This window comes from Collimonas arenae (assembly GCF_001584165.1).
GTDB lineage: Bacteria > Pseudomonadota > Gammaproteobacteria > Burkholderiales > Burkholderiaceae_D > Collimonas > Collimonas arenae.
Genome location: NZ_CP013233.1, coordinates 3,162,038 through 3,277,380 on the forward strand (window position 1 = coordinate 3,162,038; position 115,343 = coordinate 3,277,380).

A 115,343-nucleotide genomic window follows, 5' to 3' on the forward strand; every position below is an offset into this window, starting at 1 on the left:
TTCTTCTTCAAAACGCAGGTCGCGGTTGGTGATGATGCCGACCAGACGATTGCCTTCGACCACCGGGAAACCGCTGATGCCATGCAATTCAGACAATGCCATCACTTCGCGGATGCGCATATTAGGCGGGATCGTGATCGGATCGCGCACCACGCCGGATTCGAAACGCTTGACCTTGGAAACTTCGCGCGCCTGTTCCTGCGCGGTCAGATTCTTGTGGATGATGCCGATGCCGCCCTCTTGCGCCATGGCGATAGCCAGCCGCGCTTCAGTCACGGTATCCATCGCAGCCGACAACAACGGAATGTTGATATCGATATTGCGGGACAGACGTGTTTTGAGGGTAGTGTCTTTGGGGAGGACGTCCGAATAAGCCGGAACCAACAGCACGTCATCGAACGTGAGTGCTTTTTGAAGTAGACGCATAGTTTTTCCTATAGGCGCAAAACCGAATTATACAGAAATCTGCGCAAGTCGCCTAACGCCACGCAAAACTGGCAAAATATTTCCACAAAGCACTATCGTTTGATTGACATGGGGTGCAAAACATGGCGAAATCTCCGCTCTGTCAATCTCCTGCCAATGCGCCCAAGGACAAGCAATGAAAGTGATCCGCCTGAAACAGGTTTTTTCCACCGCTGCAGCGCTGGCCTTGCTCGGCATCGCAACTTCTGCCCTGGCGCAATTCGTGTGGCTGGATGAAAAAGGCGTGAAACAGTATTCGGACATGCCGCCACCGGCCTCGGTGCCGAACAAACGCATCCTGAAATCGCCAGGCCACAGCCTGCCGCGTGGCAATGACGCCGAACAGGCCGACGCCGGCACCGACAGCAAGTCCGACGCAAAAGCGCCGCCTACCATTGCCGATCAAAATGCAGCATTCCAGAAACGCAAGGTTGAACAAGCGGAAAAAGACAAGAAAGCCGCCCAGGAAGCCAAGCAGAAAGCCGACAAGACCGCCAATTGCGCCAATGCGCGTGCAAACCAGCGCACGCTGGACTCCGGCGCACGCATCGCCCAGACTGACGCCAACGGCCAGCGTTCATACATCAATGACGAGCAACGCGCGCAACAAACCCAGGAAAACAGACGGATCCTGGACGATTGCCAATAAATCGGGATACTTGCAGCTTGCGAAGAAGCCCGCTTGTCAGCGGGATTTTTTGTCGGCGCGCTTGCGGCGCGACTCCATCGGATCGGCAATCAGCGGCCGGTAAATTTCGATGCGGTCGCGATCCCTCAGCACCGTATCGAGCGTTTTCAGCTTGCCATAGATGCCAACCCGCCAGCAGGTCAAATCGATTTCCCGCATTTCCTGCAGCAAGCCGCTGCGCTTGATGCCCTCATGCAGCAACGTCCCCGCCGGCACTTCCAGCTCACGCAGCACCTGCAGCTCAGGCGTGGCGTAACAGACCTGTATCCGAATCGCGGAGAGGGTGGTGACACCACCATCGTTGTTTGCAGCCGCCTCAGTCATGATGACCGTAGACCGCATCGGCGCGCTTGCAGAATGAATCGACAAAGCTGTTGGCGATCATGCTGAACACCGGGCCGATCAGCTTTTCAAGGATCCGGTTGGAAAATTCGTAGTGCAGATCGAACTCGATTTTGCAGGCATCGGCGCGCAGCGCCTTGAAACTCCAGTTGCCGTCGAGGTGCTTGAACGGCCCCTCCAGCAAGCGCATCTGCATCGCCACCGGCGGCGTATTGCTGTTTTCCGTCGTAAACGATTGCTTGATACCGTGGTAATGTATGTTCAGCGTCGCCACCAACCTGCCCTCGGCACGTTCACGGACCTCAACACCGCCGCACCACGGCAGGAATTGCGGGTAATCCTCGACCCGATCGACCAACGCGAACATCTGTTCGGCGCTGTATCCCAAAAGTACCGTTTTATGCACTACTGCCATTGAATATCAACCGTTTGATAGAATCACAACTTGAAATTTTAACCGACCTGCGCGATTTTCCTAATACATGAGCATTATTGATAATAAAAAAGCCTTCCACGACTACTTCATCGAAGAGCGTTACGAAGCAGGCATGGAGCTGCACGGCTGGGAAGTCAAGGCAATCCGCGCCGGGCGCGCCCAGCTGAAAGAAGCCTACGTGATCGTCCGCAACGGCGAAGTATTCCTGTTCGGCGCCCATATCAGCGCCCTCCTCAGCGCCTCCACCCACGTCCATCCGGAAGCGGTACGGACCCGCAAGCTATTGCTGCACGCCGAAGAAATCAAGAAACTGATTGGCAAGGTTGAACGTTCCGGCTATACGCTGGTGCCAATCAACCTGCATTACCTGCGCGGCCGTATCAAATGCGAGATCGGGCTGGCGAAGGGCAAGAAGCAACATGACAAGCGTGCCACAGAGCGCGAACGTGATGGCCAGCGCGAAGTCGCCGCAGCAATGAAACAGCATCGCCGTTAAATCATTTCCTTAAAAAAACAGCCCCGGCGCAACTGACGTTGGCCGGGCTGTTTTTTTTACCATCTTGGCTTAAGACTTGCCACCCTGCGATTTCACCACTTGCATGGCGGTTGCAATCAATCCGCTCATGTCGCCCAGGTTAGCCGGCACGATGATCGAATTATTGGTTTTCGCCAGTTGGCCGAACGCCGCCACATACTGCTCCGCCACTTTCAGGTTGACTGCATCTGAACCGCCCGGCGACTGGATTGCTGCCGCCGTTTTACGGATCGCCTCAGCGCTCGCCTCCGCAATTGACAGGATCGCAGCCGCCTGACCTTGTGCGCGGTTGATGGAAGCCTGCTTTTCACCTTCCGACTTGGCGATCGACGCTTCGCGTTCGCCAGTGGCGATATTGATCTGTTCCTGTTTGCGGCCTTCCGACGCCGCGATCAGCGCCCGCTTCTCACGCTCTGCAGTGATCTGCGCCTGCATCGCATGCAATATTTCCTTCGGTGGAGTCAGGTCCTTGATTTCATAACGCAGCACCTTGACGCCCCAGTTGGCAGCCGATTCATCGATCGCACTGACAATCGTGGTGTTGATGTGGTCGCGCTCTTCAAATGTCTTGTCGAGTTCCATCTTGCCGATCACAGAACGCAAGGTGGTTTGCGCCAGCTGCGTGATTGCGGAAATATAGTTGGACGAGCCATACGAAGCGCGCATCGGATCAGTGATCTGAAAATACAAAATGCCGTCAACTTGCAATTGCGTATTGTCGCGGGTGATACAAACCTGCGGCGGCACATCCAACGGAATTTCCTTCAACACGTGCTTGTAGGCGACGCGATCGATAAACGGCACCACGATGTTCAAGCCAGGCCCCAGTGTCGCGTGATATTTGCCGAGCCGCTCCACCACCCATGCATGCTGTTGCGGCACCACTTTGATCGTCTTGGCGATAAATATGATGGCAATGACCAACAGGATTAACGATACGCTTCCGAACATGATTTTTCCTTATGAATTGAAGACAGGACCATTTGCCAATCCATGGCAAATGATGATGAACATTGGAAAACCGATTAATGCTTGATTAATGCTTATCTGGGGCATTGCCGACGATCAGCCGGCTGCCACGCACTTCGTGAATGACGTAGAGCCCGATTGCGCAACAGCGGACGGCACCAGTTCAACATCCCACATCGCGCCGCGATACTTGACGCGCGCCGTGTACAGGTCTGCAACGCCGGCAGTGCCGCCTTCATGCTGCCATTGGTCGACCATGAGCGATTGGCCGATATCCAGATTGACATTGGGGTCGCGCTCCGCTCGCACCCTCACACGCCGGCCGAACCTGCTGCGCCGCAGAATGTATGTAGCAATGACTGCCACTATCGCAGCAATCAGCAACTGCCACTCGATATCCAGACCTGCCAGCGCAGCAATGCCGCCGGCCGCAAGGCCGATCGCCACCATCAACAAATAAAAGGTGGTGCTGAACAGTTCGAGTACGACCAGCACACCAGCAGCCAACATCCACATCACCCATCCGGCCATATGTCGTTCTCCGTTATGTTGAGTGCACACAGTGTAATCCATTTGACAATGAAAGCGTAGCTATATGCCCGATGCACGATATCCGAATACTGATGCAGCCTTGATGAAGTGCTATGCTCCCATTTTACCCAGCGGAGGATTTCCAGCCGCGGGCCGCTTTCAGCCAGATATCAATGAACTCGATCAATCCTATCCAGCAAGCCTACAAGGATTTCCAGAATGGAAACGCCGATCGCGCCGAGCGGTCGCTGAAGAATATATTAAGCACCCAGCCCGAAAATTTTGACGCCCTGCACATCCTCGGCGTGATATCCGCTGCCACCGGAAAACGCGACGAAGCGATCAGGCTGTTCAAGAAAGCGATCGGACTGGCTGCGAACGATGCTTCGCTGTCCGTACCCCTGCAGTACAAACTGGCCAGGGTACAGTTCGAATCAGGCCGTTTCGACGAGGCGTTGCTGGCTTATGAACACATCCTCTCGACAGGCTACGTCAAGCCGGAAATCCTGTTGGCCAAGACGGTGACGCTGGCCAGCCTTGAACGTTATCAGGAAGCCTTGCATTGCATAGGACAAGCGTTGGCGCACTGGCCAGACTACGCCGATGGCTGGTCGCACCAGGCAGGCATCCTGTACAAGCTAGGGCATTTTGACGAGGCGCTGGGCGACTTTGATCGGGCCATCGCGTTGCAACCGACGATGCCGTATAACTGGTATCAGAAAGGCCTGGCGCTGGACAAGCTGGAGCGCTATGCGGATGCCCTGGACTGCCTCGACCGCGCCGTCACGCTCGATCCTAAGAATCCGGCTCACTGGCTGGACCGCGGCGTCGTCCGCCACAAGCTCGGGCGTTATGTGGAAGCGCTGAGCGATCACGAAACCGGCCTGGCGCTAACACCTCGGAATGCTGAAGCATGGGGTGATCATGGCCTGACGCTGAGCCGCATGCGACGCCACGAAGAAGCCCTCAGCAGCTATGGCAAGGCACTCGGCCTGAAGCGTGACTACCCAGATGTGCTGTCGAATCAATCGCTGTCGCAACTGGTCCTGGGACAATTCGAGCAAGGCTGGCGCAGCTACGAGTATCGCTGGAAAAAAGGCAATGCCGACACCCCGCGCCACACCGATATTCCGCTGTGGCTCGGCGAGCAGCCAATCAGCGGCAAACGCATCCTGCTGTGGTCGGAACAAGGCTTGGGCGACACCATCCATTTTTGCCGGTATGCGCCAATGGTGGCTGCGCTAGGCGCCGACGTGGTACTGGAAGTGGATCCATCGCTCAAGACGATTGCCCAGACCATGGGCAACGGCATCAAGGTGATCGGCATCGGCGAAACGGTGCCGCAAGTCGATTACCAGACACCGTTGATGAGCCTGCCGTTGGTCTTCAAGACCAATCTCGACACGATCCCAGCAACCATTCCGAATGGACACGCCTATTTTCATAGCGATGACGCGAAAGCGCAACGTTGGAAAACGCAACAGAATCTGGCGGAAGGAAAACTGCGGATCGGTCTGGTCTGTTCCGGCAATCCGGGCAACACCAATGACCAGCGCCGTTCGATGGCTCTGGCGGAATTTGCGCCACTGCTGCAATCGGAATCAGCCGATTTCTTCCTGATTCAAAAGGAAGTTCGGGAAGCCGACCTGGCATTCCTGCAACGCACACCCAAACTGCGGCTGTCGGCTGCCGATATCGACGGCTTCGACGACACTGCCGCCATCATCGCCAATCTGGATCTGGTGATCAGCGTAGATACGTCGATCGCCCATCTGGCCGGCGCACTGGGCAAGCCGGTATGGATACTGCTGCCGTGGGTGCCTGACTGGCGCTGGCTGCTGGAGCGCGACGACAGTCCCTGGTATCCCAGCGTCCGGTTGTTCCGGCAGCAACAGGCTGGCGACTGGCAAGACGTGGTTCAGCGCGTGGCAGATGCATTGCAGGTTTGGCAGTCCGTTACAGCGCTTCGCACCAGTTCAAATTTTCAGCCTGACTAAACCGTCATCCGGCGATTCTCCTGCCCAAAAAAAACGCGAGCACATGGCTCGCGTTTTTTACGCAGGGCCAGTACCCTGCCTTTGGCAAACCGTTATTGCGCGGCTGCCAGCTTCTGCCAGGTATCGATCACCGAATCAGGATTCAGCGAAATTGATTCGATGCCCTGCTTCATCAGCCATTCCGCAAAATCCGGATGATCCGATGGGCCCTGGCCGCAGATACCGACGTACTTGCCCTTGGCGATACAGGTCGCAATCACCTTTTCCAGCAACGCCAGGATAGCTGGATCGCGCTCATCGAAATCAGCTGCCAGCAATTCCATACCGGAATCGCGGTCCAGGCCAAGCGTGAGCTGGGTCAGGTCGTTGGAGCCGATCGAGAAACCGTCGAAGTAATCCAGGAACTGCTCGGCCAGGATCGCATTCGATGGCACTTCGCACATCATGATCACGCGCAAATCGTTCTCGCCGCGCACCAGGCCGTTCTTGGCCAGCAAACCGATGACTTTTTCGGCTTGTCCAAGCGTACGAACGAAAGGCACCATGATCTCGACGTTGGTCAGGCCCATGTCATTACGCACCCGCTTCATGGCCTGGCATTCCATTTCGAATGCTTCGGCAAAGTCGCTGGCCAGGTAACGGGCGGCGCCACGGAAACCCAGCATCGGATTTTCTTCATCAGGTTCGTAACGCGAACCGCCGATCAGTTTCTTGTACTCGTTCGACTTGAAGTCGGACAGGCGCACAATGACTTTCTTTGGCCAGAAAGCGGCGGCGATGGTGGCGATACCTTCAGCCAGCTTGTCGACATAGAATGCCTTCGGCGAAGCATGGCCACGCGCGACCGATTCAACCGCCTTCTTCAGATCGGCATCGATGTTCGGATATTCCAGGATCGCACGCGGATGCACGCCGATGTTGTTGTTGATGATGAATTCCAGGCGCGCGAGGCCGACACCGCCATTCGGAATCGACTGGAAGTCGAAAGCCAGCTGCGGGTTACCAACGTTCATCATGATCTTCAACGGCAGCGCCGGCAGCTCGCCGCGCGCCACTTCGGACACCTCAGTTTCCAGCAGGCCGTCATAAATCTTGCCTTCGTCGCCTTCGGCGCAAGAGACGGTGACCAGCGTGCCGTCCTTCAGCACGTCGGTAGCGTCGCCGCAACCGACCACTGCCGGCACGCCCAGTTCGCGCGCGATAATCGCCGCGTGACAGGTACGGCCGCCACGGTTGGTGACGATCGCCGAAGCACGCTTCATCACCGGTTCCCAGTTAGGGTCGGTCATGTCAGCAACCAGCACGTCGCCTGGTTGAACCCGTTCCATTTCAGACGCGTCATGAATCACGCGCACTGGACCGGCACCGATCTTCTGGCCGATAGCACGGCCATGAGTCAGTACGGTACCAACGCCCTTGAGCTTGAAACGCTGCTGCGCGTCGGTGGATTTTTCCTGCGACTTCACGGTTTCCGGACGCGCCTGCAAAATGTACAACTTGCCATCGCGGCCATCCTTGCCCCACTCGATATCCATCGGACGCTGATAGTGCTTCTCAATGATGGTGGCGTATTTGGCCAGTTCGACGATTTCAGTATCGTTCAGCGAATAGCGGTTACGCAGCTCAATCGGCACATCAACGGTGCGAACCGAACGGCCGGCCTTGGCTTCGCCGGTGAATTCCATCTTGATCAGCTTGGAGCCGATGTTGCGGCGGATGATCGGCAGCTTGCCTTGTTCCAGCATTGGCTTGTGGACGTAGAATTCGTCCGGATTCACCGCGCCCTGCACTACTGTCTCACCCAGGCCGTAGCTCGACGTGATGAACACCACATCCTTGAAACCGGATTCGGTATCCAGCGTGAACATGACGCCGGCAGCGCCGACGTCGGAACGCACCATACGCTGCACACCGGCCGACAACGCAACTTCGGCGTGGGTAAAGCCTTTGTGCACGCGATAGGAGATCGCGCGGTCGTTATACAAGGAGGCGAACACGTGTTTCATCGCTTCCAGCACGTTGTCGATGCCGACCACGTTGAGGAAAGTTTCCTGCTGACCAGCGAAAGAAGCGTCCGGCAAATCTTCCGCGGTTGCGGAAGAACGCACGGCAAACGACATTTCGCTGGAAGAATCTGCTACCAGGCGTTTGTAGAAATCATTGATTTCCTGTTCCAGGCGCGGCTGGAACGGGGTTTCAATGATCCATTGACGAATCTCGGCGCCGGCTTGCGCCAGTGCCCGCACGTCTTCGATATTCAAGGTTGCCAGGCGTTCTGCGATGCGGTCGGCCAAGGCCGGTCCACCGTCGACACTATGCGACAGAAAGTCGCGGAATGCCTGCGCAGTCGTAGCAAAGCCGCCCGGCACCCGCACTCCGGCGCCGGCCAGCTGGCTGATCATTTCACCCAGTGATGCATTTTTGCCTCCGACGGAATCGACATCCGTCATCCGCAGATTTTCAAAGGAGATGACGTAAGCCGCCCCCTGGGTAGCACCCATCTGTATTGCATTGGACATAACAACCTCTAGTTTGATGATAAGAAATCTTCACAATTGCCTTCGCCGCCCTTGGCTTTTTGTTATTCTTCGTCAGGTAGCTCGAAATAATCAGTTGGTCGTCATTTTATGCCAATTTACGTTCAAAAGGCGTACAAGGCGAAACCCGACAACTACGGGCTAGAGCCCAAGGTCTATTTCCTGCTGCCGCAAGCGATAAACTTTCGCGGCACAATGCCGGGCCCTGGTCGCCTCGGGCCTTGTTTAATTTATATTATTCTTTTAATAACATCATGCTAGATGCCGCTCCAGCCCCACTGACCCCAGCCAATCGTACAGTGTTCTTTGTTTCCGATGGCACCGGCATCACGGCGGAAACCTTCGGCCACTCGGTGCTGACCCAGTTCGAGCTACGTTTCAAGCAAGTACGCCTGCCGTTCATCGACACGCTCGACAAAGCCTATGACGCCACCCGAAAAATTAATGAAGCCTATGCCGCGGACGGCAAGCTGCCTATCGTTTTTTCGACTCTGGTGAAAGCCGACTTATCGAAAGTGATCCAGCACGCCAAGGCGATGCACATGGATTTGATCCAGACCTTTGTCGAGCCGCTGGAAAAGGAGTTAGGCGTCAAATCGACTCACACTATTGGCCGCAGCCACAATACCGCCAACACCGACGAATACAAGAACCGGATCGAAGCCATCAATTTCTCGCTGGCGCACGACGACGGCCAGTCGCACAAAAATCTGGCCGATGCCGATGTGATCCTGGTCGGCGTGTCGCGTTCTGGCAAGACCCCGACCAGTCTCTATCTGGCGATGCAGTTTGGCGTGAAGGCGGCCAATTACCCGTTGATTCCCGAAGATTTCGAAAGAGACAAGTTACCGAGCGGACTGTTGCCGTTCAAGCAAAAGATTTTCGGTCTGACCATCGCCCCTGATCGCCTGTCGGAAATCCGCAATGAGCGACGCCCTGGAAGTAAATACGCGGCGCTGACAAATTGCCGCTATGAAGTCAACGAGGCCGAAAAAATCATGCGCCGCGAGGGGATACGCTGGATGTCGTCCACCACCAAGTCGATCGAAGAAATCGCCGCGACGATCCTGCAGGATATCAAGCCGGACATACGGACCTTCTAAGCCAATGCCGAAGGCAGCGTAAGGTAGGCAAGCATTTTGCCACCTTACAAAACCGCAAAGCAGGCGAATCAGCTTTGCCGCAACTGCTCAAAAAAACACACCGCCGCAGCCGCAGCCACATTCAGTGACTCCATCTGCCCGCGATGCGGAATCACGACTTGCTGGCTCGCCAATTGCAGCAAATCCTCGGCAACCCCCTGCCCTTCATGGCCGAACAGCCAAGCCAGCGCGCCGCTCAAATCGGCCTGGTAGATGCTTTGGGTAGCATAGGAGCTGGTCGCCAGCACCGGTACCTGCGCGCTGGCCATCAAGGCGGCCAGGTCAACGCCTTCAAAAATCTCCAGGATGAAATGCGCGCCCATCCCGGCCCGCAGCACCTTCGGCGACCATGCCGAAGCCGTGCCTTCCGAACAGTAGATCTGTTTGATGCCCGCCGCCGCCGCACTGCGCAGGATCGAACCGAGATTGCCCGGATCCTGCAGATTGTCGAGCAGCACCGCCGATTGCGTCAGCGCGGCAGGCACGACCACATGCGGCGTTTCAATCACGAATAGCAGGCCGACGCCATGTTCGACCTGGCTCAGCGCCTGGTACTGCGAATCCGGCAAGACAATGCCCGACACAGCGCCCGCCTGGCACTGCGCAATCAAGGGAGCGGCTTCATGGTGCTCCAGCGCGCTCTGGCTCACCACGCACAATGCCGGCAAACCGACATGCTGCAGATAGGCTTCGCACAGATGGATGCCATCCAGCAGGCTGCGCCCGGCCTTGCGCCGCGCATGGGCGTTGGTGGCGAGATGCTTGAGTTCCTTGTACAGTGGATTGGCCGTGGATGTGATGGTTTTCATTGCGCTCCCATTGCGATCATGCTGTTGCCGGCTTGACGCCCAGCAAGGCGCGCACCGGCGCGTAGGATTTACGATGCACCGGCGACACGCCATGCAGCCGTAACCGCTCCATGTGCAATGCGGTCGGATAGCCCTTGTGCTGGTCGAAAGCGTAGTGTGGATATTGTTCGTGCAATACCTGCAGCGCTGCATCGCGCGCGGTCTTGGCCAGGATCGATGCGGCCGAAATGGCCTGTACCTTGTCATCGCCTTTGACGATAGCCTCGGAGCGAATGCTGAGTGTTGGACAACGGTTGCCGTCGATCAGCGCCAGCGTCGGCAATGTCGACAAGCCCTCCACCGCGCGCCGCATCGCTAGCATGGTGGCCTGCAAAATATTGAGCGAATCGATTTCCTCTTCAGAACATTCGGCAATTGCCCAGGCTAAAGCATTGGCCTTGATCTGTTCAGCCAGCGCCTCGCGCCGCTCGGCAGTCAATTTTTTTGAATCGCGTACGCCGATCAGCGGCCGTTGCGGATCGAGAATCACCGCCGCCGCGAATACCGGCCCTGCCAACGGGCCGCGACCGGCTTCGTCGACACCGCAGATGATCTCGCCTTCGTAGTCGTCGTAATTAAAAAGAGAAAGATTGGAATCGGACATGGTCACGGCTGCCGCAGCAAAATAAGAGGTAGAAAAGACAGCGCCAGATCAGCCGCGCAGAATGCTGGACGAACGCTTGTTCTGTTGTTGTTCGATGATATTCAATACGGCCTGCGCACTCTCGCTGGCGGTGTCGCGCAGCAAGCTGTGATGCATGTCGGTGAATCGTTGCCGCAGCATGGCCTTGTGCGGCTCATCTTCGAGCTGCTTCCATAAAGCATCGGCCAGCGCCTGAGGTGTGGCGGCGTTCTGCAACAGTTCCGGCACCAGGAATTCGCGCGCCAGGATATTCGGCAAGCCGATCCACGGCTGATAACTCATGTGGCGCAGAATTTCCCAGGTAGCGCGCATCATTTTGTAGGCGATCACCATCGGCTTCTTGTACAGCGCCACTTCGAGCGACGCGGTGCCCGATGCCACCAGCACAGCGTCAGCAGCGGCCATCGCCGCGTGCGACTGGCCATCCAGCAACTGGATCGGCACATCCTGCAAACCGGCCTGCGCCACCAACTCGCTGAAAAATCTACTCTGACGCGCACCCGCCATCGGCGCAATGAAGCGCATACCGGGATCGCGCTGCGCCAGTATCTTCGCCGCTTGCACAAATGCGATCGCGTTGTACTTCAGTTCACCCATGCGGCTGCCCGGCATGATCGCCACCACGCGGCTGTCAACGGGCAAGCCCAACGTACTGCGTGCTGCGGCGACATCGGGCACCATTGGAATCACCTGCGCCAGCGGATGGCCGACATAAGTGACAGGAATCCCGGCCTTGCGGTAAATCTCTTCTTCAAACGGAAAGATCACCAGCATGTGCGAAGCCGCCCGGGCGATCTTCGTGATACGGCTGCCACGCCAGGCCCAGATAGAAGGCCCAATGAAATGCACGGTGGGAATCCCGGCCTGGCGCAATTGCGCCTCCAGGCCGAAGTTGAAGTCGGGCGCATCGACACCGATGAACACATTCGGCTTATCCGCCAGCAAGCGATCGCGCAGTGTGTTTTGGATGCCCTTGAGTTCGCGGTAGTGAGCGAGCACTTCGAACAAGCCGTTAACCGACAGCTTTTCCATCGGCCAGTCGCTGACAAAGCCGTATTCCGCCATCTTGGCGCCGCCGATGCCGTACATCCGCGCATCCGGCAGGTGCGGCCGCAAGCCGGACAGCAGGCGGCTGGCCAGCAAGTCGCCGGAAGCTTCACCCGCGACCATTGCTACAGCTACGTTGGAATCGTTCTCCGCCATGTCAGCGGATGATGCCGCGCGTCGAGGATGCGATGAATTCGCGCATCAGTTTCAAATATTCAGCTGAGTCCGGCACTTTGGCCTCTTCTTGGGCCAGCGCCGCCAGCGCATCTTCCTGCGCCAGGCCGGAACGATAGACAGTCCGGTAGGCACGCTTGACCGCCATGATCTGCTCGCTGCTGAAACCACGGCGGCGCAAGCCTTCGCTGTTGATGCCGACCGGTTCGGCGCGATTGCCGGCTGCGGTCACGAACGGCGGCACATCCTGGCTGACGGCAGCAGTAAATGCGGTCATCGCATGGGCACCGATGCGGCAAAACTGGTGCACGGTGGTAAATCCACCCAGCAGCACCCAATCGCCGATATGCACGTGGCCAGCCAATGTTGCATTGTTGGCAATGGTAGTGTTGCTGCCGATCTGGCAGTCATGCGCAACGTGTACATAGGCCATCACCCAGTTATCGTCGCCGATACGAGTGACACTGCCATCCTGGACCGTGCCAAGATTAAGCGTGACGAATTCGCGGATGGTGTTGCGGTCGCCGATTTCCAGACGCGTCGGTTCGCCAGCGTATTTCTTGTCCTGCGGTGCAGCGCCGATCGAGCCGAACTGGAAAATCGCATTGTCGCGACCGATCGTCGTATGCCCCTCAATCACTACGTGCGGGCCGATCTTGGTGTTGGGACCAATCGAAACATGAGGACCGATTACCGAGTAAGCGCCGACTTCCACTGTACTATCGAGCGCCGCCTTCGGATCGATGAGGGCGGTAGGATGAATGCGCGTCATCGGTTCACGCAGCAGGTGTAGCAGCGGCTGCGGCGCCGATGGTTGGGCTGACCGCAGTGCGCATGGTGCACATGAATTCGGCTTCGACCGCCAGTTCGCCATCGACGCTGGCAATCGCCTTGTACTTCCAGATGCCGCGGACTACGCGGACGATTTCAACGTCCAGCTTGATCTGGTCGCCCGGTTCAACCGGACGACGGAAGCGCGCATTGTCGATGCCGAGGAAGTACACCACGGTGTTCTCGTCCGGCGTACGGCCTTCAGTCAGGAACGACAGCAGTGCGGCGGTTTGCGCCAGCGCTTCGATCGTCAAGACACCCGGCATCACCGGTTTGTTAGGGAAATGGCCGTTGAAAAACTCTTCGTTGATCGTGACATTCTTGATTGCCGTGATCGACTTGCCGCTTTCCCAGTTCAATACGCGATCAACCAGCAGCAGCGGATAGCGATGCGGCAGGTATTTTTTGATCTGATTGATGTCGAGTGTGTTGGTTGCGCTATTCATTATCTTTTTCGGTAAGCTGTTTGACAGATTTTTCCAGAGCCCGGATTTTCTCACGCATTCCGTTCAGATTGCGTACCAAGGCTGCAGATTTTTCCCAATCGCCGTGCTTGGCAATCGGGTAAAAGCCAGTGTACTGGCCAGGTTCGGAGATCGAGCGCAGCGCCAGCGTACCCGCTGACACATGCACGTGATCGACGATGGTAATGTGACCGTGGATCATCGCGGCGCCGCCGATCGAGCAATATTTGCCGATCCGGGCGCTGCCGGCAATCCCTGCACAGGCGGCAATCGCAGTATGCGCGCCGATATGGCAGTTGTGGGCGATCTGGATCTGATTATCCAGTTTCACGCCCTCCTCAATCACCGTATCGGCCAACGCACCGCGATCGATGGTGGTATTGGCGCCGATTTCAACATCGTCGCCGATCAGCACCCGGCCGGTTTGCGGAATCTTCACCCAAGTCCCGCCTTCATTGGCAAAGCCAAAGCCATCGGCGCCGATCACAACGCCGGAGTGAATGATCACCCGCGCACCGATCTCGCAGGCTGCGTACACAGTGACATTGGGATAAAGACAACTATCAGAACCGATCTTTACGCCCCGCCCGATCACACATCCGGCTTCGATCCTGGCCTTTTCACCGATCACGGCGCCATCCTCAATCACCACATTCGGTCCAATATGGGCACTAGCCGCTACGTGTGCGCCCGGATCGACAGTGGCCGCCGGATGAATGCCGGGAACGACAGGGATCGCATTGCGCGCCGCGAAAAACTGCGCGGCCTTGGCAAAATACGCGTACGGATTAGCGGCGACAATACGCGCGCCATGGTAATCGGCGCCGACCACGGCATCATCCGCAGCAGACAGGATAATAGCAGCCGCTTGCGTTTGCGCTACCTGGGGTCGAAACTTGGGATTGGAGAGAAAGGTGATCTGGGAGGCGGTTGCGTCGCTCAGTGGCGCAATGCCGGAAACTTGCGTATCCGCATCACCGATCAATTGGCCACCCAAGCTTTCGACCAATTCTTTCAGCCGAGTGCTCATCGTGGCCTTTTTAATCAGTTGAGGACGGGGTAATTCATTGGTTTGCTGCTAACGGGCAAAGCACCATGCTGATACGCCGGCCTGGTGCTTCGCCTCTTGTCCTGAAAACAAGCAAATTACTTGTTGAGGATCTTCAATACTTTGTCGGTGATATCGATACGTGGGCTGACATAGACGCCGCCTTCCTGGAACACAATATCGTACTTTTCCGCTTCAGCAATCTGCTTGATGGCCTTGGTCGAACGCTCCAGCACAATCGCCAATTCCTCGTTACGGCGCTGGTTCAGGTCTTCGCGGAATTCACGTTGCTTGCGTTGGAAATCCTTATCCATATCGCTCAGTTCACGCTGGCGGCGGATCCGCTCCGACTCCGAAATCACCGCCGAATCCTTGTCCAGCTTGTCTGCAGTTGCCTTCAGACGAGCTGCCAGATCCTGCAAGTCTTTGTCGCGCTTGGAAAATTCAGCTTCGATCTTGGATTGAGCGGCCTTGGCAGGTGCCGCTTCGCGCAGGATACGTTCACTGCTGACAAAAGCAATTTTTGAACCGTCGTCAGCATGTGCCGGCGCCACCGACAATAAACACATCGCCAGCAAGCTGGCCGAGGGCAATGATGTTAAAGATTTAATTAGCGATTTCAAAACAATTCTCCGCAATTCAAATGATGCACAACTTGTGCATTATGCCATTCTTGCCAGGGTCTGCAATCATGCAGCTCATCCCCCCGTTTAGAAGCCTGTGCCCAACTGGAACTGGAACGCCTGCTGCTTGTCGGTCGGCTTCGCATTCAGAGGTTTGCCGTAACTGATTTTCAATGGGCCGATCGGCGATACCCAGCTCAAACCGATACCCGTAGAATAACGCAACTCGCTCAGCTGCATAGGCGCCTTGTCGGCATAAACCTGGCCGCTGTCGAGGAAGGTGAACCAGCGTAATGTACGGTCGCTACCGGAACCTGGGAACGGGAATTGCAGTTCCAGATTGCCGAACAGACGCGATGCACCACCCATCGAATCGCCATATTGGTCAACGTTGGTGCCGACGCCAAGGGTCGAACCCTCGAAGCCGCGCACGGTGCCGATACCACCGGCATAGTAGTTCTTGAACACTGGGAACGGCTTGCCGCCGATACCGCGGCCATAGTCAATCTCACCATTCAGAGCCAGAGTCACAGCGTTGCTGAACATCGGCTGGAAGTACTGATGCTGGTAGCTGGCGCGATAGTACTGCAAGCTGCCGACTGCCGACACTTCCAGGCTGGCGCGCTGATAGCGGCCTTTGGTCGGTACCAGTGCGCTGTCGCGGCTATCGCGCTGCCATGCAGCGGTCAGCGGGAAACTGTTGGTGGTTGCCGACGCCGGGTTGGCCAGCCAGTTATAACCCAGTCCGCTAGGTACCAGTACGCCATTACCGAAGTCATTCACGTATTGCTGATACAGCAGTGGGCTGGTGTTATCGGCCTGCACGTTGGTGTTTTCGATACCGACACCGAAGAACACCGTGTCCAGCTCCGAAAACGGCACGCCGAACTTGATATCGCTACCGATGGTGCGCACGCGGTAGTCACCAGTCGTGTACGGCGATGGACGCACGGTACGCAGATAAACGTCATAGGTGCGGCTGATACCGTCGTCGGTAAAGTACGGATTGGTCTGGGACAGCGCAATCACCCGCGAGTAACTGCTGGTATTGATGTCGAGACCGATGGTATTACCGCTGCCGAAAGCATTCTGCTGCTGGATCGAACCGGACAGGCTCAATTTGTCGGTCTGGGAGAAACCAGCGCCGACCTGAATATTGCCGGTTGGCTTCTCGGTGACGGACATGTTGATATCGACCTGGTCGGACGTGTTAGCCACTTCCGGGGTCTCGATGGCGACATCCTTGAAGTAGCCAAGGCGGTCGACGCGATCACGCGACAGCTTGATCTTCGAGCCGTCGTACCAGGAATCCTCGAACTGGCGGAATTCGCGACGCACCACTTCATCGCGTGTCTTGGTGTTGCCAGCCACATTGATGTGGCGCACATAGACGCGCTTGCCCGGATCAACCAGGATCGTAAACGCCACTTCCTTCTTGTCGTGATCCAGTTCGGGATTGGCATTCACGTTGGCGAACGCATAGCCGAAATTGCCCAGTCGCTCGGACATCTTCTTGGTGCTGTTGTTGAGTTTTTCACCGTTGAAGACGTCGCCCTTCTTGAGCTCCAGCAGCGACGCCAGTTCGTCGTTGCGTCCGAACATCTCGCCTTCCAGCTTGATATCCGATACTTTGTACTTGTCACCTTCATTGATATTGACGGTGATGTAGATGTCTTTCTTGTCCGGCGTGATCGACACCTGGGTCGACTCGACCTGCATCTCGATATAGCCACGGTTCAGGTAGTACGAACGCAGCGTCTCGATGTCACCCGACAATTTTTCTTTCGAATATTGGTCAGCCTTGGTGTACCAGGTGAACCAGCCCGGCGAACGCAGCTTGATCTGGTCGCGCAAGGTGCCATCCGAGAATGCCTTGTTGCCGACGAAACGGATTTCCTTGATGCGGGACACTTCGCCTTCATCGACGGCAAACGTGACATTGACCCGATTACGCTCGATCGGCGTCACGGTGGTCGTCACTTTCATGCCGTACAGGCCGCGCGACAGATATTGTTTCTTCAGTTCCTGTTCAGCGCGGTCAACCTGCGCCTTGTCAAAGATGCGCGACTCGCCAACGCCGATTTCCTTGAGCGCCTTGGTCAGCTGATCCTTGTCGAATTCCTTGATGCCGGAGAAATCAACGCCTGCGATCGATGGCCGTTCTTCCACCATGACCACCAGCACGTCGCCTTCGGCCTCAACTCGGACATCCTTGTAGAAACCGGTTGCATACAATGCCTTGATCGCCGCAGTACCCTTTTCGTCGGTGAATGTCTCACCCACGCGCACCGGCAAGTAGCTGAAAACGGTACCGGCTTCGGTACGCTGGATGCCTTCGATGCGGATATCCTTGACCACGAACGGCTGCACGGCCATAGCTTGCCCTGAGCACACGGCAAAGGCGGCGGCGGCAATCAAACGACGGGGAAGAATCGACAAAGGGGAATGCTCGGAATGTAATTTCATTAGCGATCGTTTTTTATCAATGTCCTTGTCCGCCACGATTGTCAGACAAGAAAGCGGAACTTAAAATATGAGCCTGACGACGTCGTTAAACACGGCAACCATCATCAATGTCATCAGAATACCGATACCTGCGCGCTGGGCAATTGCACCAACCCGCTCAGAAATCGGCCGTCCAGTCAAAACTTCCAGCGAATAATACAGCAAATGGCCGCCATCTAGAACCGGAATGGGGAGCAAATTCATGACCCCAAACTGATACTGATCAAGGCAATAAAGCTCAGATAGCTGATTGCACCGATGCGCGCCGTCTGGCCGGCATAATCGGCAATCGTGATCGGACCGGTGATATTTTTCCAGGAAACCTCACCGATCACCATCTTGCCAAGCATCTTGAGAGTCAAAATACTGCTGTCCCAGGTCCTCTTGGCGCCCTTGGCAAGGGCTTGCAATGGCGGGCTGCTGGCAACAATCATTTCCGGCGCCAGCGGTACCTCGACCTTGATCAAGCCGATCTGCGCGCCATTGGCGTCTTGCGCCTCCGGCGTAACATTCACAGCCAGAGTATTGCCATTTCGCAAAACCGACAGATTCACTGGTTTGCCAGGAGAAGCACGTACCCGCTCGACGAAAGCCAGGCCGTCGGCAACCGGCTGGCCGTCAATTGCTGTCACCAGATCGCCTTCGCGCAAGCCGGCCTTCATCGCAGGACCGTCCGGCATCACCTTGCCCAACACGGCTTTTGGACGAGCCAGGCCGATGCCGAGCTTGCCGAGATAGTCGCCTTCCAGGTCTTTGGTGTTCAGGCTGTCGACCGGCAAGCTGACCGTATCGAGCAGATGGCCGTCTGCAACCGCCGGGTCCTGCCGCTGGATATCCAGCTTGACCGGCGTCTTGTCGACCGCGCCCTGCAGCACTTTCCAACGCAATTCGGACCAGATCTGGACCGGTTCGCCGTTCACGGCCGTAATCAGGTCACCGCCGCGCAAGCCGGCCTTATAGGCCACCGATTGCTCGGACATTGCCCGGACTTTGGTAGTCGGCTCAGGCACACCGTACGTGTACAATCCGGCAAATAACAAAATGGCAAGAGCAAAATTCGCCAGCGGCCCTGCCGCCACGATCGCCATGCGCTTCCAGACCGACTGGCTGGTGAATTCGCGCTTCAATTCCTGCGGCGACAAGCCGCTCACATCCTGCTCGCGCGCATCCAGCATTTTGACGTAACCGCCCAGAGGCAGGATGGAAAGCGCCCACTCAGTCTGATCTGGACCAAAGCGTCGCGAAAAAACGATTTTTCCCATACCGACCGAAAAGCGCAGCACCTTGACGCCGCACAGCCGTGCGACCCAATAGTGGCCAAGCTCGTGGATGACAACCAGAGAGCCAAGCGCAACAATAAATGCCAGGATAGTTTGCAGGAAGGCCATGAGATGGATGGTCGCGTTCAGGAAATCAAGGATTGTACTGTTTCCCGGGCAAGCTGATCCTGTTCGAGCAGCGCATCGATATCCGTAACCGCGCAAAGCGGCAATTTATCCATGGTGCGGGCAATCAGTTGGTCGATCATGCGAAACCCGATTTTTTCATCTAGAAAAGCTTGGACAGCGACTTCATTCGCCGCGTTCAATATTGTTGCCGCCGAACCGCCGGCAAGCAATGCATCATACGCGAGTTTCAGACAGGGAAAGCGTAGCAGATCGGGACGGGTAAATTGTAACTGGCCGATGACTGTCAAATCCAGCGGGCCAACGCCGGACGCAATCCGCTCAGGATAGGCCAAGGCATTGGCAATCGGCGTACGCATATCAGGATTGCCGAGCTGCGCCAGCACCGAGCCATCAATATATGACACCATCGAATGGATAACGCTCTGCGGGTGGATCACGACTTCGATCTGGCTAGCCGAAGCGCCGAACAGCCAATGCGCCTCGATCACTTCCAGGCCCTTGTTCATCATGGTCGCAGAGTCGACTGAAATCTTGCGGCCCATGACCCAGTTTGGATGGGCAATCGCCTCCGCCGGGGTAACCGCGCCCAAGGTTTCTACGGCGCGATGCAGGAACGGCCCGCCGGATGCGGTCAATAGAATCTTCTCGACGCCGACAGCCGCCGGCTGACGTTGATAACCATGCGGCAAACACTGGAAAATCGCGTTGTGTTCGCTGTCGATCGGCAGCAATACCGCCCCACTCTTGCTAACTGCATCAATGAACAACTGGCCCGACATGACCAGTGCTTCCTTGTTGGCCAGCAGGATTTTCTTGCCGGCGCGCGCAGCTGCCAGCGAAGGCGCCAGGCCCGCCGCGCCGACAATCGCAGCCATCACGACGTCGCAGGCATCGGCGCCGGCAACCTCGCACAGCGCCGCCTCGCCATATGCCACTTCGGTATGCAAGCCTTTCGCGCGCAACAGTTTGCTCAACTGTTGCGCCGCGGCTGCGCTGCCGACGACTGCCAGCTTGGGTTTAAATTGCAGGCACTGCTCCGCCAGTTGCTCAACCCGGCTGTGCGCTGTCAGCGCATAGACCGAATAACGCTCGGGATGGCGCGCCAGCACGTCCAACGTCGACATGCCGATTGAACCGGTGGAGCCGAGAATCGTAATATTTTGCATGTTCAAACTAAAACCAGAAACTTAACAAAGCCGCCAGGGGCAGCACCGGGATCAGCGCGTCGACGCGATCCAGCACACCGCCATGACCAGGCAACAGATTGCTGCTGTCCTTGACGCCTGCACGACGCTTCAGCATCGACTCGAACAGGTCGCCGACCACACTGGCGGCCACCAGCACCGTCATCACGGCCAGCGCGCCAGGCCAACCCCAGGTCGCCAACAGGCGCACCGGGAAAGTATCCGTCAGCGCAGGCGTGACGCTAAAGCCAGCCAGCATCAGCAGTACCAGCAGCCAGCCACCGATCGCGCCTTCCCAGGACTTTCCGGGAGAAATCGAAGGCGCCAGCTTGTGCCGGCCAAAGGCCTTGCCGGCAAAATATGCGCCGATATCCGCCGCCCACACTATCACCAACACCGACAGCAGATACATCGGCGAGTGATGGAACAATACGACTATCGCCAGGAAACAGCCAAAAACCGCTATCGCGTAGCTGCCTGCCACCAAGCGGTTACCGAGGCTGGTAAGTGCCGGCAAACCAAGCGCCAGCGACGGTACGAAGCGCAAACACCAGATTGCCACGCATAGAGCGAACAGCAGACGGATATTCGGGCCACTGCCAACATAGAGAACTGCCGCGAATAGCAGCAGCGCCGCTCCGCCCCACATCAGGGCGGAACCGCCGGCGCCACCGAACAGCCTGGCGCTTTCCCAGATGGCGGCAGCAAAGAACAGCGCCGATACGACGGCAAACGCAGGGTAATAATTGAAATAAAGAATCGGCAGCAGGACTGCCAGTAACAATAACGCAGTGATGACACGCGTTCTAAGCATCAGGAAGCCTTTTTCTGTTCAACCAGTTGTTCGCTGGTACGCCCAAAGCGCCGCTCCCGTTGTTGATAGGAGGCGATCGCCTTGTCGAGTTCGGCTGCGCCGAAGTCAGGCCAATAGGTATCGGTGAAATAAAGTTCGCTGTAGGCAAGCTGCCATAACAGGAAATTGGAAATACGCTGTTCGCCACCGGTGCGGATAAACAGGTCGGGCTCAGGCGCATAGGCCATCGCCAAGTGCTGCGCCAGTTCCTCTTCGGTGAATGCTGTGACATCCTGTCCGGCGCCAGCTTGTTGCGGGTTGCTTGCAGCGCGTGCTGCGACCATTTTCTGCACAGCCTGCATCACATCCCAGCGACCGCCGTAGTTTGCACATATCGTGACGGTCATGGCGGTATTGCCGGCTGTCTTGCGTTCGGCGTTATCGATCATCTGTTGCAGTTTGTCGTCGAAACGCCCCAGATCGCCAACCACCTTGAGACGAATCCCATTGGCGTGCATCTTGCCGACTTCGCGCTCCAGCGCCGCCATGAACAAGCGCATCAGCAACGATACCTCTTCGGCAGGACGCCGCCAGTTCTCGGAACTGAACGCAAATAAAGTCAGATATTCAACGCCGCGTACGGCACACGCTTCCACGATCTCGCGTACCGCCTCGACACCCTTGCCATGACCAGCAACGCGTGGCAAAAAGCGGCCCGTCGCCCAGCGACCATTACCGTCCATGATGATGGCAACGTGCCGTGGCACCGTGGAGCTCGATGGTACCGATTGCGTAGAACTTGAATGAGCCATAAATATTGAAATAAGAAAAAATGAGACGGTAGGACGGGCTATCAGCTGCGGGGTGGAGATGCGTACCCGGGTGAAATTCAGTATCCGCTCACCTCAAGCAGCCTCGCGATACGCGGGCGATGCGCGGGCACGCATTGCCCACCCTACGTACTAAATACTGCCCGGCAATGATTAAACCGTCAGGATTTCTTTTTCTTTGTCGATCACTTGCTTATCAATTTCGGCCACGAATTTGTCGGTCAGTTTCTGAATCTCGTCCTGTGCACGACGTTCGTCGTCTTCCGAACATTCCTTGTCCTTGACCAACTTCTTCAAACCTTCGTTGGCATCACGACGGATATTGCGAATCGCAATTTTCGCATCTTCCGCTTCGCCCTTGACCAGCTTTACCATTTCCTTGCGGCGCTCTTCGGTCAGCGGTGGCGTCGGCACACGAATCATTTCGCCCTGTGTTGACGGATTCAGACCCAGATCAGCTTCACGGATAGCCTTCTCCACCACCGCGATCATTTTCTTTTCCCACGGCTGGACACCGATGGTACGCGCATCGATCAGGGTCACATTGGCAATCTGGCTCAAATTGGTCTGGCTACCGTAGTAATCGACCATGACATGGTCGAGAATCCCGGTGTGGGCACGGCCGGTACGTACTTTCGCCAGATCGGCGCGCAGTGTCTCCAGCGACTTCTGCATTCTTTGATCAGTATTCTTCTTAACGTCAGCAACGCTCATGCTGCTCTCCTCTACAAAAACAATCTATCCGGCTACCGCCAGAAACCTGTTACGCGAGCCAATCTCGGGACTAGGACTTCCAACGACAACCTTTCATTAGAAAAACTGCGCAATTATTGCAAAATATATTGCAAATTGCACATGGAAAACTTAAACGTGTACCAAAGTTCCTTCATCTTCGCCCATGATGACGCGTTTCAACGCTCCAGGCTTGACGATGGAAAACACCTTGATTGGCAGTTTCTGGTCGCGACACAGGGCAAATGCAGTGGCATCCATGACTTGCAGATGCTTGGTAATTGCCTCATCGAAAGTGATGTGCGAATAACGCGTTGCCGATGGATCCTTGTTTGGATCGGCGCTGTACACGCCATCGACCTTGGTCGCCTTCAAAACAATTTCGGCGCCGATTTCCGAACCACGCAATGCAGCGGCAGTATCGGTGGTAAAGAATGGATTGCCGGTACCTGCTGCAAAAATGACAATTTTATCTTCTTCCAGATATTGCAGCGCTTTCGGCCGCACATAGGGCTCTACTACCTGTTCGATACTGATTGCCGACATCACACGGGCGGTCAGGCCGATCTGACGCATTGCATCGGCCAGCGCCAGCGAATTCATCACTGTCGCCAACATGCCCATGTAGTCAGCGGTTGCGCGATCCATACCCTGCGCTCCCGGCGCTACGCCGCGGAAGATATTACCGCCACCGATAACGATAGCCAACTCGACACCCAGTTTAGCGACTTCGGCGACATCGGCAACCATCCGCTCGATCGTCGCGCGATTGATGCCATAGGCATCATCGCCCATCAGGGCCTCACCGGAGAGTTTCAGGAGAACACGCTTATAAGCTGGTTTTGTCATGGTCTGGGCCCCTTGTGGCTTTCCGATTGATTCACACTTGTTTTGGTCATTTGCCTAGCTGGAGGACTGCAGCGCCATTGTCAGGCCAAACTGCAGCAAAATCCACTAGAAGGTTCCTGAGCCGCTTTTCAGGGCTACGGAACCATTTCTTCGATATGCTCGCCGCTCATTGAGAAACAGCGGCCTTAAGGCAATTCCTTAGTCCTTGGCCCGGGAAGAAAATTCCATAGAGCCAAAAAAACGGGCCTTTCGGCCCGTTTTTTTTGCTTACGCCTGCTTGGCCGCAGCAACAGTTGCTGCAACTTCCGCAGCGAAGTCATCTTGTTTCTTCTCGATGCCTTCACCGACAACAAACATGGTGAACGATTTAACACTGGTGTTGGTAGCCTTCAGCATTTGTTCAACAGTTTGCTTGTCGTTCTTGACGAAAGTCTGGTTCAGCAAGGAAACTTCCTTCAGGAATTTCTGCACAGAACCTTCAATCATCTTGGCAGCGATATCTGCAGGCTTGCCGGATTCGGCCGCCTTCAGGGTTGCTACCGAACGCTCTTTCTCGATCAGGTCGGCTGGCACTTGATCCGACGACAACGAGACTGGCTTCATCGCAGCGATGTGCATTGCTACGTCCTTGCCGACTTGCTCTTCAGCGCCATCAAACTCAACCATGACGCCGATACGGGTGCCGTGCAAGTAGGAAACCAACTTGCCTGCTGTGTCGAAACGCACGAAACGACGGATCGACATGTTTTCACCGATACGGCCGATCAGGGCTGCACGAGTTGCTTCAACGGTGCTATCGCCTAATGGCAAAGCCGACAGGGCTGCCACGTCGGCTGGATTTTTTTCTGCAACCAGCTTGGCGCAGGCGTTAGCCAAGGCCAGGAAGTCGTCGTTCTTGGTAACGAAGTCGGTTTCGCAGTTGACTTCAACCAGCGCGCCAACGCCGCCAGCGATGTATGCTGCCACAACGCCTTCAGCGGTCACGCGGGAAGCGGCCTTGGAAGCCTTGCCGCCCAATTTGACGCGCAGGATTTCTTCTGCTTTGTCCATATCGCCACCGGCTTCAGTCAATGCCTTCTTGCATTCCATCATCGGCGCGTCGGTCTTTGCGCGCAGTTCGCCTACCAGTGCTGCTGTAATTGCGGCCATACTATTCTCCTAGCTCAATTGGTGCCATGTCGCCGGCGCGGCCGGCATATCGTCGGGCAGCAAGCTCAACGGCTGACATCCCGGCACCATCGTTCAAAATAAATTCGGGTAAAAATAAGCTTGCTTAATGCATAAGCGGGTGATGCAAAAAAGGAGCAAACACGCTCCCTTTTATCAGCTTGCGTGTTTTGCAAACTTATCTAGTTGCTTCAGATTTTCCTACTTCGCTTACAAAACTTTTCAACTTGCCTGAAGCTTCCTGCCTACTCAGTTGGGGACAGAGTAATTTGCCGCGCTAGCGCGGCTACCAAACCCTGTCCCGCAATGATTAAACTTGGAAACTCAATTAAGCCTGATCGTTGACTTCGACGAACTCGTCGCCAGCTGCGCCCTTGATCGACTCAACCACGTCGTTCACTGCATTGGCACGGCCTTCCAGGATTGCATCTGCAACGCCACGGGCGTACAGAGCGATAGCCTTGGAGGAGTCATCGTTACCAGGAATGACGTAAGTCACGCCTTCTGGCGAGTGGTTGGTATCAACCACGCCGATAACTGGAATGCCCAGCTTTGCAGCTTCGGTGATTGCGCCTTTGTGGTAACCAACGTCGATCACGAAAATTGCGTCAGGAATGCCGCCCATGTCCTTGATGCCGCCGATGGCTTTTTGCAGCTTGATCAGTTCACGCTGGAACATCAGGGCTTCTTTTTTGCTCAGCTTTTCGACCGAACCGTCTTCGATCGACGCTTCCATTTCTTTCAGGCGCTTGATCGAGGTCTTGATGGTCTTGAAGTTGGTCAGCATGCCGCCCAACCAGCGCTGGTCAACGAAAGGCGAGCCCGAACGCGCTGCTTCTGCAGCAACGATTTCACGTGCTTGGCGCTTGGTGCCGACGAACAGGATGTTGCCGCGGTTGGACGACAATTGACGGATGTACTTCATCGCCTCCTGGTACATGCCCAGGGTCTTTTCCAGGTTGACGATATGAATCTTGTTGCGGTGACCGAAGATGAACGGCGCCATCTTTGGGTTCCAGAAACGGGTTTGGTGACCAAAGTGGACACCGGCTTCCAGCATTTCACGCATTGTTACGGACATAATTTTCTCCAGGGTTAGGTCTGGAATCTGCTCAGTCACCGAAATTGCCTTATAGCAAAACAGCACCCTTTTCGAGCAGATTCGCGCTTAAAAAACATAATATAACTACAGGGAACTTCCATATCAGCCGAATAGCAATTCGAGCTAACCCAAGATTGTACCCCAGAACCCGCATTTTCTTCAAGCGCTGCGGGGCATATCTTTCTGCGAATCTTGTTACGGTCGTTTATAATCCTTAATTGAACGAATCCAGGCGGCGAAACCATTGATTTCGCACCTTTTTCTGCACATTTCAGAATTTTCTCATACGAATTCCCCAAATTTATGACTTCTATCTCAATCAAAACTGCCGAGGATATCGCCGGCATGCGCGTCGCTGGCAGGCTTGCCTCGGAAGTACTCGACTACATCACGCCTTTCGTCAAGGTCGGTGTGACCACCGGTGAGCTTGACCGCCTGTGTCACGAATACATGACAAATGTACAAGGCACCATCCCCGCCCCATTGAATTACTGCCCGCCTGGCTACACGCCTTATCCGAAGGCGATCTGCACTTCGGTCAACGACGTGATCTGCCATGGCATTCCGGGTGACAAGGTCTTGAAGAACGGCGACGTGGTCAATCTCGACATCACCGTCATCAAGGATGGCTACCATGGCGACACCAGCCGCATGTTCTATGTCGGCGAGCCGTCGATCATGGCCAAGCGCCTGGGCGACATCACTTATGAATGCATGTGGCTGGGAATCGCCAAAATCAAACCCGGCGCGCATCTGGGCGATATCGGCCATGTAATCCAGCAGCACGCCGAGAAAGCCGGCTACAGCGTGGTTCGCGAATTCTGCGGCCACGGCATCGGCAAAGTATTCCACGAAGAACCGCAAGTGTTGCATTATGGCCGTCCCGGTACTCTGGAACGGCTGGAAGCAGGCATGATTTTCACGGTCGAACCGATGATCAACGCCGGCCGCCGTGACATTCGCGAAATGGGCGACGGCTGGACCATCAGGACCAAGGATCGCAGCCTGTCGGCGCAATGGGAACATACCGTTCTGGTGACTGAAACTGGTTACGAAGTACTGACCGTATCCGCGGGTACCCCACCGCCGCCAGCCTTCATTCAACAAGCAGCCAGCGCCTCAGCAGCGTAGTCGTCCCCGCCCTCTACTTACATGACAACACTTGCCGCAACCCTCAAGAAACAGCTTAGAACCGAGCGGCAAACTATCATCTCTGCATTTCTTGCCGACGGCAAACCCGGCGAGTTGCTGACGGCGCTGCGACGCAGCGTCGATATCGCCCTGACGCAAGCCTGGAAAATGCTGGAACTGCCGCCGAGCGCGGCGCTAGTCGCGGTCGGCGGGTATGGGCGCGGTGAATTGTTTCCGCACTCCGATGTCGATGTATTGATTCTGCTAGGCGCTGCGCCTGACGCCGAATTGAAAGGCCGACTGGAGCAACTGGTGCAGCTGTTCTGGGACATCGGCCTGGAGATCGGCCACAGCATCCGCACCGTCGACGAATGCATGACCGAATCGGCGGCCGACATCACCGTGCAGACCAGCTTGCTGGAAGCGCGGCTGGTGACCGGCAACCAGCCGCTGTTCCAGCAATTGCAGGAACGCTGCAACGCGGCGATGGATCCGTGCGCCTTTTTCCAGGAAAAAATCCTGGAAATGCGACAACGCCATGTCAAGTATGAAGATACGCCTTACAGCCTGGAGCCGAACTGCAAGGAAAGCCCGGGTGGCCTGCGCGATCTGCAAGTGATCCTATGGGTGGCGAAAGCCGCCGGCCTCGGCGATTCCTGGTCCAAGCTGGCCAAGCACGGCCTGATCACAGCCACCGAAGCGCGCCAGTTGACGCGCCAGGAACGCGCGTTCAAGGACATCCGGATTCGCCTGCACATCTATACCAATCGGCGCGAAGACCGGCTGGTGTTCGACGTTCAGACCCCGATCGCAGAAGCATTGGGCTTCCAGACCACGGAAACCCGGCGCGCCAGCGAGTACCTGATGCAACGCTACTACTGGGCCGCGAAGGCGGTCACCCAGCTCAACACGATCCTGTTGCAGAACATCGAAGTGCAATTGTTTCCGCAACCGATGGTGCCGCAACGTATCAACGACCGCTTCAACCACGTCAACCGGCTGATCGACATCGCCTACGACGATCTGTTCAAGACCACACCGTCGGCGATACTGGAGCTGTTCCTGCTGTTGGCCCAGCACAGTGAATTGAAGGACATGACGGCGCGCACCCGGCGTGCGCTGTGGCATGCACGCGCCAAGATCGACAACAGCTTCCGCCGCGATCCGCTGAACCGCTCACTGTTCCTGCAGATCATCCAGGCGCCGCAAGGCATCACCCATGCGCTGCGCGGCATGAACCAGACCAGCATCCTGGGTCGCTACCTGCCGAATTTCCGGCGCATCGTCGGCCAGATGCAGCATGACCTGTTCCACGTCTACACGGTCGACCAGCACATCCTGATGGTGGTGCGCAACGTGCGCCGCTTCACGATGAGCGAACATGCCCACGAATACCCGTTCTGCAGTCAGTTGATCGCCAATTTCCCGCGCCCCTGGCTGCTCTATATTGCAGCGCTGTTCCACGACATCGCCAAGGGCCGCGGCGGCGACCACTCCAAGCTGGGCATGGCCGACGCCCTGCACTTCTGTCACCAGCACGGCCTGCCGGCCCAAGATACCGAGCTGGTGGTATTCCTGGTCGAGCATCACCTGACCATGTCGCAAGTCGCGCAAAAGCAGGATTTGTCGGACCCGGACGTGATCCTGCATTTTGCCGGCGTGGTCAAGGACGAACGCCACCTGACCGCACTCTACCTGCTGACGGTGGCCGACATCCGCGGCACCAGCCCGAAAGTGTGGAACGCCTGGAAAGGCAAGCTGCTGGAAGACTTGTACCGGATGACGTTGCGCGTGCTGGGCGGCGAAACGCCGTCGGCCGACCGCGAACTGAAGAACCGCCAAGAAGAAGCATTGAAAACGCTACGCCTGTATGGCCTGCCGGAAAACGCCCATGAACACCTGTGGCAGCAACTCGACGTCGCTTACTTCCTGCGCCACGATTCTTCCGACATCGCCTGGCAGACGCGCTCGTTCTATAACCAGACCGACAGCGCCACGCCGATCGTCAAATGCCGCCTGGCGCCGATTGGCGAAGGCTTGCAAGTTGCCGTTTATACCAAGGATCAGAGCGACCTGTTCATTCGCATTTGCAGCTATTTCGATAGCAAGAACTTCAGCATTCTCGACGCCAAGATCCACACCACGCGGCATGGCTATGCGCTCGACTCGTTCCTGATCAGCGCACCGCTGTTTGCCAAACATTATCGCGACATCATCAACCTGATCGAGCATGAGCTGACCGAACTGCTGCAAAACCACCACCCGTTACCGACACCATCCAAGGGCCGCCTGTCGCGGCTGTCACGCACCTTCCCGGTGACGCCAACGGTCGACCTGCGGCCGGACGAACGCGGTCAGTATTATTTGCTGTCGATCACCGCCAACGACCGCACCGGGTTGCTGTATTCGGTTGCCAGCGTGCTGGCCAAGCACAAGATCAACCTGCACACCGCCAAGATCATGACACTCGGCGAACGGGTCGAAGACGTGTTCCTGGTTGATGGCAGTGCCCTCAACCATGCGCGCCTGCAGATTCAGCTTGAAACTGATTTGCTGGATGCATTGCATATCTAGCCTGCCTTGCAGTTTTTTATACTTTTCCTATTTTTTGTACTCCATGACCGAACCACTACGCCTCTCCAAACGCATGTCAGAACTCGGGCTATGCTCGCGCCGTGAAGCCGACGAATGGATCGCGCGCGGCTGGGTCCGTGTCGACGGCGTCGTCGTTTCGGAACTCGGCAGCAAGGTATTGCCAAGCCAGCGCATCAGCGTCGAACGCCAGGCCGCTGCGGAACAATCCAAACGCGTCACCATCCTGATCAACAAACCGGTCGGCTACGTCAGTGGCCAGGCCGAAGACGGCTACCAACCGGCGGTGGCGCTGATCAAGGAAGCCAACCGCTGGAGCGAAGATCGTTCGCCCACCATGTTCCACCCAACCCAGCTGCGCAGCCTGGTGCCGGCCGGCCGCCTTGATATCGACTCGGTTGGCCTACTGGTGTTGACGCAGGATGGCCGCATCGCCAAGCACCTGATTGGCGAAGAAACCAGTGTTGACAAGGAATACCTGGTGCGCGTGCGTTATACAAAAGGCGACAAATTGCCCGATGCCGATCTGCGCCGCCTCAATCATGGCCTGACGCTGGACGGCAAGCGGCTCAAGCCGGCCATCGTCAAATGGCAGAACGAGGATCAATTGAGTTTCACGTTGCGCGAGGGGAAAAAGCGCCAGATTCGCCGCATGTGCGATATGGTCGGCCTCAAGGTGCTGGGCTTGAAGCGGGTGCGGATTGGCGGCGTCAAGCTGGGTAATTTGCCCGAGGGGCAATGGCGCTATCTGGGAGCTGACGAACAGTTCTAGGCTGTTTGGAAGACCGCGTGGGCAGAATAACCTGCCCACGCCCAATAGCAATTACAGGAAACGATCCAGTATCTTGCGGCTGCCTTTGTCCAGCGCTTGCGTATCGCGGATCAGGAACTGCACGCCGTGGTTGTCGGCAATCAGCAGGCTGGTCGAGGCAATACGGCGGATATCTTCTTCGCCTTTCAGCGTAAAAGAGGCATCGCCGCGATTGGTTTCTACAAACCAGGTGCACGGCGCGTTGTAGTTGGAGACGCGCTGGATGCGCTGAATTTCCGGCATGAATTCGCGGCTGGCCAACTCCTGTTCGACCATAGCCCGGGTGTCATCGGCCAGATCGCTCAATCGCATGATCCAGGCCAGCTCCTGGCCATCGGCATTGACCAGCGCGATGCCATCGTCCGGTGCGCCAATCGGAAAAGCCCGCACCGGCACTACGCCCTCAAAGCGATCGCCATTCGCTGCTGTAAACACCAGCTTGCCGAACGCATTGCGGCTCAGTGTGAAATCATGTGTTGTCATGCCACGCTCTCATCGTTTTCTTCGCTATCTTCATCAACCAGCTGCGGCGCCCCTTCGGCGCCATCGGCATTACGTAACTGCGCCTGGTAGAGACGATAGTAGGCGCCTTCGCGCAGCATCAGCTCGTCGTGATTGCCGACCTCGACAATCTGGCCACGATCCAGCACCACCAGCCGGTCGGCCTTGCGCAAGGTCGACAAGCGATGGGCAATCGCGATCGTGGTGCGGCCCTGCACCAGGTTGTCGAGTGCTTTCTGGATTTCTTTTTCTGTCGTGGTGTCGACCGACGATGTCGCTTCATCCATGATCAGGATGCGCGGATCGATCAGCAGCGCACGCGCAATCGAAATACGCTGGCGCTCGCCGCCGGACAAGGCCTGGCCGCGCTCGCCAACCAGCGAGTCGTAGCCCTGCGGCAGGCGCAGGATAAATTCGTGCGCATGCGCTGCCCGTGCTGCCGCGACGATTTCCTCGCGTGTGGCGTCCGGTTTGCCATAGCAGATATTCTCGGCAATCGTGCCGAAGAACAGGAACGGCTCCTGCAGCACCAGGCCGATATTGCGGCGGTATTCGGAAATCGGCATCGAACGGATATCGACACCGTCGAGCCGGATCGATCCCTCCGACACATCATAAAAACGGCAGATCAGATTGACCAAGGTACTCTTGCCGGAACCGCTGTGGCCCACCAGGCCGATCATCTCACCCGGCTTGATCGACAAGCTGACACCGCGCATCACGGCGCGGTTGCCGTAACGGAAACCGATGTCGCGCAATTCGATGGCGCCTTTGACATGCTCCAGATGCACCGGATTGGCCGGCTCCGGCACGCTCGATACGTGATCCAGGATTTCGAAGATACGCTTGGCGCCGACCGCCGCTTTTTGCGTTACCGAGACGATCCGGCTCATGGAATCGAGACGGGTATAAAAGCGGCTGATGTAAGCCAGGAATGAAGCCAGCACACCGACCGTGATTTCGTTCTTGGAAACCTGCCAGATGCCGAATACCCACACCACCAGCAAGCCGACTTCCGTCAGCAAGGTCACCGTCGGCGAGAACAGCGACCAGATCTTGTTGACCCGGTCGTTGACCAGCAGATTGTGCTGGTTAGCCTCGCGGAAACGGCCAGCTTCGCGCTTTTCCTGGGCAAAAGCCTTGACCACGCGAATGCCGGGAATGGTGTCGGCCAGCACATTCGTGACTTCTGCCCAGATGCGGTCGATCTTTTCAAAACCGTGCTTGAGGCGATCACGCACCACATGGATCATCCAGGCGATGAACGGCAGTGGGATCAGCGTTACCAGCGCCAGCCACGGATTGATCGAGAACAGGATCACCGCGGTCATGATGATCATCAGCACATCGATGGCGAAGTCCAGCAGATGCAACGACAGGAACACGCAGATACGGTCGCTCTCGGAGCCGATACGCGCCATCAGATCGCCAGTGCGCTTGCCGCCGAAATACTCCTGCGACAGGCGCAGCAGGTGTTCATAGGTAGTGGTGCGCAAATTGGCGCCGATCCGTTCGCTGACCAGCGCCAGGATATAGGTACGGGCCCAACCCAGGCTCCAGGCCACCAGCGCCGACGCCAGCAGGCCGGACAAATAGAGTTTGACCAGATAGACATTGATCGGCTTGCCGTTCTGATAAGGGATTAGCACGTTATCCATCAGTGGCCCCATCAGATAAGGCGGCACCAGCGTGGCGGCAGTGGAAATCAGCATCAGGATGAAACCGAGCAACAGCATGCCCTTGTACGGCTTGGCAAAACGCGCCAGGCGGAACAGCGCCCAAGTCGACGACGGCGCCCTAGCTTTCTCCGGGCAGATCAGGCATTCATCGCTGCCGGCCGGCAGCGGCGCCTGGCATTCAGGACAAACGGCTTGCGCCTGACGCTGCGCAGAGCGCCCTGCCAGATGATCCTCGCGTTGCTGCTCAAATACCTTGATCAGGCGCAACGCGTCGATGTTGAGTCCGAGCGTGTAGCGCCAGCAGGCCAGCTGCCGTTGTTCATCCTGCAACTCCAGGCTGCCGACGCCGGCATGGTCGTGATGCTTGAGCTTCAGCTGCGGGCCGTAAGGCCAGGCGCGCCAGGCGTTTTCTTTCGCCATCCTGGCCAGCACGCGGTGGTTCGTCACAATGACCAAACCACGCGTAAAATGAAGCGACGCGTCGAGATCGACTTCCAGGAAAGCCAGGATTTCCTCTTGCGGCGCGAGTTGTGATGTCACATCGGCGCGCAAGGATTCGGGCAATGTATTGGACAAATAATTGCCAGTATGAGAATTAAGGGATAAAGGATTGCTTTTCATCTAAACGGCATGGTGTGTCCGCAAGCATGGTGACCAGCGGACCGGATGGAATTTTGTGTGAAATCGCCACAATGGCGCACATCGTCTGCCGCAAGTATTATATCCTATCGGGTTTTTCTGAAACGTTACTATTCGTTACCATTTAACACTATCTTTTTTACGAATTGGAGTTTTGTTGTAAACCAATTCGCAAGTGGTGCGTTACAAGTTCTTGCAGCATGTTGAAAAGAGCATAAATAGATATAAATAGTATTTTTTCAACATTCGCCAAGGCCGTCTTGGCCGCTGCCCCTAGCCTCATTGCTGACCCATGAAAAACATAGAAATTCTCCGTATCATGTCGCTGCGCGGACCAAATATCTGGACGTATCGATCAACCCTTGAGGCGTGGATCGACATCGGCGAGCTGGAAGATTTCCCGTCCAACACCCTGCCCGGCTTCAATCAGCGCCTGACCACCTGGCTCCCTTCCCTGATCGAGCATCGTTGCAGCTACGGTGAACGCGGCGGCTTTGTGCAGCGCCTGGAAGACGGCACCTGGCCGGGCCATATCCTCGAACACGTTACCCTTGAACTGCAAAACCTGGCGGGCATGCCGGGCGGTTTCGGCAAGGCGCGCAGCACGTCGGTGCGCGGCGTCTACAAGGTCGCGGTCCGTGCTCGCCATGAACAAGTCACGCGTGCTGCCCTGTACGCCGCGCGCGACCTGGTGATGGCGGCGATTGAAGACAAGCCTTTTGATGTCCCTGCCGCGATCGGCACGCTACGTGAAATGGTCGATTCCCGTTGCCTGGGACCAAGCACCGCCTGCATCGTCGAAGCAGCGGACGAGCGCCGCATCCCGTCTTTCCGCCTGACCGAAGGCAATCTGGTGCAGTTGGGCCACGGCATTCGCCAGCGCCGCATCTGGACCGCCGAAACCGACCAGACCAGCGCCATCGCCGAAAGCATCTCCAGCGACAAAGACCTGACCAAGAGCCTGCTGCAGGCCTGCGGCGTTCCGGTGCCGGAAGGACAACTTGTAGAAAGCGCAGCGGAAGCCTGGGAAGCAGCCGAAGATATCGGCCTGCCGGTAGTGGTCAAGCCATCCGATGCCAACCATGGCCGCGGCGTCTGCATCGACCTGACTACCCGCGCCGAAATCGAAGCCGCCTATGAGATCGCCCTGCGAGAAGGCAGCAGCGTGATCGTTGAACGCTTTATCCGCGGCAACGAACACCGGTTACTGATCGTCGGCGGCCGACTGGCCGCGGCGGCACGTGGCGAACCGGTATCGATTACCGGCGATGGCAAATCGACAATCTTGCAATTGATCGATGCACAACTCAATTCCGATCCGCGCCGCGGCGAACTCGAAGAATGTCCGCTGAGCCTTGTGCTGCTGGACCAGGAACCGGCCGCGCGGCTGGAGCTGGAACGTCAAGGTTACAACGGCGATTCCGTGCCGGCCGCAGGCAAGGTGGTACTGATCCAGCGTAACGGCAATGTCGCCATTGATGTCACCGACCTGGTGCATCCGAGCGTAGCCGCCGCTGCATCCCTCGCCGCGCGCGTAGTGGGACTGGATATCGCCGGGGTCGACCTGGTGACGGAAGATATTTCGCGGCCGCTGGAAGAGCAACGTGGCGCCATCGTCGAAGTCAATGCCGGACCTGGCCTGCTGATGCATCTGAAGCCGGCTGAAGGCAGCCCGCGCCCTGTCGGCAAGGCGATCGTCGAACACCTGTTCGCGGCAGCTGACAATGGTCGTATCCCGATCGTCGGCGTCACCGGCACGCACGGCAAGACTACCGTTGCGCGCCTGATTGCCTGGCAGCTGCACCTGAGCGGGAACCATGTCGGCCTGGCCTGCGGCAATGGTTTGTACTTTGCCCAGCGCCAGGTGGAAACCGGCGATTGCGCCAATTGGGAGTCGGCACAACGCGTGCTGATCAATCGCGCGGTCGAAGCTGCGGTGTTCGAAAACAGTCACGACACCATCCTGTCTGAAGGCTTGGTCTACGATCGTTGCCAGGTCGGCGTTGTAACCAATATCGCGACAAGCGACAGCCTGCCGCAGTACTACATCGCTGATGCTGAAGAAATGGTGAAAGTGACCCGCACCCAGGTCGATGTGGTGCTGCCGACCGGCGTCGCCGTACTGAACGCCGCCGATCCGCTGGTGGCGCCAATGGCTTCACTGTGCGACGGCGAAGTCATTTTCTTTGGCATCGATCCGGCACTGCCCGTGATTGCCGAACATATTGCGCAAGACAAACGCGCCGTGTTCATCCGCAACGAACAGATCATGCTGGCGATCGGCAAGAATGAAATGCTGCTGGCGGACATCACGACGGTGCCGCTGCTTGTGCATCGCAAGGAACAATTCCAGATTGAAAACGTGCTGGCAGCGGTTGCAGCCGCCTGGGCACTGGATATTTCCCACGATTTGATACGTGCAGGAATCGAGACTTTTGAGCTGGCTTGACGGATTTGAATAAAAATTGCGTGAGCGTCATGTCCACGCGTGCGGAAATATGCAATGTGAGTGGACCGGGAATGACGCGTGGGCGCTGGTGCCCGCCCCGCCCGGTCTCACAATGACTAAGTAAGAGCAAATAGGAAAACTTGTTGATGGACGTTTCACGTATCCGAGTACTTCGCGGCCCCAATCTGTGGAGTCGACATACCGCTATCGAAGCCATTGTTTCCTGCAACGAAGCCGAGCGAGCAATTGCCGGCATCGCCGGCTTCGAGACAAAGTTGCGTGAACGCTTCCCGCAGATGGGCTTCCTGGAGCCCAGCAGCAAGAAAGAAGTCGTGTCGATGGCACACGCGCTGGAAGCAGCCGCGCTTGGGTTGCAATCGGAAGCCGGTTGCCCGGTAACCTTCAGCCGCACCGTGCCGACACTGGAAGCCGGCGTCTATCAGGTGATCGTTGAATACAGCGAGGAAGATGTCGGCAAGCTGGCATTCGAGATAGCACAGGAACTTTGCCTGGCGGCACAACAAGACAAACCATTCGACCTGGCCGGCGCATTGGCGCGGCTGCAGGAACTGGATGAAGACATCCGTCTCGGACCGAGCACCGGCTCGATCGTGCAGGCCGCCGTCACGCGCGGCATCCCGTTCCGCCGGCTGACGGCGGCAGCATGGTGCAGTTCGGCTGGGGCAGCCGGCAACGTCGCATCCAGGCTGCAGAAACCAATCACACCAGCGCCATCGCCGAATCGATCGCACAAGACAAGGACCTGACCAAGAAGCTGTTGAATGCTGCCGGCGTTCCAGTGCCGATGGGTCGAGTCGTGTCGAGCGCAGAAGACGCTTGGGCAGCAGCACAGGAAATCGCCAGCCCGGTTGTCCTCAAGCCACGCGACGGCAATCAGGGCAAGGGGGTAGCAGTCAACATCACGGCTCGCGAGCAGGTCATGGCGGCTTTCGAAGTTGCGTCGAAAATCTGTTCTGAAGTGATCGTCGAGCGTTACTTGCCGGGGCACGATTTCCGCCTGCTGGTGGTCGGCAATCAATTGGTGGCAGCTGCGCGCCGCGATCCGCCGCAAGTCATTGGCGATGGCGTGCACACCATCAGGCAGCTGGTCGATCAGGTCAACAGCGATCCCCTGCGCGGTGAAGGACATGCGACTTCGTTGACCAAGATCCGCTTCGATGCAATCGCACTGGCAACGTTGGTCGGACAGAATTACACTGCGGACTCGATTCCGCAGCAAGGTGTACGGGTTGTCTTGCGCAATAATGCCAACCTCAGCACTGGCGGCACCGCTACCGATGTCACCGAGGATGTTCATCCCGAACTGGCGGCGCGCGCAGTCGCTGCGGCGCAAATGGTCGGGCTCGACATTTGCGGCGTCGATGTGGTTTGCAATAACGTCCATCAGTCGCTGGAAGAACAGGAAGGCGGCGTGGTTGAAGTCAATGCCGCACCCGGCTTGCGCATGCATATCAGCCCTTCTTATGGCAAGGGACGCGCAGTCGGCGCAGCCATCATGTCGACCATGTTCGACGACGGCGACAACGGCCGCATTCCACTGGTTGCAGTAGCCGGCACCAACGGCAAGACCACGACCGTGCGCCTGATCGCCCATCTGCTGGGACGCAAGGGCCTGCGCGTCGGCATGACCAATTCCGATGGGGTCTACATTGAGAAACAACGCATCGATACCGGCGATTGCAGCGGCCCGCGTAGCGCCCGCAATGTACTGATGCACCCGGATGTCGACGCTGCAGTATTTGAAACTGCACGCGGCGGCATCTTGCGCGAAGGCCTCGGCTTCGATCGTTGCGATGTCGCCGTCGTTACCAATATCGGCATGGGCGACCACCTCGGCCTGAGCTATATCAGCACCGTTGAAGACTTGAGCGTAGTGAAACGCGTGATCGTCGAAAACGTCTCCCCTACCGGTCACGCGGTCCTCAACGCCGCTGACCCGATGGTTGCCAGCATGGCTAAATCCTGCCCTGGTTCGGTGACGTTTTTTGCGCACGACTTCCATCATCCGCTGATGACTACGCACCGTGCTCAAGGACACCGCGTGGTATACCAGGACGGCAATTTCATTGTCGCCGCCAAGGGCAAGCAGGAGCATCGTCTGGCGCTGCAGGAAATTCCACTGACCCGCAACGGCACCATTCCGTTCCAGATCGAAAACGCCATGGCATCGATCGCCGCAGCTTGGGCCTTGAATCTGGATTGGGATGTGATTCGCGCCGGCCTCGGCAGCTTTGTCAATGATGCAGACACCGCGCCCGGCCGCTTCAATGTGTTCGACTACCGCGGCGCCACCCTGATTGCCGACTATGGTCACAATCCTGATGCCATCCAGGCCCTGGTGCGCGCCATCGACACCATGCCTGCCAAGCGCCGTTCAGTCGTGATCAGCGGCGCCGGCGACCGCCGCGATATCGATATCCGTCACCAGACAGAAATTCTCGGCGATGCATTCGACGAAGTGGTCCTGTATCAGGATCAATGCCAGCGCGGCCGTGCCGACGGCGAAGTACTCGGATTATTGCGCGAAGGCTTGAAAAACGCGCGCCGCACGACGGCTATCGAGGAAATCAATGGCGAATTCATCGCTATCGACACCGCGTTGTCGCACCTGTCGCCAGGCGATTTGTGTCTGATCCTGGTCGACCAGGTGGAAGAAGCTTTGGCACATATTGCCACGCGGATTGCGGAAGTCTGATTGCTCCGCTCTTTCGTCGCACGTCACAGGCTTAGTTAAGTCGGGTCAGAGTGAAGTTCCTGCGTGCTTTTTTGCAGGAACTTCACTCTGACCTCAGATGACTGGTGCTCAGATGACTGGTGTTATCTCAAGCAATCTGAGGCCACCCTACGCCGGCTTATGTCCAGTCAGTGCTGCGCCGGCATTCAAGGGCAGGCGCCGAGTGACTGGAATCGATGCCATCGAGAACAGACCGATCACAACGAAAGCCGGCCAGAAGTCTGCAGCCACGATCGTCTCGTGGCCTTGCAGGCGACTCGACAGATGCACCGCCAGGCCGCCGATGGTCACTCCCAATCCCAACGAAATCTGCTGCACCACGCTGGCCAGGCTGGTCGCCCGGCTCACGTCTGCGCTATCGAGGTCGGCATACGCCATCGTGTTGAGACAAGTGAATTGCATCGATGGGAAAAAGCCACCCAGCAGGACTACCGCCATCATGACCAGGTACGGCGTGGTCGGCGTGAACAAGCCGTAGGAAGCCAATGCCAGGCCGGCCAGCACCGCATTCCAGATCAGCACCGAACGGAAGCCGTAGCGCCGCAGCACCGAAGTGCCGATGGCTTTCATGAAGATCGCGCCGAAAGCCGAAGCGCAAGTGATGGTGCCGGCATGAAACGCGTTCATGCCGAAACCAACCTGCAACGCCAACGGCAACAGGAACGGCACCGCTCCCAGGCCGATACGGAACAGCGAACCGCCCAGTACGCTGGCGCGGAAAGTCGGGATGCGCAACAGGCGCAGGTCAAGCAACGGAAATGGTTCGCGCCGCGCATGGCGCAGATAGATATACAGGGTCAGGCCGCCCAGCAGGCACATGCAGAATGCCCATTCGGTCGACAATAGTTCGCCGTCGATCAGCGATAAGCCCAGCATCACCAGCGTGCTGCCGACCGCCGACAACACAAAACCCTTCATGTCCAACGGCTGCAGATCGTCTGATTTGTAGTTTTCGATGTAGCGGCTAGCCAGGTACATGCCGAGCAGGCTGATCGGCAGGTTAATCAGGAAGATCCAGCGCCAATGAAAATAAGTGGTGATGAAGCCGCCCAGCGGCGGTCCGATGACCGGTCCCAGCTGGGATGGTATGGTGAGATAGCTGATGGCCTTGACCAGCTCGGTGCGCGGCACCGAACGGAAAATCACGATACGTCCGACCGGCACCATCATGGCGCCGCCGATGCCTTGCAGGAAGCGCGCAGCGACGAATGCTGCGAGCGAGCTTGAGGCTGCACACATCAGGGAACCGCACAAGAAGACCAGGATTGCAGAACGGAACACGGTACGCGCGCCAAAACGGTCGGCGACCCAACCGCTGATCGGGATGAATACACCGAGGCCGACCACGTATGAGGTGAGAGCCAGTTTCAGGGTAAGGGGATCTTGCCCGAGATCGTGTGCCAGCACCGGCAGCGAGGTGGCGATCACCGTCGCGTCCATGTTCTCCATGAACAGCGCGCAAGCGACAATTAGCGGGATGAGAAGAGTACGTTGCACTGCTGGCGACCGTTGGGTAAACAAAAAGACAGATGCAAGCAGTGTTGCATCTGTCTGGCGCTAGTTTACACCCAATCCCGAAAGTTGGCAGGATGTATGCGGCCGCATTCCGTCACATCGTCTGCGACATACAATCAGGCCAGCTTGCGTTGCCCCGGATCGTAGTAAAAACGTTCCTCTGCGATCTTGTCGCCACGCCACAGCTGATAAGCGATTTCTTCCAGCTGGAAACTGCGGCCGTCGTGAGCCACCAGTTCGAACAGCCAGTTGATCGCAACCCGGTCACCGTCGATCAGGAATGATTTGGCCCCAGCGTGCGAATTTCCTTGAGGGCAGCCAGCGCCTTCTGTTCTCCCGCCACCAGCAAGGCACGGCCTTTGCGCGGCGGCTCCTGATTTTCCTGCATACTGGCGTCCTCGGCATAGAACTCCTCGATCGCCTCCACATATTTACCCTGTACTACCAGCGCAATGAAACTTTCAACCAGCTCTCGGTGTGGCATGACATGTTTCCTTTGTGATGAAAAACCTAAAATGGCCCATTCGATTGCCTCAGCCTATCCGGCAGACCATCGTGCGGACCAAGCGGGACCTGTGGGACATCGGCCCAATACTGATCGCCGATGCGGGCGTTACGGTCGGGATGCAATGGATAGCGCACCTGGTTGTCGCACGAAAGCACTCACCCACCACCAGCATGCGCACATCGCTGTCGGTATTGTTGATGAAGGTGTGAGCGATGCCTGTCCCGGCAGGAAATCCGACAGCGTCGCCGGGCGCCAACCGATGCAGGTAGCCATCCAGCCACACATCGGGCGTGCCTTCGATCACATAGGCAAATTCCTCTTCGGTTTTTTCGGCGTGCGGCCAGGAAGTGCGGCGTCCCGGCTTCAGCAATTCATGATGGATGCCGATCCGGGTCAAGCCGAATGTCCGACCAAACGGCGAACCGATCGACATCAGTTCGGCACTGTCTGGATAGCTGGAATCATCGGCGCCACGAATTTCCTGCCAGTTCTTGATACACGCGGGTCGCGTCATGATGCCTCCCATTTGCCTCGATTGATTCTGACTCGCCCCCCTTTAATGGGAAAGCATGATCCGATATCCTACCGCAGTCTCGGTCAGCAGGTATTTAGGTTGCGCCGGGTCGTCTTCCAGCTTTTGCCGCAAATGTCCCATGTAAATTCGCAGATAGTGCCCACTCTCCGAATGCGACGGTCCCCACACCTCCTTGAGTAACTGCGGATTGGTGACGACGCGTCCGGCATTCGCCACCAGCACCGTCAGCAACCGATATTCGGTCGGCGTCAGGTGCACTTGCTGCTGTGCCTTGGTGACTAACCGTGCCTGCAGATCGAGCGTGACGTCGCCGAACCGGATCAAGCCATCCTCGCCGGCCAGCGGCTGATGCTGGCGGCGCAACGTGGCGCGCACCCGCGCCAGCAACTCGCCGACGCCGAACGGCTTGCTCAGGTAATCGTCGGCGCCGGCATCCAGCGCCCTGATCTTGTCGGCTTCGTTAACACGCGCCGACAATACGATGATCGGCACGCGCGACCATTTGCGCACATCCAGGATGAAATCAACGCCGTCGCCGTCCGGCAAGCCGAGATCGAGGATCACCAGATTCGGCTTGCGGGTGCCGCAATCGATCAAGCCGCGTTGCATGGTTTCGGCCTCGAAAATCTGCCAGCCTTCGCTCTCCAGGGCCGCGCGCACAAAACGCCGGATCTGCGGCTCGTCTTCCACCAGCAGTGCTATTGGTGTTGGTTGCATTGTCATGCTTTCTCCATGTTGCCGTCCTCGCCGGCATCGTCGCCGCCATCCGTTTCAGCCGCTGCCGGCGCGAAATCGCCTTCTTCCGGATCAGGCATGCTCGGCGGTGCGCCAAGAGGAATGGTAAAGACAAATTCGGCGCCCTTGCGTTGCTCTGCGTTGCCGCCTTTTTGATGACCGCTGTGAGCGTGGATGGTGCCGCCGTGGGCCTCGACGATGGCCCGACAAATGGCCAATCCCAGTCCCACTCCGGGCTTGGCCGATTCGCGCTCGCCGCGGGTGAATTTTTCAAATATCGCGTCTTCCATGCCGACCGGCAGACCTGGCCCGTCGTCGGCCACCGTCACCGCCAAAAATCGTCCGTTGACAACGGCGGCCAACACGATGTGAGAACCCGGCGCTGTGTACTTGGCGGCGTTTTCCAGCAAGTTGCATAGCACGCGTTCAATCAGCACCGCATCAAAACGAATCAGCGGCAGTTCATGCGCCACGCGTATTTCCACCGGGTGCCCAACCAACGCCGAGGCGCTGGCGCGCATCGCGCTGCCGACCACTTCCTCGAATGGCTGCCATTGCAAATTCAGCTTGACCTCGCCGCTCTGGATGCGCGCCATGTCCAACAGATTGGTCACCAGCGCACTCATGCGCAGCATCTCGCTGTGCAGCGCGGCAGCCAGCACCTCCTGGTTTTGCTGCAACGGCGGCTTCGACAGCAGCAGCGACTCCGACAAGCCGACCAGCGCCGTCAACGGCGTGCGCAAGTCATGCGACAGCGCTGACAACAACGAGTTGCGCAAACGCTCCGATTCCATCCGCACCAGCGCATCCTGCGCCACCTCGACATAATGCACGCGCTCAAGCGCGATGGCGGTCAGCGTGGCAAACGTGTATAGCTGTTGCTGCTGTTCCGGGATCAATATCCAGCGGCGACTGTGTGGCAGGATCGCCAGCACGCCGCGCGTACGCATCGGCGCCACCAGCGGCACATATAGGTAATTGCTGGCTGGTAGCGTGTCGGTGCCGATGCCGGCGCTGCTGGCATTGTCGAACGCCCATTGTGCGATGCCCATGTCGAGTGCTGCCGCCATGTTGGCCGCATCCCCCGGAATCACCGGCGGCATTTGCAGACGGCCGGCGTCATCCGGCACCAGCAGCAAGGTCTTGGCCTGGAAACTGCGTTGCAGGAAGCGCCGGCTGGTCTCGAATATCTGTTCAGTCTGCAGCACCGCCGACAGTTCCCGTGCGAACTCGAACAAGGCGCGCGAGCGCGCCTCGCGATCGGATGCGATCCTGGCCTGGTAACGCAAACCGGTGGTCAGATGCGTAATGGTCAGGCCTACCGCCAGCATCACGCCGAAGGTCAGCAGGTATTGGAAATCGCTGACGGCGAACGAAAACCGTGGCGGCACAAAAAAGAAATCGAACGATGCGATGCTCAGCAATGCCACAAAAATCGCTGGGCCTCGGCCGTAGCGTATGGCGATCAGCACCTCCGCCAGCAAATACAGCATGACGATATTGGCCAGGTCGAAAAACGGCAAGATCGGCGTCGCCAGCAATGTCACCAGCACACAAACACCCAGCGCCCAAGCATAGCCCCACCACTCGATCCGGCTCTGCATCGGCAGGTAACGCGGCGTGGCACGGCCCGCCTCGTCGTCATCTTTTGCTGATGTGGTCGACGGCGGTACGCCGATTTCAATCACATCGATATCGTTGGCCAGCCTTGCGATGCGGGCCGAATGGTTGGCTTGCCATGGATAGCGGCGTTGGCTGCGGCCAATGATGATCTTCGAAAAATTGTGGCTGCGCGCGTAACTCGCCATGACCGCCGCCACCTCGTTACCGGCCAGCACCGCGGTGGTTGCACCCAGGTCTTGCGCCAGCTTGAGGGTTTTCAGGATGCGCTCGCGCTTGACCGACGGCAGGCGCTGCAAGCTCGGCGTCTCGACATAGATCGCATGCCATTCGGCATTGAGCTGGGTCGCCAGCCGGGCTGTGCTGCGGATCACGTGCTCGGCGCTGGGCGACGGTCCGACGCAAGCCAGCAACGCGGCGTCGGTTTGCCACACGGCGCCGATGGATTTCTCGATGCGATAGGCCTGGACATCGCCCTGCAGGCGATCGGCGGTACGGCGCAGGGCCAGTTCGCGCAATGCGATTAGATTGCCTTTGCGGAAAAAATTGCGGGAAGCGCGTTCTGCTTGCGGCAGCTTGTAGACCTTGCCGAGCTTGAGCCGGGTCAGTAATTCATCGGCCGGCAAATCCACCAGCACCACTTCATCGGCGGCATCGAAGACAGTATCAGGCAGGGTTTCCGCCACCCGGATGCCGGTAATTCCGCCTACCACGTCGTTCAGGCTTTCCAGATGCTGGACGTTCAGCGTGGTGAATACATCGATGCCGGCATTGAGCAATTCTTCGACATCCTGCCAGCGCTTCGGATGACGCGAACCCGGCGCGTTGGAATGCGCCAGCTCATCGACCAGGATCAGCGAGGGTTTGCGTTGCAAAGCGGCGTCCAGATCGAATTCCGGCAGTTGCTTGTCGCGATACTCAATCTGCTTCAGCGGCAGCAGCTCCAGACCGTTCAACATGGCGGCAGTTTCGGCACGGCCATGGCTTTCGATCACGCCGGCCAGCACCTCGCGCCCTTCACTATGCAATTTGTGCGCGGCGCCGAGCATCGCATAGGTTTTTCCGACGCCGGCCGATGCGCCAAAATAGATGCGCAGCTTGCCGCGCCCGGCCAGGCTCTCCTGCACCTGCAACTGGGCCAGCAAGGCATCCGGATCAGGGCGCAAATCGCCGTTTGAGTTGGGTGAAGACATGTCAGTGTTCTGGTTGCCTGATGAGTTCCGCCAGCCAGGCGGTCATGTGAATCTATAAGCCAATTGTAGATGGAATTCATCCACCGCTACGACATCCTATAAGCTATTTGCCTTCCCCGCCAGCCGCCTGCTACAAAGGCGAACAGGCCGGAATGCCTTATGCATTCCGGCCCATGCTTGGAAAGCAGCTTACTGACAATAATCAGAAGGTTTTTGTCGCGCCAATCACCAACGAGGTTTTACCCAGGTTCTTGCGATCTGGCGCCGGTCCGACGTAATTATTGGTGTCGGTGCCAATCACAGCGATGCTACCCGACAGGAAGCCGAAATCCTTGGTCAACCCGACTTTCCAGTCGCTGTAGCTGGAGGCCGAATTATTCTTTACCGTTTGATGGCCGGCATGCAAATTGACCGTGTAACCGTTGGTGACATCGATATTGGCGCCGATATCCAGATAACCGCTGTTCTTGCTGTTGGCAAAACCGAACAGATTGGTCACCGATTGCGAATATTTGATATAGGCAGGACCATAACCGAGCTGGCCGTAGAGTTCCGTCGTGTCGGCGCTAGGATTCAAGCCGTTGGATGGATAGACATACGACAAGACACCGAAGTCGTAGCTCAAATCCTGAGTGAAGTTACCCTTTTTGCCGGCGTAGATATCCCACTCGATGTTGCCGCTGCCGCCGCTATCCTTGATCCACTTCAGTGTCGACAACCAGGTTCCAACATACAGGCCGGTTGGATTGTTGCTGTAGTCAGCTCCGCCTTGCAGCGCTGGCTCCAGACGTGTCTGCGAAATGCCGCGGAAGCGGTAATCCGATACCAGGCTGGCATTGAAAGTCAGGGAATTATCGGGAACGGCCTCTTCCGCTTGCGAGCAATTTGCAGTGAAAGCAGTAACGCCGATGACGGTAACCAGGCCAGCAAAATAGATAATTTTCTTCATATACTCTAAGTGGAATAAAAATGGTGTGCTACTTGTTTATTCAAAGCAGCGGTAATAGGGACGTGTAGAAGCTGACCGTACGATGTACGGTCAGCCCTGCAAGCACGACTACCTCTGGAATGAAATTGGGTGGGTAAAACTCAATGGGCTGCCGGAGCCTGTCGATCCAGCGCAAGATTCAACGCCAGGACGTTGACACGCGGCTCGCCAAGAAAGCCCAGGCTGGGCTGCAGCTTCAGGCTGTCGATGATGCCGCGCACGGTATCGACGTTCAATTTACGTTCGCGCGCCACGCGGCCGGCCTGGTAATAAGCGGCGGCCAGGCTGATTTCCGGATCGAGGCCGCTGCCGGAAGCAGTCACCAGATCAACCGGGATCGGCAAGGTATTGCCAGGGTCGGCAGCTTTCAGCGCATCAATGCGGCCTTTGACGGCGTCGATCAGGGCCGGATTGCTCGGTCCGAAGTTGGAGCCGCCAGACGCCTGCGGGTTGTAGGGCATCGGACTGGTAGCCGACAAACGCCCCCAGAAATAATTCGGCGCTGAGAACTCCTGACCGATCAAGCGTGAACCGATCAGCTTGCCGTTTTGCACAATCAGGCTGCCCGAGGCCTGGTCGGGAAAGGCGACCTTGCCGATGCCAGTGATGGCCAGCGGATAAATCACGCCACATAGCAGGGTCAATCCTGCGAACAGCACCAGCGCCGGACGCATTACGCCTTGCGACGCCACTTTTTCCTTGGTAGCCGACTGCGCTGGAGATAATGTTGTTGTAGATGCTGATTTCATTTCTAGACTCCCAATTACACCAAGTGCATGACCGCCAGGATCATGTCGATCAATTTGATGCCGATGAATGGCAGGATGATGCCGCCCAGACCATAGATCAGCAGGTTACGGCGCAACAGCGACGCAGCCCCGACCGCCCGATAACGAACGCCCTTCAATGCCAGCGGAATCAGCACAACGATGATCAGCGCATTGAAAATCACCGCCGACATGATGGCCGAAGACGGGCTTGCCAGACGCATCACGTTCAGCGCCGCCAGTTGCGGATAAGTGGTGATGAAAGCGGCCGGGATGATCGCAAAATATTTGGCGATATCGTTGGCGATCGAGAAGGTCGACAAGGCACCGCGCGTCATCAGCATCTGCTTGCCGATCTCGACGATCTCCAGCAGCTTGGTCGGATTCGAATCGAGGTCGACCATGTTGCCGGCTTCCTTCGCCGCCTGTGTACCGCTGTTCATCGCCACCGCCACGTCAGCCTGAGCCAATGCCGGAGCATCGTTGGTGCCGTCGCCGGTCATCGCCACCAGGCGGCCTTCCGATTGGTAACTGCGGATCAGTTTCAGCTTGTCTTCTGGCGTCGCTTCCGCCAGGAAGTCATCGACCCCTGCTTCGGCCGCGATCGAGGCCGCAGTCAGGCGATTATCGCCGGTGATCATGACCGTCTTGATACCCATCCGGCGCAACTCGGCAAAGCGTTCCTTGATGCCGCCTTTGACGATGTCCTTCAGTTCCACCACGCCCATCACCACGCCGTCGTCAACCACCACCAGCGGCGTGCTGCCGCGGCGGGCAACATCGTCGACGTTATGTGCGACTTCGGTCGGGAATGGCTGTCCCAATTCCTGCAGATAGTTTTTCAACGCCTCGGACGAACCCTTGCGGATTGCACGGTTGCCGATATCAATGCCGCTCATGCGGGTCTGCGCGGTGAACGGCACAAAGGTGGCATGCAGCGAAGTCATCTCGCGTTCGCGGATATTGAAGCGTTGCTTGGCCAATACCACAATGCTGCGGCCTTCCGGCGTTTCGTCAGCCAGCGAGGCCAGTTGTGCGACATCAGCCAGTTGCTGCTCGGTGACGCCGGGAGCCGGAATGAAGGCCGAAGCCTGGCGATTGCCGAGCGTGATGGTGCCGGTCTTGTCCAGCAGCAGCACGTCAACGTCGCCGGCGGCTTCCACTGCACGGCCAGAGGTGGCGATCACATTGGCTTGCATCATGCGGCTCATGCCGGCCACACCGATGGCAGACAACAAGGCGCCGATAGTAGTTGGGATCAGACACACCAGCAAAGCTACCAATACCGTGATGGTGATTGGCGTGCCGAACTTGGCGGCGGTCACGCTGAACAGCGAGAATGGCAGCAGAGTCACAGTCACCAGCAGGAACACGATAGTCAGTGCCACCAGCAGGATGGTCAAGGCGATTTCATTCGGCGTCTTTTGGCGCTTGGCGCTCTCCACCATCGAGATCATCCGATCGAGAAAGGCTTCGCCCGGATTGACCGAAACGCGCACCACCAGCCAGTCGGACAGGATGCGGGTACCGCCGGTGACGGCAGAAAAGTCGCCGCCGGATTCACGGATCACAGGCGCCGATTCACCGGTGATCGCACTTTCGTCGACCGAGGCCACGCCTTCGATGACTTCACCATCGACCGGGATAACGTCGCCGGCTTCCACCAGCACGACGTCGCCCTTGCGCAGGTTGCTGGCTGGAGTCGAAGTCCAGTTGCTTTGCTGGCCCTTGGACTTGCTGTTGGCTTCCAGCTTCTTGGCTGAAACGGTTTGCTTCAATGCGCGTAACGATTCGGCTTGCGCCTTGCTGCGGCCTTCCGCCAGGGCTTCGGCGAAATTGGCGAACAGGACGGTGAACCAGAGCCATACCGAAATCGCCAGGATGAAAGCCGGGCTGGCTTCACCCTTGCCGGTCAAGGCCTGGAAATACAACAGTGTGGTCAGGATGCTGCCGACATAAACCACGAACATGACTGGGTTGCGCAATTGCGTTTGCGGCGCCAGTTTTTTGAACGATGCGACGATGGCCGGGCCCATGAGCGCGGAATCGAAGAGCGTCAGATTGGTGCGAGACATGATGATCCTTCTTCTTGATTGGCTGGGGAGGAGCCGTTCGTCGTACTGCGACGCTTCGTGGACTCCGTCCCCAAAATGTTTTTATTTCGGCGCGAACATTTGCAAATGCTCAACCACAGGACCCAACGCCAGGGCCGGTACGTAGTTCAATACACCAACCAGAACCACCACACCGATCAGCAATACGATGAACAGCGGACCATGGGTCGGCATCGTTCCCGAATTAGGTTCCAAGCGCTTCTTGGCGGCAAACGAACCAGCCATCGCCAGGATCGTGATAATGATGATGAAGCGTCCGAACCACATCGCGATTGCCAGCATGACGTTATAGAACGGCGTATTGGCCGACAATCCACCAAACGCGCTGCCGTTGTTGTTGGCGGCCGACGAGAAGGCATACAGTATTTCGCTGAATCCATGTGCGCCAGGGTTGAGGATGCCCGCCACACCGGCGGTTGCCATCACTGCGATCGCGGTGCCGCCCAATACCAGCATCGGCGTTGCCAGGATCGCAATCGAAGTCATCTTCATTTCGAACGACTGAATTTTCTTGCCGAGATACTCTGGGGTGCGGCCGATCATCAGGCCGGCGATGAACACCGCCATGATGGCGAACACCAGCATGCCGTACAGGCCGGAACCGACGCCACCGAACACCACTTCACCCATCTGGATCAGGGCCATCGGCACCAGGCCACCCAAGGCTGTGAACGAATCGTGCATGGCATTCACTGCGCCGCACGAAGCTGCTGTGGTCACCGCTGCAAACAAAGCTGAAGCGCTGACGCCGAAACGGGTTTCCTTGCCTTCCATGTTGCCGCCGGATTGCAGCAGGCTATGCGCCTGGTCTACGCCCAGTGCGCCGATTCCAGGATGCGATTGCTGCTCGGCGTACATCACCACTGCCGTCATGACGACAAAGATGAGAGTCATCGCCGCCAGCACCGCCCAGCCCTGGCGGATGTCGCCGACCATGAAGCCGAAGGTAAAGCACAGCGCGGCAGGGATCAGGAAGATCGCCAGCATCTGCATGAAATTCGACAGCGGTGTCGGATTTTCATACGGGTGCGCCGAGTTCGCATTGAAGAAACCGCCACCGTTGGTGCCGATCATCTTGATAGCTTCCTGTGACGCTACCGGACCCATAGCCAGGGTCTGCACCTTGGTGTTCATGGTTTCCATTACCGGCTTGCCGGCTGCATCGTTGACAGGTTGGCCATCGGCACCGACTTTCGGCTGCTGATAGGTCAGCGGCTGCACGATGTTGGCGTCCTTATAGGAGTCGAAATTCTGGATCACGCCTTGGCTGATCAAAAATACCGAAAAGATCACCGCCAGCGGCAACAGGAGGTACACGGTGCTGCGCGTGATGTCGGTCCAGAAATTACCGATCGAGTTTGCAGAATGGCGCGAAAAGCCGCGAATCAAGGCAAAGGCAACCGCAATGCCGGTCGCTGCGGAAAAGAAGTTCTGCACGGCCAGCACCAGCATCTGGGTCAGATAGCTCATCGCGCTTTCACCCGAATAACCCTGCCAGTTGGTGTTGCTGATAAAGCTGACAGCCGTGTTGAATGCAGAATCCGAGCTCAGATTGGCAAAGTGTTGCGGATTCAGCGGCAACCAGAGCTGGAAGCGTTGCAATGCATAAGTGGCCAATGCGCCGATGGTATTAAAAATCAGCAACGCCAGCGCATAGGTCTTCCAGTTCATTTCCGACTTGGCCTGGATCCCGGCGCAACGATACAGCCATTGCTCGACCCGGTTAAACCAGCCAAAACCGGTTACCGGAGCATGATCGGAGGAGCCTGCGGCTACCTGCACGATATATTTCCCGAGCGGGTAGCTCAATACCAGCAGCACCGCCAGGAAAGCGATCAACAACATGGTGGATTGGGAGGTCATGTCAGAAATCCTCCGCTTTGATCAAGGCCACGACCAGATACACCAGCAGCGCGACTGTCACCACGGCGCCAAGCACATAAAACGGGTTCATTGCCGATCCTCCAGCTTCTTGCAGCCGACCGCCAGCGCCCAGGTCACGACAAACATCGCGACGATTGCGCCAACATAAATTCCATCCATTACCAGGTCCATCATCACCCTCATTACAGATTAGTTACGGTAACGACAGGCTATAGATAAGTTTCTAAAAATGTCGTAAAGAGTCTTGGCGGGGGTGTAAACAAAGTGTAAAAAAACCGTAAAAATCGGGGAATCTGCAGAATGAAGGACACGCCGCAAGTGAATGTGCCCTTGCCGCTCTCCATCAAGTATGGAGCGGATCGCATGGATGCGCCTGAGAGCAATCGAGCGGCAAAAAAATTTCATGTTTTTTTTACCATTCCCGACCCAATTTCCCTGGGCAAACGGGTTACACTTTCAGCCTTGCCAGCCAACGCTTAAGACCGGACATGCATTACGCTCTAGATCTGCGCACCTTTATATTTAGTCATTATTTCTATACTGGTTTGCGGATCGCTACTGGCGTGGTGGGCCTGACCATGCTGGTCCTGCAATTCTCAGACCTGCCGACCGCGATGACGGTCTGTATCGGCGCCCTCTCCACCAGCCTGATGGATTTGCCGAGTACCTTGCGTCACAAATTCAATGAAATGCTGTCGAGCGTGCTGCTGTGCACCGCCGTCACGCTCATCATCAGCCTGTGCGCGCCGTTCCACTGGCTGTTGAGCTTCATGCTGGTGATAGTGACGTTCTTCGCCTGCATGATGGTGGTATATGGCAAAAAAGCCATGCCGCTGCAGTTTTCCGCGCTGTTCGTGATGACCTTGTCGATGGAAAACGCCACGAATGTGCAGCAGTCGTTCTTCCACACCGGACTGTTCCTGGCCGGCGGCCTGTCCTATCTGGCCTATTCGATGGCCGTTTCATGGTTCCTGCGCAGCCGTATCAAGCAGCAGGTGCTGGCTGAAGCGCTGTTTGAGCTGGCGCGCTACATCAACATCAAGGCTGATTTCTACGACATGCATGTCGATCTCAACAGCCAGTTCAATCTCCTGGTGCGCCAGCAGATCGTGCTGGCGGAAAAGCAGCAGGCATCGCGCGACCTGATTCTGCGCGATCCGAAGAACCAGGAAGATGCGATCCTGGTACAAGTCCATTTCGGCATGTTTGACCTGTATGAACACATCCTCTCCACCCATACCGACTACGCAATCCTGCGCCAGCACCTGGCCGATGCAGAAGTCCTGACCTATCTGCGCGACCTCGTCAACAAGGCCGCCAAGGATATTGAATCCATCGCCTACGCCGTCACACGCAAGCGCGCCTCGTTCGCCAGCATCAGCTACAAAGCGGAGCTGCGCTCGATCGAGGCGGAACTGCAGCAACTGCAACAGGACGCACTGGCCGGCAAGGTTTCCGAGGAAGCACTGGACATCCTGCGCGCCACCTACGGCAAGATTTGCGATGCGATCGACATGATCGGCCAGCTGCACCACGCCACCCAAAGCGTGCAAGGTCCGCTGCCGGTGTTGCTGGGCAAGGACATGACGCCGTTCCTCACGCAGCAAAAGTACCAGTTGGGCGTATTGGTGGCCAATCTGCGCTGGCAATCGCCGACCTTCCGCTTTGCGGTACGGGCGGCATTGGCAATCTCCTGTGGTCTGCTGGCGGCGGATGCTTTGCCGTATGCCGGACACGGCTACTGGGTGGTGCTGACGATAGCTATCATCCTCAAGCCCAGTTTCAGCCAGACCAAGCAGCGCCGTACCGATCGCCTGGTCGGCACCCTGATCGGCTGTGTCGCGACCGCGCTGATTCTGCGCTTCGTGCATGAACCGGTGGCCCTGCTCGGCTTCTTGTTCATGGCGACTGTCGCCGCGCCGGCCTTCATCTATGTCAAATACCGCTACACCGCGATCGCCGCCAGTATGCAAATCCTGCTGCAGATCAACCTGGTCATCCCGAGCAGCGGCCATGTGATCGGCGAACGCCTCATCGATACCTTGATCGGCGCCGCTATTGCCACCGCATTCAGCTTCGTCTTGCCGAGTTGGGAATACCGTACCTTGCCGCAATTGATCCGTAACGTATTGAAAAGCAACCAGCGTTATCTCGAAGCCAGCAATAACCTGTTGCAGGGCAAGGCGGTCGATGATTTCATTTATCGGATATCCCGCAAGCGTTTTCTGGACAACATTTCGGAACTGGTATCGACCTTGGTGCGCATGCTTGACGAACCGGTCAGCAAGCATCGCGCAGTAGAAAACCTGAACCAGTTCATCGTGCAGAACTATCTGGTCATGGCGCACGTGGCGGCGTTGCGCATGCTGCTGCGGCGCAATGCCGAAGACATGCCGCATGAAGCGGTAAATGCGCAACTCGATGCCGCTACTACGCATGTCTGCAGGACATTGGGGCTGGCTGAGCAAGTGCTCAATCCGCATCTCTCGCCTGTAGCTTCAGACAAGAACGATATGGAGCAACTTCCCGGATATGCCGCCGGTGGTGCAGCGCAGGCAAGCAACTGGCCGGCCTGGCATGCGTTGCAGCAACGGGTCGAGTTGCTGTATGAAGATACGGAAAAAATCGCAGTCAACAGCGCCGCCATCGGCCGTATTTTGACTGCGTGAACGATGCGCCCAGCACTCAGTAGGCCCAACGCTCCTGTGGCAGCCCCCTCCGTTGAACATCGATAAAGCCGTTGCATCGATATGGAGATCGATGTTGCGTTAAGTTGAGTATTGTTTTCCCGGCAATTCAGTCAAATTTCATGCATTGCAATTTATTGTTTCCCTCATAAAAGCCAACGAAATTCCAGCAAGAAAAATTTCCTCGTAGTATTATTTCTACATGGAAATTCATTTGGAATTTCATCAGCACAAGAGGGAAATGAGATGACATGTACGCCACTGAAATTAGCCGCAGCTTTGGTTTTGCTGCCCCTCGCTTCGGCGGCAATGGCGGCTACCAATGGCGGCACTATCCATTTTGTCGGTAGCATTGTCGAACCACCTTGCACCACCAGCATGGCCGATAGTTCCGGATCGGCTGCGGTGCAAGTGAGCATTCATTGCGAAAAGCGTAGCGCTTTCGACGTCGCGTTTCAACGCGTCGGACCTAACGCCAATTCCCCAACAACAATCTCCCTGACACGAGACGGCAAGCTACTTGGAAGCGAAGAAGCGGCGCAATACCGAATCGCATTGCAAGGACAAACCAGCCTGAGTCTGGCGGCTAAAAAAGCGGCGGCAGGAACGCCGCTCGGCCCGCTCGTCATGACGATCACTTACCAGTAGCAGTTGTCAAATAGTCCGGAAGCTGGCAAACCTCGCCTCTCACGCGCCGAATCTGCTTTCCGGCAAGCCGCCGCCATCGCTCAAGCGCAATTGAAATATCCCGCCTGCACTCGGTTCAGCCAATAAAGCCTCTGTCGACAGAGATTCACGTGCAGTGGTCACATACAAGGTATCCAGCAACGCCCCGCCCAACGCGACGCAACTAGGCTGCGCCACCGGAATCTCGACCATCCGGTCGATGTCGCCGCTCGGCGCCAGTCTCAGCACGCGGTATCCTCCCCATTGTGCATTCCACAGGTAACCGTCGCGATCGACGGTCGAGCCGTCCGGCACGCCCGGCTGCTGCCGCAAATCGGCGAACAAGCGATCATTACTGACAGCTCCGTCGCCGGTTTCATAATCGCAGCAACGAATCGTGCCGGTCGGTGAATCACAGTAGTACATGATATGACCATCGGGACTGAATCCAATGCTGTTGCTGATCGCTACCGACGGCAACGGCAGCTTCTCCAGTGTCAGGTTAGTGTTGAGCCGGTAGAAACTGCAGCAAGGCGCCAGATCAGGCGCATCGTTCTTGGTCCCGAATACAAAACGCCCGAAGCGGTCACAGCGGCCATCGTTCAGGCGGGTATGCGGCAAGTCCGCTTCGACCGCACAGATCGGCGTCACGACATGCGTGGAAAAAGTGAACCATGCCAGTTGCGAAGCCAGCCCCAACAACAGACGGTCGTCGTCGTTGGTCAATGCAAATGTCGCCAGTCGCTCAGGCATCGCCCAGCTATGCGTTTTGCCGCTGGCTGGCGTGTGGCACCACAAGGTCGCGCCGAGAATATCAGTCCAGAACAGCCGTTGCGTACGATCGCACCACAGCACGCCCTCACCCAGCATATGTTTACCATCAACCAACATGCTTGCGCCGGTGCTTGTCATCGTCCCGTCCTGCTGTCATGCCGCGCGACCTGCGTGGCACATGCTTGATCGATCATTCCTTTAACTCCTTTAGTTTGACGGTAGCGAACGGTCGCAACCGGCGAAGATGCCAGCGAGGCCTTCCAGACCTGATTTGACCAGCATATTAAATCAAATGCCATCAGTGCCACCGATGACGACAGATCCGTGTGAATGTGCATCCATGGTAAGGATTGCACCGATATCAATCTAATGAATTATTGCCCACATTAATACGAAATTTGATATCATTTTCAAACTCCAATGAAGCCGTCAACTGCGCAAATTGAAGAGTCTACAAATAAAAATCAACCAATGAGACAACCATGCCTGCCAACGACACCAACTGGTTCCTACGCGCCCGCCTGAAAACCCGGCAACTGCTGCTGCTGATTGCACTTGATGAAGAACGCAATATCCATCGCGCGGCAGAAGAACTCAACATGACGCAACCGGCCGCGTCAAAGCAATTGAAAGATCTTGAAGACATGCTGGATGTGCAGCTGTTCGAGCGACTGCCGCGCGGCATGCGGCCGACCATCTATGGCGAGGCCATGATCCGCCATTCGCGGATGGCGCTGACCAGCTTGTCGCAAGCGCACGACGACATCACAGCGCTCAAATCGGGCTTATCGGGACAGGTGAATGTCGGCGCGATCCTGTCGCCCGGGATGGTGCTGCTGCCGCCAGCAATTGCACGCCTGAAGCAGCATGCGCCGATGCTGCGGATCGGCGTCGAAGTAGAGAGCAGCAACATCCTGCTGGAACGTCTGCAGCGCGGCTCGCTAGATTTCCTGGTAGCGCGCATCCTGGATCAGGAAGACAACAGCAATCTCGAATATGAAGAGTTGTCGGACGAACCGGTGTGCGCGGTCGCCCGCGTCGATCATCCGTTGCGCAATGTCTCGAACCTGGAATTGAAGGACATCGCCGACGCCGGCTGGATCTTGCCGCCAAAGGGTAGCGTATTGCGGCACCGGGTCGACATGATGTTCCACAAGGACGGCCTGACGCCACCGGCCAATGTGGTCGATACCACTGCCATCCTGGTGATCGGCAGCCTATTGCAACAAACCGATTTCCTGCATGTGATGCCGGCCGAGGTTGCACGTTTCTACGCCCAGGTGAATGTGCTGGCGATCTTGCCGATCGAATTGCCTTGCAAGATGGACGGCTTCGGCATCATCACCCGCCGCCATCAAATTCTTTCGCCAGCCGCCACCATGTTGCGGCAAACCATACGCGACGTCGCTGCGCAAATCTATTAAGGTCTGCGACAACCTCACGCCCAGCCGGCGTCGACGATAAATTCCTGTGCGGTGCACATCACGCTGTCGTCGGCGGCCAGGAACAGCACCATGCGCGCCAGATGCCAAGGCTGCAACTTGCCCGGCAAGCACTGGTTACGCTTAATGTCTTCCTCGCCGGCGGCGTCTAGCCATAACGCGATCTGCCTCTCAGTCATCACCCATCCCGGCGAAACGGTATTGACGCGGATATTGTGAGGCCCGAGATCGCGCGCCAGGCCGCGCGTCAAACCAATGACGGCTGACTTCGCCGTGGTGTACACCGGGTAGCCGCCGTTCGACAGATGCCAACTGATCGAACTCAGATTGATGATCGATCCTCCGCCTTTTTTCTGCATGCCGGGAGCTACCGCCTGACAGGTGAAAAACAGCGGTCGCTGGTTAATGGCGATGCCGTTGTCATAAAATTCTACGGTGACGTCTTCCAGCTGATGGCGCTGGTCGTTTGCTGCATTGTTGACCAGCACATCGAAATCGCCCAATTCCTGCGCCAGATCCCTTATGGTCGATTGCAGGGCCGCGATGTCGCGGATATCGCAGTGACGGAACAAGGGCTTGACGAAGCCCGCCGCCTGTAGCCGGTCGCACAATGCTACGCTGGCCTCCACAGCAATATCGACAAAAGCCACGCGCGCACCCTGTTCGGCAAACGCGCTGACAATCGCCTCACCAATGCCACTGCCGCCGCCAGTGACAAAAACACTCTTCCCTTTCAAACTGGGAAAATGCGCCAACTGGGCAACAGAGACTTCATTTGCTACGGACATATCCACTCCTGTTCAATGTGACGCATGCGAAGCATGTCGTGATTCTAGCGGTAACTCAGCTGACCGTTGATGCGTTGCCAGATACCGAGAGGATTATCGTCCTGCAACGCAGCCGGCAGTAAATCCTGGGGCAGGTTCTGATATGACACCGGCCGCAGGAAGCGCTCGATAGATGTGGCACCGACCGAGGTAACTCGGCTGTCGGATGTCGCCGGGAACGGTCCACCATGCACCATGGAGTATGACACCTCAACCCCGGTCGGAAAACCATTCGCCAAAATCCGCCCGACCTTGCGTTCCAGGATCGGCAGCAGATCGCGCACCGTGCCATGGTCGCCATCCGCCATCTGCAAGGTTGCCGTCAATTGTCCTTCCAGATGCTCTGCCACTTCGCGCATCTCGGCGACATCACGGCAACTGATCAGCAATGAGGCCGGACCAAATACTTCTTCCGACAACTGCGGATCATTCAGAAAATCGCGGGCGCTGGTCGCAAACAGGGTTGGCACACCTTTGCAGCCGGCATCGGCAGCGACGCCCTGGCTGAGCTGATGTACCTTAGTGTTTGCGGCAAGACGGCCGACACCTTTTTGATAGGCTTGATGAATGCCGGCAGTCAGCATGGTGGCAGCATTGCGCTGCGCCAGCTGATCAGCGGCCGCAGATTGGAAACGCTCCAGATCAGGGCCTGCCAGCCCCAGCACCAGGCCGGGATTGGTGCAGAACTGGCCAACACCCAGCACCAGCGAATCGACAAAACCGCTCGCCAGCGCTTCGGCCCTTTCAGCCAGCGCGTGCGGCAACAGGAAAACCGGGTTGATGCTGCTCATTTCGGCATACACCGGAATCGGCTGTGGTCGTGCGGCGGCAACCGCCATCAACGCCAGACCGCCGTGGCGCGAACCGGTAAAACCGACTGCCTGAATGGCCGGATGACGCACCAATTCTGTACCCAGTTCGTTACCGATGCCGGTCAACAGCGAAAACACGCCTTCCGGTAAACCCGCCGTCGCAACTGCCTTTTGAATCGCCCGGCCAACCAGTTCGGAAGTGCCAGGATGTGCCGGATGCGCTTTCACCACAACCGGACAACCGGCCGCCAGCGCTGCCGCCGTGTCGCCGCCGGCGACTGAAAACGCCAACGGGAAATTGCTGGCGCCGAACACCGCGACCGGCCCCAGCGCAATCATGCGCAGGCGCAGGTCGACACGCGGCAGAGGCTGGCGCTCCGGCAGCGCCGGGTCGATGCGCGCTTCCTGCCATGAACCTTCGCGCAGCACCTCGGCAAACAGCTTGAGCTGGCCAACAGTGCGGCCGCGCTCACCTTCCAGCCTTGCCTTCGGCAAACCACTTTCACTCATGGCCCGTTCTATCAATTGGTCGCCGAGATCGAGGATGTTCTGAGCGATGGTCTCCAGGAAGCGAGCGCGCTCCTCCTGACTGGTAGCACGATAAGGATCGAAAGCAATTCGCGCAAGATCGCAGGCACAGTCAATCTCAGCTTTGCCAGCAGTATGGAATGCCGGCTCGATATCTTTTGCGGTACTCGGGTCAAACGCAAAAAAATCCGCGCCGCCGCCTTTGATGCTCGATGCGCCGATCAGCGATTCGCCTGTAATGTTCATGGTTTTCCTGACTAAATATCTATCTACAGCATAAAGTTGATGAATTTAAAGCTGCGAATTTAAAGCTGATGAATCACCGGCACCGGCAACTGCTGAACCGCAAGACGATTGCGCAATGGTGGACCGAAAGCGGCGACATCGATTTCAAATGTCTCGCCAGGAGCGACCTGGATGCCGTCGGAACAGCTCAGCGTCGCCGTGCCGAAGAAATGGATATGCACATCGCCCGGGCGCTGGAACAACGGATATTTGAAATGGTGATACTCCAGATTAGCTACCGTATGCGACATGTTCTGTTCGCCGCTGACAAACGGCTTTTCCCAGCGCACCTGTCCATCCTTGTCGCGAATGCGCGACATGCCCTCCACATGCGGCGGCAAATCGCCCACCAGCAAAGCCGGGCCAACCGCGCACACCCGCAGCTTGGAATGCGCCAGGTAAAGATAATTCTGGCGCTCGGTGACATGATCGGAAAACTCATTGCCGATCGCAAAGCCGAGCCGGTACGGCGCGCCATCCGGGCCGATCACATAAAGCGCAGCAATCTCCGGTTCCTCGCCACCGTCCAATGCGAAATGCGGCATCGTCAACGGCTGTTCGCCGGCGCAGACGATGCTGCCGTCGCCCTTGTAAAACCATTCCGGCTGCACGCCGATTTCACCCGCTGCCGGCTTGCCGCCTTCGAGTCCCATGCGGAACATCCTCATGCTGTCGGTCAGGTTGTCGACATCATTGACTTTCTTATGCATCGCATCGCGACCGTCGGCGCTGCCTAGGTGCGTCAGGCCGGTGCCGGTGACGTAGCAATGCGCAGCATCGCTGTGATCGAGCGGCGCCAGCAGGCGGCCGGCACGCGCAACCGTCGCATATTCCAACACGGTGGTGCCGAGTGCTGTCTCGACCAGGCTGGACAGTGAACTACGGCGAGAAATTGCAGCTTGCGCCAGATCATAAGTGGTAGCAAAGCCTTCAACGACGCGGATCTGTCGTCCCTCGTCCTCCAGCACTCCCACCCGACGCGCCCGTCGGCCTGCTTGAATTGCACCAGCAACATGTGTTTCTCCAGTCTGCGTAACTACTTAATGTGAATGCTTGGGAACTGCCGAACCGCGGCAGCCAACCAGGAAATCGAAATCGCAGCCTTCATCGGCTTGCAACACCCGATCTATATACAGGCTTTGGTAGCCGCCTTTCATCGCGGTCGCCTCGGTATTTGCCGCATTAACCTCTGTCCTTGCCGCCTGACGCTGCACCATCTCGCTGTCGCTGATATCCAGGTGTAAACGCCCGGCTTCGCAGTCGAGCTCGATCCAGTCGCCATCCTCGACGATTCCCAGCGGGCCGCCGGCGGCAGCCTCCGGCGCCACATGCAAAACCACGGTGCCGTAAGCGGTGCCGCTCATACGGGCATCGGAAATCCGCACCATGTCCTTGACCCCTTGCGCCAGCAATTTCGGCGGCAATCCCATATTGCCAACCTCAGCCATGCCGGGATAGCCCTTGGGGCCGCAATTCTTCATCACCAGCACAGAACTGGCATCGACATCCAGTTCCGGATCGTTGATGCGCGCCTTGTAATGCGCAAAATCTTCGAACACGACCGCCTTGCCACGATGCTTCATCAGTTCCGGCGATGCAGCCGAGGGCTTGAGCACCGCGCCGCGCGGCGCCAGGTTGCCGCGCAGGATGCAGATACCGCCATCGGCGATCAGCGGCTTGTCGATCACGCGGATCACTTCATCGTTGTAAATTGGCGCATCCAGGTTGTTGTCCCAGATCGATTTGCCGTTGACTGTCAATGCATCCTTGTGCGGCAACAGGCCGGCTTCGCCCAGACGGCGCAGCACACCAGGCAGACCGCCGGCATAGTAAAACTCCTCCATCAGGAAACGGCCGGATGGTTGCAGATCGACCAGCGTCGGCGTGCCGCGGCCGATACGGGTCCAGTCTTCTAGCTCCAGCGGCACACCGATGCGTGCGGCAATCGCTTTCAAATGGATCACGGCATTGGTTGAACCGCCAATCGCGGCATTGACCCGGATTGCATTTTCGAATGCTTCACGAGTCAGGATTTTCGACAGGCGCAGATCTTCCCAAACCATGTCGACAATCCGCATGCCCGACATGTGCGCCAGCACGTAACGTCGCGCGTCGACGGCTGGAATCGCCGCATTGTGCGGCAACGACGTGCCGAGCGCTTCGGCCATGCACGCCATGGTCGAAGCGGTACCCATCGTGTTGCACGTGCCGGCCGAGCGCGACATGCCGCTTCCGCAGAAAGGAATTGATGCATGCTGATCTGGCCGCCCTTGACCGCTTCGCTCAGTTGCCACACTGCTGTCCCGGAACCGAGATCCTTGCCTTCGTGCTTACCGTTCAACATCGGCCCGCCGGTCACCACAATCGCGGGAATGTCGCAACTGGCGGCACCCATCAACAGCGCCGGGGTGGTCTTGTCGCAGCCTACCAGCAGCACCACCGCATCCATCGGATTGCCGCGAATCGACTCTTCGACATCCATGCTCGCCAGGTTACGAGTCAGCATCGCGGTTGGCCGCAGGTTCGATTCGCCGTTGGAGAATACCGGGAACTCCACCGGGAAGCCGCCGGCTTCGGAAATGCCGCGTTTGACGTGTTCAGCAATCTTGCGAAAGTGCGCATTACAAGGCGTCAATTCCGACCAGGTGTTGCAGATGCCGATGATCGGCTTGCCCTGGAATTCATGATCGGGGATTCCCTGATTCTTCATCCAGCTGCGGTACATCATGCCGTTTTTGTCGTTGCTGCCAAACCATTCGGCGGAACGCAATGGACGTTTTTATCGACAGTCATCTGTGGTTTCCTCTTGAAATCCTGAAATTGGACGGCATCCGGCCGCACCGTGATGGATGCCAGCTTTTGTATTGGAAAATCGCTGCTGCGGACGCATGCTCCGCAGCGATAGCGCTATTTGTTCTTGTTGTAGACGTCGACAAATACCGCGGCCAGCAAGACCAGGCCCTTGATCACCTGCTGATAATCGATGCCGATACCCATGATCGACATGCCATTGTTCATCACGCCCATCACGAACGCGCCGATCACTGCGCCCATCACCTTGCCGACGCCGCCAGACGCTGAAGCGCCGCCGATGAAGCAGGCTGCGATCACATCCAGTTCGAAGCCGGTACCTGCTTTCGGTGTGGCGGTATTCAGGCGCGCCGCAAAGATCAAGCCGGCCAGCGCCGCCAGCATGCCCATGTTGATGAAGGTATAGAAAGACACGCGTGAGGTCTTGATGCCTGACAGCTTGGCCGCCTTTTCGTTACCGCCAACCGCATAAATGCGGCGGCCAATAGTGGTGCGATTGGCGATGAAGGTATAAGCCACCATCAGCAAGAACATGACGATCAGCACGTTCGGCATCCCTTTATAGGAAGCCAGCAGGTAGCTGAAGAAAATAATGACCGCAGCAAATACACCGTTTTTCAGTACGAAGAACAACTGCGGTTCGTCTTCCATTCCATGCTTGACCTGCTTGGCGCGATGACGCACTTTGACTACGATCATGACGGCGGCAACCAGCACGCCGACCAGCAGCGAGGTAATGCGCAAATCAGCTCCGCCGAAAAAATCCGGGATGAAACCTGAACTCAACATCTGGAAATCGTCCGGAAACGGACCAACCGACTGTCCCTGCAACAGCGCCAGCGTCAATCCCTTGAACACCAGCATGCCTGCCAGCGTGACGATAAATGACGGAATCTTGAAAAACGCCACCCAATAGCCTTGGGCAGCGCCGATCGCGCCACCGGCCAGGAGGCACAGGATGCTGGCCAGTACGAAATTCATGTGCAGGTTGACGATCAGCACTGCCGCCAGCGCGCCGATGAAGCCGACCACCGAGCCAACCGACAGGTCGATATGACCAGCCACGATGACCATCAGCATGCCGAGCGCCATGATGACGATGTAGCTGTTCTGCAGCACCAGGTTGGTCAGGTTCAGCGGCTGCATCAGGGTGCCGTCTGTCATGTACTGGAAGAATGCCATGATCGCGATCAACGACATCAGCATGCCGTATTCGCGCATGTTGTTCTTCAGGAAGCCAGCGTAATCCTTCTTGTCTGCCAGAGCCGGCGGCTGGGTCTCTGCAGTTGCAACTTTATGGTTCATTTTAATTGTCTCCGTTCTTCACATTCCGCACGATTGCGCGCATGATTTTTTCCTGAGATGCTTCCGCCGCTGTCAGTTCACCGACGAAATTTCCTTCGTTCATCACATAGACGCGGTCGCACATGCCAAGCAGTTCCGGCATTTCCGATGAAATCATGATGATGCATTTTCCTTCGCTCGCCAGCTGGCTGATGATGGTGTAAATCTCGTACTTGGCGCCGACATCGATGCCGCGCGTGGGTTCATCCAGTATCAGTACATCCGGATTGGAGAACAGCCATTTGCTGAGCACCACCTTCTGCTGGTTGCCGCCGACAGGTTCAACACTTTCTGAAACACGTTGGCGCAACGGATTTTCAACTTGCGGCGATAATCCGCCGCTACCGAATATTCACGCCCTTCGTCGATCACTGAGTTATCCGCCACGCCATCGAGATTGGCCAGCGAGATGTTCTTCTTGATATCCTGGTCAAGGATCAGGCCGTAGCCTTTGCGATCTTCGGTGACATAGGCAATGCCATTGTCGATGGCTTTCTGCACGGTGCTGACATCGATCTCCTTGCCGCGCAAGAAAACCTTGCCGCTGATGCGCTGGCCGTAAGCACGTCCGAAAATGCTCATCGCCAACTCGGTGCGTCCGGCGCCCATCAAGCCGGCGATGCCAACGATCTCGCCCTTCTTGACATGAAAATCGACGCCCTTGATCACCTGGCGCTCCGGATGGATCGGGTGATGCACGTACCATTGCTTGACTTCGAAAATGGTCTCGCCAATCTGCGGGCTGCGTTTGGGATAGCGGTCAGCCATCTCGCGGCCAACCATGTTCTGGATGATGCGGTCTTCGCTGATCACCTCTTTGTGGCAATCCAGCGTATCGACGGTGCTGCCGTCGCGCAGAATCGTGATCGAGTCGGCGACTTTGGAAATTTCGTTGAGTTTGTGCGAAATCAGGATCGAGGAAATACCCTGCGCCTTGAGTTCCAGCAGCAACGCCAGCAAGGCATCGCTGTCGCTTTCATTCAGGCTGGCGGTCGGCTCGTCCAGAATCAGCAGTTTGACTTGCTTGGACAGCGCCTTGGCGATTTCAATCAGTTGCTGCTTGCCGACGCCGAGATTGGTGATCAGCGCGTTCGGCGATTCCTTGAGGCCGACTTTTGCCAGCAGCTCCTTGGTCTTGGCATATGAACCGGCCCAGTCAATCACGCCGTGCTTAGCTTGTTCATTACCGAGGAAAATATTTTCGGTTATCGACAGCAGAGGAACCAAGGCCAGTTCCTGATGGATGATGATGATGCCGCACTCTTCGCTGTCGGCAATGCCTTCGAACTTCCGTGTCTGCCCCTGATAGTGGATATCGCCGGTGTAAGAGCCATGCGGATAGACCCCGCTCAGCACCTTCATCAAGGTTGATTTTCCTGCGCCATTTTCGCCGACCACAGCGTGGATCTCGCCGTTGCGCACCTTCAGATTGACATTGTCTAATGCTTTGACTCCCGGGAATGTCTTCCCGATCCCGCGCATCTCCAGGATGGTTTCCATCTGTGTTACCTCACTTACCTCATACTGCGCACAATGACGCCGGCGCCTGACAAACGGAGGTTGCAGCAGCGCCAGGCGTACTGCAACCTCCGGCCAAACAAGATATTCCTTTCAATCGTTTTGAAACGACTGACTTGATTCTTATTTAATCTGGCTTTCAGTGTAATAACCGCTGCCGATCAGCACCTGCTTCCAGTTGGAAGCATCAACGCTGACTGGCTTCAGCAGGTAGGAAGGCACGACCTTGACGCCATTGTTATAGGTCTTGGTATCGTTAATGGCCGGTGTCTTGCCGCTCAACTCCGCGTCGACCATCCCAGCCGTTACCTTGGCCAATTCACGCGTGTCCTTGAACACGGTTTGACGCTGCTCGCCGCGCAAGATCGATTTGACCGAAGGAATCTCGGCGTCCTGGCCTGTCACGACAGGCATAGGTTGCTTAGGAGTGCCGTAGCCGACGCCTTTGAGCGACGACAGAATGCCGATACTGATGCCGTCATACGGCGACAGCACCGCATCCACGTGAGCATTGCCGTAGTAAGCGCTGAGCAGGTTATCCATGCGCGCCTGGGCGACCGCACCATCCCAGCGCAAAGTAGAAACCTTGTCCATGCCGGTCTGCTTGCTACGCACTACCAGCTTGCCTTTGTCGATGTACGGCTGCAGCACCGACATCGCGCCGTTGTAGAAGAAGAACGCGTTGTTGTCATCAGCCGAACCGCCGAACAGTTCGATATTGAACGGACCTTTGCCGCCCTTCAGATCCAACGCCTTTTCGATGTAGCTGGCCTGCAGTACGCCGACCTGGAAGTTATCGAAGGTAGCGTAGTAATCGACGTTCTTGGAGTTACGGATCAGGCGATCATAAGCAATGATCTTGACGCCCTTGTCGGCCGCCTTTTGCAAGGCATTGGTCAGTGTGGTGCCGTCGATTGCGGCAATCACCAGGACTTTCACGCCCTTGGTCACCATGTTCTCAATCTGCGCCAATTGATTCGGAATGTCGTCTTCGGCGTATTGCAGGTCAGTCTTGTAACCTTTTTCCTTGAACACCTTGACCATATTGTCGCCATCGGCGATCCAGCGCGCTGAAGATTTGGTTGGCATCGAGATGCCGATCAGACCCTTGTCTTGGGCACTTGCCTGGGATACCAGGCCGAACGCGCCAATCAACAATCCAACAATCGTCGTTTTAATCATTCTCACAGCTTGTCTCCTTTAGTTATTGTGGCCTTGCTTTGGAATCTCCGGCAAAGCGCATCTGTTACGGAATTCCTGCCCCTGCTACTTTCTTTGCAACTTGAATCCTGCCGCCTGACTTGTGCGCCAGAATGATGTCAGGTTTCCAGAAAGCAATCGCTAATCTATCAATATAGACCTTTCCCAATCAAATTTCCCGCTAAATTCCTCGCTATATTACGAATTTGATCGATATCAAACAAATGATTTTTTTAATATAAGTGATATCTTTTTCGATATCACACACCAGAAAATCAAATACCCCCTATGAACACTTCCAACCCGCTTGCAATAGAATAAATACCGCCCCCCAGTGTAAAAACACTTGGACAGTCTTACTAATCACTTTTTTCTCTTATTTGATATCCATATTGATATCAGTAAAAATCAGATAGCTGCCAACTGCCTTGAAGGGAGAGCTCTCAGGACCAACTGCGACAGAAGGCCAGGAACTGCATCAGCCGCAGAGAGAGGATCTTGTGCTTGCTATGGATCAGGTAGAAATGCCGATGCAGGCGCGGCAACGTGGTATTCAGAACAACCAATCGCCCGCTTTGCAGGAAATCCTCGACCACCGCATGCGACAGGCAACTGATGCCAAGGCCGGCGGCGGCAGCATGCTTGATCGCCTCAGAATTGCCGAACTCGCAGCTCTGCTGTAAATGATGCAGATGCGGCAACAGCGCCTGCTCGACCGCTTCGCGGGTGCCGGAGCCCGGCTCGCGCAACAGCCACTCGGCAGCGCGCAATTGCGCCACGCTGACCTTCTTGTCGCCAGCGGCAATCGGATGTTGCGGCGAACTGACGATCAGCAGTTCGTCGACCATCCACGGTTCGACCTGTAAATCCGACGCGTGGCAAGGCCCCTCGATCAAGCCGACATCGACTTCGAAATTGACCACCGCGGCAACGATATCCGCAGTATTGGCAATCGTCACGCGCACTTGCAGCTCGCTGTGCTGCTGACGGTAGGACGCGATCAGCGACGGCAGCAGGTAGCTGCCGATGGTGGTGCTGGAGCCGATTTGCAGACCGCCGCCCTGCGCCATGTCGGGCATCAGGAACTGCTGTTCAATGGTCTTGGCGGCATCCACGACCTGCCCCGCCTGCGGCAACAGCACGCGGCCGTTGTCGTTCAAGACAAGACGCTTGCCGACCCGGTCAAACAACCGACAATCCAGCAGATTCTCCAGTTCATTCAACGCCGCGCTGGTCGCCGATTGTGACAATGCCAGCTGCTCGGAAGCCGCGGTGGTGCTGCCGGATTGGGCCACGGCCAGGAAAATCTGCAACTGTCTGATGGTGAGGCGCATTATGTGCAAGCCTTTACAGTGAAGGCAAAGTCAGGAAGTGGTGTAGCTGGATCTAAATCTACCTGAAAAACAGGTTAATTATACAAAATTAATCCGTTTTTCTTTTAGATACGTAATCGCTATAGTGACTTCCATGGCGCCATATCCCGGCGCCGCATCCTGATTGGAAGTCATTGTGAGTACCTCGACCCTAGCCGGCGCAACCCGCCCATCCAAGAGCAACACCAAAATCCAACCGTCGCTGCTGGCCGGATTAACCCTCAGCGCATTGATTGCCGCTGCGGCCATCTATGCCGCCAGGAACCCATGGCTGCAGGCGCATGGCTTCAGCGCACTAACACTGGCCATCGTACTTGGCATGCTGGTAGGCAACCTGGGATACCAGCGCATGGCCCCATCCTGCGCGCCCGGCGTCAATTTTTCAAAGCAGAATCTGCTGCGCCTCGGCATCATCCTGTACGGCTTCCGTCTGACGTTCCAGGATATCGGCCATGTCGGCCTGAGCGGCGTCCTGATCGACGCGTTGGTCTTGTGCTCGACTTTCGGCATGGCGCTGCTGCTCGGCACACGCTTGTTCAAGCTTGATCGCGATACCGCCATACTGATCGGCGCCGGCAGTTCAATCTGCGGCGCCGCGGCTGTGATGGCTACAGAACCGGTGCTGCGCGCGCAACCGGCGCAGGTGACGGTCGCCGTAGCAACCGTGGTCGTATTCGGTTCGCTGGCGATCTTCCTCTACCCGCTGCTGTACCAGCTCAACCTGCACTGGCACTTCCTGGCCGCCTCACCGCTGGCCTACGGCATCTACACCGGTTCGACCGTGCACGAAGTCGCCCAGGTAGTAGCCGCCGCCCGCGCCATCAGTCCCGACGCCGCCAACACTGCGGTGATTACCAAGATGGTGCGCGTAATGATGCTGGCGCCATTCCTGATGCTGCTGTCGGCCTACGTAGCAAATCGTGACACAGCAAAAGCCAACGGCACCGGCAAACCAGGTAAAACCCGCCTCGCCATCCCCTGGTTCGCCTTCGGCTTCGTCGCAGTAGTCGCCCTCAACTCCTTCGCCCACCTGCCAACGACGCTGGTGGCGCACGTCAACGATGCCGACAACATCCTGCTGGCAATGGCCATGGCTGCCTTAGGCATCTCGACACATTTCTCCTCGATCCGCGTTGCCGGAGTCAAGCCTCTATTGTTCGCAGCGATGCTGTTCGGCTGGTTGATTGTTGGTGGAGCGATGATCAATGCGCTGGTGTTGCGGGTATTCGCCTGAGGCCAATCCAAAGAAGCCTTCGTGGAAACGCGAGCGCATGTGCTCCGTGGTTCGTTCGTTAAATGGGGTCAGAGCTGCGCGGGAAGTGTAATTTTCGCAAAGAACCGCGAAAAAAAACTCCGACCCCATTTAACTTCGATTGGTTGGTTTTGACGTTGCTTTTGAATTGGTTTTTGACGTTGCCGTTGCAGTCGCAGTTGCAGTTGTTTTTGACTTTTCGCATGCTGACGTTGCCAAATGGGACGGGTGACAGTCGGGAATGATGGGACACATGTTTGAGCGCAGCGAGTTTGTGTCCCATCCGACTGGCGCACGGCTCATTTGGGAACCGCCAACGGCGGGCAACGGCTGTGCGATCGCCTTTTTGCTTACTTTTTGGCGAAGCAAAAAGTGAGCGGCTGCCGGGCCGCCCCCGGCAAGCCTCTACGGAGTAGTAACCGTTTTAAGTAAAGTCGGACGAACAAGACTGATGCACCACCGCACGTACTCCGTGGTCCGTTAAATGGGGTCAGAGTAATTTTCGCAAAAGGCCGCGAAAAAAAACTCTGACCCCATTTAACTACGTGCCAGGTACGCACCGAATTCTCAGGACATACGGCAGATGTTGAACCGGCCGAACTAATCCCTTAGAACGTCAGCGTCTTCACACCATCAGGCGTACCCAGCAAACAGATATCCGCCCCCTGCTGCGCAAACAAGCCAACTGTCACCACACCAGTAATCTGGTTGATCTGCCGCTCCAACTCCACCGGATCGGTAATCTTCAGATCATGCATATCGATAATCACGCAACCGTTATCGGTAATCAACGGCTTGCCATCCTTGAAACGCAAACGCGGCTCGCCACCCAACTTGATCAGCTTGCGCGCCACCACCGCCTGCGCCATCGGAATCACCTCGATCGGCAACGGGAACTTGCCCAACACCTTCACCAGCTTCGAACCATCCGCGATACAGATGAACTTCTCCGCCACCGACGCCACGATCTTCTCGCGCGTCAGCGCTGCACCGCCGCCCTTGATCATCGCGCCGTCGGCATTGATCTCGTCCGCGCCATCGATATAAACCGGCATGGTCGCAACCTGGTTCAGGTCGTACACCTCGATGTCATGCGCACGCAAACGCGCCGCGGTTGCCTCGGAAGAAGCCACCGCGCCTTTGATGCGATGCTTGATCTTGGCCAGTTCATCGATGAAGAAATTGGCGGTGGAACCGGTGCCGACACCGACAATTTGGCCGTCGACCACATATTTGATTGCTTCGCGGGCAACAGCCAGCTTGAGTTCGTCCTGGGTCATGGCAGTCATGGCTTGATCTTGAAAAAGAAGTAAAGACGCTATTTTAACCAAAGCCGAGCGCCGATTTTAAAATCCTCCCTCGCTTCAGCATGAATTTCAATGATTTTCGTCCGGCGTTTCGGCCAATGTTTCCCGCAACGCAATTTGCAGGCGCGAATGCAGCTTCACAAACCGTTGCCACAACACCAGCACCAGCACAGCGGCGGCAACCAGCACCAGCGCCAGCAGATTGGTCGGCGGCAAGATACGGCTACTGAGAGCCGTAATCATCAACATGATGCCGATGATCGACACCACCGGAATCACCTCGGCGATCACCCGCCGCACCGCATGGTTGTAGGATCCCGCCCACTCCGGCTTGACGCTGATTTCAGCGAGTAACATGCTCAGCGCATGCAGTTTGCGATAAGTGGCGATCAGGAAAGGCAGCGATATCAGCAACGCCCGCCCCACACGATCGCATCCTGCACCTGTGCATCGGCAACCCAGGCCGACATGAACGTCCCGAGCTTCTCGGCGAAATAGCTGCTGACGATGAAAATCGCCGCCACCAGTGCCAGGTTGACCACCACCTGCATCAGGATGCGGCGAATGATGCGCGACAGTTCGGCGCGATCGCCCTGCGGCTGCAGGCTGTCCAGCCAGATCGAATACATGCCGAATACCGACGCCACCTTTTCCGGCATCGCCTTCGCCAGCCGCGTCGACAACGGATCGGCCAGCTTGATCAGGTACGGCGTCAGCAATGTCGTCACGGCCGACACCGCAACCACGGTCGGGTACAGGAAATCGCTGGTCACCTTCAGGCTAACGCCCAGTGCCGCGATGATGAAAGAGAATTCACCGATCTGCGACAAACCCATGCCGACCCGCATCGATGTGCGGCCATCATGCCCGACAGGAAGGTCGCCAAGCCGCAACTGACCACCTTGCCCAGCACCACCGCCACCGTAATCACGGCAATCGGCAACCAGTACTGCGCCAGTATCGACGGATTGAACAACAGACCGATGGCAACGAAAAAGATCGCGCTGAACATGTCGCGCACCGGTTCGATCAAACGTTCTATCTGGTGCAAGTGACGCGACTCGGCCATCACGGCGCCGATCAGGAAGGCGCCCAAGGCCACGCTGTATTCCATTTTCATGACCAGCAGGCAGAAGCCGAAACACAGGCCAAGTACCGTCACCAGCAACATTTCCTTGCTCTTGAACTTGGCGACATAGTCGAGCAAGCGCGGGATGATCAAAATCCCCGCCACCAGCGAGACGATCATGAACAGCAGCAGCTTGCCGATCGTGACCACGGCATCGCCGGCATCCACAGAACCGCTGGTGGCTACGCCAGACAACAACGCGATCATGCCGATCGCCAACACATCCTCGACGATCAGGATGCCGAAAATCAGTTGCGCAAATTTCTCGCGCTTCATGCCCAGCTCATTGAGGGCCTTGACGATGATGGTGGTTGACGACACCGACAACATCGCGCCGAGGAACACCGCATCCATCTTCTTCCAACCGAAAAAGATACCGATTTCATAGCCGATCCACAGCATCAGCGTAATCTCCGCCAGCGCCGCAACGAACGCAGTGGCACCAACCTTGCCAAGCTTCTTCAGGCTAAATTCCAGGCCCAGCGAAAATAGCAGGAAAATCACGCCTAGTTCCGCCAGGATCTGGATCGTGCGCTCATCCGTGATCAGCGAAAATGGCGGCGTATGCGGACCGATGATGACGCCAGCGACAATGTAGCCGAGCACTACCGGTTGCTTGAAACGGTTGAATAACACCGTCACGACGCCAGCGATCAACATGATCACGGCCAGATCCTGGATAAACGTTTCGACTGCATGATGCATGGGCAGGCTTTCCTTATGAAAATGGACAGTTATCGGGGATTTGCACGAACAAGAAGAGATGCCAGAATGCGCGCGGCAAGGCAACGCACAGCCGACTTGCGGCCGCTCAGACAATGGGCGGCCAGGCGGCAAGCATGCGTTGCAGTTATAGTACGCTATCGAAGTTATGTTTCCAATAGCTTAATAATTGCGTGTATTGAAAATTGCCCAGAACGCGTTCCCGGTCGGGTAAAACCGGTTTCCGCCGCAATCGTCGGCAACGCCGGAGCAGCAATGCACGGCCGGTTCAATCGTCGTGATTTGGGTCCAGCTCAGGGAACAATATTTCGGTATAACCGAAACGAGTAAAATCCTTGATCCGCATCGGGTACAAAATGCCATTCAGGTGATCGCACTCATGCTGCACCACGCGCGCATGAAAGCCGTCAACGTCGCGGCTGATAGGAGCGCCGAACTGGTCGAAACCCTCGTAATGCAGCTGGGTCCAGCGCGGCACCACGCCGCGCAGGCCGGGTACCGACAGACAACCTTCCCAGCCGTCTTCAAGTTCTTCCGACAACGGCCGCAAGGTCGGATTGACCAACACGGTCTCCGGCACCGCAGGCGCATCCGGATAACGGACGTTATTGCTGAAACCAAAGATCACCAGTTGCAGGTTGACGCCGATCTGCGGCGCCGCCAGGCCGGCGCCATTGACCGCGTGCATGGTCTCGAACATGTCGGCGACCAGCGCGTCCAGCTCGGCCGTACCAAAAGCGGTGACAGGCTCGGCTTGCCGCAGCAAACGCGGGTCGCCCATCTTCAGGATTTCACGAACGGTCATGGCGTGCTCTTTGGTCAGGGTGCTTACAGAGTAGGAAAATTGAAAACCGATTTAAACCAATGTAAAACCAATCAGCTGAATTTCTTCAGGTACTCGGCAAACTCGGCGCCGGTTTCGGGATGCTTCAGCCCCATCTCCAATGTAGCCTTCAAATAACCCAGCTTGGAACCGCAATCATAACGCTGTCCGGCATAGCGATAAGCCAGCACGCGTTCCTCTTGCATCAATGCGGCAATGCCGTCGGTCAGCTGAATCTCGCCGCCGGCGCCCTTGCCCAGACCTTCCAGGTGATCGAAAATGCGGTTGGTCAGCACATAACGCCCCACCACCGCCAGCGTCGACGGTGCCTGATCCGGTTGTGGCTTTTCGACGATGCTGTTGACCTTTTCCAGATTCGGTTTATAAGGATCGATGCTGACGATACCGTATTGCTTGGTGTCGGCGCGCGGCACATCCTGTACGGCCAGCATGCTCGATTGTTCAACGGCGAAGATATCCGTCATCTGCGCCAGCACAGGCTTCTGGCCCGGCGCGACATCCATGAAATCGTCCGCCAGCAACACTGCGAACGGATCGTTGCCCACTACGGGCCGTGCGCACAACACGGCATGGCCGAGGCCGAGCATTTCCGATTGGCGAATGAAAATGCAATTGATGTGTTTGGGGATGACGTTCTGCACCAGTTCCAGAAGACGCGCCTTGCCGGCTGCTTCCAGTTCGGTTTCCAGTTCGTATGCCTTGTCGAAATGATCTTCGATCGCGCGCTTGTTGCGGCCAGTGATGAACACCATGTCGGTGATGCCGGCTGCGACTGCCTCTTCCACCGCGTACTGGATCAGTGGTTTGTCGACGATCGGCAGCATCTCTTTCGGCTGCGCCTTGGTGGCAGGCAGAAATCGGCTGCCCAGGCCGGCAACGGGGAATACGGCTTTCTTAATGATGCTCATGTACGTTTCCTTGTTCACTTTCTAAAAGAGCGCGGAGTCCATCTTCATCCAGAATCGGGATATTCAACTCTTCCGCCTTGGTAAGTTTGCTACCGGCTTCTGCCCCCGCAACGACGTAGCTGGTCTTCTTGGAAACCGAACCTGTCACCTTGCCGCCGGCAGCCTCGATCATGGCTGCGGCGGCATCGCGCGTCAGGGTCGGCAGACTGCCGGTCAGCACAAAGGTCTTGCCAGTCATGAGCTTGGACGCGCTTTCAGCCGGCAAGTTCTCCGGCCAATGGATACCGGCGGCGCGCAACTGCTCTATCAATTCACGATTCAGCGGATCGGCCAGGAACGTGAGCAATGAACGTGCCACCACCGGACCAATGTCGGCCACTTCCAACAGCTGTTCCTCGCCAGCTTGCAACAAGGCGTCAATATTGCCGAAGTGGGTTGCCAGCTCCTTCGCCGTCGCCTCGCCGACATGGCGGATGCCAAGGGCATAAATGAAGCGCCCCAAGGTCGTCGATTTCGACTTCTCCAGTGCACTCAACACATTCTGGGCCGATTTGTCGGCCATCCGATCCAGCTCGGCCAGCTTCACCAATCCCAGTTTATACAAGTCGGCGGCGGTTGTAATGACATGGCGGTCCACCAGTTGCTCGATCAATTGATCGCCCAGCCCTTCGATATCCATCGCCCGGCGCGATGCAAAATGCTGCAGCCCGCCCTTGCGCTGCGCTGCGCATTTCACCCACCCGCCGGAACAACGCGCGATGGCTTCGTCCTCCGGCTTGATGATCGGCGAGCCGCAAACCGGGCACTCAACAGGCATCACGAATGCCGGTGCATCGACCGGCCGCAACTCCGGCACAAACGACACCACTTCCGGGATCACATCGCCAGCGCGGCGCACGATGACGGTGTCGCCGATGTGGATATCCTTGCGCCGCACCTCATCTTCATTATGCAACGTGGCATTGGTCACCGTGACACCGCCGACAAATACCGGCGCCAGTCGCGCAACCGGCGTCACAGCGCCAGTACGGCCGATCTGCACCTCGATATCCAGCACCTGTGTGGTGGCTTCTTCGGCCGGGAATTTGTGGGCTAACGCAAAACGTGGCGCGCGCGAGACGAAACCCAAAGTCTGCTGCTGCAACAGGCGATTTACCTTGTACACCACACCATCGATTTCATAAGGCAGCTGCGCGCGTTTGGCGCCGATGCCACGGAAAAAATCCAGCAGTCCGGCAGCGCCCTTGACTACGCCGCGCTCATTGCAAACCGGCAGCCCAAGTTGGCTGTACCAATCCAGCAGAGCCGAGTGCGACGCCGGCATCTCCGCGCCTTCCAGCATGCCGATGCCGTAGGCAAAGAAACGCAAGGTGCGCTGCGCAGTGATGCGCGAATCGAGTTGGCGCAGGCTACCCGCGGCGGCATTGCGCGGGTTGGCGAATTCCTTCAATCCGGCATCACGCTGGCGCGCATTGAGCTTGGCGAAATCGGCCTTGAACATCAGCACTTCGCCGCGCACATCAAGCACTTTGGGTGGACGCTCTGTGTGAAGACGCAGCGGGATCGCCCGCACCGTGCGGATATTGCTGGTGACATTCTCACCAGTGGTGCCGTCGCCGCGGGTGGCGGCCTGGACCAGGACACCATCTTCATAACGCAGGTTGATGGCCAGGCCATCGAATTTCAGTTCGGCGGCATACTCGATCTCGGTATCGACCTGCGTGTCAAGACCGTCTCGGACACGGCGATCAAATTCGACAATATCGTTATCCTCGAAGCCGTTACCGAGAGACAGCATCGGGATCGAATGCGTGACCTGCTCGAACTGTGGCAGCGGCGCAGCGCCGACGCGCTGGGTCGGCGAATCAGGTGTATTCAGCTCAGGATGAGCCTGTTCCAGCGCTTGCAGTTCGCGGAATAGCTGGTCGTATTCGGCATCAGGAATCGACGGATTGTCGAGCACGTAATATGAATAGTTGTGGCGGTTTAATTCGGCAGCCAGCCAGGCGGCGCGAGCGCGCCAGTCAGCGGTGTCCAATGAAGAAGATGGCATGTGTGATATCCGTTGAGTACAAAGCAAGAGGCCGCACTAAGGCGGCTCTATCTACTCTATGCTGCAAATATTGTTCTTTGTAGTGACGCTCTGCAAGCAAGGTGGGTAACCGTACCCACCCTACAATGGCGCATGCAGGTTGTCCTGCAATCAGCTGAAGAGACGCAAAGCCCGCACCGAACCGGCAGGAATTTCAGCCGCATCCATTTCCCGGTAAAAGGCATCGACCTGACCGGCAATTTCGGCCAGCTGGACGTCCGCCAGCGGCTGGTTGCTGTCATCCACCAGCACGCCGCCAAGGCGCGCCGCCAGCGAGCGGCCGCAGGCCACCATGGCGCCATAGCCATCACGCGACGGCGCCACGCGCGGCACATCAAGCAGCAAGGTCAGGCGGCTGGTGGTCTCCGCTACGGCACTGGCGTTGGTCGACAGAGAAAACAGCAGGCCTCCGTCACCATCGGACATGACCATGCGGCCTTCCGGACGCGCATCGAACCCCTGCCTCGCCAAAGCCGCCAGCAACGTGCTGATCGCCCATGGCGCGCCGTTCGACTGGATGTTCACGCCCAGCTGGGCATCGTGCTCGATGACGAACTGATGCAGCGAGCGCGCAGTATTGATTACCTCCGGCATATCTGGCAGATCCGGTTCGGCGCCGAGGTCATCGGCGATCTGGCGCAAGCGCATAACCAGTTCGGAATATTCGATTTCGTTAAGCGGGTTGCTGCGGTTGGCCAGTTGCACACCAGCCAGCAAAGTGCTGTAGACGCCGCCATGCGCCACCGGCTCCCAATCGCCATTGGCGTCTTCACCGATGAAATGGATCGGTTTGTTGCCGACGTGACGCAGGGTCTGCAAGGCGGGCAGTGCCTTGTCGCCGCGTATTGGCGTTTCCAGCACCAGCGGGATCGCGCAATCGATCAGATCATCCACCGGCAAATCCTTGCGTAGCGCCGGTGCTGGTACCTCATGCCCGGCTGCAGCCGTTGAGGCCGGATTGCCGAACTGCGGCTCCAGTGCATGTTGCTCCGCAGTTTGCTCGATATCGTCGTGCGACGGTTCTACCATGGCGGCCTGATCGGCATCGCCCTCGGCGTCGAACAGCTTGGGTTCGTGCCGCACCTGCGGCTCGCCGTTGTCCTTGCCAGGCGTCATCAGGACATCGTCATGCGATCCGGAAAATGCCCGCTCAACGCTCTTCTTGGCCTTGTATTCCTGCCATTTGTTGTAGGAAATGACGCCAACAAGAAACGCGCCTCCAATGATAAACAGGCTTGTTTGTAGATCTGTCATTCTGCTGATGCCTTATTAATTGCTGCCGTGTCGCTCGGATACGCGCTTGACGCGCGAATTTTCGACTGAAATTGTGGACTGGTCATTGATTGGATCCGAGGTAAAAACACTTCAAAAATGGTTGTCGGTGACCGCGTAAAAGATTCAAATTCGTTGTAATGCATGGCTGGCATGCCATCTTTTTCCATAAAAAAAAAGCCGGATTTAATGTATATACAGGCAACATAAATTACCGAGATATTTTTTTACAAAATATTGCATTAAAAAATATTGCATTAAGACTAGCAAAATCAGCCTGTTGCCGCCATAAAAAAATCGTCAGGCGGCCACCGGGTCGGCGGCAAAACTGCGTGCCGCCTCCATGTCGACCGCCACGATCCGCGATACGCCCTGCTCCTGCATCGTCACACCGATTAGCTGCTGCGCCATTTCCATCGCAATCTTGTTATGCGAAATGAACAGGAATTGGGTATGGCTCGACATCCGTTTCACCATATTGCAGAAGCGCTCGGTGTTGGCGTCGTCCAGCGGTGCGTCGACCTCGTCCAGCAAGCAGAATGGCGCCGGATTCAGCTGGAACATCGAGAACACCAGCGCGGTCGCGGTCAGCGCCTTTTCGCCACCTGACAGCAGATGGATGGTCGCATTCTTCTTGCCCGGCGGCTGCGCCATGACCTGCACACCGGAGTCCAGGATCTCGTCGCCGGTCATGATCAGCTTGGCCTGGCCGCCACCGAACAGGATCGGGAACAGCTCGGCAAAATGATGGTTGACCTTGTCGAACGTATCCTGCAGCAGATCGCGGGTTTCCTTGTCGATCTTGTGGATCGCATCCTGCAAGGTATTGATGGCCTCGGTCAGGTCGGCATTCTGCGCATCCAGGAAGTTCTTGCGTTCGGATGCCTGCGCCAGTTCGTCCAGCGCCGCCAGATTGACCGCGCCCAGGCCGGCAATCGCATTGGTCAGACGCGTGACTTCGCCTTGCAGATAGGAAGGCCGCATGTCAGCGGTCAACTTCTCGCTCAACGCAGCTTCATCGGCTTGCGCCTCAAGCAATTGTTGCACGTATTGTTCTTGATTCAGGCGCGCCGCCTGCTCCTTCAACTGCAGCTCCATGATGCGATCACGCTGTGGCTGCAGGCTACGCTCCGCTTGCAGCCGGGTTTCCTCATGCTGACGCAGATTCTGCGATACCTGGTCCAGTTCGTGACGGGTATCGGCCAGTGCGCGCTCCTGCTCACTGCGCTTGTCGAGCAAATCTTGCAAGCCCGCCTGCGCCGCCTGATCGTCCAGGCTTTCCAGTTCAAGGTGGCCCTGCTGCATGTTGGCAAACAACTGCGCCGCCTGCTCCAGCGCGGTAGCGATGCTGCGCTTGAGTTCTTCGATCTTGTTGCGATGGGATTTCTCGGCAAATTCTGCTTCCTGCGCTGCGCGCTCCATCTCGCGCAAACGTTGCCGGGCATCGTTCAGTTGCTGTTCCTTGCCCAGATAATCGGTTTGCCCATCCTCATGTTTCTCTTGCAGCTCGGCCAACTCCATATCCAGTTGTTCGAACTTGGCTTCCGATTCCATCTTGGTCTGCTGCTGCTCGCTTTCCTGCGCAGCGATTTCTGCCAGATCCGAAGAAATCTGCGCGCTGCGCTGGTTGAAGCGATCCTGCAGCTCAGACAGTTTCATTACATCGATCTGCAAACCATGCACTGCCTGCGTCAAGCCATTATGACGTTGACGCATTTCCTGCAGGCGCTGGGTAGCCTGCGACAAGGCAGCTTCAGCGCGCACCGAACGTGAACGGGCTTCGTCGGCCAGCATTTGCTGGGCACGCAACTGCTTGGTGATATTTTCGATTTCCTGCTGGCGCGCCAGCATGCCGTCCTGCTCTGAATCGGAAGCATAGAAACGCACGCCGGTCTTGCTGATCACATGGCCCTGGCGCGTCACGAAGCTGGCGCCTAGCGGCAGCTTGTTGCGTTCCGCGAAGGCTGTCGTGGTGTCGTCGGCAGCATAGAAATTGTGCAGCCAATCCTGCATCAGCGCCCGCAAACCGGGATCGTTCAATTGCAGAAGATTCAGGAAAGGCTTGAGGCCGGCCGGGGTGTCAACCGCACTTGCCGGCGCCACGCCATTCGGCGTGAACAAGGCCAGCTTAGCCGGCGGCGCATCGTTGAAGAAAGCCTTGGCCCATTCCAGATTAGACATTTCAAGCGCCGAAGTGCGCTCGCGCAGCACCGATTCCAGCGCAGTTTCCCAACCGCCGTCGATATGCAATTTTTGCCACAGGCGCGGCAAACCGGCGAGTTCGTGCTTCTGCAACCAGGGTTGCACCTTGCCTTCGGTCTGCACGCTTTCCTGCAATTGCTTGAGCGCGGTCAGGCGCGCTTCCAGCTGGGCGTTATTGGCGCTTTCAGTGTTGACCTGCTGCTGCGCATCACGGCGTTCTTCTTCCAATCGCGGCTGCTGTTCCTGCGCCTCCTCCAGCTGCATCGCCAACTCTTCCAGGCCAGCCTGCTTTTCCTCCAGCTGCATACGCAGATTGGTGAGGTGGGCATTATCCGGCAGGTTGAGTCCATTCTTTTCTTGCGACAGCCGCTCGCGCCGCGCGCTCAAGCCGTTGAGGATGTTCGAGGCGTTGCGCTGGTGGGTCGATTCCAGTTCGATCTGCTGCTGGATCTGCATGATCTTGCCGCGCGACTCCGTGCTCTTCAGTTGCGCTTCGCGCCAGCTCTGCTCCAGCGCCGGCAATTGATCGTTCTGCTGTTGCGACGCCACTTGCGATTGCTCGACGCGCGCCATCAGCTCTTCCAGATGCATCTCGGCCTCGACCAGGTCATCCTGGTACTGGCTGCCCTGGCGTTGCCACTGGTCGCGCTGCGCGGTCAGCGAATTGAGTTGCGACTGCAGGCGGTTACGCGATTCGATGACGAACTTGATTTGCGCTTCCAGGCTGCCGATCTCGGAATTGGTTTGGTACAAATGGCCTTGCGCCTGGTGCATACGATCACCGGCGGCATAGTGCGCCTGACGCATGTGCTCCAGCTCGGTTTCGACGTGACGCAACTTGGCGGTCTGTTCTTCCAGATCGGTTTGCGCCTTCTCGATATCGCGGAAGTATTTTTCCTGTTCGGTCTTGGCTTCGTTCTTGCGCAGTAGCCACAGCAATTTCTGCTTTTCTTCCTGGTCGCCTTGCAGCTCATGGAATTTTTGTGCGACTGCCGCCTGCGCCTGCAGCTTTTCCAGGTTGGCGTTGAGTTCGCGCAGGATATCTTCGACCCGCAGCAAATTGTCGCGCGTGTCGTTCAAGCGGTTTTCAGTTTCGCGACGACGCTCCTTGTACTTGGAAACGCCGGCTGCCTCTTCCAGGAAAATCCGCAGTTCTTCCGGACGCGCTTCGATGATGCGCGAAATCATCCCCTGGCCAATGATCGCATACGCGCGCGGGCCGAGGCCGGTGCCCAGGAAGATGTCCTGGATGTCGCGCCGTCGCACAGCCTGGTTGTTGATGTAATAGGTCGAAGTGCCGTCGCGCGTCAGTGTGCGCTTGACCGCGATTTCGGCATACTGGCTCCACTGCCCTGCCGCCTTGCCAAGGCTGTTGTCGAACACCAGTTCGACCGACGAGCGCCCAGCCGGCTTACGGTGCGACGAGCCGTTGAAAATGACGTCCTGCATCGATTCGCCGCGCAATTCGGAGGCCTTGGATTCGCCCAGCACCCAGCGCACCGCGTCGATGATGTTGGACTTGCCGCAACCGTTCGGTCCCACGACGCCGACCAGCTGGCCGGGGACCTGAAAATTGGTAGGGTCAACGAAAGACTTGAATCCCGATAATTTAATGGAAGTTAAACGCACGTTATCGACTGTTCTTATCAAAGTCGGCGAAAAAGCAGCCGTCACTCTTAAAATTCATGAAAACGAGAAAAAAACCTCGCGGGAGGTCGACATCATAACATTCCGACCTGCCATATATGCGATCTGAATGGCCGTCAAAAATTGAAAATGTGATTATTAATTCAACCCCAAGCAAGTGGAAGACGAACAGTGCACAGACATCGGCGCGGTACGCCAACCAACGACTGCTCCCGGCAAAACAATCCGAGCCGGCAACGAAAAGCAAAAAAATCTCTCAATATCGGCCTTGCGGCGCCCTTTTCAGAGCGCCAGGCGCAGCATTCCCAGCGATCAAACCCGCATTCTGTATATAATGCAAACAGCAGAATCACAGCCGCCGCCTTTCATTCCACCTTTGTTATTCATCCGTTACTAACCACGTGAATCCATTACTAGACCGGTTGCAACCGTATCCGTTTGAAAAACTGCGCGCACTATTTGCCGATGTCACGCCGAATCCGGCTTACGCGCCGATCAGTCTCGGTATCGGCGAACCGAAGCACCCTACCCCGCCATTCATTCAACAGGCGCTGACCGACAATCTGAGCGGCCTGGCCAGTTATCCCAGCACGCTCGGCGCGGAGCCGCTGCGCAAGGCGATCGCAGGTTGGCTGGAACGCCGTTACGGCTTGCCAGCGCTGAATCCGTCAACCCAGATCCTGCCGGTCAATGGTTCGCGCGAAGCATTGTTTGCGCTGGCGCAGACCGTAGTTGATCCATCGCAATCGGATGCGCTGGTGATGTGCCCCAATCCGTTCTACCAGATCTATGAAGGCGCGGCCTACCTGTCGGGCGCCCAGCCGTATTTCGTCAACTCGGATCCGGCCCGCAACTTTGCCCCTGATTACCGCAGTGTGCCGGACGATGTCTGGCCGCGCGTCAAGCTGCTGTACCTGTGCTCGCCGGGCAATCCGACCGGCGCCGTGCTGTCGCTGGAAGACTGGAAAGAATTGTTTGCATTGTCGGATCGGCATGGTTTCGTGATCGCCGCCGACGAATGTTATTCAGAAATTTACTTCAAGCCGGAAGCGCCGCTGGGCGGACTGCAAGCGGCGCACATGCTGGGCCGCGACGGCTATCCGCGCCTGATCGCCTTCTCCAGCCTGTCGAAACGCTCCAACGTGCCCGGCATGCGCTCCGGCTTCGTGGCTGGCGATGCCGCCATTCTGAAGAAATTCCTGCTGTATCGTACCTACCACGGCGGCGCCATGAGCCCGCCGGTGCAAGCGGCTTCGGTCGCCGCCTGGAACGACGAAACCCATGTCGTCGAGAACCGCGCCAAATACATGGCGAAATTTCAACAAGTGACGCCGGTGCTGCAAACCGTGCTGGATGTCGCACTGCCGGACGCCGGCTTTTACCTGTGGGCCAAGGTAGACAAACTGGCATCGATCACAGACACCGACTTCGCCAAGCAGCTGTATGCCGAATATAATGTAACCGTATTGCCCGGCAGCTACCTGGCGCGCGACGCCCACGGCAGCAATCCGGGCCGGCAACGCATCCGGATGGCGCTGGTGGCGGAAGTCGACGAATGCCTGGAGGCGGCGCAGCGGATTGCCGCTTTTTGCCAAAGACTCTAGCCCACGGCCTCAGGCTTCCAGCCACAGCCTGATCCAACGTATTGCATCATGACGATGTATTTCATCTGTCGTCATGGTCAAATTCATATTTTTAACCTTTCAATCAGTGACCTATCATGACTCAATCTCTGCAAGCATTTATCGACCAAGCCTGGGAACAGCGCGCCGATTTCTCACCTAAGACTGCTCCGGCCGATGTCCGCGAAGCGGTTGCCAAAGTGATCGCCGAACTTAATCAAGGTACGTTGCGCGTCGCCCAGAAAACCGACGGCAACTGGGTCGTCAATCAATGGATCAAGAAGGCTGTGCTGCTGTCGTTCCGCCTGGAAGACAACCTGCCGATGCCGGCCGGTGACAACATGCAGTTCTACGACAAGGTGCCGACCAAGTTCGCCAACTACACCGCTGAAGATTTCGCCAAGGGCGGCTTCCGCGTAGTGCCGCCTGCCGTCGCGCGCCACGGCAGCTTCATTGGCAAAAACGTGGTGCTGATGCCGTCCTACGTCAACATCGGCGCTTACGTCGATGAAGGCACCATGGTCGACACCTGGGCCACCGTCGGTTCCTGCGCCCAGATCGGCAAGAACGTCCACCTGTCCGGCGGCGTCGGCATCGGCGGTGTGCTGGAGCCAATGCAAGCCAACCCGACCATCATCGAAGACAACTGCTTCATCGGCGCCCGTTCGGAAATCGTCGAAGGCGTGATCGTTGAAGAAAATTCGGTGATCTCGATGGGCGTCTACATCGGCCAGTCGACCAAGATCTATGACCGCGCCACCGGCGAAGTCACCTACGGCCGCATCCCGGCGGGTTCGGTCGTGGTGTCGGGCAGCCTGCCATCGGCCGACGGCAAGTACAGCCTGTACTGCGCGGTCATCGTCAAGCGCGTCGACGCCAAGACCCGCGCCAAGACCGGCATCAACGAACTGCTGCGCGAAGCTTAATCATTGCGGCAAGAAGTTTAAGAACGTAGGGTGGGCAAATTCTTTTGCCCATGCGCAACTATAATAATGAGTACTTTTCCTGCACTGAGGAGTTTTTGATGGCAATGGATCGCTTGTTTCGTCTGATGCGGGAGAAGGAAGCATCGGACATGTTCCTGGCACCCGGCTCGCCATTCATTTGAAGATCAAGGGCCAGATGATTCCTGTCAATCAGCAGAACATGGATGCACATTCCATCCAGATGCTGTTGAAAGAAGTGGTGCCGTCGGAGCGCCTGCAGGAGCTGGACCGTGACAACGAATTGAATATCGGCTTGCCGATCCCCGATGTCGGCAGTTTCCGGCTGTCGGCATTCCGCCAGCGCGGCAGCATCTCGGCTGTGATCCGCTATATCCCGATCGACATTCCTGCGTTTGAGGAATTGCGGCTGCCGCCGGCCCTGATCGAACTGATCGGCCGCAAGCGTGGCTTGCTGCTGGTGGTCGGCTCCACCGGCTCGGGCAAATCGACCACCATCGCCTCAATGCTCGATTACCGCAACAAGACCCAGACCGGCCACATCCTGACACTGGAAGATCCGATCGAATTCCTGTTCCACAATCATCGCTCGATCGTCAACCAGCGTGAAATCGGCAGCGATACCAACGACCTCAACGGGGCGCTGAAGAACGCATTGCGGCAGGCGCCGGACTGCATCCTGATCGGTGAAATCCGCGACAAGGCAACCATGTCGGCTGCCCTCGCCTATGCGCAATCGGGCCATTTGGTGGTATCGACGCTGCATGCCAACAATACCTACCGCGCACTGAACCGGGTCATCAGTTTCTATCCTCTGGAAAATCGTCCGGCACTGCTGGAAGACCTGGCATCTACCCTGGCGGCGATCGTTTCGCAACGCCTGGTGACAACGGTCGATGGCGACCGCACGCCGGCAGTCGAGATCATGCTCAATACCCGCCACGTGTCCGAATTGATCGAGGAAGACAATATCAGCCAGATCAAGGAAGCGATGGAAAAAAGTCTGGCGCCCGGCTCGCAGACTTTCGAACAGGCCCTGATGGAGTTGATCGAGGAAGGCGTAATTACCCAGGATGAAGCCCTGGCTCATGCGGATTCGCCGAGCAACCTGTACTGGCTGATCAACAACCATACACCGAACTCCAAGAAGAATGCAGCGCCGGTGGCGCCGGAGCCAGAAAAGGTGGAAGGCGCTACTTTCACTGAATTTACACTCGACCTGTAAACACATTATTCGAATCTCGGCGCCCTGGTCCCAAACCAGGTGCGCCATCTGACCCACGGTCCCAACGACCGGCAGCTACTACTTTTTTCATATGGCAATTACCCTTTACGGCATCCCCAACTGCGACACAGTCAAGAAAGCCCGTACCTGGCTGGAAGAACAAGAGATCGCCTACACCTTTCACAATTTCAAGAAGGACGGCGTCAGCGCCGAACTGATCACTACCTGGCTGGCCGATGTTCCTTGGGACACGCTGGTCAACCGCAAAGGCACTACCTGGCGCGGCCTGTCGGAACAGCGCCGCAACAGCATCACGGACGGCATCAGCGCCACGCCGCTGATGATGGAACTGCCATCGATCATCAAGCGTCCGGTGCTGTTTACCGGAAAGAATACTTACGTCGGTTTTTCGGATGCGTTGTATCAAGAGATATTCAGCCAATAATCGTCACGATAATCGTCGCAAAACAGAATCACTGAACAAAAGCACCTGACATGAAAAACCCTACCGAGAGCAAAACCCTGGCGCTGGCCGAACAATTGATCGCGCTGTCGTCCGTCACGCCGCAAGACAAGGGCTGCCAGGCGATGCTGATCGATTTGCTGGAGCCGCTCGGCTTCGTATGCGAAACCATCCAGTCCGGCGATGTCACCAATCTGTGGGCGCGCAAAGGGACACAACGGCCGCTGCTGGTGTTCGCCGGCCACACCGACGTGGTGCCGACCGGTCCGCGCGAGCAATGGCAATCCGATCCGTTCCTGCCTAGCCATCGCGATGGCAAACTGTATGGGCGTGGCGCGGCCGACATGAAAACCTCAATCGCGGCGATGGTTGTCGCTGTCGAAGAATTCACTCAGGCCCATCCTGACCACGCAGGTTCGATCGGCTTCCTGATCACCAGCGACGAGGAAGGCCCTGCCACCGACGGCACAGTGGTGGTCTGCGACAAATTGAAAGCCCGTGGTGAACAGCTCGATTACTGCATCGTCGGCGAACCGACTTCCAGTTCGACCTTGGGCGACATGATCAAGAACGGCCGGCGCGGCACCATGTCGGGCAAGCTGACCGTCAAGGGCGTGCAGGGCCACATCGCCTATCCGCATCTGGCCAAGAACCCGATTCACCTGGCAGCGCCGGCGCTGGCCGAACTGGCTGCTGAAAAATGGGATGAAGCCAATGAATACTATCTGCCGACCTCCTGGCAAATGTCGAACATCCACGGTGGCACCGGCGCATCCAACGTGATCCCGGGTGAAGTGGTGATCGATTTCAACTTCCGCTTTTCAACCGCCAGCACCGTCGAAGGTTTGCAACAACGCGTGCACGCGATCCTCGACAAGCACGGCCTCGAATACACGTTGGCCTGGACGGTCGGCGGCCGGCCGTTCCTGACGCCCCGCGGCAGCTTGAGCGACGCCATCTCTTCTGCGATCAGGGAAGAAACCGGCATCAACACTGAGCTGTCGACCACCGGCGGCACGTCAGACGGCCGCTTCATTGCCCAGATCTGTCCGCAAGTGATCGAATTCGGACCGCCGAACGCCAGCATTCACAAGATCGACGAGCATGTCGAAGTGCAATTCATCGATCCGCTGAAGAACATCTATCGCCGCACGCTAGAAAACCTGCTGACGTCGCCTGCGGCTTGATCAACATCTGCGCCGCCATGGCCGCCCGCTGGGGCGGCCTTATTTGCTAACAATTTGGCAAATAACAACAAAATCAAGGCCTTAGCCGCTTAGTTTCTCGGCCAAGGCACATCCGGACAGGCATTTCCGATAAAATCCGCCTGACACTTTTGCGACTGCAACTGAACCGCTCGTTCGAACAGTTGCCGCATTCCCCTATTTTGATAATCCGCACCATGACTCCAAATTCATTCACTACCATCCGCGACCTGCTGCGCTATGCGGTTACCCGTTTCAATACTGCCGGCCTGTTCTTCGGTCACGGCAGCAGTAACGCGCTGGATGAAGCCGCCTACCTGATCCTGCACACGCTGCGTCTGCCGCTCGACAAGATTGAACCGTTCTTCGATGCGCGCCTGCTGCCGCAAGAAGTCGAAGCTGTGTTGCAAGTCATCGAAAAACGCAGTACCGACCGCGTGCCCGCCGCCTACATCACCAATGAAGCATGGCTCGGTGAATATCGTTTCTACGTCGACCAGCGCGTGATCGTGCCGCGTTCGTTCATTGCCGAACTGATTCCCGACCACTTCTCGCCATGGCTACAGGACCCTGCCGAGGTCAGCAACATCCTGGAGCTGTGCACCGGCTCCGGCTGCCTGCCGATCATGCTGGCAGATGCCTTCCCGCTAGCGCATGTCGATACCGCCGACATCTCGGCCGACGCCCTCGCCGTGGCAAAGCGCAATGTCGACGATTACGAATTGCAGGATCGCATCACGCTGATCGAATCCGACCTGTACAGCAAAGTGCCGAACAAGAAATACGACCTGATCGTTACCAACCCGCCATACGTCAACTCGGGTTCAATGGGCAAGCTGCCGCCGGAATACCTGCGCGAACCGCAGATCGCCCTGGCTGGCGGCGACGACGGCATGGATCTGGTGCGCAAGATCGTGGCCGGCGCCAAACAGCGCCTGACCGCCAACGGCATCCTCATCGTCGAAATCGGCAATGAGCGCGCATTTGCCGAAGCCGCGTTCCCTGACCTGGAAATGACCTGGGTCTCAACCAGCGCCGGCGACGACATGGTGTTCCTGCTGACCGCAGATCAATTGCCGTAAGCGCGTCGTCTTGGCCCAAACCTTTTTTCGTATGTTGTGTGCAGTCGTTGTGTCCAGTACATGCAGCTCCATCTCTACCGCCCATTTGGCACCTTTAGCAGATAGTTATTAATGATACGTTTCCAACAAGTTTCCCTGATGCGCGGCATCAAGCCTTTGCTCGATAATGTCGACGTCACCCTCAACCCGGGCGACAAGATCGGCCTTATCGGCGCCAACGGCGCCGGCAAATCAAGCCTGTTCGGCCTGCTGCGCGGGGAATTGCACGCCGACCAGGGCGAAATCGACTTTCCGTCGAAATGGCGCATGGCCTACGTAGCCCAGGAAACGCCTGCGCTGGATCGTCCCGCAATTGAATACGCGATTGACGGCGATGTCACGCTGCGTCGCCTGGAAGAAGAACTGGCGTTTCTGGAAAGCGAACCGGAAAGCAGTTCCAACGGCATCCTGATCGGCGAACTGTACAGCGCACTGGCCGACGCCGACGCCTACACCGTGCGCTCGCGCGCGGAACAGCTGCTGACCGGTCTCGGCTTTTCGCTGGCGCAGATGGATCAACCGGTAGCCAGCTTCTCCGGCGGCTGGCGCATGCGCCTGAACCTGGCGCAAGCGCTGATGTGCCCTTCCGACCTGCTGCTGCTCGACGAACCAACCAACCACTTGGACCTGGACGCCATCATCTGGCTGGAAGACTGGCTCAAGCGTTATCCCGGCACCCTGATCATCATCTCCCATGATCGCGATTTCCTGGACGGCGTGGTGAACGTCATCGTGCATATCGATGAGCGCAAGCTAAAACGCTACTCGGGCAACTATTCGTCGTTCGAACGCCAACGCTCGGCGCAGCTGGAACTGGCCGCCGGTACACTGGAAAAGCAGATGCGCCAGCGCGCCCATCTGGAATCCTTCATCAACCGCTTCAAGGCTCAGGCCAGCAAGGCTCGCCAGGCGCAAAGCCGAATGAAAGCGTTGGCCAAGATGGAAGAGCTGGCGCCGTTGCGCGCCGCTGCTGAGTTTTCGTTCGAATTCCGGGTACCGCTGAGCGCACCAAACCCGCTGCTGGTGATGGAAGACGTCAGCGCCGGCTATCGCACTGAAAGCGAAACCAGTCATGACGTCACTGAAAAAGTGATCGTCTCCGGCATCAATTTCTCGTTGCAGATCGGCCAACGCATCGGCCTGCTGGGCGTCAACGGCGCCGGTAAATCGACTTTCATCAAGACCATCGCCGAAGAGCTCAAACCGCTGCGTGGCGAGGCCCAGTTCGGCAAAGGCTTGTCGATCGGCTACTTCGCGCAGCACCAAGTGGAAATGCTGCGCCACGACGAATCGCCGCTGTGGCACATGGGGAAGATCGCGCCGACCGTGCGTGAACAGGAACTGCGCAATTTCCTTGGCAGCTTTAATTTCAACGGCACCATGGTAACCAGCTCGATCGCCCCCTTCTCCGGCGGCGAAAAAGCCCGCCTGGCGCTGGCGCTGATCGTCTGGCAGCGCCCTAACCTGCTGCTGCTGGATGAACCGACCAACCATCTGGACCTGGAAACCCGCGAGGCGCTGACCATGGCGCTGGCGCAGTTCGAAGGCACATTGGTGCTGGTGTCACATGATCGCCATCTGTTGCGCGCCACTACCGACCAGTTCATCATTGTTGCCGACGGCAAGGTAGCGCCGTTCGACGGCGACCTCGACGACTACAAGGACTGGCTGTTCAAGACCAAGCTGGCTGCCAAGAATGGCGCAGCCAATCTTACCGATGCCGCGGCATTGCCAAAAACCGGCAGCAAGGCAAAGATTGCCAGCGCCGTGGCTCCCGCAGCTGCGGTCGACAGCGCCGATCGACGTGAACAAAAACGCCAGGAAGCGGATGCCCGTCAAAAACTGGCAGCGCAGAAAAAGCCGATCGAAGCGCGTATCAAGCGACTCGACGAACAGATCGCCAAACGCAGCGCACAGAAGCATACTGTCGATACGCGCCTGGCCGATCCGGAAATCTACGACAAGGACAAGAAGAAAGAATTGGCTACGCTGCTGGCCGATCAGGCGTTTTATGCCAAGGAACTGACGCAACTGGAGGCGGAATGGCTGGAACAGCAGGAAGCGCTGGAGCAGTTGGGCAACTAACGGCAAACCAGGAGAACGATGCCGGTCGACGCCTGCCCGCCACCTTGAGCATCATCGGCGGCGGCAAGCTCGGCCGCACTCTGGGCCGTCTGTGGCACACACAGAACAGCTTTACGCTGTTCGACATCCTGAACCGCTCCGCAAGCAGCGCACAACAGGCCAGCGCCTTCATCGGCGCCGGCACCGCGACCGCATCCTATGCCGATCTGCGCCCCGCCGATGTTTATCTACTCAGTGTCAGCGACGACCAAATTGCCGCTTGTTGCGCAGCCCTGGCTGCAGCCGGCAAACTACAGTCGGGCACTATCGTATTTCATTGCAGCGGCGCGTTGTCGTCGCTGGCACTGCAGGCCGCAATCGAACATGGTGCAGCCGTCGCCAGCATCCACCCGATCCGCAGTTTCGCAGATCCGCAGCAAGTAGCCGAACACTTCGCCGGCACCTGGTGCGGCAGCGAAGGCGACGACGACGCCCTTGCCGTGCTCGGCCCGGCCTTCAGCGCCATCGGCGGGCATCTGGTGCCCATCCAGCGCGAGCAAAAGACGCTGTACCACGCTGCCGCCGTATTTGCCTCCAATTATCTGGTAACGCTGATCGATGTCGCTCAGCAAGTCTATGCCGCCGCCGGCATTCCGCCTGAACTGGCGCTGAAACTGATCGAACCGCTGCTGTCCGAAAGCGCGGCCAATGCGTTCCGACTCGGCCCGGCCACTGCTCTGACCGGCCCTATCGCGCGTGGCGATGTCACTACTGTGGCGCGCCAGCAGCGGGCGCTGCAACAGCATCAACCTCATCTCGCCGAGCTTTACCGGCAGTTTGCTGAACTGACTACCAGCCTCGCCGCACGCAAGCAAAACAACAAGCCGTAAATTGCGTAGAATCGCCAATAACTGATAATTATCTGCAATGCAAATACAATAAGTGCATATAGAGTAGAAAAACCATCATTTCACATTTGCAGGGAAGTCCGCTTAACATAGTCGTCACCACCACCTCACGAGGACCTTGAAAAACCGTAGCGAACGCTGCAAGGTTGGCAGCAGAAGTGACCACGACAGGGCGTAGCCGTACGAGAGTACGGTGAGCATCGCAGTGTCGAGATTGCAGCGTGCAGTAGGTTTTTCGTAATCCTATCCATCAAAGGGAAAAAAAATGACTACAGCACTGTCCAAACTAAGCAAGATTGCAGCGGCAATACTGATTACCGGCGTCACGCTAAATGCGTTCGCCGCCGATCTGCTGGATACCGTCAAAACGCGCGGCACCTTGAAAGTGGCGATGGAAGGCAACTATCCGCCATTCAACTTCAAGGATCAGAAGACTGGCGAGCTGACCGGCTTTGAAGTGGATGTCGCCAAATTGCTGGCGGCCAAGTTTGGCGTGAAAGCGGAGTTCACGACGACCGAATGGAGCGGTATCCTGGCGGGCCTCGGCGCCGGCAAATATGACGTGATCCTGAATCAGGTCGGCATTACCGAAGCACGTCAAAAGGCTTTCGATTTCTCCCAGCCTTACACGTACTCCAGCGCTCAGCTCATTGTCAGAAAAGACGAGAAACGCAGCTTCCCGACATTGGAGTCGCTGAAGGGCTTCAAACTCGGCTTGGGTCAAGGCACCAACTTTGAACAAAAGGCCAAGGCGGTTGCAGGGATTGATGTCAAAACCTATCCTGGCTCGCCGGAATACCTGGCCGACCTGGCCAGTGGCCGCATCGATGCCGCATTGAACGATCGCCTGCTGGTCGGCTATCTGCTGAAGAGCTCCAACCTGCCGTTGAAGGCTGGTGCGACCTTCGGCGACATCGACAAGATCGGCATCCCTTTCCAAAAAGGCAATCCGAAATTTGAAGCCGCCTTGAATAAGGCGCTGGACGATATCCAGAAAGACGGCAGCTTCAAGCAGGTTTCTTTCAAGTGGTTCGGTTTCGATGTCAGCAAAGCGCCATCAGCGCAGTAATATCGCAGTCACATGATTCGCGCTACACTTGCGTTAAACCAAACATCCCCGCCCACTGCGGGGATGTTTTTTTAAGCAAAAAAATCCGGCCCGCTTAATAGAAGACGATATGGAAATACTAGACTTGCTGCTGCAGGCAGCGCCGATCCTGTTCAAGGGCGTCGGCTATACCCTGGTGTTTGCAGTTGCATCCATGCTGGGTGGATTGCTGCTCGGCTTTCCATTGGCAATCGCACGTATCGTACCCTCGCGCTGGGCGCAATGGCCGGCCACCGCCTATGTCAGCCTGATGCGCGGCACGCCGTTGCTGGTACAAATCTTCGTGATTTATTACGGCCTGCCAAGCATCGGCATCAGTTTCTCGCCGTTGACTGCAGGTATCCTGGCGCTCAGCCTGAACGCCGGCGCTTATCTGTCGGAAAGCCTGCGCGGCGCGATCCTCGGCGTACATAACGGCCAATGGTCGGCCAGTTACAGCCTCGGCCTCAACTATGGCCAAACATTGCGCTATATCGTGATTCCGCAGGCAATCCGCATTGCGGTGCCGTCAATGAGCAATACCCTCATCAGTCTGATCAAGGACACTTCGCTGGTATCGGTCATCACCGTGACTGAACTGATGCTAGCCACCAAGGAAGTGATCGCCGTGACCTTTCGGCCACTCCCCTTGTACCTGGCCGCGGCGGCAGTCTACTGGTGCCTCAGCATATGTTTCGAACGCCTGCAGATCCGGCTGGAGCGCAAGCTGGGACAAGCGCACCGCAATTGATTTGTCGTGCTCAGAAGCGGCTCAGCAGATCGGTCTGGCTGACCAGCGGCGTGGCATCGCCAGGATCGGCTTTGCGATAGCTGCCGTCGCTGTCCATATCCCAGGCCGATGCATTGTCCTGCAAATGCACCAGCAGGCTTTCTTCAATTACGCGCCGCTTGAGCTTGCTGTCCTGGATCGGGAAAGCAGTTTCGATACGGCGGAATAAATTGCGGTCCATCCAGTCAGCGCTCGACAGCATCACATGCTCTTCGCCATCGGCGTAAAAATAAAAGACCCGGTGGTGTTCCAGGAAACGGCCGATGATGGAACGTACCTTGATGTTTTCCGACAAGCCCGGTACACCCGGCTGCAACGCACACACGCCGCGAATCAGGAGTTGGATCTTGACCCCGGCCTGCGAGGCCAGGTACAGCGCTTCGATCACGGTCGGCTCCAGCAGCGCATTCATCTTGGCGATGATGTAGCCCTGCTTGCCCGCCTTGGCCGCATCGACTTCCTTCTGGATCGCATTGAGCACATTCGCATGCAAGGTAAACGGCGATTGCCAGAGACGCTTGAGCGGCACCTGCTTGCCAAATCCGGTCAGTTGCTGGAACACGTTATGCACGTCTTCGCAGATCTTGTCGTCGTTCGTCATCAAGCCGAAATCGGTGTATAGGCGAGCGGTTTTCGGATGATAGTTGCCGGTGCCGAGATGCACATAGCGCTTCAGTTTGGTGTGCTTGGCGTGGCGCTTGCGACGCACAATCAGCAACATCTTGGCATGCGTCTTGTAGCCGAACACGCCGTACACCACATGGGCGCCAACCGCTTCCAGCTTGGCCGCCCAGCCGATATTGGTTTCTTCGTCGAAGCGCGCCATCAGCTCCAGCACCACTGTCACTTCCTTGCCGTTCTTGGCCGCTTGCATCAGCGCGCTCATCAGCGGTGAATCGTTGCCGGTGCGATAAATGGTCTGTTTGATCGCCAGCACATCCGGATCGATAGCCGCCTGTTGTAGCAGCTCCAGCACCGGTTGGAAACTTTCATACGGATGATGCAGCAGCACATCACTCTGATCGATCACGTCGAACACCGAAGCGCCAGTGACGAAGGTTTTCGGCAGCACCGGCGTATGCGGCGTGAATTTCAAGTCGGGCCGATCAACCAGATCGGGCAGTGGCATCAGGCGCACCAGGTTGACTGCGCCGTTGACCCGATAGCAATCGCCGGGGGTGAGGCCATTCTGGTTCAGTAAACGCTGCACCAGCGAAGCCGGCGTACCGTCGGCGACTTCCAGGCGCACTGCATTGCCCAGCTGGCGCGTTGGCAACTCGCCCTGCAAGGCCAGCCGCAAATCGGTAACTTCGTCCTCATCGACAAACAAGTCGCTGTTGCGCGTCACGCGAAACTGGTAGCAGCCGCCAATCGACAAACCCGGAAACAGTTCACCGACAAAGCGTTGCATGAAACTGCTCAGCAAGACAAAGCCGTAAGCATGCTTCGACAGATTCTCAGGCATCCGCACCAACCGTGGCAGCACGCGCGGCGCCTGGACGATCGCCAGTTCAGTCTCGCGACCGAAAGCATCCTTGCCGCTCAGCTTGACGGCGAAATTCAAACTTTTGTTGAGCACGCGCGGAAACGGATGGGCCGGATCCAGGCCGATCGGCGTCAGTACCGGCAACAGCTCAGTCTTGAAAAATTCATGCGCCCAGGCGGTCTGCTGTTCGTCCCACTCGGACTCTTGATAGAAGGCGATACCTTCCGTATTCAAGGCCGGCAGCAGCACCTCATTGAACAATGCATACTGCCGCGCGACCAGTTTCTGGGCGCGATCGCTGATGGTGCTATAGGCATGCTGCAGCGACATCCCATCCGGCGTCACGCCATCCACCGCGACCCGGATCTGCTCCTGCAGGCCGGACATGCGAATCTCTGAAAATTCATCCAGGTTGCTACTAGTGATGCAGACAAACCGTAGCCGTTCGAGCAACGGCACCGTCGGGTCTTCGGCTTGCGCCAGGACGCGTTCATTGAAGGCGAGTACGCCGAGTTCGCGATTGAGCAATGGAAAGGTCATGATCCGGTCGGAAGAGTGTGAGAAATTACAATGAACAAGCGCTGACGCTTACCAATATGATATTTTTGATTGTAAAGACGCAATGTGACGCGACAGTGACAAGCGACATTGGCAGTACACTCCATTGCCGTAGCAGACAACAAGCAGAAAGAGAGCATTCGTCAAGGCGCCATCATTACGGGGGGCGTAGCAGAAGGATCGCTGGCAGGCTTAGCGGTTTCAACGCTAAGTGGCTCTGGCGCACCATTTTGCCCAGTTGCGGTGGTATTGGCAGCTAGCATCGTGGTCGGCTACGCAGCAGAAAAAACAACCGATGCGTTTGACGATGAGCTTGAGGAATTCACAAGATGGAATATATGTTGAGCGAACAACGTCGGGAAGAAGCGTGGGAAGCCTTGTCAGACGCATTCGTCGATAATGATATCTGCTATGAACGGATCGCGGCGCAGGTTTCGGATATTGATCCAGTACAGCTTCAGAAGATATTTTTGAAGAAGTTGCTCCCTACTGCGTTCCCAATCTCATGTCACCGATTCCTCCGATCTGGTCCGGCTTTGACAAAGAAAAGCTAATCGCTGGCATTCGTAGCATGCAGGAAAAAAACAAACACTCCGTGATAGCCAATTTACGACACAAAGCTTTCGTCCTCTACTTGCGGAGGCATTTCAGTACAGAATGGCACGCAATTAGGAAAAAAATGACAGAGTAAATTACTCATAACCACGGCAAATACTACGTATAAAAATTCCTAGACGATTTTGTATCTTTGCAGCCCACCAAACACAAGCAAAACGGCTCGCAGAACCCAAGTTCTGCGAGCCGTTTTCAAGATACCGGCTGAAAGCGCTAATAAATCAGACCACCGTAGCCAACCCCAATGTCAGCAACAAGGCCACCACCGAAATGATGGTTTCGCACACGGTCCAGGTTTTGAAAGTTTCCGTCACGGTCATGTTGAAATATTCCTTGACCAGCCAGAAACCGCCGTCATTGACGTGCGACAGAATCAGCGAACCAGCGCCGGTTGCCAGCACCATCAGTTCTGGTCGCACGGCGACACCGCCAGCCGTGACAATAGGCGCGACAATACCGCAGGCCGTCGTCATCGCGACTGTCGCTGAGCCAGTGGCAACGCGAATCAATGCAGCGACGAACCAACCCAACAGCAATGGCGACAGATGCGCATTATTGGCCAGCTCGACGATTGCCTTGGAGACGCCACCGTCGATCAGGATGCGGCCAAAACCGGCGCCAGCGCCAACAATCAGGGTAATCCCAGCGATTGGCGCCAGACACTCGGTGGTGAATTTCAGGATCGATTCGCGATCAAAGCCACGCGCCTTGCCGAATGTGTAGAAGCTGACCAGTGTCGCAATCAGCAGCGCGATCACCGAGTTACCCATCAGACGCAGGAAATCGTTGGCAAAGGTTTTCGGCGTGAAGAACAGATCGGCCCAGCTGCCAATCAGCATCAGTGCCACAGGCAGCAGGATGGTGAAAATGGTGATACCGAAACCCGGCAGTTCGCGTTTCTTGTCTTCTTCGACGAATTGCGCGATGAGTGGATTATCAGGGTTAGGCACGACGAAACGGCTGATCAGTTTGGCAAACAACGGGCCAGCAATAATCGCCGTCGGAATGCCGACGATCAGCGCATACATGATGGTGCGGCCAATATCGGCATTGTAGGCGGTCACGGCGAACAGCGCGGCAGGATGCGGCGGGATCAGGCCATGCACTACAGACAGACCGGCAACCATTGGAATACCGACCATGATCATGTTGGTGCCAGTACGTTTGGCGACGTTGAAAGCGATCGGGATCAGCAGCACGAAACCGACTTCGAAGAATACCGGCAAGCCGACGATCAGCGCCACCACCATCATGGCCCAGTGCACCCGCTTGGGGCCGAACGCGCCGATCAGCGTGTTGGCGATCCGTTCCGCGCCGCCAGATTCGGCCATCATCTTGCCGAACATGGTACCCAAACCGACCACCAGCGCAATATGCCCAAGCGCGCCGCCAACCCCGGTTTCGTAAGATTTGACGATGCTGGCCATCGGCATGCCGACCACCAGGCCCAAGATCACCGACACAACGATCAGCACGATGAATGGATTCATCTTGAACTTGGCGATCAGCACCACCAGTGCAATCACCGCAATCACTGCATAGAGCAGCAACGTACTTCCCTGAACCATCTCCATCAAATCCTCCTTTAATCCGGTTTATTTTCTGACGCCGAAAAACCGCTGCCTGTCCGAACTTCCCACCTATTCCATCGTCGCACGCCAACTAGCTTGCCGTGGAACATATGAATATGAAAATGGGAAAAAACGATCCGGCACTATCCACATCAATTCAAAAGGGCGTCATTCTGCAACTATTTTCTATTAGTTGTCATGCATTTCCGTCTCAGCTACTGTGCTTACTTTTTATAAGCGATACAGTCGACTTCAACCTTGCAATCCACCACCATGCTCGACTGCACACAGGCACGGGCCGGCGGATTGGCGCCAAAGTATTCCTTGAATACACGATTGAACGACTGGAAATCGCGCGTGTCGTCGAGCCAGACGCCACAACGCACCACATGTTCCGGACCATAACCGGCTTCCTTCAAGATCGCCAGCACATTCTGGATGGTCTGATGCGATTGCGCGACGATGCCGCCATCGATCACTTCGCCATTCACCATCGCCACCTGGCCGGACACATACAGCCAGCCGTCGGCTTCCACCGCACGTGCGAACGGCAAATGCTGTCCACCGGTTCCGGAACCACCTTCAACACCATATCGTTTGATTGTCATCACTACCCCCAATAAAAAAACACAACAAAAATTTATACTTTCCTTTTTAAGCAACCACTGCAGGCGCCGCTGCCTGCCTTGCCAGGAAACGCCCGGCACGCAATGCAGTGGCGGCCTTTTCCGTACCGCCCAGATAGGACAAGGCGCCGTTCACCCACACCGCCTCGATACCCTCAGCCGGCTGCATCGGATCGGAAAAAGTCGCCGCATCGCGCACGGTATCAGGGTCAAACAGAACCAGGTCGGCCCAATAACCCTCACGCACCAACCCACGCTCAGTCAGGCCGAAGCGTTCGGCAGACAAACCCGTCATCTTGCGGATCGCCACCGTCAGCGGGAACAGTTTTTGTTCGCGGCTGTAATAACCGAGCACGCGTGGAAAGGCGCCCCACAGGCGCGGATGCGGCAACGGATCATTGGGCAAACCGTCGGAGCCGACCACGCTGGCCGGATGGCTCAGGATGCGATTGACGTCGTCATCCTGCATGCAGTGATAGACGGCGCCGGCCGGTTGCAGGCGGCGCGCCGCTTCCATCAGATCAACCTGCCATTCGGCGGCGATCTCAGCCAGCAGCTTGCCGCCCATTGCCGGATGCGGTTCCGACCAAGTCACCATGATGTCGATAGTGTCGGTCACCTGCTTCAGGTCGAGCGTCGATGAGCTGGCGGTATAGGGATAGCAGTCGCAACCAACCGGCTGGTAGCGTTGCGCCTGCTCCAGGGCTTCCAGCACTTCGGCGCTACGGCCCCAGTTTTCGACGCCGGCGCACTTCAGGTGCGAAATCACGACTGGCACGCGGGCATGCTTGCCGATGCGGAAAGCCTCGTCCATTGCTTCCAGGATGTCGGCAAATTCGCTGCGCAAATGGGTCGCGTAGATACCACCAGCGTTGGCCAGCGGCTCCGCCAAGGCCAGCACTTCGGCAGTCGGCGCATTGATCGCATTGCCATAGGCCAGGCCGGTACTGAGGCCCAGCGCGCCATGCGCCAGCGCTTCGCTCAACTGGGCGCACATGGCGGCGATTTCGGATTCGGTGGCGGCACGGTCGAGGCGATCCATCTGGTTGCTGCGCAAGGCCGTGTGGCCGACCAGCGCCGCCACATTGATCGATGGCTGGGCACGGTTGACGGCTTCGACGTAACTGGCGAAAGTCGGATAGCTGAACGCGCCGGCTTCGCCCAGCAGGTTCATCGGATCCGGCGGTTCCGCCTTGAGGCTGACCGGCGCCGCGCTGATGCCGCAATTACCAACCACCACGGTAGTCACGCCTTGCGACAACTTGGGCAGCATGCTGGGCGTGCGGATGACGTTGGTGTCGTCATGGGTGTGGACGTCGATGAAGCCGGGGCTAAGCACCTTGCCGCTGCCGTCTATCACCTGCAGCGCATGCCAGCTGCGCAAGGAACCATCAGTGGCGATCCGCGCGATGCGGCCACCATCGACTGCCACGTCGGCGGCAAACGGCGCACTGCCGCTGCCGTCAATCACCGACGCATTGATGATCAACGTGTCGCAATGGCGTACTTCCATGTTGTTCAAATCCATATTGGTTTCACTACTCATTTCAATCCCCCAACGGCTCGCGATTGCTGCCACCGCGATGCGCATCCAGCGTGAATTTCAGGCGCCGCAGCAACTCCTGGCTGTGATCCTTCTGTAGCAACGCCAACTCTGCCATCAGCACATCCAGCGCCATCATCATGGCGTAGCGCGACGACGACGGCTTGAAAATAAAATCGGTTTCCAGCGACTTTAGCGGCAACAGCACATCGGCCATCGCCGCCAGCGGCGAACCAAGCGCCGTGATCGCCAACAACCGCACGCCGTACGCTTTGGCGACCGCGCAGTTGGCATTAAGCTCAGGCACGTTGCCGGTGGTCGACAGGACCAGCACCACATCGTTCTTGTCGAGTGTCGCGGCCACCATTCTTTGCAACATGGCATCGTGATAGGTCGCAACCGGACGCCCTAGGCGCACCAAGCGATAACGTGCCTCATCGGACAGCATAGTCGAGCCGCCGCCCATACCAAAGGCGTAAATCATGCGCGCCTGCAGCAAGGCTTGCGCCGCTTGCTGCAATGCCTCCTGACTCAGCAAAGCGCGGTTCACTTCCAGCACTTTGTGGATATCGGCATAAATGGTGTCGACAATCTGCGGCAACTGATCTTCGGCAACTGGGCTGTCGGCCCGCAAGAAACGCTGACCGATCGCCGCCGCCTGCGCCAGATTCATCTTCAGTTCGCGCACGTCTCGGCAACCGATGGCTTTGGCGAAACGGGTAACGCTGGCTTCGCTGACGCCGGCCTGCTTGGCCAGCGTCTGGATGCTGGCGCTGGCGGCGAACGGCAAGTCGCCCAGGATCGCCTGCGCCACCTTTTGCTCAGCCAGGCGCAATTGCCCGCTGCGTTCGGCGATGCGCGACACGATATCGAATGAATGAGACATGTGCTCCAATGTCAGTCCAAGGTGCTTGGCGGGCGATCGAGTCGTATGAATGCTTCCTGCTCAATTTCCCCGCGGAAATAAACTATATTTGATGCAATTGCTGCCCCAAGGAACCTTGCATAAGAATCACCAAGGTCTTGGAAAATCTCACCATGATACTTTGTAACATGCTTTTAATATAGTAAATTCAAGGATATGATTACGTCAAACGAATTCTGACAGAGGGGCTTGAACATGAATGTTACAAACTATCACACTGATACAGCGAACCCGATCATCGATCCACTGAACAAAGGACTGGGCGCATTTCAACAAGCCTTACCCGCCACAGACGTCAAGGCCCTGAACTGGAACCTGCTGCACGAAGACCTGAGCCTGCCGACCGCAGTGCTGTATGAAGAACGCATGACGCACAACCTGCAATGGATGCAACAGTTCGTCACCGAATATGGCGTCAAGCTGGCCCCGCACGGCAAAACCACGATGGCGCCGAAGCTGTTCGCACACCAGTTGGCCGGCGGCGCGTGGGGCATCACGCTAGCTACCGCACATCAGACCCGGGTAGCCTACCAGCATGGCGTACGCCGCGTGATCATGGCCAACCAATTGGTCGGCAAACAAAACATGGCGATCATTTCCGACCTGCTGGCCGACCTGTCCTTCGATTTCTGCTGCCTGGTCGATTCAGCTGACGGCGTCGATCAACTCGGTGCGTTCTTCAAGGGTCGCAATCAAAAGCTAAACGTATTGCTGGAACTAGGCGCCGACGGCGGCCGCACCGGCGTGCGCAACGCCGAGCAGCAAACTGCCGTGCTGGATGCCATCGCGCGCTGGCCTGATCACATCGTGCTGGCCGGGGTCGAACTCTATGAAGGCGTGTTGAAGGAAGAAGCCGATATCCGCAGCTTCCTGCAACATGCGGTGGCATGCACCAAACAACTGGCCAAGGATGGCCGCTTTGCCGAACGCGCCGCCCGCCAGCCGGTGATCCTGACCGGCGCCGGTTCTGCCTGGTACGACGTAGTTGCCGACGAATTCGTCAAGACCGACATCGGCCTGCCGCTGGATGTGGTGCTGCGTCCCGGTTGCTACCTGACCCACGATGTCGGTATCTACCGCGCGGCGCAGGCACAGATCCAGACCCGCAATCCAATCGCGCGCAAAATGCGCACTGAGCTGCTGCCGGCATTGCAACTGTGGGCTTATGTGCAATCGATTCCCGAAACCGGCAAAGCCATCATCGCCCTTGGCAAGCGCGACGCCGCATTTGACGCTGGCTTGCCACTGCCTGCCGCCCACTATCGTCCTGGCAGCATCGCACCGACTGCAACGCCGGCACACTGGCAGCTGACCGGCATGATGGACCAGCACGCCTACCTGCAGATCAATGCGGGCGACGACATCAAGGTCGGCGACATGATCGGCTTCGATATTTCGCATCCTTGCCTGACCTTCGACAAATGGCGTCACATTGCCGTGCTCAATCCACAGCACGAAGTGGTCGACGTGATCCAGACATTCTTTTAATTTCGGCGGCGACAAAGCAATGACGATAGATATCCTAGCCTACGGCGAAGCAATGGTGGAGTTCAACCAGCGCGCCGACGATGCACGCATGTATTTGCAGGGTTTCGGCGGCGACACCTCGAACTTTTGTATCGCCGCAGCGCGCCAAGGCGCACTAACCGGCTATATCAGCGCGCTTGGCAACGATCATTTCGGACAGCAGCTGCGCAATCTGTGGCAGGCCGAACAAGTCGATGCCACACATGTACTCCACGATCAGCAAGCGGCCAGTGGCGTCTATTTCGTTTCGCACGACGAGGATGGCCACCACTTCGACTACCTGCGCGCAGGTTCCGCCGCCAGCCGTTACACCAGTGCGCAACTGCCGTTGCAGGCCATCGCCGACGCCAAGCTGCTGCACCTGTCCGGCATCAGCCTGGCGATCAGCGAATCGGCTTGCGATGCCGGCCTGGCCGCAATGGCGCATGCACGCAAACACGGCGTGCGTACTTCGCTCGACACCAACCTGCGACTGAAATTATGGCCACTGGAACGTGCCCGAGAAAAAATGCGTGAAGCGTTCGCGCTGTGCGATATCTGCCTGCCGAGCTGGGACGATGTCAGCATCCTGACCGGTCTCGACGACCGCGATGCGATTGTCGATGCCTTGCTGTCATACGGTATCGGCCTGGTCGCCTTCAAGCTTGGCGCCGAAGGCTGCTACGTCGCCACTCGCGAAGAACGCCGTTTAGTGCCTGCCTACACAGTTGATGCGATCGACGCCACCGGAGCTGGCGATTGCTTTGGCGGGGCCTTCATTGCGCGCCTGGCAGCTGGCGACGATCCATTAGCAGCTGCCCGTTACGCAAATGTTTGTGCGGCCCTGTCGACTACTGGCTATGGTGCCGTGGCGCCGATCCCGCTGGCTGCGCAAGTGGAAAAGATATTGGACTCGAAGTAGTCGCGGCGATTCGCATCGCATTCAGCAGGAAACAGAAAGGGCGCCGCATTGGCGCCCTTTCTATTATCCGGATACGACAAGCTGCTTGACTGCAGTCTCATCAACTTTACTGCGCTTGTGCAGCAGCTCGCCGACAATCTCGCCAAGCCGCTTTATCCCCTGTTCAATATGCGGTGAAAACGGCTGGCCGCAGCAAAGCCGCAGGAAGTGGTCGAAGCGATGTGAGTTGGAAAACATCAAGCCGGGAGCGACCTTGATCCCTTCCTGCAACGCCGCCTCGAACAAGGTTTTCGACGATAATTGCTGCGGCAGTTCCACCCACAATAGCGTGCCACCCTGCGGCATGCTGACCCGCGTGCCGGCCGGAAAATGCGTAGCGATCGCTTCGGCGGTTCGTTCGCACTGCCCCCGCAGCGTTTCGCGTAAACGCCGCAAATGACGATCGTAGGCTGACGAGCCCATGAAATCGGCGGCGGCAATCTGCGCCCACTCCTCGTTGGCGCGGGTATGCGCGAACTTGAGCATTTCAAGCCGCGCCTGCCAGCGCCCACCAATCATCCAGCCCAGCCGCATGCCCGGCGCCAGCACCTTGTTGAGCGAAGCACAGTAAATCACATTGCCGCTGCGGTCCCAGGCTTTTAACGCGGTTGCCGATGTCGTATCGGCAACCAGGTCACCATACGAATCGTCTTCGATTACAGCCATTCCATGCTGCTCGCACAGCTCGGCCAAACGCGCCTTGTGTGCATCCGGCATGATGCTGCCCAGCGGATTCTGCAGATGCGGCACCACCACCACCGCCTTGATATCGGGATATGTCTCGACCGCCAGTTGCAACGCCTCGATCGAGATGCCAGTGCGCGGACTGGTGGGAATTTCGAGAGCACGCATGCCCAGGCTTTCCAGCACCTGCAACAGCCCGTAATACGTCGGCGACTCGACGGCAATCATGTCGCCCGCCTGCGCCACGGCACGCAACGCCAGGTTGATCGCCTCAATGCAGCCGTGGGTGACAATGATTTCTTCTGGCACGACCTTGATGCCGATCCCCAGGCTGCGCTTGGCAAGCACTTGCCGAAAAGCCTGGTTGCCGTTATGCGACATCATGCTGGTCAGCACGGTCGGATGGCGCCGCAAGGCACGGATAGAAGCATTTTTCAACGCTTCCACCGCATACAGTTCCGGCGCGCAGGTGGCGCTGCTGAAATCGAACGTGACGGGTGCTTGCGCCCTTGCGCAATAACCTCCGATACCCGTTCGTGAATACCGACATATTGAGCCGGCATCGGCACAGTCGGATTCAAAAGACTTGACTCGTCGTTCAACGGCAACACCTGCCGCGCGCCTGACGCACAAAATAACCAGAGCGCGGACGCGCCTCCAACCAGCCTCCCTGCTCCAGATGGCGCAAGGCTTGCAATGCGGTCGACAAGCTGACCTGATGCTGCCGCATCAGGTCGCGCACCGATGGCATGCGGTTGCCCGGCGCCAGCGCCTTGGATTGGATCGCCGCCAGATAATGATCAGCCAGGCGCCGGTACAGTAGCGACGATGCGGGAGATGGAGACATCGATAAAGGTGTTCGGTCCATGAAGATAGTGATTGCTTGAATAGTGGGGCATCTCGGCAAAACAGAACAGATACAGAAACAACCTAATCGGACGATAACAGATAAGGCCGGCATCTATCTGTTGCGCAACAGATAGCGCTCCGCTGTGCCTGTTCCGGCGCGTCCACGACGACTACGCTGGAGACCTGTTCTTCATCAAGGAAATGGCCATGCAAACCACCGCCAGCGACGACCGCTACACCACATCCCGCATCCGGCTCGGTCGCGATCAAGCCACCATGTTCTATGCAACGCGTGGTACCGTTATTGTTGCGGAACAAGGCAATATCCTGATCTGCGAAAGCGCCAATCAATGGCTCGGCCTGACGGCTGCCGTACAGTCGCTGATTGGCACGGGGGAGTGTCACGCGTTGCAGCGCGACGGCTGGCTGCGCTTACAGGCCGTCGGCCAGGAAAGCGCCGATGGCTTGGTGATTGCCGAGATGCCATCGACTGCCCTTCCCATCTGGCTGCGTTGCTGGCATTGGTTAAACACAACGCCACCGTTAAAAGAATGACAAACAACGGCAAAGCACTTGTTGCCAGGTCGCGATCTGGCTTATTCTGTAGCCATGAGCATCACGCGTGAAGATCTGGAACAGGACCGCCTGCGGACGATCCTTGATAACACCCCGATAGCCCCTTCTCTGCTGTCCGAAGCGGCGCTGGAGGCGTCCTGGCGGGCCGCACTGGCATCGCTGCCGGATCCCGGTGGCGACGTCTGGCTGTTCGGCTACGGCTCGCTGATCTGGAATCCGATGGTGGAACATACCGAGCGAATACCCGCGATGCTGTACGGCTATCATCGCGGCTTCTACCTGTATTCGCGCATCAACCGCGGCACCTACGATAATCCAGGTTTAGTGTTGGGTCTGGATCGTGGCGGCTGCTGTAGCGGCATCGCATTTCGAATTCCAGCAGTCAGCATTGAAACGGAACTGAAAATGCTATGGCGCCGCGAAATGCTGACTGGCGCCTACCTGCCGCGCTGGCTGCCGATGCAACTAAAAGGCCAGAACAACCAGCGCATCAAAGCACTGGCTTTCGTCATGAACCGCCAACACGAAGCCTACGCCGGCCGCCTGCCCGACCTGACAGTCATCTCCCACCTGCGCGACGCCTGCGGCCTGTACGGCCCAGCCCGAGACTACCTGCGCCACACCCTGGAAGGCCTACTGAAAGAAGGCTTCCAAGACCCCTACCTGGCACGTCTGTGGGCGCAGTTAGAGTCAAGTGAGAATCCGATTAGTGGCAAAAAATAGCAAGGCCGCAGTGGCTTTTGACGTTGCCGTTGCCTTTGACTTTTCGCATGCTGACGTTGCCTTCCCTATGGTCCCCGCCGGGTGACAGTCGGAAATAATGGGACACATGTTTGAGCGAAGCGAGTTTGTGTCCCATCCGACTGGCGCACGGCTCATTTGAGAACCCGCCAACGGCGGGCAACGGCTGTGCGACCGCCTTTTTGCTTACTTTTTGGGCGCCCAGCTAGGGCGGAGCAAAAAGTGAGCGGCTGCCGGGCCGCTCCCGGCTAGTCCCCACGGAGTAAGCAACGTATTAATTAACGACGAAACAGCGGATTCTGAATGCGCCACTGCACTCACTCCGTGGCCCGTTAAAAGGGGTCAGAGTAATTTTCGCAAAAAGCCGCGAAAAAAACTCTGACCCCATTTAACTAACTCTGCTCATTTACCTACGCAACAAGTGGCATCAAATACGGGTGACTGATTCCCGTATCAAACCCCATCACAACTGCGGATTCAGCTTCTCCGATTTCGAATGCAATTTATTCAGCGCCGATAAATAAGCCTTGGCCGAAGCCACTACAATATCCAGGTCCGCCCCAACACCATTAACGATCCGCCCAGACTTCGACAAGCGCATCGTCACCTCACCCTGCGACTGCGTCCCAGTGGTAATCGCATTCACCGAAAACAGCAACAACTCAGCGCCGCTCGCCACCTCGGTTTCAATCGCGTTCACGATCGCATCCACCGGCCCATTACCCTCGCCCTCGCAACTGGATTCCTTGCCATCGATCGAAAACACCACCTTCGCACTAGGTTTCTCACCGGTTTCCGAATGCTGCGACAACGACACAAAACGATAGTATTCGTTGTCATGCGATTGCTGCTCGTCCGATACCAGCGCAATGATGTCCTCATCAAAAATTTCCGACTTGCGATCCGCCAGTTCCTTGAAACGGGCAAAAGCCGCGTTGACCTCAGTCTCGGAATCCAGCGCTATGCCCAACTCCTCCAGGCGCTGCTTGAATGCATTACGTCCCGACAACTTGCCCAGAACGATCTTGTTGGCGCTCCAGCCTACATCTTCGGCGCGCATGATTTCGTAGGTATCACGCGCCTTCAATACGCCGTCCTGATGAATGCCGGATGCATGCGCGAAAGCATTGGCGCCAACCACCGACTTGTTCGGTTGCACCGCAAAACCGGTAATCTGCGACACCAGCTTGGAAGCCGGCACGATCTGCGTGGTATCGATGCCGATATCGAGATTGAAGTAATCGCGCCGCGTCCGCACCGCCATCACGATTTCTTCCAGCGCCGTATTGCCAGCCCGCTCGCCAAGGCCGTTGATGGTGCATTCGACCTGACGTGCACCGCCGATCATCACACCCGCCAGCGAATTGGCAACCGCCATGCCAAGGTCGTTATGGCAATGCACCGACCAGATCGCCTTGTCTGAATTCGGAATACGTTCGCGCAACGTCTTCAACATGTGGCCATACAGTTCCGGCACGCCATAACCGACGGTATCGGCAAAATTGATCGTGGTAGCGCCCTCGGCAATCACGGCCTCCAGCACTCGGCACAGGAAATCCATATCGGAACGGCTGCCGTCTTCCGGACTGAATTCGACATCGTCCGTAAACTTGCGGGCAAAGCGCACTGCCTGTTTAGCCTGCTCAAACACCTGATCCGGTGTCATCCGCAGCTTTTTTTCCATATGCAACGGTGAAGTCGCAAGGAATGTATGAATCCGCTTGCGCTCGGCCGGCTGCAACGCTTCGGCGGCGCGCGCAATGTCACGATCATTGGCGCGTGACAGCGAGCAGACGGTGGAATCCTTGACGATCCCGGCGATTGCCTTGATCGCTTCGAAATCGCCTGGGGAAGCGGCGGCAAACCCGGCCTCGATCACATCGACTTTCATTCGCTCCAGCTGTTTGGCGATACGGATTTTTTCATCCTTGGTCATCGAAGCGCCGGGCGATTGCTCGCCATCACGCAAGGTGGTGTCGAATATGATCAGTTTTTCGGGTGAGTTGGCTGCCATGCTGTGCTCCTGATTGGTCTACTAAACCACTAATTTTAATGACTTTGTCCAATCCCGGTATAAAAATAACAAAATCCGGGCGTAAAAAAGCCGCCGGTGAAAACTGGGCGGCTGTTGTCGTTATTACGTTACAGCAGGGAAATCAAGCCAGTGGCGGGATACGCAGCTTTTGGCCTGGATAAATCAGATCCACGCTCTTCAACATCGGCTTGTTAGCTTCAAAAATGGCGTTGTATTTATTCGGATCGCCGTAGAATTGTTTGGAAATCTTCGACAGGTTATCGCCGCTGACCACGTCATACCATTGCGACTCGTCAGCAGCCTCTGCAACGGTCAGATTGTCAATCACATCCTTGACATCCTTGACGTTACCGCAGCACAAGATGATCTTTTCACGCGTCTGTTGATCCGGCGCCTCGCCGCTGGCGGTGACCGACGATGAAGCGGCGTCAAAAGCAATCGTCAAGCCACTGGTGTCGATCCCTTGAGTGCCGACATAGGTTTTAATGGCATCTGCCGCCGCATTCTGCAACTCTTCAACATTCGGAGCTGCCGCCACTTCTTCCGGCTTATGTCCCAGCAGCTTTTCGCCAGCGTCTTTGATAAAAGAAAGTAAACCCATTTTTTTCTCCAGTAGAAGTTGAAAAAGGATGATGCCACTTACCTTGTTACCGTGCTGCTCGAAGCGCAAGGTTTAACAACATTTAACCTTACCAATATGTCACAAGCATGACTTCAAGGGTTTGAGAGGTCTTTCTTAGTCTTTATCGTCGTGCTCAAGTTCCGTCTGCACAATGCTGACCGGCTTGCCCTTGAACCAACGCCAGAAATAAACGCCGAATCCCGACAAGCCATACAACACAAACAAACCGAACAACACCTTCGACGGATCGCTGAAGATCGCCACCAGCGCCAGCACCACCAAAAAAGCGGCAATGAACGGCATCGGCTTGCGCAAGTTGATATCCTTGAAACTGTAAAACGGCACATTGCTGACCATGGTCAGGCCGGCATACAAAGTGATGGCCCAGGCTGCCCAACTCAGTGACGTGCCGCGAAAACCCAGATCGTCCATCAGCCAGACAAAACCGGCCACCAGCGCCGCGGCGGCAGGACTTGGCAAACCCTGGAAATAGCGCTTGTCAACTACCGTGATATTGGTATTGAAGCGCGCCAGGCGCAGCGCGCCGCCGGCGCAATAAACAAAAGCCGCCAGCCAGCCAAGCTTGCCCATGCCGCGCAAAGACCACTCGTACACAACCAACGCCGGTGCAGCGCCAAACGACACCATGTCCGACAAGCTGTCATATTGCGCGCCAAACTCACTCTGCGTATTGGTCAGGCGAGCAACACGGCCATCCAGGCTATCCAGCACCATCGCCACAAAAATGGCGATCGATGCTTGGTCGAAACGCAGGTTCATCGCCATCACGATCGCATAAAACCCGCAAAACAAGGCCGCTGTCGTGAACGCATTCGGCAACAGATAGATACCGCGCCGACGCCGCACTTGCGCCATCGGCACTTCATCACCGCCATACCCGCCGCGCTCGACATTTTTGTTCAGGCGCAGTGCCTTGGGGAACTGCGCGGCACTGCTTTTCGCTTTACGGCGCTTGAATGTGGCCATGTAAGTTCCGTTTCAATCAACTCAAAATACAAACAACGCAAACTACGTATTCTTAAAATTCAGCCAGAATGGTTTCAGTAGCCGACACTTTGTCGCCAACAGCCACCTTCGGTGTCGCCGTCAACGGCAGATAAACGTCGACGCGGGAGCCGAAACGGATAAAACCGTAGCGCTGGCCACGCGCCAGCACATCGGCCACCTTGACATAGCACAGGATGCGGCGGGCAATCAAACCGGCAACCTGGACACAGGTTACGGTCTGGCCATTGGCGGCAGTGATGACCAGAGCATTACGCTCATTTTCAATCGATGCCTTGTCGAGATCGGCGTTCACGAATTTGCCCGGGAAATACTGGACCTTCTCGATCTTGCCGTCGACCGGGGCGCGGTTCGAATGCACATTGAACACATTCATGAAGACGCTGATCTTCAATGCTTCGCGATTGGCATACGGATCCATGGTTTTCTCGACCACTACGATACGGCCATCGGCTGGCGACAGCACCGCGCCAGGTTGCTGTGGAATCACACGGGCAGGATCACGGAAAAATTGCAATACGAACAGCGCAATAATCCAGAATGGCAGCGACCAGACCGGCGAAAACAGCGTGATCAGCAACGCAACCGCAAATGCGATGCCAAGGAACGGCCAGCCTTCGCGGGCAATAATAGGATGGGGATAATTATTCAACTGCACTCCGGATTATCTTGATAAATGTTGGAAATTTGAAAGCGTGGCTATTTTAGTTCTAGTCGAGCCGGAAAGAAATCTAAGCTTCTGCATTTCAGTTGTAATCGCCAGTCAAAGGGCGGCTATGGGTCAATTTAAAGCAAATTGACGGCAAAACCCAAAGGTAAAGCCGGACTCGATGCCCAACGCTGCATTATTTGCTGATTAGTCAATGACTGGGTCGCCGATGAAACAGACCGCCTGCATGATACTAGAGGAACACGACGTTCACCGAAAGAAACATTGCCTAGGCATTGTATAAAAAGGCCAGGCATTTCGCTCGATTTTATTGACCTGTGAAATTACTGGCGATTAATTTTCAATTAGACAATATACCAGCCATTTCCCGGCTGAGGGGCCGCGACGAATAAACGCCGCAGCCCTATATCACTTCGTCACTTTTGCTGCTCTTCTTCCGCCGCTCGACGCTGCTCCTCGGATTGCTGCAATTGCTTCTCAACCCCCTTCGCCTTTTCGAGCGCGTCGGTTTGGGTCTTGAATATTTCGGGATGAGGCGCAGACGGCTTGCAGGCACTCAATGCAAACGTTGCTGCAAACACCGTGCAGAAGATGGTGCCGGAATTCATTTGAAGCGGACTTTACCCACCACACGCATGTTCAGCGTGGTTTCGCCCGGCTCGAAGCTAGGCTCCTCCACCGGCGCCGCATCACTCATCGAAGCGGCGCGCATCATCATGGCCTTGGGTGCAGCAGCTTCCTGGGCATAATTGCCGGAACCTTCAAAATCGACCGTATCGATGACAGCGTCGGACTCCTTGCGCCCCATCGCGCGCGCAATCGAAGCGATCCGTTCGGTCAGGTTCTGGTAGGTCGCGGCGATCCGCTGATCGTCGAGTTTCTTGCTGGTGGCATCGCTCAAACCGAAGTACAAGCCGTTCAGCCCCAGAACGCTTTGCACTGCTGCTACCGTTTTCGGCAAGTTGTTCAGATTGGTCGTGGTCGCATCCAGGTACTGGCCGACTCGCCAACCGGTCGGCTGGCGTGGCTTGTTAGCGCTGCCGCGCGGTTGCGGCTGGTCTTCCGGATATACGGGATAGGTGTAATAGCCGCGCGTCTGCAGGATCGCCTGCGGATCCTGGCGTTTCAGGATATCGGTACCCTGCTTCATCTTCAGGTTGACGCGCGAAGCGGCAGCCGCCTTGTCCTTATCCTGTTCTTCGACATTGAAAGTAATCCGCACCTGGTCATTGGCGTGCTTGACTTCGCCGTAGGCCGGCACGATGACCAAGGTGCCGCTGGACAGCGCCGGCGCGGGGGCCTGGGCATGGGCTGCGAAACCGGTGGCAGCCAGTAAGGACGACAACATCAATTTGCGTGATCGCGACATATTATTCTCCAGGAAAAAATGAAGCCGCACCATCAGTGCGCCTCCATGAGTGTGTAACAACAAAAATTGCAAGCACTCTTCGAGTGTCTTCCGTCGAATTAGTTCGATGGCAATATTGCCCGCAGTCAGCAGCGAAAGCAATACCGACGAGAATGGCGCAGGCACACTTGCCTCGGCATCATTTTTTTGAAGGGCCGCTACCTGGGTTGCGCTCCATACGCTCCTTGATACCGGCCAGATTGGACGAGGGATCAGAAGCAGCCACCACGGCATCGTATTGATACGGCTCTAATTTGTCTCCGCAATGCTTGCAGAATAGCGCATCCGCTTCGTGCCCCTCAGTCAGGCAATTGGTGCAGGTGCGCGTGGTCGGCGTTCCTTTCATCATCGTCATCGCGAGCTCGACACCGACAATCCCCGTCGGCAACGCGATGATGCCGTAACCCAGCAACATCGCACACGAGGTAATCAATTGCCCCAGCGGCGTTTTCGGATGGATATCGCCGTAACCGGTTGTCGTCAGCGTGACAATCGACCAGTACATGCCGACCGGGATACTGGTGAAGCCATTTTCGGGACCCTCGATCACATACATGATGGTGCCCAGGATCACGCTCATGATCAGCACCACGCCAAGGAACACCATGATCTTGTGGCGGCTATTGCGCAGGGCCAGCCACAACACTTGTGATTCATCGAAATAGCGCGGCAGCTTCAGTACGCGAAATACCCGCAGCATGCGCAACAGGCGAACGTCAATCAGGAAATGGAACTCCGGCAGCAGGATCGCCAGATAAGTCGGCAAGATCGACAACAGATCAATGATGCCGAACAGACTGAGCGCATAACGCAGCGGCCGCTTGACACACAGCAGGCGTACCACATACTCGACAGTGAACAATATCGTGAATAGCCACTCCAGTATGTTGAGTACCACGAAATCACGCGAACGCACGGCGCCGACGCTATCGATGATCACTGTTGCCACGCTGAGCACGATGACCAGCAGCAAGGCAGTATCGAACCGCCGACCGGCCTCGGTATCGGCTTCGAAAATAATCGTGTACAGACGCTCGCGCCAGCCGCGATCAGGCTTGCCGAACCTGTTTCCGATAGTGTTGGTTGCCATGTTGCCTATTAAATAAAGACGTTGCGATTAATCATATGACAATCTAATCAATGTGTGGTTGCCGGTCAATCGCTTCCATTTTCACATTTAAAAAGAGCAATAAAAAGGGACGGCATTGCCGTCCCTTTTTGTCATCAAAGTTAATCTAATCGATTTTGATTAGTTCTTCGATTGATCGACCATCTTGTTTTTCTTAATCCACGGCAGGCTGGACGGGGTTTCGTAAAGCACCGCTTTACGCCGTCCTGCCCAGTAAGCGCCTGCAGGCGATTACTGCATGATGCCTGACGGTCAATCAATAAAGCTCTAAATTAGTTCTTCGATTGATCGACCATCTTGTTTTTCTTAATCCACGGCAGGCTGGACGGGGTTTCGTAAAGCACCGCTTTACGCCGTCCCGCCCAGTAAGCGCCTGCAGGCGATTACTGCATGATGCCTGACGGTCAATCAATAAAGCTCTAAATTAGTTCTTCGATTGATCGACCATCTTGTTTTTCTTAATCCACGGCATCATACCGCGCAGTTGCTCGCCAACCTGTTCGATCTGGTGCTCGGCAGTGATACGACGACGGGAAATCAAGGTTGGCGCACCAGCCTTGTTTTCCAGGATGAAGCTCTTCGCGTATTCACCAGTCTGGATGTCTTTCAGGCACTGACGCATGGCGTTCTTGGTGTCTTCGGTAACGATCCGTGGGCCGGTGACGTACTCGCCGTATTCAGCGTTGTTGGAGATCGAGTAGTTCATGTTGGCGATGCCGCCTTCATAGATCAGGTCAACGATCAGCTTCAGTTCGTGCAAGCATTCGAAGTACGCCATTTCAGGGGCATAACCGGCTTCCACCAGGGTTTCGAAACCAGCCTTGATCAGTTCAACTGCGCCACCGCACAGAACGGCTTGTTCGCCGAACAGGTCGGTTTCTGTTTCTTCGCGGAAGTTGGTTTCGATGATGCCGGCACGGCCGCCGCCGTTGGCGGTTGCGTACGACAAGGCGATGTCACGGGCGCTGCCGGACTTGTCCTGATAAACAGCGATCAGGTGCGGCACACCACCACCTTGGGTGTAGGTCGCACGCACAGTGTGGCCTGGCGCCTTTGGCGCGATCATGATGACGTCGAGGTCGGCACGTGGCACAACTTGGCCGTAATGCACATTGAAACCGTGGGCGAATGCCAGCGTTGCGCCTTGCTTGGCGTACGGTGCGACGTTTTCTGCATAAACCTGAGCGATGTTCTCATCCGGCAGCAAGATCATGATGACGTCAGCGGCCTTGACCGCGTCGTTGACTTCAGCAACGTTCAAACCGGCGTTCTTTGCCTTGTCCCACGATGCGCCGCCCTTGCGCAGGCCAACTGTCACTTTCACGCCGGAGTCGTTCAGGTTTTGAGCGTGGGCGTGGCCTTGGGAACCGTAACCGATGATGGCAACGTTCTTGCCTTTGATCAGGGAGAGGTCGCTGTCTTTGTCGTAGAAAACTTTCATTTTTAATCCTATGTATATATGTGATTCAGTGATGGGAATACGTTGAGTGACAACTCTTCTTGCGTCATCTCAACGCGATGTTCTTTACCTGCTTAAACCTTGAGAATGCGTTCGCCGCGACCGATGCCTGAACCGCCGGTACGGACGGTTTCCAGGATCGCTGCGCGATCGATCGAATCGATGAACGCGTCCAGCTTGCCCTTGTTGCCTGTCAATTCCAGGGTATAGGACTTGTCTGTCACGTCGATGATGCGGCCACGGAAAATATCGGCGGTACGCTTCATTTCCTCGCGCTCCTTGCCGACCGCACGCACCTTGATCAGCATCAACTCGCGTTCGATATGCGCGCCTTCGGTCAGATCGACCACCTTGACGACCTCGATCAGACGATTCAGGTGCTTGGTGATCTGTTCGATCACGTCATCCGAACCACTTGTCACGATGGTCATGCGTGACAGGGTGGCGTCTTCGGTCGGTGCGACCGTCAATGTCTCAATGTTGTAGCCACGAGCGGAAAACAGGCCGACCACGCGCGACAACGCGCCTGGTTCATTTTCCAGCAATACAGAAACGATATGGCGCATGATTAGAGATCCTCCGAACCGAGCAACATTTCAGTCAAGCCCTTGCCCGCCTTGACCATCGGCCAGACGTTTTCGGTTTGATCCGTAATGAAATTCATGAATACCAGACGATCCTTCATGCCAAATGCCTCTTTCAGTGCCCCATCGACGTCGCCTGGTTTTTCGATCTTCATGCCGACATGGCCGAACGACTCAGCCAGCTTGGTAAAGTCCGGCAGCGAATCCATGTACGACTCGGAATAGCGCGAACCGTAATCGATCTGCTGCCATTGGCGAACCATGCCGAGGAAACGGTTGTTCAACAGGATGATCTTCGGCGTCAGGTGATACTGCTTGCAGGTAGCCAGTTCCTGAATGCACATCTGGATCGATGCTTCGCCGGTGATGCAGGCCACGGTCGAACCAGGGTTCGCCATCTGCACGCCCATCGCGTATGGCAAGCCGACGCCCATGGTGCCCAGGCCACCGGAATTGATCCAGCGCCGTGGCTTGTCGAAACCGTAGTACTGCGCGGCCCACATCTGGTGCTGACCGACGTCAGAAGTAATGAACGCATCGCCGTCGGTAATCTGCCATACCTTCTGGATCACGGACTGCGGCTTGATCACTTCGGCCGAATCGGCGAACTTCAGGCAATCGCGAGCGCGCCATTCGTTGATCTGTTTCCACCAATTCGACAAGGCTGGTGCATTCTGCTTGGTTTCAGCCGCATCGAGCTGTGCCAGCAGTTCCTGCAGCACATCCTTGACGTTGCCGACAATCGGAATATCTACCTTCACGCGCTTGGAAATCGACGACGGATCGATATCGATGTGAATGATCTTGCGGGTGGCGGAAGTAAAGTGCTTAGGATTGCCGATCACGCGGTCGTCGAAACGCGCGCCGATGGCAATCATGACGTCGCTGTTCTGCATCGCCATGTTGGCTTCATAAGTGCCGTGCATGCCAGGCATGCCAACGTACTTGTCGCTGGATGACTTGTAACCGCCCAGGCCCATCAGGGTCGTGGTGCACGGATAGCCGAGGCGATCAACCAGCTTGTTCAGCTCTTGCGACGCATTAGCCAGGATCACGCCGCCGCCGGCGTAAATCATCGGCCGTTCCGCAGTCAGCAGCAATTGCACTGCCTTGCGGATCTGGCCTGCGTGGCCTTTGTCGACCGGCTTGTATGAACGCATTTCGATTTCCTTCGGATACTCGAAAACGTGCCGATGCATGGTGATGTCTTTTGGAATATCGACCAACACAGGACCGGGACGGCCGGTGCTGGCGATATAGAACGCCTTCTTCATGGTCGCTGCCAAATCCTTGACATCCTTGACCAGAAAGTTGTGCTTGACGCACGGGCGTGTAATGCCGACTGTGTCGCACTCCTGGAAAGCATCCTCGCCAATCGCGTAAGACGGCACCTGACCCGAAATCACCACCATCGGGATCGAGTCCATATAGGCCGTGGCCAGGCCGGTCACCGCATTGGTGACGCCAGGACCGGACGTGACGATAGCCACGCCAACCTTCTGCGAACTGCGGGAATAGGCATCGGCTGCGTGAATCGCAGCTTGCTCATGACGAACCAGGATGTGCTGGAATTTTTCTTGCTGGAAAATGGCGTCGTAGATGTACAGCACAGCGCCACCGGGATAACCGAACACGTGTTCGACTCCCTCTTCCGCCAGACAGCGCACGAGAATTTCCGCGCCGGTGACAGGCAAGTTTGTGTCTTTGCTCATTTACTAGATCCTTTCAAGGTCCATTGGAAATTGATCGGATGCTCTTTCCTGACGAAATGGCGGAGCGTACCAGTGTGACGGCGTCCCTTCTTTGTGCGATCACGTCATTCCGTTGCGTAGCCGTAGATACGATTCAAAATGGCGCTAAACGCTACTCGTTCGGCCGAAATTCCTGTTTACGCCGTAGCCTATTTCTCGCGCTTGTGGCACGGGTTAGAGCAAACAGCTTACAAATATGAAGCATGCCTGTCCGTTGAGCAACATCTTGGGCTGCCAGCGAACAGACTGGGGTCCACTCCAGGGTTCTGAAGTGGATTGATACCATAATCTGTAGTTTCATTTCGGTCAAGCCAATTTACTGGAAATCGGTGTTAAATCATGTCTTTTGCTGCAGATTTGCTCACAAACATCCCACAAACAACGCCTTTTTTGCTAGCATTCGGCCAGCCTGGAAATTTAAAGTAAATCATCGTTACTTTAGGTTACGAAACATGTTGAGCACTTTATACTTTCCTTGCACCGACCTACGGCGACGGACGCCGGTCAATATCGGGGTCCGACCAACGTTTAATCGTTTATACGTTTAAGCTATAGAACTTTGAACAAGCAGTAGGTAGCTCATGACACAATCCGCCACGAAGCATGGCCACAGATAAAGAACTTTCCGATTTCCTTGAA

88 protein-coding genes and 10 pseudogenes (2 of these 98 running past the window's edge) are annotated in these 115,343 nt (G+C 56.9%); 31 read left to right on the forward strand and 67 right to left on the reverse strand.

Going from position 1 to position 115,343, the window contains the following annotated elements; all coding sequences use genetic code 11:
• On the reverse strand, window positions 1-426 hold the 5' portion of the coding sequence (gene guaB / locus CAter10_RS14550; protein WP_061533967.1) for an IMP dehydrogenase. 1,035 nt of this gene lie to the left of the window's left edge; 426 of the gene's 1,461 nt are visible here — the first part of the coding sequence; its start codon is at window positions 424-426; the stop codon falls past the left edge of the window.
• A 175-nt stretch (window positions 427-601) separates the two neighbouring features.
• Here guaB and CAter10_RS14555 point away from each other — a divergent pair, with 175 nt between their 5' ends.
• A complete protein-coding gene (locus CAter10_RS14555) occupies window positions 602-1,114 on the forward strand; it encodes a hypothetical protein (RefSeq protein ID WP_061533968.1) in 513 nt (170 codons plus the stop codon).
• Between the two features lie 36 nt (window positions 1,115-1,150).
• Here CAter10_RS14555 and CAter10_RS14560 read toward each other — a convergent pair whose 3' ends face one another.
• Window positions 1,151-1,477 (reverse strand): RnfH family protein, encoded by a 327-nt coding sequence (locus CAter10_RS14560; protein WP_061533969.1) that lies wholly within the window; start codon window positions 1,475-1,477, stop codon window positions 1,151-1,153.
• Complete coding sequence (locus tag CAter10_RS14565) at window positions 1,470-1,910, reverse strand: type II toxin-antitoxin system RatA family toxin (RefSeq protein ID WP_061533970.1); 441 nt, start codon at window positions 1,908-1,910, stop codon at window positions 1,470-1,472. Before CAter10_RS14565 ends, CAter10_RS14560 begins: the two co-directional genes overlap by 8 nt.
• A gap of 67 nt (window positions 1,911-1,977) precedes the next feature.
• Here CAter10_RS14565 and smpB point away from each other — a divergent pair, with 67 nt between their 5' ends.
• Window positions 1,978-2,427, forward strand: a complete 450-nt coding sequence (smpB, locus tag CAter10_RS14570; protein ID WP_061533971.1) for an SsrA-binding protein SmpB — start codon at window positions 1,978-1,980, stop codon at window positions 2,425-2,427.
• 69 nt (window positions 2,428-2,496) lie between these two features.
• On the opposite strand, the gene CAter10_RS14575 is transcribed toward smpB, so the two are convergent.
• Complete coding sequence (locus CAter10_RS14575; RefSeq protein WP_061533972.1) at window positions 2,497-3,417, reverse strand: SPFH domain-containing protein; 921 nt, start codon at window positions 3,415-3,417, stop codon at window positions 2,497-2,499.
• 114 nt (window positions 3,418-3,531) lie between these two features.
• Window positions 3,532-3,966, reverse strand: coding sequence for an NfeD family protein (locus CAter10_RS14580; RefSeq protein ID WP_335340160.1), 435 nt, complete (start codon window positions 3,964-3,966; stop codon window positions 3,532-3,534).
• A 173-nt stretch (window positions 3,967-4,139) separates the two neighbouring features.
• Here CAter10_RS14580 and CAter10_RS14585 point away from each other — a divergent pair, with 173 nt between their 5' ends.
• A complete protein-coding gene (locus tag CAter10_RS14585; RefSeq protein ID WP_061533973.1) occupies window positions 4,140-5,963 on the forward strand; it encodes a tetratricopeptide repeat protein in 1,824 nt (607 codons plus the stop codon).
• Between the two features lie 92 nt (window positions 5,964-6,055).
• Here the strand turns inward: CAter10_RS14585 and ppsA are convergent, their stop codons facing one another.
• On the reverse strand, window positions 6,056-8,413 hold the full coding sequence (ppsA, locus tag CAter10_RS14590; protein WP_061535374.1) for a phosphoenolpyruvate synthase: 2,358 nt from the start codon (window positions 8,411-8,413) through the stop codon (window positions 6,056-6,058).
• A gap of 341 nt (window positions 8,414-8,754) precedes the next feature.
• Between ppsA and ppsR the strand changes: the two genes are divergently transcribed.
• Complete coding sequence (gene ppsR / locus CAter10_RS14595) at window positions 8,755-9,603, forward strand: posphoenolpyruvate synthetase regulatory kinase/phosphorylase PpsR (RefSeq protein WP_061535375.1); 849 nt, start codon at window positions 8,755-8,757, stop codon at window positions 9,601-9,603.
• Between the two features lie 68 nt (window positions 9,604-9,671).
• On the opposite strand, the gene CAter10_RS14600 is transcribed toward ppsR, so the two are convergent.
• From CAter10_RS14600 to rpsB, 16 genes and pseudogenes are all read right to left on the reverse strand, one after another.
• Window positions 9,672-10,451 carry a TrmH family RNA methyltransferase gene (locus CAter10_RS14600; RefSeq protein ID WP_061533974.1) on the reverse strand — a complete coding sequence of 260 codons (780 nt, stop codon included), beginning with the start codon at window positions 10,449-10,451 and terminating at the stop codon, window positions 9,672-9,674.
• Between the two features lie 16 nt (window positions 10,452-10,467).
• Entirely contained in the window at window positions 10,468-11,094 is a 627-nt protein-coding gene (gene rnhB / locus CAter10_RS14605) for a ribonuclease HII (RefSeq protein ID WP_061533975.1), read from the reverse strand.
• 48 nt (window positions 11,095-11,142) lie between these two features.
• A complete protein-coding gene (gene lpxB, locus CAter10_RS14610; protein ID WP_061533976.1) occupies window positions 11,143-12,336 on the reverse strand; it encodes a lipid-A-disaccharide synthase in 1,194 nt (397 codons plus the stop codon).
• Between the two features lies 1 nt (window position 12,337).
• Complete coding sequence (gene lpxA, locus CAter10_RS14615; protein ID WP_061533977.1) at window positions 12,338-13,126, reverse strand: acyl-ACP--UDP-N-acetylglucosamine O-acyltransferase; 789 nt, start codon at window positions 13,124-13,126, stop codon at window positions 12,338-12,340.
• Between the two features lie 4 nt (window positions 13,127-13,130).
• Window positions 13,131-13,631 (reverse strand): 3-hydroxyacyl-ACP dehydratase FabZ, encoded by a 501-nt coding sequence (fabZ, locus tag CAter10_RS14620; RefSeq protein WP_061533978.1) that lies wholly within the window; start codon window positions 13,629-13,631, stop codon window positions 13,131-13,133.
• Entirely contained in the window at window positions 13,624-14,679 is a 1,056-nt protein-coding gene (lpxD, locus tag CAter10_RS14625; protein ID WP_061533979.1) for a UDP-3-O-(3-hydroxymyristoyl)glucosamine N-acyltransferase, read from the reverse strand. Before lpxD ends, fabZ begins: the two co-directional genes overlap by 8 nt.
• A gap of 116 nt (window positions 14,680-14,795) precedes the next feature.
• Complete coding sequence (locus CAter10_RS14630) at window positions 14,796-15,266, reverse strand: OmpH/Skp family outer membrane protein (protein ID WP_417924725.1); 471 nt, start codon at window positions 15,264-15,266, stop codon at window positions 14,796-14,798.
• Window positions 15,267-15,407: 141 nt separating this feature from the next.
• On the reverse strand, window positions 15,408-17,786 hold the full coding sequence (gene bamA, locus CAter10_RS14635; protein WP_061533981.1) for an outer membrane protein assembly factor BamA: 2,379 nt from the start codon (window positions 17,784-17,786) through the stop codon (window positions 15,408-15,410).
• A gap of 60 nt (window positions 17,787-17,846) precedes the next feature.
• Window positions 17,847-19,213: pseudogene (gene rseP / locus CAter10_RS14640) on the reverse strand (RIP metalloprotease RseP).
• Between the two features lie 17 nt (window positions 19,214-19,230).
• A complete protein-coding gene (gene ispC / locus CAter10_RS14645) occupies window positions 19,231-20,400 on the reverse strand; it encodes a 1-deoxy-D-xylulose-5-phosphate reductoisomerase (RefSeq protein WP_061535376.1) in 1,170 nt (389 codons plus the stop codon).
• A gap of 7 nt (window positions 20,401-20,407) precedes the next feature.
• Entirely contained in the window at window positions 20,408-21,232 is an 825-nt protein-coding gene (locus CAter10_RS14650) for a phosphatidate cytidylyltransferase (RefSeq protein WP_061533982.1), read from the reverse strand.
• A complete protein-coding gene (gene uppS / locus CAter10_RS14655; RefSeq protein WP_082797934.1) occupies window positions 21,232-22,023 on the reverse strand; it encodes a polyprenyl diphosphate synthase in 792 nt (263 codons plus the stop codon). Before uppS ends, CAter10_RS14650 begins: the two co-directional genes overlap by 1 nt.
• Before the next feature lie 171 nt (window positions 22,024-22,194).
• Window positions 22,195-22,755 carry a ribosome recycling factor gene (gene frr, locus CAter10_RS14660; protein ID WP_061533984.1) on the reverse strand — a complete coding sequence of 187 codons (561 nt, stop codon included), beginning with the start codon at window positions 22,753-22,755 and terminating at the stop codon, window positions 22,195-22,197.
• 150 nt (window positions 22,756-22,905) lie between these two features.
• On the reverse strand, window positions 22,906-23,622 hold the full coding sequence (pyrH, locus tag CAter10_RS14665) for a UMP kinase (protein ID WP_061533985.1): 717 nt from the start codon (window positions 23,620-23,622) through the stop codon (window positions 22,906-22,908).
• A 267-nt stretch (window positions 23,623-23,889) separates the two neighbouring features.
• Window positions 23,890-24,771, reverse strand: coding sequence for a translation elongation factor Ts (gene tsf, locus CAter10_RS14670; protein ID WP_061533986.1), 882 nt, complete (start codon window positions 24,769-24,771; stop codon window positions 23,890-23,892).
• A gap of 346 nt (window positions 24,772-25,117) precedes the next feature.
• Entirely contained in the window at window positions 25,118-25,870 is a 753-nt protein-coding gene (gene rpsB, locus CAter10_RS14675; protein WP_061533987.1) for a 30S ribosomal protein S2, read from the reverse strand.
• 324 nt (window positions 25,871-26,194) lie between these two features.
• Between rpsB and map the strand changes: the two genes are divergently transcribed.
• The 3 genes from map to CAter10_RS14690 are packed head-to-tail and all read left to right on the forward strand — an operon-like array spanning window position 26,195 to window position 30,386.
• Window positions 26,195-27,022, forward strand: coding sequence for a type I methionyl aminopeptidase (gene map / locus CAter10_RS14680; protein ID WP_061533988.1), 828 nt, complete (start codon window positions 26,195-26,197; stop codon window positions 27,020-27,022).
• Between the two features lie 21 nt (window positions 27,023-27,043).
• Window positions 27,044-29,596, forward strand: coding sequence for a [protein-PII] uridylyltransferase (locus CAter10_RS14685; RefSeq protein WP_061533989.1), 2,553 nt, complete (start codon window positions 27,044-27,046; stop codon window positions 29,594-29,596).
• A 43-nt stretch (window positions 29,597-29,639) separates the two neighbouring features.
• Window positions 29,640-30,386 (forward strand): pseudouridine synthase, encoded by a 747-nt coding sequence (locus CAter10_RS14690; RefSeq protein WP_061533990.1) that lies wholly within the window; start codon window positions 29,640-29,642, stop codon window positions 30,384-30,386.
• A gap of 51 nt (window positions 30,387-30,437) precedes the next feature.
• Here the strand turns inward: CAter10_RS14690 and CAter10_RS14695 are convergent, their stop codons facing one another.
• Both CAter10_RS14695 and CAter10_RS14700 read right to left on the reverse strand, forming a co-directional pair.
• Window positions 30,438-30,908: a cyanophycin metabolism-associated DUF1854 family protein gene (locus tag CAter10_RS14695; RefSeq protein WP_061533991.1), complete on the reverse strand. Its 471-nt coding sequence runs from the start codon at window positions 30,906-30,908 to the stop codon at window positions 30,438-30,440.
• Window positions 30,905-33,226 carry a cyanophycin metabolism-associated ABC transporter gene (locus tag CAter10_RS14700; protein ID WP_061533992.1) on the reverse strand — a complete coding sequence of 774 codons (2,322 nt, stop codon included), beginning with the start codon at window positions 33,224-33,226 and terminating at the stop codon, window positions 30,905-30,907. Before CAter10_RS14700 ends, CAter10_RS14695 begins: the two co-directional genes overlap by 4 nt.
• A 310-nt stretch (window positions 33,227-33,536) precedes the next feature.
• On the opposite strand from CAter10_RS14700, the gene CAter10_RS14705 reads away from it, so the two are divergent.
• Window positions 33,537-35,693 (forward strand): cyanophycin synthetase, encoded by a 2,157-nt coding sequence (locus CAter10_RS14705; protein ID WP_061533993.1) that lies wholly within the window; start codon window positions 33,537-33,539, stop codon window positions 35,691-35,693.
• 146 nt (window positions 35,694-35,839) lie between these two features.
• Window positions 35,840-38,409, forward strand: a pseudogene (gene cphA, locus CAter10_RS14710) (cyanophycin synthetase).
• A 147-nt stretch (window positions 38,410-38,556) separates the two neighbouring features.
• Here cphA and CAter10_RS14715 read toward each other — a convergent pair.
• From CAter10_RS14715 to kdpF, 10 genes and pseudogenes are all read right to left on the reverse strand, one after another.
• Entirely contained in the window at window positions 38,557-39,945 is a 1,389-nt protein-coding gene (locus tag CAter10_RS14715; protein WP_257722343.1) for an MFS transporter, read from the reverse strand.
• 292 nt (window positions 39,946-40,237) lie between these two features.
• Window positions 40,238-40,447 (reverse strand): hypothetical protein, encoded by a 210-nt coding sequence (locus CAter10_RS23715; RefSeq protein ID WP_236905380.1) that lies wholly within the window; start codon window positions 40,445-40,447, stop codon window positions 40,238-40,240.
• A gap of 26 nt (window positions 40,448-40,473) precedes the next feature.
• Window positions 40,474-40,985: pseudogene (locus tag CAter10_RS14725) on the reverse strand (cupin domain-containing protein).
• A 42-nt stretch (window positions 40,986-41,027) separates the two neighbouring features.
• Window positions 41,028-41,723 carry a two-component system response regulator KdpE gene (gene kdpE / locus CAter10_RS14730; protein ID WP_061533994.1) on the reverse strand — a complete coding sequence of 232 codons (696 nt, stop codon included), beginning with the start codon at window positions 41,721-41,723 and terminating at the stop codon, window positions 41,028-41,030.
• A 2-nt stretch (window positions 41,724-41,725) separates the two neighbouring features.
• The gene (gene kdpD, locus CAter10_RS14735; RefSeq protein ID WP_061533995.1) at window positions 41,726-44,554 is read right to left on the reverse strand and encodes a two-component system sensor histidine kinase KdpD; all 2,829 of its coding nucleotides are present in this window, start codon (window positions 44,552-44,554) and stop codon (window positions 41,726-41,728) included.
• Between the two features lie 202 nt (window positions 44,555-44,756).
• Entirely contained in the window at window positions 44,757-45,503 is a 747-nt protein-coding gene (locus tag CAter10_RS14740; RefSeq protein WP_061533996.1) for a TorF family putative porin, read from the reverse strand.
• A 140-nt stretch (window positions 45,504-45,643) separates the two neighbouring features.
• Window positions 45,644-46,216 (reverse strand): potassium-transporting ATPase subunit KdpC, encoded by a 573-nt coding sequence (gene kdpC, locus CAter10_RS14745; protein WP_231879306.1) that lies wholly within the window; start codon window positions 46,214-46,216, stop codon window positions 45,644-45,646.
• Between the two features lie 89 nt (window positions 46,217-46,305).
• Complete coding sequence (kdpB, locus tag CAter10_RS14750; protein WP_061533998.1) at window positions 46,306-48,384, reverse strand: potassium-transporting ATPase subunit KdpB; 2,079 nt, start codon at window positions 48,382-48,384, stop codon at window positions 46,306-46,308.
• Between the two features lie 81 nt (window positions 48,385-48,465).
• Window positions 48,466-50,286 (reverse strand): potassium-transporting ATPase subunit KdpA, encoded by a 1,821-nt coding sequence (kdpA, locus tag CAter10_RS14755; protein ID WP_061533999.1) that lies wholly within the window; start codon window positions 50,284-50,286, stop codon window positions 48,466-48,468.
• 1 nt (window position 50,287) lies between these two features.
• Window positions 50,288-50,377 carry a K(+)-transporting ATPase subunit F gene (gene kdpF, locus CAter10_RS14760; protein WP_061534000.1) on the reverse strand — a complete coding sequence of 30 codons (90 nt, stop codon included), beginning with the start codon at window positions 50,375-50,377 and terminating at the stop codon, window positions 50,288-50,290.
• Between the two features lie 230 nt (window positions 50,378-50,607).
• Between kdpF and CAter10_RS22540 the strand changes: the two genes are divergently transcribed.
• The 3 genes from CAter10_RS22540 to CAter10_RS14770 all read left to right on the forward strand — a co-directional run bounded on the left by CAter10_RS22540 (window position 50,608) and on the right by CAter10_RS14770 (window position 53,642).
• On the forward strand, window positions 50,608-50,787 hold the full coding sequence (locus CAter10_RS22540) for a hypothetical protein (RefSeq protein ID WP_128083090.1): 180 nt from the start codon (window positions 50,608-50,610) through the stop codon (window positions 50,785-50,787).
• Between the two features lie 8 nt (window positions 50,788-50,795).
• On the forward strand, window positions 50,796-52,976 hold the full coding sequence (locus CAter10_RS14765; protein ID WP_061534001.1) for an FUSC family protein: 2,181 nt from the start codon (window positions 50,796-50,798) through the stop codon (window positions 52,974-52,976).
• A 264-nt stretch (window positions 52,977-53,240) separates the two neighbouring features.
• Window positions 53,241-53,642: a hypothetical protein gene (locus CAter10_RS14770; protein WP_061534002.1), complete on the forward strand. Its 402-nt coding sequence runs from the start codon at window positions 53,241-53,243 to the stop codon at window positions 53,640-53,642.
• Window positions 53,643-53,681: 39 nt separating this feature from the next.
• On the opposite strand, the gene CAter10_RS14775 is transcribed toward CAter10_RS14770, so the two are convergent.
• A complete protein-coding gene (locus tag CAter10_RS14775) occupies window positions 53,682-54,572 on the reverse strand; it encodes an SMP-30/gluconolactonase/LRE family protein (protein WP_061534003.1) in 891 nt (296 codons plus the stop codon).
• Between the two features lie 344 nt (window positions 54,573-54,916).
• Between CAter10_RS14775 and CAter10_RS14780 the strand changes: the two genes are divergently transcribed.
• Window positions 54,917-55,858 (forward strand): LysR family transcriptional regulator, encoded by a 942-nt coding sequence (locus CAter10_RS14780; RefSeq protein ID WP_061534004.1) that lies wholly within the window; start codon window positions 54,917-54,919, stop codon window positions 55,856-55,858.
• Between the two features lie 14 nt (window positions 55,859-55,872).
• On the opposite strand, the gene CAter10_RS14785 is transcribed toward CAter10_RS14780, so the two are convergent.
• From CAter10_RS14785 to CAter10_RS14820, 8 genes and pseudogenes are all read right to left on the reverse strand, one after another.
• Window positions 55,873-56,664 carry an SDR family NAD(P)-dependent oxidoreductase gene (locus CAter10_RS14785; protein WP_061534005.1) on the reverse strand — a complete coding sequence of 264 codons (792 nt, stop codon included), beginning with the start codon at window positions 56,662-56,664 and terminating at the stop codon, window positions 55,873-55,875.
• Window positions 56,665-56,708: 44 nt separating this feature from the next.
• Window positions 56,709-58,289, reverse strand: a complete 1,581-nt coding sequence (locus CAter10_RS14790; RefSeq protein ID WP_061534006.1) for an aldehyde dehydrogenase (NADP(+)) — start codon at window positions 58,287-58,289, stop codon at window positions 56,709-56,711.
• Between the two features lie 59 nt (window positions 58,290-58,348).
• Window positions 58,349-59,343, reverse strand: a pseudogene (araD1, locus tag CAter10_RS14795) (AraD1 family protein).
• 25 nt (window positions 59,344-59,368) lie between these two features.
• Window positions 59,369-61,098 (reverse strand): annotated as a pseudogene (locus CAter10_RS14800) (IlvD/Edd family dehydratase).
• A gap of 137 nt (window positions 61,099-61,235) precedes the next feature.
• Window positions 61,236-62,444: a multiple monosaccharide ABC transporter permease gene (mmsB, locus tag CAter10_RS14805; RefSeq protein ID WP_061534007.1), complete on the reverse strand. Its 1,209-nt coding sequence runs from the start codon at window positions 62,442-62,444 to the stop codon at window positions 61,236-61,238.
• A 1-nt stretch (window position 62,445) separates the two neighbouring features.
• A pseudogene (gene mmsA / locus CAter10_RS14810) lies at window positions 62,446-63,983 on the reverse strand (multiple monosaccharide ABC transporter ATP-binding protein).
• A 141-nt stretch (window positions 63,984-64,124) separates the two neighbouring features.
• Window positions 64,125-65,183 carry a multiple monosaccharide ABC transporter substrate-binding protein gene (gene chvE, locus CAter10_RS14815; protein ID WP_061534008.1) on the reverse strand — a complete coding sequence of 353 codons (1,059 nt, stop codon included), beginning with the start codon at window positions 65,181-65,183 and terminating at the stop codon, window positions 64,125-64,127.
• A gap of 461 nt (window positions 65,184-65,644) precedes the next feature.
• Window positions 65,645-66,535: a LysR family transcriptional regulator gene (locus CAter10_RS14820; RefSeq protein WP_061534009.1), complete on the reverse strand. Its 891-nt coding sequence runs from the start codon at window positions 66,533-66,535 to the stop codon at window positions 65,645-65,647.
• Between the two features lie 175 nt (window positions 66,536-66,710).
• Here CAter10_RS14820 and CAter10_RS14825 point away from each other — a divergent pair, with 175 nt between their 5' ends.
• Window positions 66,711-67,808, forward strand: coding sequence for a YeiH family protein (locus CAter10_RS14825; RefSeq protein ID WP_082798065.1), 1,098 nt, complete (start codon window positions 66,711-66,713; stop codon window positions 67,806-67,808).
• 626 nt (window positions 67,809-68,434) lie between these two features.
• Here the strand turns inward: CAter10_RS14825 and rpiA are convergent.
• The 8 genes and pseudogenes from rpiA to smc all read right to left on the reverse strand — a co-directional run bounded on the left by rpiA (window position 68,435) and on the right by smc (window position 79,932).
• Window positions 68,435-69,106, reverse strand: a complete 672-nt coding sequence (gene rpiA / locus CAter10_RS14830) for a ribose-5-phosphate isomerase RpiA (RefSeq protein WP_061535379.1) — start codon at window positions 69,104-69,106, stop codon at window positions 68,435-68,437.
• Window positions 69,107-69,202: 96 nt separating this feature from the next.
• Entirely contained in the window at window positions 69,203-69,559 is a 357-nt protein-coding gene (locus CAter10_RS24585) for a hypothetical protein (RefSeq protein WP_417924694.1), read from the reverse strand.
• 61 nt (window positions 69,560-69,620) lie between these two features.
• A pseudogene (locus tag CAter10_RS14835) lies at window positions 69,621-70,967 on the reverse strand (cation:proton antiporter); the annotation flags it as partial.
• A 286-nt stretch (window positions 70,968-71,253) separates the two neighbouring features.
• Window positions 71,254-71,790, reverse strand: coding sequence for a peptide deformylase (gene def, locus CAter10_RS14840; protein ID WP_061534010.1), 537 nt, complete (start codon window positions 71,788-71,790; stop codon window positions 71,254-71,256).
• 71 nt (window positions 71,791-71,861) lie between these two features.
• Window positions 71,862-72,737: a UTP--glucose-1-phosphate uridylyltransferase GalU gene (gene galU, locus CAter10_RS14845; protein ID WP_061534011.1), complete on the reverse strand. Its 876-nt coding sequence runs from the start codon at window positions 72,735-72,737 to the stop codon at window positions 71,862-71,864.
• Window positions 72,724-74,790 carry an NAD-dependent DNA ligase LigA gene (gene ligA, locus CAter10_RS14850; protein ID WP_061534012.1) on the reverse strand — a complete coding sequence of 689 codons (2,067 nt, stop codon included), beginning with the start codon at window positions 74,788-74,790 and terminating at the stop codon, window positions 72,724-72,726. The genes galU and ligA overlap by 14 nt, the downstream gene beginning before the upstream one ends.
• A gap of 150 nt (window positions 74,791-74,940) precedes the next feature.
• Window positions 74,941-76,083 carry a cell division protein ZipA C-terminal FtsZ-binding domain-containing protein gene (locus CAter10_RS14855; protein ID WP_061534013.1) on the reverse strand — a complete coding sequence of 381 codons (1,143 nt, stop codon included), beginning with the start codon at window positions 76,081-76,083 and terminating at the stop codon, window positions 74,941-74,943.
• Window positions 76,084-76,401: 318 nt separating this feature from the next.
• Entirely contained in the window at window positions 76,402-79,932 is a 3,531-nt protein-coding gene (smc, locus tag CAter10_RS14860) for a chromosome segregation protein SMC (RefSeq protein WP_061534014.1), read from the reverse strand.
• 419 nt (window positions 79,933-80,351) lie between these two features.
• Between smc and dapC the strand changes: the two genes are divergently transcribed.
• The 10 genes and pseudogenes from dapC (at window position 80,352) to CAter10_RS14915 (ending at window position 91,340) form a co-directional block, all read left to right on the forward strand.
• The gene (gene dapC / locus CAter10_RS14870) at window positions 80,352-81,554 is read left to right on the forward strand and encodes a succinyldiaminopimelate transaminase (RefSeq protein WP_061534016.1); all 1,203 of its coding nucleotides are present in this window, start codon (window positions 80,352-80,354) and stop codon (window positions 81,552-81,554) included.
• A 116-nt stretch (window positions 81,555-81,670) separates the two neighbouring features.
• Window positions 81,671-82,498: a 2,3,4,5-tetrahydropyridine-2,6-dicarboxylate N-succinyltransferase gene (gene dapD / locus CAter10_RS14875; RefSeq protein ID WP_061534017.1), complete on the forward strand. Its 828-nt coding sequence runs from the start codon at window positions 81,671-81,673 to the stop codon at window positions 82,496-82,498.
• A 98-nt stretch (window positions 82,499-82,596) separates the two neighbouring features.
• Window positions 82,597-83,741 (forward strand): annotated as a pseudogene (locus CAter10_RS14880) (PilT/PilU family type 4a pilus ATPase).
• A 91-nt stretch (window positions 83,742-83,832) separates the two neighbouring features.
• Window positions 83,833-84,186, forward strand: coding sequence for an ArsC family reductase (locus tag CAter10_RS14885; RefSeq protein WP_061534018.1), 354 nt, complete (start codon window positions 83,833-83,835; stop codon window positions 84,184-84,186).
• 50 nt (window positions 84,187-84,236) lie between these two features.
• Entirely contained in the window at window positions 84,237-85,391 is a 1,155-nt protein-coding gene (dapE, locus tag CAter10_RS14890; RefSeq protein ID WP_061534019.1) for a succinyl-diaminopimelate desuccinylase, read from the forward strand.
• Window positions 85,392-85,606: 215 nt separating this feature from the next.
• The gene (gene prmB, locus CAter10_RS14895; protein ID WP_061535380.1) at window positions 85,607-86,491 is read left to right on the forward strand and encodes a 50S ribosomal protein L3 N(5)-glutamine methyltransferase; all 885 of its coding nucleotides are present in this window, start codon (window positions 85,607-85,609) and stop codon (window positions 86,489-86,491) included.
• Between the two features lie 111 nt (window positions 86,492-86,602).
• The gene (locus CAter10_RS14900) at window positions 86,603-88,615 is read left to right on the forward strand and encodes an ATP-binding cassette domain-containing protein (RefSeq protein ID WP_061534020.1); all 2,013 of its coding nucleotides are present in this window, start codon (window positions 86,603-86,605) and stop codon (window positions 88,613-88,615) included.
• On the forward strand, window positions 88,573-89,484 hold the full coding sequence (locus CAter10_RS14905) for a Rossmann-like and DUF2520 domain-containing protein (protein ID WP_082797936.1): 912 nt from the start codon (window positions 88,573-88,575) through the stop codon (window positions 89,482-89,484). Before CAter10_RS14900 ends, CAter10_RS14905 begins: the two co-directional genes overlap by 43 nt.
• A gap of 283 nt (window positions 89,485-89,767) precedes the next feature.
• Entirely contained in the window at window positions 89,768-90,571 is an 804-nt protein-coding gene (locus CAter10_RS14910) for a cystine ABC transporter substrate-binding protein (protein ID WP_061534022.1), read from the forward strand.
• A 109-nt stretch (window positions 90,572-90,680) separates the two neighbouring features.
• The gene (locus tag CAter10_RS14915) at window positions 90,681-91,340 is read left to right on the forward strand and encodes an amino acid ABC transporter permease (RefSeq protein ID WP_061534023.1); all 660 of its coding nucleotides are present in this window, start codon (window positions 90,681-90,683) and stop codon (window positions 91,338-91,340) included.
• A 10-nt stretch (window positions 91,341-91,350) separates the two neighbouring features.
• Here the strand turns inward: CAter10_RS14915 and ppk1 are convergent, their stop codons facing one another.
• On the reverse strand, window positions 91,351-93,405 hold the full coding sequence (ppk1, locus tag CAter10_RS14920; RefSeq protein ID WP_061534024.1) for a polyphosphate kinase 1: 2,055 nt from the start codon (window positions 93,403-93,405) through the stop codon (window positions 91,351-91,353).
• Window positions 93,406-93,513: 108 nt separating this feature from the next.
• Here ppk1 and CAter10_RS22545 point away from each other — a divergent pair, with 108 nt between their 5' ends.
• Window positions 93,514-93,768 (forward strand): hypothetical protein, encoded by a 255-nt coding sequence (locus CAter10_RS22545; RefSeq protein ID WP_128083092.1) that lies wholly within the window; start codon window positions 93,514-93,516, stop codon window positions 93,766-93,768.
• Window positions 93,762-94,114, forward strand: a pseudogene (locus tag CAter10_RS24685) (DUF7079 family protein). The gene CAter10_RS22545 and the pseudogene CAter10_RS24685 overlap by 7 nt, the downstream one beginning before the upstream one ends.
• Window positions 94,115-94,259: 145 nt before the next feature.
• Here CAter10_RS24685 and CAter10_RS14930 read toward each other — a convergent pair.
• The 4 genes from CAter10_RS14930 to CAter10_RS14945 all read right to left on the reverse strand — a co-directional run bounded on the left by CAter10_RS14930 (window position 94,260) and on the right by CAter10_RS14945 (window position 98,664).
• The gene (locus CAter10_RS14930; protein ID WP_061534026.1) at window positions 94,260-95,612 is read right to left on the reverse strand and encodes a GntP family permease; all 1,353 of its coding nucleotides are present in this window, start codon (window positions 95,610-95,612) and stop codon (window positions 94,260-94,262) included.
• A 221-nt stretch (window positions 95,613-95,833) separates the two neighbouring features.
• Window positions 95,834-96,217, reverse strand: coding sequence for a RidA family protein (locus tag CAter10_RS14935; protein ID WP_061535381.1), 384 nt, complete (start codon window positions 96,215-96,217; stop codon window positions 95,834-95,836).
• Between the two features lie 46 nt (window positions 96,218-96,263).
• The gene (locus CAter10_RS14940) at window positions 96,264-97,781 is read right to left on the reverse strand and encodes an N-acyl-D-amino-acid deacylase family protein (RefSeq protein ID WP_061534027.1); all 1,518 of its coding nucleotides are present in this window, start codon (window positions 97,779-97,781) and stop codon (window positions 96,264-96,266) included.
• A 1-nt stretch (window position 97,782) separates the two neighbouring features.
• Window positions 97,783-98,664 carry a MurR/RpiR family transcriptional regulator gene (locus CAter10_RS14945; protein WP_061534028.1) on the reverse strand — a complete coding sequence of 294 codons (882 nt, stop codon included), beginning with the start codon at window positions 98,662-98,664 and terminating at the stop codon, window positions 97,783-97,785.
• A 234-nt stretch (window positions 98,665-98,898) separates the two neighbouring features.
• On the opposite strand from CAter10_RS14945, the gene CAter10_RS14950 reads away from it, so the two are divergent.
• Complete coding sequence (locus CAter10_RS14950; protein WP_061534029.1) at window positions 98,899-100,191, forward strand: amino acid deaminase; 1,293 nt, start codon at window positions 98,899-98,901, stop codon at window positions 100,189-100,191.
• A 19-nt stretch (window positions 100,192-100,210) separates the two neighbouring features.
• Window positions 100,211-101,131, forward strand: a complete 921-nt coding sequence (locus CAter10_RS14955) for a sugar kinase (protein ID WP_061534030.1) — start codon at window positions 100,211-100,213, stop codon at window positions 101,129-101,131.
• A 63-nt stretch (window positions 101,132-101,194) separates the two neighbouring features.
• Here CAter10_RS14955 and CAter10_RS14960 read toward each other — a convergent pair.
• Window positions 101,195-102,722 (reverse strand): annotated as a pseudogene (locus CAter10_RS14960) (aminotransferase-like domain-containing protein).
• Window positions 102,723-102,910: 188 nt separating this feature from the next.
• Here CAter10_RS14960 and CAter10_RS14965 point away from each other — a divergent pair.
• Window positions 102,911-103,258: a hypothetical protein gene (locus CAter10_RS14965; protein WP_061537333.1), complete on the forward strand. Its 348-nt coding sequence runs from the start codon at window positions 102,911-102,913 to the stop codon at window positions 103,256-103,258.
• Between the two features lie 54 nt (window positions 103,259-103,312).
• Window positions 103,313-104,002, forward strand: coding sequence for a gamma-glutamylcyclotransferase (locus CAter10_RS14970; RefSeq protein WP_082797937.1), 690 nt, complete (start codon window positions 103,313-103,315; stop codon window positions 104,000-104,002).
• Between the two features lie 481 nt (window positions 104,003-104,483).
• On the opposite strand, the gene CAter10_RS14975 is transcribed toward CAter10_RS14970, so the two are convergent.
• The 10 genes from CAter10_RS14975 to CAter10_RS15020 all read right to left on the reverse strand — a co-directional run bounded on the left by CAter10_RS14975 (window position 104,484) and on the right by CAter10_RS15020 (window position 114,665).
• Window positions 104,484-106,034 (reverse strand): 2-isopropylmalate synthase, encoded by a 1,551-nt coding sequence (locus CAter10_RS14975; RefSeq protein WP_061534032.1) that lies wholly within the window; start codon window positions 106,032-106,034, stop codon window positions 104,484-104,486.
• A gap of 142 nt (window positions 106,035-106,176) precedes the next feature.
• Complete coding sequence (gene lysM, locus CAter10_RS14980; protein ID WP_061534033.1) at window positions 106,177-106,656, reverse strand: peptidoglycan-binding protein LysM; 480 nt, start codon at window positions 106,654-106,656, stop codon at window positions 106,177-106,179.
• Between the two features lie 135 nt (window positions 106,657-106,791).
• Window positions 106,792-107,664: a CDP-diacylglycerol--serine O-phosphatidyltransferase gene (gene pssA, locus CAter10_RS14985; protein ID WP_061534034.1), complete on the reverse strand. Its 873-nt coding sequence runs from the start codon at window positions 107,662-107,664 to the stop codon at window positions 106,792-106,794.
• Between the two features lie 52 nt (window positions 107,665-107,716).
• Entirely contained in the window at window positions 107,717-108,361 is a 645-nt protein-coding gene (locus CAter10_RS14990; RefSeq protein WP_128083093.1) for a phosphatidylserine decarboxylase, read from the reverse strand.
• 428 nt (window positions 108,362-108,789) lie between these two features.
• Complete coding sequence (locus tag CAter10_RS14995; protein ID WP_061534035.1) at window positions 108,790-108,981, reverse strand: hypothetical protein; 192 nt, start codon at window positions 108,979-108,981, stop codon at window positions 108,790-108,792.
• Window positions 108,978-109,742 carry an SIMPL domain-containing protein gene (locus CAter10_RS15000; protein ID WP_061535383.1) on the reverse strand — a complete coding sequence of 255 codons (765 nt, stop codon included), beginning with the start codon at window positions 109,740-109,742 and terminating at the stop codon, window positions 108,978-108,980. The genes CAter10_RS14995 and CAter10_RS15000 overlap by 4 nt, the downstream gene beginning before the upstream one ends.
• A 178-nt stretch (window positions 109,743-109,920) precedes the next feature.
• On the reverse strand, window positions 109,921-110,871 hold the full coding sequence (locus CAter10_RS15005; protein ID WP_061534036.1) for an ion transporter: 951 nt from the start codon (window positions 110,869-110,871) through the stop codon (window positions 109,921-109,923).
• Between the two features lie 463 nt (window positions 110,872-111,334).
• On the reverse strand, window positions 111,335-112,351 hold the full coding sequence (ilvC, locus tag CAter10_RS15010; protein ID WP_061534037.1) for a ketol-acid reductoisomerase: 1,017 nt from the start codon (window positions 112,349-112,351) through the stop codon (window positions 111,335-111,337).
• 92 nt (window positions 112,352-112,443) lie between these two features.
• Window positions 112,444-112,935 carry an acetolactate synthase small subunit gene (gene ilvN / locus CAter10_RS15015; RefSeq protein WP_061534038.1) on the reverse strand — a complete coding sequence of 164 codons (492 nt, stop codon included), beginning with the start codon at window positions 112,933-112,935 and terminating at the stop codon, window positions 112,444-112,446.
• 2 nt (window positions 112,936-112,937) lie between these two features.
• Window positions 112,938-114,665: an acetolactate synthase 3 catalytic subunit gene (locus CAter10_RS15020; protein WP_061534039.1), complete on the reverse strand. Its 1,728-nt coding sequence runs from the start codon at window positions 114,663-114,665 to the stop codon at window positions 112,938-112,940.
• A 642-nt stretch (window positions 114,666-115,307) separates the two neighbouring features.
• Here CAter10_RS15020 and CAter10_RS15025 point away from each other — a divergent pair.
• A protein-coding gene (locus CAter10_RS15025) for an RNA polymerase sigma factor (protein ID WP_061534040.1) crosses the window boundary here: on the forward strand, window positions 115,308-115,343 show its 5' end (the start). Its footprint extends 534 nt past the window's final position; 36 of the gene's 570 nt are visible here — the first part of the coding sequence; its start codon is at window positions 115,308-115,310; the stop codon falls past the right edge of the window.

Bases quoted from the DNA above. Each gene is read 5' to 3' on its own strand.
- CAter10_RS14555 (WP_061533968.1), top strand. From the start codon at position 602: ATGAAAGTGATCCGCCTGAAACAGGTTTTTTCCACCGCTGCAGCGCTG.
- CAter10_RS14560 (WP_061533969.1), bottom strand. From the start codon at position 1,477: ATGACTGAGGCGGCTGCAAACAACGATGGTGGTGTCACCACCCTCTCC.
- CAter10_RS14565 (WP_061533970.1), bottom strand. From the start codon at position 1,910: ATGGCAGTAGTGCATAAAACGGTACTTTTGGGATACAGCGCCGAACAG.
- smpB (WP_061533971.1), top strand. From the start codon at position 1,978: ATGAGCATTATTGATAATAAAAAAGCCTTCCACGACTACTTCATCGAA.
- CAter10_RS14575 (WP_061533972.1), bottom strand. From the start codon at position 3,417: ATGTTCGGAAGCGTATCGTTAATCCTGTTGGTCATTGCCATCATATTT.
- CAter10_RS14580 (WP_335340160.1), bottom strand. From the start codon at position 3,966: ATGGCCGGATGGGTGATGTGGATGTTGGCTGCTGGTGTGCTGGTCGTA.
- CAter10_RS14585 (WP_061533973.1), top strand. From the start codon at position 4,140: ATGAACTCGATCAATCCTATCCAGCAAGCCTACAAGGATTTCCAGAAT.
- ppsA (WP_061535374.1), bottom strand. From the start codon at position 8,413: ATGACGGATGTCGATTCCGTCGGAGGCAAAAATGCATCACTGGGTGAA.
- ppsR (WP_061535375.1), top strand. From the start codon at position 8,755: ATGCTAGATGCCGCTCCAGCCCCACTGACCCCAGCCAATCGTACAGTG.
- CAter10_RS14600 (WP_061533974.1), bottom strand. From the start codon at position 10,451: ATGAAAACCATCACATCCACGGCCAATCCACTGTACAAGGAACTCAAG.
- rnhB (WP_061533975.1), bottom strand. From the start codon at position 11,094: ATGTCCGATTCCAATCTTTCTCTTTTTAATTACGACGACTACGAAGGC.
- lpxB (WP_061533976.1), bottom strand. From the start codon at position 12,336: ATGGCGGAGAACGATTCCAACGTAGCTGTAGCAATGGTCGCGGGTGAA.
- lpxA (WP_061533977.1), bottom strand. From the start codon at position 13,126: ATGACGCGCATTCATCCTACCGCCCTCATCGATCCGAAGGCGGCGCTC.
- fabZ (WP_061533978.1), bottom strand. From the start codon at position 13,631: ATGAATAGCGCAACCAACACACTCGACATCAATCAGATCAAAAAATAC.
- lpxD (WP_061533979.1), bottom strand. From the start codon at position 14,679: ATGAGCACTCGGCTGAAAGAATTGGTCGAAAGCTTGGGTGGCCAATTG.
- CAter10_RS14630 (WP_417924725.1), bottom strand. From the start codon at position 15,266: ATGTGTTTATTGTCGGTGGCGCCGGCACATGCTGACGACGGTTCAAAA.
- bamA (WP_061533981.1), bottom strand. From the start codon at position 17,786: ATGAAATTACATTCCGAGCATTCCCCTTTGTCGATTCTTCCCCGTCGT.
- ispC (WP_061535376.1), bottom strand. From the start codon at position 20,400: ATGCAAAATATTACGATTCTCGGCTCCACCGGTTCAATCGGCATGTCG.
- CAter10_RS14650 (WP_061533982.1), bottom strand. From the start codon at position 21,232: ATGCTTAGAACGCGTGTCATCACTGCGTTATTGTTACTGGCAGTCCTG.
- uppS (WP_082797934.1), bottom strand. From the start codon at position 22,023: ATGGCTCATTCAAGTTCTACGCAATCGGTACCATCGAGCTCCACGGTG.
- frr (WP_061533984.1), bottom strand. From the start codon at position 22,755: ATGAGCGTTGCTGACGTTAAGAAGAATACTGATCAAAGAATGCAGAAG.
- pyrH (WP_061533985.1), bottom strand. From the start codon at position 23,622: ATGACAAAACCAGCTTATAAGCGTGTTCTCCTGAAACTCTCCGGTGAG.
- tsf (WP_061533986.1), bottom strand. From the start codon at position 24,771: ATGGCCGCAATTACAGCAGCACTGGTAGGCGAACTGCGCGCAAAGACC.
- rpsB (WP_061533987.1), bottom strand. From the start codon at position 25,870: ATGTCCGTAACAATGCGTGAAATGCTGGAAGCCGGTGTCCACTTTGGT.
- map (WP_061533988.1), top strand. From the start codon at position 26,195: ATGACTTCTATCTCAATCAAAACTGCCGAGGATATCGCCGGCATGCGC.
- CAter10_RS14685 (WP_061533989.1), top strand. From the start codon at position 27,044: ATGACAACACTTGCCGCAACCCTCAAGAAACAGCTTAGAACCGAGCGG.
- CAter10_RS14690 (WP_061533990.1), top strand. From the start codon at position 29,640: ATGACCGAACCACTACGCCTCTCCAAACGCATGTCAGAACTCGGGCTA.
- CAter10_RS14695 (WP_061533991.1), bottom strand. From the start codon at position 30,908: ATGACAACACATGATTTCACACTGAGCCGCAATGCGTTCGGCAAGCTG.
- CAter10_RS14700 (WP_061533992.1), bottom strand. From the start codon at position 33,226: ATGAAAAGCAATCCTTTATCCCTTAATTCTCATACTGGCAATTATTTG.
- CAter10_RS14705 (WP_061533993.1), top strand. From the start codon at position 33,537: ATGAAAAACATAGAAATTCTCCGTATCATGTCGCTGCGCGGACCAAAT.
- CAter10_RS23715 (WP_236905380.1), bottom strand. From the start codon at position 40,447: ATGCCACACCGAGAGCTGGTTGAAAGTTTCATTGCGCTGGTAGTACAG.
- kdpE (WP_061533994.1), bottom strand. From the start codon at position 41,723: ATGCAACCAACACCAATAGCACTGCTGGTGGAAGACGAGCCGCAGATC.
- kdpD (WP_061533995.1), bottom strand. From the start codon at position 44,554: ATGTCTTCACCCAACTCAAACGGCGATTTGCGCCCTGATCCGGATGCC.
- CAter10_RS14740 (WP_061533996.1), bottom strand. From the start codon at position 45,503: ATGAAGAAAATTATCTATTTTGCTGGCCTGGTTACCGTCATCGGCGTT.
- kdpC (WP_231879306.1), bottom strand. From the start codon at position 46,216: ATGCGTCCGGCGCTGGTGCTGTTCGCAGGATTGACCCTGCTATGTGGC.
- kdpB (WP_061533998.1), bottom strand. From the start codon at position 48,384: ATGTCTCGCACCAATCTGACGCTCTTCGATTCCGCGCTCATGGGCCCG.
- kdpA (WP_061533999.1), bottom strand. From the start codon at position 50,286: ATGACCTCCCAATCCACCATGTTGTTGATCGCTTTCCTGGCGGTGCTG.
- kdpF (WP_061534000.1), bottom strand. From the start codon at position 50,377: ATGAACCCGTTTTATGTGCTTGGCGCCGTGGTGACAGTCGCGCTGCTG.
- CAter10_RS22540 (WP_128083090.1), top strand. From the start codon at position 50,608: ATGAAGGACACGCCGCAAGTGAATGTGCCCTTGCCGCTCTCCATCAAG.
- CAter10_RS14765 (WP_061534001.1), top strand. From the start codon at position 50,796: ATGCATTACGCTCTAGATCTGCGCACCTTTATATTTAGTCATTATTTC.
- CAter10_RS14770 (WP_061534002.1), top strand. From the start codon at position 53,241: ATGACATGTACGCCACTGAAATTAGCCGCAGCTTTGGTTTTGCTGCCC.
- CAter10_RS14775 (WP_061534003.1), bottom strand. From the start codon at position 54,572: ATGACAAGCACCGGCGCAAGCATGTTGGTTGATGGTAAACATATGCTG.
- CAter10_RS14780 (WP_061534004.1), top strand. From the start codon at position 54,917: ATGCCTGCCAACGACACCAACTGGTTCCTACGCGCCCGCCTGAAAACC.
- CAter10_RS14785 (WP_061534005.1), bottom strand. From the start codon at position 56,664: ATGTCCGTAGCAAATGAAGTCTCTGTTGCCCAGTTGGCGCATTTTCCC.
- CAter10_RS14790 (WP_061534006.1), bottom strand. From the start codon at position 58,289: ATGAACATTACAGGCGAATCGCTGATCGGCGCATCGAGCATCAAAGGC.
- mmsB (WP_061534007.1), bottom strand. From the start codon at position 62,444: ATGAACCATAAAGTTGCAACTGCAGAGACCCAGCCGCCGGCTCTGGCA.
- chvE (WP_061534008.1), bottom strand. From the start codon at position 65,183: ATGATTAAAACGACGATTGTTGGATTGTTGATTGGCGCGTTCGGCCTG.
- CAter10_RS14820 (WP_061534009.1), bottom strand. From the start codon at position 66,535: ATGCGCCTCACCATCAGACAGTTGCAGATTTTCCTGGCCGTGGCCCAA.
- rpiA (WP_061535379.1), bottom strand. From the start codon at position 69,106: ATGACCCAGGACGAACTCAAGCTGGCTGTTGCCCGCGAAGCAATCAAA.
- def (WP_061534010.1), bottom strand. From the start codon at position 71,790: ATGACCGTTCGTGAAATCCTGAAGATGGGCGACCCGCGTTTGCTGCGG.
- galU (WP_061534011.1), bottom strand. From the start codon at position 72,737: ATGAGCATCATTAAGAAAGCCGTATTCCCCGTTGCCGGCCTGGGCAGC.
- ligA (WP_061534012.1), bottom strand. From the start codon at position 74,790: ATGCCATCTTCTTCATTGGACACCGCTGACTGGCGCGCTCGCGCCGCC.
- CAter10_RS14855 (WP_061534013.1), bottom strand. From the start codon at position 76,083: ATGACAGATCTACAAACAAGCCTGTTTATCATTGGAGGCGCGTTTCTT.
- dapD (WP_061534017.1), top strand. From the start codon at position 81,671: ATGACTCAATCTCTGCAAGCATTTATCGACCAAGCCTGGGAACAGCGC.
- CAter10_RS14885 (WP_061534018.1), top strand. From the start codon at position 83,833: ATGGCAATTACCCTTTACGGCATCCCCAACTGCGACACAGTCAAGAAA.
- dapE (WP_061534019.1), top strand. From the start codon at position 84,237: ATGAAAAACCCTACCGAGAGCAAAACCCTGGCGCTGGCCGAACAATTG.
- prmB (WP_061535380.1), top strand. From the start codon at position 85,607: ATGACTCCAAATTCATTCACTACCATCCGCGACCTGCTGCGCTATGCG.
- CAter10_RS14900 (WP_061534020.1), top strand. From the start codon at position 86,603: ATGATACGTTTCCAACAAGTTTCCCTGATGCGCGGCATCAAGCCTTTG.
- CAter10_RS14905 (WP_082797936.1), top strand. From the start codon at position 88,573: ATGGCTGGAACAGCAGGAAGCGCTGGAGCAGTTGGGCAACTAACGGCA.
- CAter10_RS14910 (WP_061534022.1), top strand. From the start codon at position 89,768: ATGACTACAGCACTGTCCAAACTAAGCAAGATTGCAGCGGCAATACTG.
- CAter10_RS14915 (WP_061534023.1), top strand. From the start codon at position 90,681: ATGGAAATACTAGACTTGCTGCTGCAGGCAGCGCCGATCCTGTTCAAG.
- ppk1 (WP_061534024.1), bottom strand. From the start codon at position 93,405: ATGACCTTTCCATTGCTCAATCGCGAACTCGGCGTACTCGCCTTCAAT.
- CAter10_RS14930 (WP_061534026.1), bottom strand. From the start codon at position 95,612: ATGGAGATGGTTCAGGGAAGTACGTTGCTGCTCTATGCAGTGATTGCG.
- CAter10_RS14935 (WP_061535381.1), bottom strand. From the start codon at position 96,217: ATGACAATCAAACGATATGGTGTTGAAGGTGGTTCCGGAACCGGTGGA.
- CAter10_RS14940 (WP_061534027.1), bottom strand. From the start codon at position 97,781: ATGAGTAGTGAAACCAATATGGATTTGAACAACATGGAAGTACGCCAT.
- CAter10_RS14945 (WP_061534028.1), bottom strand. From the start codon at position 98,664: ATGTCTCATTCATTCGATATCGTGTCGCGCATCGCCGAACGCAGCGGG.
- CAter10_RS14950 (WP_061534029.1), top strand. From the start codon at position 98,899: ATGAATGTTACAAACTATCACACTGATACAGCGAACCCGATCATCGAT.
- CAter10_RS14955 (WP_061534030.1), top strand. From the start codon at position 100,211: ATGACGATAGATATCCTAGCCTACGGCGAAGCAATGGTGGAGTTCAAC.
- CAter10_RS14965 (WP_061537333.1), top strand. From the start codon at position 102,911: ATGCAAACCACCGCCAGCGACGACCGCTACACCACATCCCGCATCCGG.
- CAter10_RS14970 (WP_082797937.1), top strand. From the start codon at position 103,313: ATGAGCATCACGCGTGAAGATCTGGAACAGGACCGCCTGCGGACGATC.
- CAter10_RS14975 (WP_061534032.1), bottom strand. From the start codon at position 106,034: ATGGCAGCCAACTCACCCGAAAAACTGATCATATTCGACACCACCTTG.
- lysM (WP_061534033.1), bottom strand. From the start codon at position 106,656: ATGGGTTTACTTTCTTTTATCAAAGACGCTGGCGAAAAGCTGCTGGGA.
- pssA (WP_061534034.1), bottom strand. From the start codon at position 107,664: ATGGCCACATTCAAGCGCCGTAAAGCGAAAAGCAGTGCCGCGCAGTTC.
- CAter10_RS14995 (WP_061534035.1), bottom strand. From the start codon at position 108,981: ATGAATTCCGGCACCATCTTCTGCACGGTGTTTGCAGCAACGTTTGCA.
- CAter10_RS15000 (WP_061535383.1), bottom strand. From the start codon at position 109,742: ATGTCGCGATCACGCAAATTGATGTTGTCGTCCTTACTGGCTGCCACC.
- CAter10_RS15005 (WP_061534036.1), bottom strand. From the start codon at position 110,871: ATGGCAACCAACACTATCGGAAACAGGTTCGGCAAGCCTGATCGCGGC.
- ilvC (WP_061534037.1), bottom strand. From the start codon at position 112,351: ATGAAAGTTTTCTACGACAAAGACAGCGACCTCTCCCTGATCAAAGGC.
- ilvN (WP_061534038.1), bottom strand. From the start codon at position 112,935: ATGCGCCATATCGTTTCTGTATTGCTGGAAAATGAACCAGGCGCGTTG.
- CAter10_RS15020 (WP_061534039.1), bottom strand. From the start codon at position 114,665: ATGAGCAAAGACACAAACTTGCCTGTCACCGGCGCGGAAATTCTCGTG.